This is a genomic window from Sedimenticola sp., from assembly GCF_050289425.1.
GTDB lineage: Bacteria > Pseudomonadota > Gammaproteobacteria > Chromatiales > Chromatiaceae > Sedimenticola.
On the sequence record NZ_JBNKFS010000013.1, the window covers coordinates 1 to 115343 of the forward strand.

Sequence of the window (115343 nt, forward strand, 5' to 3'; positions counted from 1 at the left end):
CAACTGTTTCCCCACATGGTTATTCAAATGGTCGCCATAGGAGAAGAATCTGGATCTCTTGATCATATGCTCTCTAAGGTGGCCGATTTTTTTGAAGAGGAAGTTGATAACGCCGTTGATGCGCTTAGTAGCCTGATGGAACCTTTTATCATGGTCGTAATTGGAACATTAGTTGGTAGCTTGGTAGTTGCCATGTATCTGCCCATCTTCAAAATGGCGTCTGTTGTCTAGCCGTTTGACCAGAAGAACTTACAGATAATTAATGAACTATCTAACGGTTTTCCAGCAAAACCTTGTGCTATTTCTGGCCATTTGTTTGCTCCTCGGCCTTTTCGTCGGTAGTTTTCTGAATGTAGTTGCCTATAGGCTTCCCAAGATAATGGAAGCCGACTGGCGGCAACAGTGCCATGATTTTCTCGATATAAAGAACGCATCCGAGGCGTCTTCTCCATATTTAACACTCAGCCGACCCAGTTCCAGCTGTCCACACTGCGGCCACAAGATTCGTGCCTGGGAGAATATCCCCCTACTCAGTTGGCTGTTATTACGGGGAAAATGTTCCGAGTGCAAACAACCGATCTCGATGCGCTATCCGGTTGTAGAGCTGACTACCGGCCTACTCTCTTTAGCCGTAGCACTACACTTCGGTTTCAGTTGGCAGGCGGCGGCAGCATTACCACTGACTTGGTCTCTCATCGCCCTCACCCTGATCGATTTTGACGAGCAATTACTTCCCGATTCAATTGTTTTACCCGTGCTCTGGTTGGGTCTCATATTGAGTCTTTTCGGTATCTTCACTGACAGCCACTCGGCAATTATTGGTGCGGTAGCCGGCTACCTCTCTTTATGGAGTGTGTTTCAGTTATTCAAGCTATTAACCGGCAAAGAGGGCATGGGCTATGGCGACTTTAAATTATTCGCGCTATTCGGTGCATGGTTCGGCTGGCAATCCCTGATCCAGATTATTCTGCTCTCTTCCGTTGTGGGAGCGGTAGTGGGAATTCTGCTGATCCTGATTCGGGGACGCGACCGCAACATCCCCATCCCTTTCGGACCCTATCTTGCCGCGGCCGGGTGGATTAGCCTCATCTGGGGCGAGCAGATCAATACCGCCTATCTCCATTGGGCGGGACTGGCCTGAACAGTGTTTGTAGTCGGACTCACGGGTGGGATCGGCTGTGGCAAGAGCGCCGTAACCGGCTGTTTTGCAGCGTTAGGCGTCCCTATTATCGATGCAGACGTGGTGGCAAGAGAAGTGGTCGAACCGGGCCAACCCGCTTTACAGGAGATTGCCGGTCAGTTTGGTACTGAGGCACTGGATGCCAGCGGTGCCCTCAACCGTAGCTGGTTGCGAGAGCACATCTTCACCCACCCCGACGCCAAAACCAGGCTGGAAGCCATTCTGCATCCGCGGATTCGTCACGCTATGCGGCAAAAACTGACCAAGGTGGCGGCACCTTATGCCATCTTCTCCATTCCACTATTATTCGAGACCGGACAAGACAGCGGCGTCGATCGCGTCTTGGTAGTGGACTGTCCTGTCGAATTGCAGATCAGCCGGGTTACACAACGAGACCAGGCGACCCTAGCCCAGACCCAATCCATCATCGACTCCCAGATTGATCGAGCCAGCCGCTTGGCCATGGCGGATGACATCATCGATAATTCAGGCAGTCTCCATGACTTACCGCCGATAATAGAGAAACTCCACGAGAAATACCTTAAACTTGCCACCTGACAAGCTTATGAGTGTCAGAATCGGTATAATGTAACAAGTCGCCAAATTCAGACACCGCTTCAGGTGTAGTCATTTACAGACAACCAGCCCATGCAACCAGCTGTTTCAGACAAAATCATTTATGAGCATCCGCTCAATGAGAAGACCAGAACCTTTCTGCGTCTGGAACACCTGTTTCGCCAAGTCGATTTCCACATCCCCCAATCCAGCACCTGGGATAGCCGAGCCGCCATCACCAGCTTGATGGATATGGTAGCCATTTTTTCCCGTGCCGATATCAAGACTGATCTGATTAAAGAGTTAAAGCGCCATCAGGAAAAACTGGCCAGTATCCGCACTATGGCGGATGTCAACGAAGAGCGTCTTGACCAGATATTGAGAGAGTTGAACAGCGTTTCCAGTCGACTCCAACAACTGGGTGGACAACTGGGACAAGAGCTACGAGAGAATGAATTCCTAAAGAGTATTACCCAGCGTAGCAGTATTCCCGGAGGTAGTTGTGCCTTTGATTTGCCACTCTACCATTTTTGGCTTCAACAACCTTTTGAGCAACGTCATCAGGAAATCGTCGCATGGCGGCAGACCCTGGAGCCGGTGTTTACGGCCGTCAGCCTGTTGCTATCGCTGATTCGTGGCAGTACAACCCCGACCCGAGAGATCGCTGAAAGCGGTTTTTTCCAGCAAAGCCTGGATGCCCAATCACCCGCCCAATTGATCCGTGTCGGTTTGCCACGCGAAAGCGACCTGTTCGCAGAGATCAGTGGTGGTAAACACCGCTTCACCATTCGCTTTATGGAACAGTCGAAGGAGGAGCGTGCTACCCAGACCAAGCGCGATACTACCTTCTTCCTGAACTGCTGTATTTTATAGATATGATAGAGAATCAGCCGATAAACGTGTGCTGCCCAATCTGCAGAAAAGAGTTTGACTGGCATAGCCGCCCAGAATCACGCCCCTTCTGTAGCGAACGTTGTCGGCTAATCGATCTGGGTGATTGGCTGGAAGAGAAGCACCGCATTCCGGACAACACTCCTGCAAGCCCTTTCCTCCCCCCCGAAGAGGATTACTGAGACGGTTTAGCCCATAGCGCACTGATCGCCGCAATACCCTGCCCACCTTTTTTCACGGCTATGTCGATATAACTCTGGTCCAGCCCGCCCAAAGCGTAAACCGGTAGATTGGCAGCCGCCACGGCTTGCGCAAACCGATCCCAGCCCATCGGTTTGGCATTTGGGTGAGACTGAGTCGGCAAAACCGGGGAGAGCACACAGAAATCCGCATTTATTGCCATAGCTTGCTGCAACTCGGCCAAAGTATGGCACGAAGCCGACACCCACTTCTCGCTAGTTAGTGGGCGCTCACTCATAACTGTTAGCTGTTGGCTGCTCAAGTGTATGCCCGCCGCATCGAGTTCTTGTGCCAGTTCAGCACTGTTGCTCAAGAGCATCTCCGCACCAAACTGTCTACATATAGACAATGCATCAGACGCCAACGCACGATAATCACTAAGCCCTATCCCCGGTGCCCGTAAGCGGACCAATCGAACACCCCGGCTCAATGAAGTCTCCAGACGCCGCAGAAACGGCTTGGGATCAGCTGGATCAGGACCGGTTATCAGATATTGTTGAGGCAGTCGTAACGCGGTACAAATGGGGCGATCCGCTGCTGGCATGGCATATTGATACAGATGTTCAGGAAAGACCCATTCTAGAGGCTGCCCTTCCAGACCAAGGGGTTTGCCAAAGTATTTGTCGACCCGATGCACGTCCAGTCGCACGGTTTTATCCGGGTAACTATAGGTGACGTCAATCAGAGGTTGGTAAGTACTGACTTCTACACCCAGTTCCTCTCGAATCTCCCGCCGTAACGCGCTATCCAGATCTTCGCCCCGCTCCACCTTGCCACCGGGAAATTCCCACAGGCCCCCTTGATGTGCGCCGGCAGGCCGGCGCGTTAACAACACGCGACCTTGGTTATCCTGAATTACAGCGACAGCAACATGAACCGGAAGCATAGATTGAGAACTTATCAGGCAGATTGGCTACGAGCGATACTCTGCATTGATCTTCACATAATCATAGGAGAGGTCACAGGTGAGCACCCGTGTGGTAGCCTCTCCGCGGCCCAAGGCAACCCGTATGATCAGTTCGCACTGATCCATAATCCGTTGACCGGCCGCCTCGGTGTAGTCCGCAGCACGTCCACCGTCCCGTACGATGCAGACATCGTCCAGCCAAATCCTGATCTGATCGATATCGAGACCTTCAATACCGGCGCGACCCACAGCAGCAAGAATACGCCCCCAGTTTGGATCGGAAGCAAACAGGGCCGTTTTGACCAGGGGTGAGTGCGCAACGGTATAAGCAACCTCTTTCGCCTCTTGTTCGGTTGCAGCACCTTCTACCCGCACCTCAACCAACTTGGTGGCACCCTCTCCGTCCAATACGATGGCTCTGGCCAGATGCATACAAACCTCACTGACCACGGCGCACAATCGATCGAATTCGTGTGAAGTTTCATCCGTGATAGGTGAGCACCCACTTACTCCTGACGCCATTAATACACAGGCATCGTTGGTGGAGGTATCGCCATCCACAGTAATGGAGTTGAATGAAGGTTTCACTGCCAGCTCAAGGCAATGCTGCAGCAACTGCCGGTCAACCAAGGCATCGGTGGCGATATAGGCCAGCATGGTTGCCATATCCGGCCGGATCATGCCAGACCCCTTGGCCATGCCGGTTACCGTAATGGTCTTGCCTGAGAGTTCCAGTTGCCGCGAAACCAACTTGGGCTCCGTGTCGGTGGTCATGATGGCCCGTGCCGCCCTCTCCCAACCCGACTCGGACAAAGCAGTCAGTGCATCGGGTACCGCCACAGCAATCCGGTCCACCGGTAGCGGCTCGCCGATTACCCCGGTTGAAAATGGCAAGACCTGGTTGATGGCGCAGGCCCTTGCTGCGGCAACCGACTTACAGGATTCGCGGGATGCCCGCAGGCCGGAGTCACCGGTACCGGCATTGGCATTTCCAGAGTTGATCAATAGGTAGCGCGGCATGGTAGCGGCAAGGTGTTCTCGGGCAACCACTACGGGTGCCGCGCAAAACGCATTGCGGGTAAAAACCGCCGCACACGTGCTGCCCTCAGCAAGTTCAATAATCACCAGATCATCACGATCGCGATATTTGATCCCGGCCCCGGTCGAACCCAGCCGAATGCCAGGAACCGGCTGAAACTCCAACGCTTCGCTCATTGACTCGACTCCGCCAATTTCCGATTAATAGCTGCCTGCAATTGCGCCCTATTGAATACGCCCATGGCACTGTTTGTATTTTTTCCCGGAACCGCAGGGGCAGGGCTCATTACGCCCCACTTTACGATCCGCGCGAACGAATGGCTGCTGCGCTTCTTCGTCCAAACTATTCGACGCACCCTCCTCCGCTTCGCCGAAGCCGCCAAACTCTTCATGCTGGAACTGAAAATCCGCTTCATTTTGCTCATGGGCCGGGATTTCCATGCTCTCCTGCGGCTGAATCCGGACCTTGGTCAGTACCTCAATGATCTCTTGCTTGATGCTATCCAACATATTGGAGAACAGTTCATAGGCTTCCCGCTTATACTCCTGCTTGGGGTTTTTCTGCGCATAGCCGCGCAAGTGGATTCCCTGACGCAGATAATCCATAGCCGCCAGATGCTCTTTCCAACTGGCATCCAGGATTTGCAGCATGATCGCCTTCTCATACATACGCAGGTTTTCGCTACCTGCCAGGGCCTCTTTCTCGGCATACTCCTGTTCTATCTGGCCAATAATCTTCTGACGCAAGGTCTCCTCATGCAGGCTGTCATCCGCATCGAGCCAATCCTGGATTGGATAGTCCAGTTCATATTCTGTTTTCAGGGCCTCGGTGAGCCCTGGGATATCCCACTGTTCATCGAGACTTTCCGGCGGAATATAGCGATCGATTAACGCATTGACCACATCATGGCGGATTGAGGTAATTGAGTCGGAAACATCGCCGGCATCCATCAATTCATCACGCTGCTGATAGATAACCTTGCGTTGGTCGTTGGCAACATCATCGTACTCAAGTAGCTGTTTACGGATATCGAAGTTGCGCCCTTCCACCTTCTTCTGCGCATTGGCAATCGCCTTGGTCACCCAGGGATGTTCAATCGCCTCACCCTCTTCCATGCCCAGTTTCTGCATAATCGCCGAGACCCGATCCGATGCAAAGATACGCATCAGATTATCCTCAAGCGACAGATAGAAGCGGGTTGATCCGGGATCGCCTTGACGTCCAGAGCGACCACGCAACTGATTGTCTACGCGCCTTGATTCGTGCCGCTCGGTACCGACCACGTGCAGACCACCCGCCTCCAGCACCTGCTGGTGACGCGCCTTCCAGTCGGCCCGAATCTTTTCGACTGCGTCCGGTGTGGCCGAATCGCCAAGCTCGGCTATCTCCATTTCCGGATTGCCACCCAGCACAATATCGGTACCACGACCGGCCATATTGGTAGCGATGGTTACCGCACCGGGACGACCGGCTTCAGCCACAATATTGGCCTCCCGCTCATGGTGCTTGGCGTTTAGCACCTGATGCGGCACTTTGGCCTCATTCAGTAATCCAGAAATCAATTCGGATGTTTCAATCGAAGCCGTGCCCACCAATACTGGCTGACCACGTTTTATACAATCCTGAATATCCTCGGTAATCGCACGATACTTTTCAGCGCTGGTCAGGTAGACCAGATCCCCCATATCCTTACGTATCATTTCACGATTGGTGGGCATAACCACCACTTCCAATCCGTAGATCTGCAAGAACTCCGGCGCCTCCGTATCCGCTGTGCCGGTCATGCCAGAAAGCTTGTTGTAGAGACGGAAATAGTTCTGGAAGGTGATCGATGCTAGGGTTTGATTCTCCTTCTGTATCTCCACACCCTCTTTGGCTTCAACGGCTTGATGCAGCCCCTCCGACCAACGGCGTCCCGGCATGGTGCGGCCGGTGAATTCATCCACGATGACAATCTCACCATTGCGCACAATGTAGTCGACATTTTTCTGAAACAGCGCATGGGCGCGTAGCGCACTGGTGACATGATGCATCAAACTGATGTTTGCCGTGTCATAGAGGCTTGTCGCGGGATCCAGCAGCCCCATCTCCGTCAGCATATCCTCCACATGCTGATGTCCCTCTTCACTGAGGTATACCTGCCGAGCCTTTTCATCCACCGAATAGTCGCCGGGGCCAAAGGATGGTTTACCCTCTTCATCCGCCTCGATCGGCTCCTGCCGTGTTAGATGGGGTATTATCTGGTCAATACGGGTGTAGAGATCCGAGCTCCCTTCAGCCGGGCCGGAAATAATCAGCGGGGTACGCGCCTCATCGATCAGGATGGAGTCCACCTCATCCACCACGGCGAAAAACTTTTCACGCTGTACGCGCTGCTCAGCACTGAACGCCATGTTATCGCGCAGATAATCAAAGCCGTATTCATTATTGGTGCCGTATGTAATGTCGCAGGCATAAGCCTCTCGGCGACTGGCCGGGTGCAGATGGAGGTAGCCGCCACTTTTACCATCGTAGGTATAGTCACAGACAAAGGATGAATCATCTACGCCAGCCCCTGAAGACTGGATAACGCCAACGCTCAGGCCCAGGAAGTTATAGATGCGTCCCATCCACTCGGCGTCGCGGCGTGCCAGGTAATCGTTTACCGTCACCACATGCACCCCTTTTCCAGGCAGTGCATTCAGATAAACCGCCAGGGTCGCTACCAGGGTTTTGCCCTCACCGGTACGCATCTCGGCGATTTTTCCGTCATTGAGTACCATGCCACCGATCAATTGCACGTCGAAATGGCGCATATTGAGCACGCGGTTGCCCGCCTCGCGCACCACAGCGAAGGCTTCCGGCATCAAACTGTTCAGTTCGACACCCTGCTCCAACCGCCCTCTAAACTCTCCGGTCTTGGCCTTCAACTCCTCATCGGTAAGCACCTGTAGTGTCGGCTCCAATCCGTTGATTTGAGCAACCACCTTTGACATCCGCTTGATGAGGCGATCATTACGACTGCCGAAGACCTTCCTGAGAATCTTACTGACCATGGAAAAACTCTTGCTGGTTTGAATTTAGGCCCGCACCGGACATAGCGAAGGTGGGCCGGAAAAATGAAACGGTGATGATACCGCAAAAAGGCCGCGATAGCAGGCAAAACATATTACACGAACGCCCCCAGCCAGCGCAGCTTACCGGTCCGGCAGAGAGGCCAAAATGCTGTATTCAGCGCTTAGCGCGCAGGTACTTGGCGGGGTTGAGGGTTTTGCCGTTACGAGCAATTTCAAAATGGACGTGAGGTCCGGTAGAGCGACCGCTGGATCCCATCAGAGCTATCGGCTTCCCTTGAGTAACCAGATCACCTACTTTGACCAATATATTGCTGTTGTGGCCATAGCGCGTTACGTAACCATCCGAATGGGTAATCTCCACCAATTTACCAAAGCCACTCTTCTCACCCGCCCAGGTAACAATACCGGAGGCTACGGCAACCACGTGAGAATTCTTCTTACCCGCAACATCTACGCCATGATGGAAAGCTTTCTTACCGGTAAAGGGGTCATTGCGGTAACCGTAGCGTGACGAGATCCAACCTTTTTCCACCGGGCGTCCGGCCGGCAGCAACTCTGCATTTAGCAAATTGTCGCGCAACAACCCTTCCATTAGGTCCAATTTATGCTCACGATCGGAAATAACCAACTGGAGCTGCTCCATGTCCGACACCAACTCCGACAAGCTGACCGACTGTGCCAGCTCCCCTTCTTCGATACCGCCGCGAGCGGGCTCTTCTTCGAAATTGAATTCGGCAGCGTCTAATTTGCCTATTTTAGCCAATCTTTCGCCCAAAGCATCAATCCGCAGGATATGGGATTGCAACTGACCTAACCTGAGGGCCAGCGCATCCAAATGCTCTTGGGTGCGCCCTTTCGTCTCCTGCAGTTCGTTGCGCTGGCTCTGTAACAGATCACGCACCACTTCCGCCGTATTGTCACTGGAGGCCTGAGCCGGCTGAGTACTGATTCCCATCTGATATCCAGCCCAGAGAGAGCCCCCCATCAACGCGGCCAATGCTGGAACCAAGGTAAAAATCAGCTTGTAAGGCGAGATCGGACGACTGCCTTTTTTATGACAAAATCTGGAGAGGAGTATAATCTTCATGGATTGGGTACTAGACTCACAAGTGCCTGATTGAAAGATAAATCACCAAAACAGCAACTTCCGTGACACAATTCATCCATGAACAAACGACCGCGTCTCATCAAGGACTTTATCCGGCACACCCACACGCTACATGGGTTACTTGAACAGTCCAAGGCGCAGTCGTTGTTGTTACAACAGATTCGAGCCCTAATTCCGTCGCCCCTGGATACCCACTGCACAGCCGTGGTACAAAAGGGCGCCCAGCTTGTACTCTATGTCGACGCTTCCACCTGGGCCAGTCGTTTGCGTTTTACCGCCCGCGAGCTAGTCCGAAAACTAAACGCCAGCGGTATTGCGGTCGAGCGTATTACAGTTCGGGTGATGGTGACCAACAAACCACCCAAGCGGGAGCGAGTCACCACCAGACGGCTTAGTGTGGAAAATGCATCCCTGATAAATCAAACCGCCGCCGGCATTCAGGATAAGCAACTGAGCGAAGCCTTGATCCGCCTTGGTAGGCACGCCACCAAACCGGTTAATTAGGGTTCAGGTAGCCTGCACCGGTTTCATATAAGAGATGGGCACACTATCCCCCTCTTCAAAGGTTACCTCTTCCCACGCGGACTCATCGGCGATTAGCGCCTTCAGAAGCTTGTTATTCAGGGCGTGCCCTGATTTATAACCACTGAATGCACCGATCAAACTGTGACCAAGCAGATACAGATCACCGATAGCGTCAAGAATCTTGTGTTTGACGAACTCGTCCTCGTAACGCAGTCCGTCCTCATTAAGTACCCGATAATCATCCACCACGATGGCGTTGTTCATACTGCCGCCGAGTGCCAGCTCACGCTCCCGCAACATCTCGATATCACGCAGGAATCCGAAAGTCCGCGCGCGACTCACCTCCTTGACGAAGGAGGTGGATGAAAAATCGATCGTGGCGGATTTGGTACGTTCGGCAAAAGCCGGGTGATTGAAATCGATACCGAAAGAGACCTTAAAGCCATCAAACGGCTCGAAGGCGGCATACTTGTCATCCTCTTTGACCGTCACCTTGCGCTTGATACGGATAAAACGCTTCGGCGCATTCTGCTCTTCCACGCCAGCGGACTGGATCAGGAACACAAAAGGGCCGGCGCTGCCGTCCATGATCGGCACTTCGGGGGCGCTCACATCCACATAGGCGTTATCGATGCCAAGACCGGCAAAGGCGGAAAGCAGATGCTCGACGGTCGAGATCTTTACGCCATCTTGCTCCAGGGTGGTGGATAAACGGGTATCACCGACATTATCCGGCCGGGCCGCGATCTCCATCGGCTCTTCCAGGTCAACACGACGAAAAACCACTCCGGTATCTATCGCTGCGGGACGCAAGGTCAGGTAGACCTTCTCACCCGTGTGCAGACCCACTCCTGTAGCACGAATAACGTTCTTAAGCGTACGCTGCCGTATCATGTTGCCTGTAGTCCCCATTTCCCGGCCCATTAAACGGCCGGATGGTATCACACAATCCACGCTTTGAGCTAAATATCGACCATCCGCATGGATATGCTTTTATTGATCACGCCAGGCTCTAACATCTGCCAGATGATTACCTGCCCCCCAACACCCATTAGGGTATTCCCTTATTAAGTACCAGTTTCACCCCTTTATTGCAAGTTTATTTCTCCTCGCGGAACGGGTAATAACCGCTCCCGGAACCGGTTCACGCTTCTTGGTCAGAAACCCTTTCAATGGTTGGCAACTAAGCCAATACCGTTTCAATCAGCCTGACGCCGCAGGAAGGCCGGAATATCCAGGTAATCCATGTTGTGCTCCTGGGCGGCGGCAACATAGGATTTAGCCGCCTTTCTAACCACCGTCGGGCTATCCATCTCACGGTAATCTGCCGGCCCCGGCGCTACCACATCAGAGTTGACCAGGCGTACAGGAGGTGCCTCCTCTACCACCGTCGGCTTAATCTCCGCCGCGCCGATAGCACCCAGTCCGGTGGCGACCACCGTCACCCGCAATTCATCACTCATATCCGGATCGATCACCGTCCCCACCACCACGGTGGCATCATCACAGGCGAACTCCTTGACCGTGCTACCTACTTCATCAAACTCACCGATAGATAGATCCAGACCGGCGGTGATATTCACCAAAATACCTTTGGCACCCGCCAGATTGACATCCTCCAACAGGGGACTATTGATCGCCTGTTCGGCTGCGTCACGCGCCCGGTTGTCGCCCTTGGCACAACCGGAACCCATCATGGCGGTACCCATTTCAGACATGACGGTTCGCACATCGGCAAAGTCGACATTGATCAAACCTGGGCGGGTGATCAGTTCAGCGATGCCCTGTACCGCACCTTGCAGTACATCGTTGGCCGACTTGAAAGCATTCAGCAAACTCATGTCACGACCCAGCACCGCCAACAGCTTTTCATTGGGGATAGTAATCAGTGAATCCACATACTGGCTCAGCGCTTCGATCCCCTTGTCGGCGATCTGCATACGCTTTCCCCCTTCAAACGGGAAGGGCTTTGTGACCACAGCAACAGTCAATATACCCATCTCGCGAGCCACCTCGGCTACCACAGGCGCTGCACCGGTACCGGTACCACCACCCATACCGGCGGTGATGAAAACCATGTCGCTCCCCTGCAGTGCTTCATGGATGCGCTCACGATCCTCCATCGCGGCATCGCGCCCCACGTCGGGATTGGCCCCGGCACCCAAACCTTTGGTGATATTGGAGCCCAGTTGAAGCAGCGTACGCACCTGACTGTTCTTCAATGCCTGCGCATCGGTATTGGCACAGATGAAATCCACCCCTTCGATACTCGCATTCAGCATGTGGTTGACTGCATTACCGCCACCGCCACCGACACCAATCACCTTTATTACTGCGTTTTGGCTATATGCATCCATCAATTCAAACATGTCACTCTCTCCTCATCATCCAGGCCCTGCAACACGGCCACCTGAAAAAACGTAAATTTGTCAAAAAGTCAGAAATTGCCCTGAAACCAGCTCTTCATGCGATTCCATATCGCCTTGAAATTGTTACCCCCAGGAAGATCCTGCAAACGCCCCGTCCGATTCTGTTGCCCAAACAGCAGCAGACCGACGCCTGTCGCATAAATCGGATTACGCACCACATCCACCAACCCCGTTACATACTGCGGAACACCCAGTCTTACCGGCATATGGAACACCTCCTCCGCCAGTTCAATCAGCCCCTCCATCTTGGAACTACCACCCGTCAACACCACCCCCCCTGCAATCAGATCCTCAAACCCGCTGCGTCGCAGCTCGGCCTGAACCAAACCCAGCAACTCCTCATATCTGGGTTCCACCACCTCGGCCAGAGTTTGCCGGGACAGCCTTCTTGGAGGACGGTCACCGATACTCGGCACTTCGATCGTTTCATCACTGGCCGCCAACTGGGTTAATGCACAGGCGTAGCGGATCTTGATCTCTTCCGCATGCTGGGTCGGCGTACGCAACGCCACCGCGATGTCATTAGTTACCTGGTCGCCGGCGATAGGAATCACCGCGGTATGACGTATCGAGCCTTCGGTAAAGACCGCGATATCGGTAGTGCCACCACCGATATCCACCAGACAGACACCGAGCTCCTTCTCATCGTCACTGAGTACGGAGTAGCTGGAACTCAACTGCTCCAGGATCAGGTCATCCACCTCCAGGCCGCAGCGGCGTACACATTTGACGATGTTCTGCGCCGCACTGACCGCCCCGGTGACCATATGCACACGGGCCTCCAGGCGCACCCCGGACATGCCCACCGGCTCCCGTATCCCCTCCTGCTCGTCGATGATGAATTCCTGAGGCAGGATGTGCAGGATCTTCTGATCCGCCGGGATCGCCACCGCGCGAGCCGCATCGATTACCCGCTCCACGTCGCCATGGGTCACCTCACGATCCTTGATTGCCACAATGCCGTGGGAGTTGAGGCTGCGTATATGGTTACCGGCAATGCCGGCATGCACCGAGTGGATCTCACATCCGGCCATCAATTCGGCCTCTTCCAGGGCACGCTGGATCGACTGCACGGTGGATTCGATATTCACCACCACACCTTTCTTCAGACCGCGTGACGGATGGGAACCGATCCCAATAATTTCGATCTCCTTATCCGGTTTGATCTCACCGACAATGGCCACCACTTTCGAGGTACCGATATCCAGTCCGACGATCAGATTTTTTTCTGTCTTTTTGGTCATTAAAACCGTTCCTCTGCAGATCGTTTGACGGTCACGATGTTTGCTCCCCATCCGATGGCCCACCCGTCAGCCGGCCTGACCTTGCTTCGCATTCTGTTCAACTCGCCTCTCCCCAGAGAACAGCCACCCCATTGGCGTAGCGCATATCCACCCGCTTCACTTTGTGGTTCTCCGTCTGTTCGAGCCGCGGATAAAGGCGGACAAAACGTTCCACTCTCGCCTCGGTATCGGCGTGCCCCAGTTTGAGCTCTATCCCTTGCCTGAACCCGACCGTCCAGGCACCCCGCCCATCCATCGACAGCTTGGCAATCTCCAACTGCAGGATGGCAAAAAGGTTGTCCATGCGCTGATAGCGCGCCACGATTTCCGGCGCATGCCCTGTCGGGCCAGCCAGTGCAGGCAGATTCCCTTTGAGCGCCGTCGGCTCAGGGGTAAACACCCCCCCCCTGTCATTCACCAGTTGGGTATCGCCCCAGCGTGCCAATGGTCGCTGCTCTTCCACCCACATATTCAGGGTATCCGGCCAAATGCGTCTGACCGTCACCTGATCGACCCAGGGCAACCGCAGCGCCGCCGCCCGGACAACATCCAGGTCTACCGTGAAAAAATTGCCCTCCATGACACCTCCCACGGCTTGCTCCAATGCACGGCGGTCGAGATTTTTAAACTCTCCGTCGATGCGTACGATCTTGAGCGGCAGCACCGCGGGATCACGTAAGGTGATCACACCCCAAACGCCCCCCCCGGCAAACAGCAGCAGTAACGCCAGTGCACCCAACCAATGCAGCCACCGGCGCAACTTGTTACGCACCCCGTCTCCGGCGGCCGTATCGACCGAGCGGCGGGTTTTGCGGGGATCCGCCACCGTTACCCCTCCACCCGACTGGCCGCCAAGATGCGCCAGACCAGTTCATCAAAATCGATTCCCGCCGCTTTGGCCGCCATCGGCACCAAACTGTGACTCGTCATGCCTGGCACGGTATTCACCTCCAGCAGATAGGGGTTGCCATCCGCATCAAGCATGATGTCGACACGCCCCCAGCCTTTGGCGCCAACCGCGCGGAATGCCTGTTCGGACAATCGCTTCAACTCACTTTCCCGCTCGCTGTCGAGACCGCAGGGACAGTGGTAGGCGGTACTGTCGGCCTGATACTTCGCCTCATAGTCATAAAACGTGTTGGGCGTTTCGATACGGATCAACGGCAATGCCTGATCATCCAAAACTGACGCCGTGTACTCGGCCCCGCTAATCCAGCGCTCTGCCATCACCTCCACGTCATAGCCAGCGGCCTGCCGCCACGCCGCCTCAAGCTGCTGCCGGTCCTCCACCTTCGCCATCCCGATACTGGACCCTTCATGGGAAGGCTTGATCATCAGAGGAAAACCAAGCGCCTCCGCCCGCAACAAGTCCGAGGCTTGTTCCAGCATCACGAACTCCGCGGTGGGCAGACCCAACCCGTTCCAGAGCAATTTGCAGCGATACTTATCCATACCCAGCGCGGAGCCGGCGACACCGCTGCCGGTGTAGGGCATACCGATACTTTCCAGGGCGCCCTGTATCACGCCATCCTCACCGCCGCGTCCGTGCAGCATGATGAATACCCGGTCGTAATGCTCTTGCTGCAACAGGTTCAGCACATCCCGCCCGGCATCCACGCCATGCGCATCCACGCCCCGCCGTACCAGTGCCTCCAAAACAGCCTGTCCACCCTGCAACGACACTTCCCGCTCGGCCGACAGTCCGCCCATCAGCACGGCCACTTTGCCGAAATCTTCCGCCAACGCTGTCATGAATTACCCCCCGCCGCGTCACCGACGATATGCACTTCAGTGATCAATTCCACGCCGCTGGTCGCCTTCACCCGTTCCTTAACCTGCCGAATCATCGCCTCGATATCGGCGGCCGTGGCGTCACCTCGATTGATAATAAAATTGGCGTGCTTTTCCGACACCTGGGCGCCACCCATTACAGCGCCTTTCAAACCCGCCGCTTCGATCAGGCGGGCGGCAAAATCGCCGGGTGGATTCCGGAATACCGATCCACAACTCGGCAGGCCAATCGGCTGACTACGGTTACGCCGTTCCAACAGTTCGCGGATTTGCCGTTGACTCTCGGACACGTCTCCCGGCTCGAGTCGCAAGGTAGCGGCCAGGAACCACTCTTCCCCGGGACGTTCTACATGCCGATAGCTGACCTTAAAGTCACTGGGAGAGCGCCGATGCAGCCTCCCCGTTCTATCCACCGTCTCAACCGCCGTTACCTGGGTCCAGGTTTCACCACCAAAAGCACCGGCATTCATCGCCAGCGCACCGCCGAAGGTACCGGGAATACCGGTCAGAAATTCGACGCCGCAGAGTCCCTGGCGCGCAGCAAACCGCGCCACTTGTGCACAACTGACGCCGGCCTCAACGCGCAGCTCGTTTGCCGTGACTAAATCCATCCCATCCAGACGCCCTTGGGTAGCAATCACCGTACCGGCGAAGCCGCCATCACGAATTAACAGATTACTGCCCAAGCCAAGCCACAACAGCGGTTCGTCCTCTGGCAGGGAAGCCAGAAACTGCAACAGATCGGCACTGTCTGCCGGCCGATAGAATTGGCGCGCCGGCCCGCCCACTCGCCAGGTGGTAAACCGGGCCAACGGTTCATTGAACCGCCGCTCGCCACGCAGTGCAGAGTGATTGTCCTGAGCTGTCATCACGCGCGTTTTCTCCTCGGTTGTGGCATCCGACCCGGCTGCTTCAGGATCGTGCCGGCCGTATGCGGCGTCACGGTCTGTGACTTGTCACGCAACGGGAAATGTCCACATAACGATTCCCCACACCCCATGTGCAACCGCCGAGTCACTCCGTCCGTCATGACGTCTCTCCCCGCTGTTGAAACCAACTTGGTAAGGTGGCCGCAATCTGCCCGATGTCGCCGGCACCCAGGGTCAACACGATATCGTCGTCCTGAATCAGGCCGTACAACAGTTCGGGCAGCTCTCCAATCGGATCGACAAACACCGGATCTACTTGGCCCCGAGCACGGATAGCACGACTCAGAGAACGACCATCGGCCCCGGCAATCGGCATCTCGCCGGCGGCATAGACCTCCGCCAACACCAGCAGATCCGGACGCGACAAAACCTGGGTAAAGTCATCAAACTGTTCCTGGGTGCGGGTATAGCGGTGCGGCTGAAACGCCAACACCAACCGTCGGTCCGGCCAGCCGGCACGTACCGCATCCAGCGTCGCCGCCACCTCCCGGGGGTGGTGTCCGTAATCATCCACCAGCATAAAGCGGCGGCCATCGGCCAGGCTGCACTCGGTCGCATTGAAACGCCGACCGATGCCTTCGAACCGTTCCAATCCGCGCTGGATTGCGGCTACGTCCACACCCACTTCATGCGCAACGACAATCGCCGCCAGGGCGTTGAGTACGTTATGACGTCCCGGCATGTTAAGGGTGACATCAAAGGGTGCCTCACCGGCCATGGTCACCTGAAAATGGGTGCGCAACCCTTCCTGGCGAATCGCGCTGACCCGGCAATCCGCATCAGCCGACTCCCCGTAGGTGATCACCTGCCGGGTCACCTTGGGCAACAGTCCGCGCACCTCATCGTCGTCGATGCAGAGTATGGCCAAACCGTAGAACGGCAGGTGATGCAGGAACTCGATAAAGGTTTGCCGCAGGCGATTGAAATCGCCGCCGTAGGTGGTCATATGATCCGCATCCACATTGGTCACAATGGCCATCATCGGCTGCAGGTAGAGGAACGAGGCATCACTTTCGTCCGCCTCCGCCACCAGAAAGTCTCCGCCACCCAGGCGCGCGTGGGTACCCGCAGAATTTAGCCGTCCACCGATCACAAAGGTCGGATCCAGACCGCCCTCCGCCAGCAAACTGGCGACCAGACTGGTGGTGGTGGTTTTGCCGTGGGTACCGGCCACGGCGATACCGAAATGGAACCGCATCAACTCTGCCAGCATCTCCGCACGGGGCACCACCGGAATACGTTTTTCCCGGGCCATGCGCACTTCAGGGTTGTCATCCTTCACCGCAGTGGAGATAACCACCGCATCGGCCCCCTGAATATTGCTCTCAGCATGTCCGATATGGATCGTTGCACCTTGCTTGGTGAGGCGACCGATAGCCGGGTTGCTCTTCAGGTCCGAGCCGGAGATTTTATAACCGAGATTGAGCATCACTTGGGCAATACCGTTCATCCCGGCACCGCCGATACCGACAAAATGCAGATGCCGAATACGGCCCATGGTGGTTGCCGCCAACCGACGCTGTGTCGTTTCACCTTTCTTCATCGGTTCGCCATCTCCTCACAATAATCCGCCACCGTTTGGGTGGCGCCTGGCATAGCCAGCGACTGTGCCTTCACAGCCATCGCCTGCAGCGACTCGCGCTCCACCAGCAGCGCTTTCAACGCGGCGGAAAAACCGTGCTGCTCCAACTCAACCTGGGGCAATAATCGGGCGGCACCGGCGTTCACCAGATACTCGGCATTACGGGTCTGGTGATCATCGACGGCGTGCGGAAAGGGGACCAGGATCGAGGCAACCCCGGCCGTCGCCAACTCACTCACGGTCAAGGCACCAGCGCGGCACACCACCAGATCGGCCCAACCATAGGCCTCCGCCATATCCTGAATGAAATCACTGACCTGTGCCTCCACACCCAACTCCCGATAGGCGGCTTGGGTCACTTCACTCTTATCCCGCCCGCTTTGATGGCGCACCTGCGGCCGATCAGTCGGCTCCAGTGTCGCCAATACTCTCGGTATCGCCTGGTTCAACGCCTGTGCCCCGAGCGACCCACCCACGACCAACAAGCGGATCGGACCGTTACGCCCCTGCATACGCACAGCCGGTCCAGGCAGGGCCGCTATCTCCCGACGCACCGGATTGCCACACACCCGCGCGCCGACCCGTTCAGCAAAACTACCGGGAAAAGCCTCAAATACGCGTGTCGCCACCCGTGACAGCCAGCTATTGGTCATACCCGGCACGGCATTCTGTTCGTGGATCACCAACGGTATGCCGAACAGACGTGCCATCAGACCACCGGGGCCGGTGACGAATCCGCCCATCCCCAGCACCACGCCGGGGCGAACCCGCCGCAGGATCCGACCGGCTTGAAACATCGCCCGGACAAGCTTGAACGGAGCCGATAACCACCGCATCATGCCATTGCCGCGCAATCCCTTGATATTCACCAGTTGGATTTCAAAGCCGTGCTGCGGCACCAGGCGCGACTCGAAACTGTCAGGCGTACCGATCCAGGAGACAGCAACACCCCGATCACGCAACTCTTGCGCCACCGCCAGGGCGGGAAACACATGTCCGCCAGTGCCGCCAGCCATCAGCATTACGCCTCCTGCCATGCCGCCCCCCCCTGCTCGACCGGTTCCGGCCGCAACAGTTCGTAATCGATACGCAACAGCATGGCCACGACCAGGATCGCGACGATGATGCTGTTACCGCCGTAACTCATAAACGGCAGGGTCAACCCCTTGGTCGGCAACAGCCCGACATTGACGCCGATATTGATAAACGCCTGCATACCGATCCAGAGTCCGATACCGTAGGCGACATAGGCAGAAAAACGCCGATGGTGGGCCTCCGCCCGGGCGCCAATGCGGAAGGCGCGCCATACGATGACCGCAAACAAGCTGATCACCACCAGGGTACCCAGTAACCCAAACTCTTCACCAATCACCGCCATGAGAAAATCGGTATGGGCCTCCGGCAGGTAGAACTGTTTCTGAATCCCATTCCCCAACCCCACGCCAAACCATTCGCCCCGGCCAAAGGCGATTAGCGCCTGGGCCAGTTGGTAACCGCTGTTTTCCACATCGGCCCAGGGATCGAGGAAGGCCGTCACCCGTTGCAACCGGTAGGGCGACACCAACACCAGCCCCACCATGGCTGACCCCGCCAACCCGATCAGGATGGCGAACTGCCAGACCGGTACGCCGCCGAGGAACAGCATGCCCATGGCCGTCGCCAACAATACGGTGGTGGTTCCAAAATCGGGCTGCACCATAATCAGGGAACAGGCAATGACCAGTAACAGCATGGGCTTGATAAAGCCCCAGATACTGTGCACCACCTCCAACTGACGACGCACCAGATAGCCAGCGATATAAACCACCATGAACAGCTTCATGAATTCGGAGCTTTGCAGATTGAACGGTCCCAGCGGAATCCAGCGGGTGGCTCCGTTTGCCTCACGACCGATACCGGGGACCAGCACCAATACCAGCATCAGCAATCCGGTGAAATAGAGTAGGGTCCCGGAACGCTCCCACTGCGCCACCGGCACCTGAGAGATGATCACCGCTCCCAGCAGACCCAGCCCGATGGCCAACAGGTGGCGATTCATATAGTAGAAAGGTGCTGCGCCAATACGATGCAGGGAGGCCGAGGCAACCATCACCAAACCAAGTCCCAGCAGCGCCAACGTAGCAAACAGCAACGTATAATCCAGCGATGGCAATAGCCGATGGCTTGCTCCGATGGTTGCCTGACGATGCGTAGACAGGTTCATGGGATCAACCTCGCTACCGCTTCGACAAACCGCTCACCGCGCTGCTGGTAGTTTTTATACATATCAAAGCTGGCACAGGCCGGTGACAGCAACACTCGATCGCCGGGCTCGGCACAACCGGCCGCCAACAGTACCGCGTCATCCATATCCTTGGCATTCAACAGCGCTACCGAGTCGCCCAGGGCGGCGGCAATCAGGGGGGCATCCTGTCCCAGCAGGATCACGGCACGGGCATGTTTGACTACCGCTGGCGTGAGCAGATTGAAGTCGGCCTCTTTCCCCACACCTCCGGCGATAAGGACAGTGCGCGACGCATCACCGGCAGCCAATCCCTCCAGGGCCGCCGCACAAGCCCCCACATTGGTCCCCTTGGAATCGTTATACCAGCGTACCCCATTGGACTCTTTGACAAACTGGGTGCGGTGCGGCAGACCGCTAAAGTGTTCCAGCGTCTTTAGCATGGCATCACGCGGCAACTGCAGCAGTGAGCCGATAGCCAACGCCGCCAGGGCATTGGCCAGGTTATGGGTGCCGGGGATTTTCAATGCCGAGGCCGGCATCAAACGTTCCTGACCGTGACAGAGCCAGCGCCCCCCCTCATGATCGTCGATACCGAATTCACCGGCAGCGGGTTGACCCAGGGTAAACAGACGATCACCCGCATCGCCCCGACGCATGGCCATCACCCGCGGATCGTCCTTATTGAACACGGCCGTCTCGGCATGCCGGTAGATGGTCGCTTTGGTATCCGTGTACGCCTGCAAGTCTTGATAGCGGTCCAGATGATCCGGAGAGATATTCAACACCACTGCCACCTTCGGGTGTAGGCTGAAGGTAGTCTCCAGTTGGAAACTGGAGAGTTCGAGCACATAGAGTTCCACCTCATCGTGCAGCAGCGAGAGGGCCGGATCCCCCAGATTGCCGCCGACCGCGGCCTTTACACCCGCATCCCGCAACATGGCACCCAGCAGGGTGGTAACGGTGCTCTTGCCATTGGAACCGGTAATGGCCACCACTGGCGCCTGGGCCGCTTGGGCAAACAGTTCGATATCACCGATCACCGGGACACCCCGGGCCAGCGCCTGCTGGATCAACGGCTCGCTCATCGGCACGCCCGGACTGACGATCAGCTGCTCCGCCGCGGCAAAAGCGTCCGCATCAAAGCCACCCAGGAACAGGGCTATATCGGGCAACTCCTGGCGCAACTCATGCAGGCCAGGCGGATCGTTGCGGCTGTCGGTGATAGCCACTGGCACGCCGCAGGCGGACAGATAACGCGCGCAGGAGAGCCCGGTCTTACCCAGACCGACAATCAAGCTCTTTTTGTCACGTACCGATGGTTGTTGCATATCTATTTACAATTTGCCTTGCTGTCCGATTAACGTATCTTCAAACTTGCCAATCCGATCAAAACCAGGATCACCGTGATGATCCAGAAACGTACGATCACCCGCGGCTCCGGCCACCCCTTCAATTCGAAGTGATGATGCAGGGGCGCCATACGAAAGATGCGGCGGCCGGTCAATTTGAATGACGCCACCTGCAGCATCACCGACACCGTCTCCATCACGAACACCCCGCCCATGATCAACAGCACCAGTTCCTGACGCACAATCACCGCCACCACACCGAGTGCCGCCCCCAACGCCAGCGCACCCACATCACCCATGAACACCTGGGCCGGGTAAGCGTTGAACCAGAGGAAGCCGAGCCCGGCCCCGACCAGGGCACTACAGAAGATCACCATCTCGCCCACACCCGGCAGGTGGGGAATCAGCAGATAGCTGGCAATCTGGGCATGACCCGACGCGTAGGCAAAGATCCCCAGGGCACCGGACACCAGCACGGTCGGCATAATGGCCAGTCCATCCAGCCCGTCCGTCAAATTCACCGCATTGCTGGTACCGACAATCACGAAATAGCTAAGCAGGACAAACCAGGGACCCATATCGATCACCACACTTTTGACAAAGGGGATGATCAGCTGGGTTTCCGCCGGTAATGAAGCGGTGCTGTAGAGCGCATAGGCCGCACCGACACCCACTACCGATTGCCAGAGATATTTGTAGCGGGCGGAGAGCCCCCGGGAATCCTTCAACACCAGCTTTTTGTAGTCGTCATAAAACCCGATCAGGCCAAAAAATAGCGTTACCAGGATCACCACCCATACATAGCGGTTTTCCAGATTGGCCCACAGCAGGGTACTCACCGCCACGGCCACCAAAAGCAGGGTGCCGCCCATGGTCGGTGTTCCTGCCTTGGAGAGATGACTCTGGGGGCCGTCGCTGCGCACAGTCTGGCCGATCTGGTGATGGGTCAGCCGGCGAATCATCACCGGCCCCACGATGAACGAGATCGCCAGGGCGGTGAGGACACCCAAAATAGCGCGCAGGGTGAGATACTGGAATACGCTGAAACCACTGTTGAATTGGGTCAGGTAATCGGCCAAATATACGAGCATCTCAGACTGTCTCCCGGTCGACGAGTGCGTTGATAACATGTTCCATTCCGGCGCGACGGGAGCCTTTCACCAGCACCTTGTCGCCTGAGCGCAGCTCCTGCTGCAGCTCCTCTATCAAAGACTCTCGACTGTCGAAGGCGATACCGCCTTCGGCAAACTGGCCGGCGGCTTCACCCGCCCCGCCGACGGCATACAGATGCTCGATGCCGGCCGCTCTCGCCTGCTGGCCCAGCTCCCGGTAAAACCCCTGCGTGCCTTCACCCAACTCGCCCAATTCACCCAACACCAGGTAACGGCGACCGGATGCCTGGGAAAGCACGCTGATGGCGGCACCGACTGAATCCGGGTTGGCGTTATAGCTGTCATCGATAAGCCAGACACCGTGCCGTCCGCATAGCGGTTGCATCCGTCCCTTTACCGGACGGATAGCCGCCAATCCGGAGACCAGGCTCTGTTCACTCGCCCCCACCTGCAGCGCGGCGGCGATGGCAGCCAGGGCATTCATGCGGTTATGTTCGCCGGCCAACGCCAGTTCGATCGATACTTGACCGCGGGGAAAAGTCACGTCAAAACGACTGCTGAAAGCTTGCACTTGCCACTGCAGCGTCAACTGGCCGGAACTGCTGATATCGGCCGCCGCCTGTATGCCGAAGGTACAGACACGCCGTCCTGCGGCGACACCGCTCCAGAACGGAGCAAAATTGTCGTCGGCGTTAAAGACGAAACAACCCGCCTCGGAGAGCCCGGAGACAATCTCACTCTTCGCCTTCGCCACCCCTTCCAAAGTGCCGAAACCTTCCAGATGGGAGCGACAGGCATTGTTCAACAACGCCACGTCGGGTCGGGTTATCTTGCTCAGGTAACCGATCTCGCCGGGATGGTTGGCACCCATCTCGATCACGGCAAAATCTTCGTCCTGCAGCCGCATCAGTGTCAGCGGCACGCCGATATCGTTGTTCAGATTGCCTTGTGTGGCCAGCACCGATCCATTGCAAGCCAGGATGGCGGCGAGCATCTCCTTGACCGTGGTTTTTCCGTTGCTGCCGGTAACTGCAATCACTTTGGCCCGGCTTTTCTGCCGCCACTCCGCCGCCATCTGACCCAGCGCGATACGGGTGTCCGCCACCACCAACTGCGGCAACGCCAGGGGCAGCTCATGATCTACTACGGCCGCCACGGCACCACGATCAATCGCCTGATGCAGATAACCGTGGCCATCAAAATGGGGACCCTTCAGGGCCACAAACAGATCCCCGTCAGCCAGTGTCCGGCTATCCGTACTGACGGAAGAGAAGCTCACATCAGCGCCCAGCTGTTTGGCACCGATGGCCTGAGCCATTTCGGAGAGGGTAAAGGCGATCATCCCCGCACCTCCGTCAAGGCTTGTTCCACTTGTTCCCTGTCGCTGAAATGGAGCACCTGGTCACCCACCAACTGATAGGTTTCATGCCCCTTCCCGGCAATCAGGATCAGATCACCGGGCACCGCCTCACGGATACTCAAGGCAATCGCCTCGGCCCGGTCCCTTATAACCCGTGCCCGTTCCGGGTGATCCATGCCGGCTACGATTTCAGCCACGATACGGTCACCCGACTCCCCGCGCGGGTTGTCATCGGTGACGATCACGCGGTCGGCCAGACGCTCCGCAATGGCCCCCATCAACGGGCGTTTCCCCCGGTCGCGGTCCCCGCCGCAGCCGAAGAGACAGATCAGGCGCCCCCCGACATGCTCTCGGAGCGCCACCAACGCATGTTCCAGCGCATCCGGCGTGTGGGCATAATCCACCACCACCAGCGGCTGTTCATCACCGCCAAAACGCTCCATGCGTCCGGCGACCGTCTCCACCTGCGCCAACTTCTCCAACGCCGCAGCAAACGAAATACCCCGATAGAGCATGACCGCCAGCACCGCCAGCAGGTTACTGACGTTAAAGCGACCCAATAGCCGGCTACTGAGGTGACCCTCGCCCCAGCTACTGCCGATGACCAGCGACATACCTTCACAATCCGGCACGATACAGCTGGCTCTGACCCAGTGATCCATCTCCAGCGAAACATCCGGTAGCGCGCTGTAACCGACCACCTGTATCCGATCAGACAAGGCGACCAAAACTTGGCCACTGAAAGGATCATCCATATTCAGTACAGCGCAGTTCACCTCACACTGGGTGAACAGGCGTAATTTGGCGTCACCATAGGCCGCCATATTGTTGTGATAGTCGAGGTGGTCCTGGGTCAGGTTGGTCAACAGGGCGACATCAAAGCGCACCGCCGCGGCACGCCCCTGATCCAGGGCATGCGACGATACCTCCATGGCGACCATATCCGCCCCCCTATTCCGCAGATCCTGCAGTTGAGCTTGCAAGGTCACGGCATCCGGGGTGGTGTGGCTCGTGGTTTCCAGGGCACCGAGCAGACCGCTTCCGACTGTCCCGATCACGCCACAGAGATGCTCCGGGCTAAAAACCTGGGCCAGAAAATGGCTGCAACTGGTTTTGCCGTTGGTACCGGTAATACCGAACACCGCCAGATGATGACTGGGATCGCCATAAAATCGTCCGGCGATGGCACTCACCCGTTCGCTTAACCGCGCAACGGGATAAAGCGGTACCGGAATCGATTCCGCCAGTGTCCGGATATCCTCCGAGCTCCAGTTCTCATCCGGTTCACCCAGCACCGCCGCGGCACCCCGGTCCACCGCCTGCTGCAGAAACTCCAGGCCGTGGTGGGCAATCCCGGCACAGGCCAGGAACAGAGAACCCGGACGTATCTGCCGACTGTCCAGGGTGATGGCGAGTATCTCCCGGTCCTGCACTTCGGGAGCCTCGAGCCAACCGGCTAACAGTGCCGGCAACCGGCAAGTGGACGTCGTCACACCGGCGGCCGTCATCGGACACCTCCGCCGCCGGCCAGCTTGACCACCGAATCATCCAACGCGTCCGGGGCGACATTGAGCAAACGCAGGGCGCCGGCCATCACGCTGGAAAACACCGGCGCCGCCACAGATCCGCCGTAGTACTCGCCGGCCGACGGCTCATCGATCATCACCACCATCACCAGACGAGGGTGGCTGGCCGGTGCAATACCGGCAAACACGGAGATATAGCGGTCATCGGCATAGCCACCGCTGATACTCTTCCTGGCGGTCCCAGTCTTTCCGGCAACGCGGTAGCCGGGCACGGCCGCCGCCGGCGCGGTTCCGTCCTCCGAAACCACCGCCTCCATCATCTTGCGCACAGCCCTGGCGGTTGACGCACGCATGACCCGCTCGCCTTTGACCGGCGTATCTTGCTTGAGTAGGGAGACGGGGTAGCGCAAACCATCACTGGCCAACACCTCGTAGGCACGGGCCAGTTGCAGAGCCGTCACTGAAAGACCGTATCCGAACGCCAGAGTCGCCTGGTCGATCTCCGCCCAGTGACGATAAGGCGCCAACTGACCGGAGACTTCACCGGGGAAACCGGTACTGGTGGGATCACCGAAGCCGACGCGGGAAAAAAAGCCCCAGAACTTCTCTTTGGGCAGATCCAGGGCGATCTTGCTCGCCCCCACATTACTGGATTTCAAAATCACCCGGCCCAGGTCAATGCGGCCATAATTGCGATGATCCCTCACCTGGTGCCGCCCAACTTTAAACACACCGGGAGTCGTATCGATGATGGTGCCGGGCGTGTAACGCCCCGACTCCAGGGCGGCGGCAATGGTAAAGGGCTTAACCGTCGAGCCCGGCTCAAACACATCGGTTACCGCCCGGTTACGGAAACGTCCGACCTTGCCTGACTTGCTGCCGTTCGGGTTATAGGCCGGCTGATTGACCATCGCCAAAATTTCGCCGTTCCGGGCATCCAGGATGACCGCAGAGCCGGACTTGGCTTTGTTACGCTGCACCGCTCCCTTCAATTCCCGATAAGCCAGGAACTGCAGACGCCGATCGATAGAGATCACCAGATCCTTGCCCGCCTCCGGCTCCAGAATATTTTCCACATCTTTTACCGCCCGGGCACGTCCATCCTGAATCACCCGCTTGCGACCGGCCGTTCCCTGTAGCCACTCATCGTAGGCCAGTTCCAGTCCCTCTTGTCCCTGGTCGTCGATATTGGTGAAGCCCACTACATGGGCGAACACTTCACCGTCCGGGTAATAGCGACGGTATTCACGCTGCAGGCCGATACCCGAGATATCGTTCTTTGACACATAATCCATCAGCCTGGCTGCACGGTCCGGATTCACACGTCGCTTCAGATAGACAAAGGAGCGGTCGCTGCGCCGAGCCAAGAGCTGACGCAAATCGTTCAGATCCATCTCCAGGATTTTCGCTACCGGCACCAAAATCCGTCGATCCGGCGACAGACTCCGCGGATTGGCCCAGATCGAATCCACCGGTGTGCTGATCGCCACCGGTTCGCCGAAACGGTCTTTGATCATGCCGCGATGGGCCGGCATCTCCACCACACGCAGATAGCGGCGTTGCCCTTCGTTCTGCAGAAAATCCGTTTCAAAGATCTGCTGATCAACCGCGCGCCAAACCAGCAACGTGGCCGACAGTGACAACAGCGTCAGCAACGTCCAACGCCGGGCACGATAGCTCGGCAGGGCCTGCTCAATCCGGCGGGCCTGTTTCTGGCGTTTGTTTCGCGTGTTCCCACTCATATCTAAGGTTTCACTACCACAACCTCATCGGCTGCCGGGATGTGCATTTTCAATCGTTTACGGGCAATCTTTTCGACCCGTGCATGGGTCGCCCAGGTACTTTGCTCAAGTTGCAACCGCCCCCACTCCACTTCTATCGCATCGCGCTCGGCGCGCAGCATCTGCAGCGTCACAAACTGTTTTCGTGACGCGTATTTTGAATACACCACGCCGGTCGCCGTCAGCAGCAGACCAAAGGTCAATATCAGCAGCAACATCAACTGGCCCCGTGTCATGGCTTACGCTCCGCCACGCGCAACACAGCACTCCGCGCACGCGGATTAACTTCCACCTCCCGCCGGGAGGCTTTAACCGCCTTACCGATCAACGCGACGCGAGAATTGCGCTGCTGCTCGGTAACCGGAATGCCGGCAGGAAACCGATCCCCTCGCTCGGCGTCGCGCATGAACCGTTTGACAATCCGATCCTCCAACGAGTGGAAACTGATCACCGCCAGGCGCCCGCCAGGAACCAACACCCGCAGCGATTGATCCAGGCAATCCTTCAGATCATCCAACTCCCGGTTGATATGGATGCGAATCGCCTGAAAACAGCGGGTCGCCGGGTGCTTACCTTTCTCCCAGGCCGGGTTGGCGGCGGCAACGATTTCGGCCAATTGACGCGTCGTTTCAATGAGGTGCTCCGCCCGCGCCTCGACCAGGGCACGAGCGATACGTTTGGCAAACCGCTCTTCCCCGTACGTCTTGAACACGTGCGCCAACTCATCCACCTCGACCGTTCTCAACCAATCGGCGGCACTGACGCCGGAACTGTTATCCATGCGCATGTCCAATGGACCATCATTGAGAAAGCTGAACCCCCTCTCCGCCCGGTCGAGCTGTGGCGAGGAGACGCCCAGATCCAACAACACGCCACCGACCCGCCCGGCGTAACCGGCCTCTTCGACAAACTGCTCCAAGCGTGCAAACGAGCCCTGCTTGATGCTGAAGCGGTCATCCCCGGCAAACAGGCTTCGCGCACAGGCAATGGCATCGGGGTCTTTATCGATCGCCAACAGACGCCCGGCCTCACCCAACGCCTGCAATATCGCCTGACTGTGACCGCCGCGCCCGAAGGTGCCGTCCACATAGATCCCGTCCGGTGTAATATTCAGCGCCTCCAGCGCCTCGTTGAAGAGCACCGGCAGATGTGTGTCCGTGGCGGCCATAGCTATATCGAGAGCGTTTCGAAATCAGCCGGCAGATCGAGGTCATCCAGGTTCACCTCATCCAGCCAACCATCACGTTGACGATTCCAGCGCTCTTCATCCCACAGCTCGAACTTATTCCCCTGACCGATCAGTACCGTGTGTTTTTCCAGCTCGGCAAACTCCCGTAAGGCCGGCGGAAGCAACACACGGCCCTGGCCATCCATTTCAACCTCGGTGGCATGTCCTACCAGCAGACGCTGCAGATTGCGCGCCGCCTTATTAAAGGAAGGAAGTTTCATCAACTTGCGTTCAATCTCCTGCCATTCCGGCAGTGGATAGATCAATAGACAGTGATCCCGGTCTATCGTTACCACCAATTCCGAGGCACAACACTCCTGCAGCCGCTCACGATAGCGTGTCGGCACGGCCAAACGGCCTTTCGCATCCAGGTTGAGTCTGTTTACACCCCGAAACAATGAACGATCCCCCTTTTGGAATTCCTTTTTCCAGAAAAATCCACTTTTACCCACTTCCTCCCATAATAGGTACTCAAATTACTCCTTGTCAAGGAAATCACCCCACCAAAACAGGCGAAAGTTCCTTTAAAGACAGAGAGTTAGGAGCGCTACCCAGAGAGAAAAGTGAAGTACAAGGCAATAGAAAACAGGGCGATAAAATGTGGAGTTAAAGTAGAACATTAAGAGATATCGACTTTAAGTCCTATTTTCTTGTTCGTGACCCGGTCCATACCTAAGCACCACCTGTCGAACAAGCGCTCTTTCATGTCGTAACAGGGCCAAAGACGGCCGGACGATCCATCAAAGCGGGGAGCATATCTGCATCGAATGGGACAGGGGGGCTTTTGCGTTGTTTACAAGGCGCGCCGGCAGGAGGCGCTTCCTCACTCCTGCCGCCGCATCGTACTATGGGTGGGAGTCGGCCTGTAAGCCGGGTTCTGTCTTGAATGGTCATTCATCTGGGATGCACGTCGCCGTGCACCTCAAGCGACCTACCCGGGGACCGTGCGGACCACACGTGGCAACCGAAGCTGCCTGCCCCCCTATTTGGTCTTGCTCCGGGTGGGGTTTGCCCTGCCACTGCTGTTACCAACAGCGCGGTGCGCTCTTACCGCACCATTTCACCCTTACCATCCAACCCGAAGATCGGAGGCGGTATATTTTCTGTGGCACTTTCCGTAGGCTCACGCCTCCCAGGCGTTACCTGGCACCCTGTCCATCGGAGCCCGGACTTTCCTCCGCTTTTCGCAAAGCAGCGACCATCCGGCCGACTCCCGGCGTGGAGAGTAGTCCCATCACCCACCCTATGCAAGCCTAATCTGGCCAGTCATCCCTTGCCATCCGTAGGCAATACTCATAGTATTGACGGTTTTCTTGGCCATTTGCGTTTGAAGCAAAATAGGCCAGCGCCCGGTTTGGAGATCTAAGGATAACGACCATGTCGAATGCTTTAATGGCCACATATAAAAGGCTCCCCGTCAGTTTTGATCGGGGTGATGGGGTTTGGCTCTGGGATACCCAGGGCAAGCGCTATCTGGATGCCCTCTCCGGCATCGCCGTATGTGGTCTGGGTCACGCCCATCCTGCCATCCAAAAAGCGATCTGCGATCAGGCCGGCACGCTGCTGCATACCTCCAATCTCTACCAGATTCCGCTGCAGGAACAGCTGGGGGAGAAGCTGGTGGCGCTAGCCGGCATGCAACAGGCGTTCTTTGCCAACTCCGGCGCCGAGGCCAACGAAGCGGCGATCAAGATCGCGCGCTTTTACGGTAACCAGAAAGGTATCCAGAACCCCGCCATCGTGGTGATGGAGAAAAGTTTTCACGGCCGTACCCTGGCCACCCTGACCGCCACCGGCAACCGCAAGGTACAGGCCGGTTTTGAGCCGTTGGTACAGGGCTTTGTGCGCATTCCCTTCGGCGATATCGAGAGCCTGAAGCATGTGGCGGAAAACAGCCCGAATGTGGTCGCCGTATTGGTTGAACCGGTGCAGGGGGAAGGCGGCATCAATATTCCGGCCGATGACTACCTCACACAGGTGCGCCAAATCTGTCATGAACATGACTGGTTGATGATGCTGGATGAGATTCAGACCGGCATCGGCCGCAGCGGCAAGTTTTTCTCCCACCAGCATCAGGAGATCGTGCCCGATGTGATGACCCTGGCCAAGGCGCTGGGTAACGGCATGCCGATCGGCGCTTGCCTAGTCAGTGGCCGGGCCGTCGACCTGTTGGGTCCCGGCAATCACGGCACCACCTTCGGTGGCAATCCGCTGGCCTGCCGGGTCGGACTGACGGTACTGGAGACCGTGGAAAAATTCAACCTGGTGGCCCGGGCCGAGGTGTTGGGCGCCAAGCTGCTGGCCGATTTTGCCGACGCGCTGGCCGATGTAGCCGGCGTGGAAGAGATCCGCGGACAGGGACTGTTGATCGGTATCGAGTTGGATCGCCCCTGTGGCGAACTGGTCGGCACGGCCCTGGAGCAGGGTCTGCTGATCAACGTCACGGCCGACAGCGTCATCCGGCTGCTGCCACCGCTGATCATGAGCGATAAAGAAGCGAATCAACTGGTGGAGATTCTGTCGGGATTGATCCGGGATTTCTTAAGCGAGCAAGACGACTGAAGCGTTACAGGCAAGCAAGGTAGACGACTATGACAGCCCAAGCGACCCCACCCGTCAGGCACTTTCTCTCACTGTTGGACCTCACTCCGGATGAGTTACGTGCACTGGTCCAGCGGGCCAGCGAACTGAAGCGGATCCTGCGCGCCGGTGAGCTCTATGAGCCGCTGAAAAACCAGACCCTGGGCATGATCTTTGAGAAATCCTCTACCCGGACACGCATCTCATTTGAAGCCGGTATTACTCAGCTCGGCGGTCACGCCCTGTTCTTGTCATCCCGGGATACCCAGCTCGGCCGTGGCGAACCGATCGAAGACAGCGCCCGGGTCATCTCCCGGATGGTGGACTGCGTCATGATCCGCACCTTCGAGCATGACAAGGTGGAGCTGTTCGCCGCCCACTCCCAGGTACCGGTGATCAACGCCCTGACCGATCTGCTGCACCCCTGCCAACTGCTGGCCGATATGCAGACCTATTTCGAACACCGCGGTGATATCGCCGGCAAAACCGTCACCTGGGTGGGTGACGGCAACAATATGTGCCACTCCTACATCAACGCCGCCCGTCAGTTTGACTTCAAACTGAACATCGCCTGCCCGGAGGGGCATGAGCCGAATGCAGAAATTCTGCAGACGGCAGCCGGTCGCTGTCAGATCGTGCGTAACCCGATGGACGCCGCCAGCGGCGCCGACCTGGTCGTCACCGACGTCTGGGCCAGCATGGGCCAGGAAGAGGAGCAGCGGCAGCGTGAAGTGACCTTCGCCAACTACCAGGTCAATGATCAATTGATGGCCCAGGCCCAACCCGACGCCCTGTTTATGCACTGCCTGCCGGCCCATCGCGGCGAAGAGGTGACGGCCTCGGTTATCGATCGTGCAGACAGCGTAGTCTGGGATGAGGCGGAAAACCGCATGCACTCCCAAAAGGCGCTGCTGGAGATGCTGCTCTGCCGTTAACAGGTTGACGCCGCACTTTGCGACCCCGCAGGCGGCTAATCCTCCAGGCGGAATCCCACCTTGATCACCACCTGCCAGTGGGCCACTTTGTTGTCCACGACATGACCGCGCGTTTCCACCACTTCAAACCAATCCATATTGCGGATACTTTTCGCCGCCTGCTCCAGGGCGTTCTCCACCGCCTTGTCGGAACTCTCACTGGATGAACCCACCAATTCTATTTTCTTGTAGATATGCGAACTCATGCCGGAACTCCTTCCACTGATATTGAATAACGCTTAAACACAAAAAATACCGGGACAACTGTACCTTGCCCGCCTGCACCATCCGTGGCAAAGTCCCCGGCCTGAGACAAGGCAACCCGCGAGCTGACACCGTGAAACTCTCCTATCAAGACCTGGGACAGGGCATCTTCTGCATCGACACCTTCTATTATCGACCAAATCTGGATGGCTGTTATCTTATCCAGCAAGGCGATGAAGCGGCCCTGATCGATACCGGTACCTCACACGTCGCACCAGCGGTGATGGAGCTGCTGGCCATACGTGGCCTCGAGCCCGAGCAGGTTAAATATGTCATCCCCACCCATGTCCATCTCGACCACGCCGGCGGCACCGGACAGCTGATGGCCCTGCTACCGCGGGCACAGATGGTGATCCACCCGGTGGGCGCGCGACACATGAATCATCCGGAAAAGATCATCGCCGGCACCATCGCCGTCTATGGCGAAGAGGTATTCAAGGAGCGCTACGGCACCATCCTGCCGGTTCCGGAGGAGCGGACTATTGAGGCCGATGACGGCTTCGAGGTAGCACTCGAAGGACGCACACTGCGCTGCATCCACACCCTCGGACATGCGCGTCATCACTTCTGTATCTGGGACAAGCAGAGCCGCGGCCTGTTCACCGGCGACACCTTCGGCATGTCCTACCGGGAACTGGATACCGAGCAGGGACCGTTTATGATCCTGCCCTCCACCCCCATCGATTTCGATCCGGAGGCGTGGCACGAATCCCTTGACCGGTTGCTCACCCTCAATCCAACCCAGCTGTTTCTGACCCACTTCTGCCAGGTCGACCAGCCGGCCCTGCGCGCCAAGGCGCTGCATCAGGAGATCGATGACTATGTGGCCATCGCACAAAACGCCGGTGGCGATCAGCGCGAACAGCAGATTCGCGACAATCTGACCCGCTATTACCAGAAAAAACTCCGGGAGCACGGCTCTACGTTGAACGATCAGGAGATCGAAACGGTGCTCGGCATGGATATCGATCTCTGTGCCCAGGGATTGGACATCTGGCTCAAGCGCCGGGAAAAGCGAGGGTAACAGCGAATGGAGTTCTATCGACAACTGGCGTGCCACAGCGATGAAGCGCAATTACGGGAACTGCTCACCCTGGAACAGCTTCCACAGCTCTGCGGCTCGATCGACAGCCTGCTGGAACAGCAGGGCGACGGAGGGCGCATCTACTGTCTGTGGGGAAGCTTCCGGGTCAATCGGGAACCGATCAGAAACGGCGTTCGCTTTACCCTGCCCGGTTGTCCCAACGCCCTGGCCTGGACCATCACGGTGGAAGCGCAAAACGTCACCATCCACTGCACCATCAACCGCACCGATCACGATGCGGATTTTTTGGCGTCGATCGAACAGTTTGTCGATGATTGGCAGATCGGCCTGGCCGCGGCACTGCAGGCGACCCACTGATCCTCAGGAGGGGCGGGTGCTGTTCAGCTCCCAGCAGAAGGTGCAATCCAACTCCGCCAACACCTGTTCTAAGCCACCCTCACCTTGCTCCAGGATCAGCGCCAACGGCGCCTGACCGAGACGCCGGTGGGTCTGCCGCAACCAGCGACCGCCCATGGTGGGGTTGGTGGGATAACTGGTGTGTAGTGCCTGAGCAATGCGCCGCACATAATCGGCACGGCGCTGAATCTCCGGATCATCCGGCAACGCCTCGCTTTGGCCCAGACGGTTCAATTTTCTCAGCCGGGTCTCCGGCAGACCGAGGACAAAACAGACCTGCTCCATACCCAGTCGCCAAACCCGCAGGACCTCCATGGTCTCTTGAGTTTTGTGTATCGCGTGATTCATGGATACCGCATTCATGAAACAACCTCCCGCTACTTTAATTTCTTAGTGATTTACTAGGTTTTTAGTCTAGCACTTTTAGAATGGATTTACCTTAGGGCTCGCGCAAGAATAATTTCGTAGTACCGAGGGCACTCCTGGGCCCCTCCGGCAAGGCATGCTTTGCAGGCAATGGTCTGCTCCCTTGCCAAAAAGCGTAACGCTGCCGGAGGGGCCCAGGGGAGACCGAATACAGAAACTTATTTTTGTGCGAACCCTTACCCAAACAGCTGCCGCCACCAGCGACGCCGATTATTGGGTAGCACCCGAGTTGAGGGGAGATCGCAGGGCGGCAACTTGCTCAGCACCCAACCCGGCAACGGCGGATTGTTACTGTAGCCGCAGGAGACACCCAGATTGTGGGGATCGTAGATCTTGATAAAGGTCGGTTGTTGCAGATTGTCGGCATAAACGATGCCACAGTAATCCTCTTCGTGCTCACGGCGCAGGAATCGATCCATCTCATCGATAAAGCGGACCAACTCCTCCGCGCTCGCCGGCGTCTCCGGTGGCCCCTCCCCAACGGCGTAGATAAACCAGTCGGCACCCGGGTCGGCACGCAATAGCCCCCACAACGCGTCCAGTTGAGGCCAGCGTAGCGTGGAGGTAAAGCCTCCCCGAAAAGCCGACATGAATGCATTTTCTTCCACTACCCTGGGCCCCCAAACCTGACTTCCTGGAATATTGCTACAGTCTCCCATAGCCGTCGGATTATTTGTAATCAAAATGTATTAAGGGATTATAAAGAGCGGTCAGATCGGGGTATAATCGCTCCCCCTTTTCAGTCACCAAGTTTCACTACTATGAGCCAAGCTGACGCACTGTTTGAGACCAACCTGCCCCACCTGAAGCTGCTGAACCGCGGCAAGGTGCGGGATATCTTTGATATCGACGAGGGGCACATGCTGATCGTCGCCAGCGACCGCCTGTCGGCGTTCGACGTGGTGTTGCCACAGCCGATCCCCGGCAAGGGCGAAGTGCTGACCCGGGTCGCCAATTTCTGGTTCGGGCGCACTGCTTCGATCCTGCCCAATCACCTCTCCGATCTGCCGCTGGAGCAGGTGGTACCGGACGCGGACCAGCGCGCCATGCTGGGCGATCGCGCCATTGTGGTGCGCAAGCTGAAGCCGCTGCCGGTAGAGGCGATCGTGCGCGGTTATATCATCGGTTCCGGCTGGAAGGATTACCAGAAGACCGGCGAGGTGTGCGGCATCCAGTTGCCCGAAGGGCTACGCCAGGCGGATAAACTGCCGGAGCCGATCTTCACCCCCTCCTCCAAGGCCGAGGTGGGTGATCATGACGAGAACATCAGCTTCGATCAGATGATCGATCTGATCGGCGAGGATCTGGCCAACCAGGTACGGGAGGCGAGCCTGCGTATCTACAGCGAGTGCGCCGATTACGCCCTGGAAAAGGGAATCATCATCGCCGACACCAAGTTTGAGTTCGGCCTGGATGAGCAGGGCCGGCTCTATCTCATCGACGAGGTGCTGACCCCGGATTCATCCCGCTTCTGGCCGGCTGATCAGTACCAGCCTGGCATGAGCCCACCGAGCTTTGACAAGCAGTTCGTGCGCGACTACCTGGAGACCCTGGACTGGGACAAAACCCCGCCGGGGCCGGTTCTGCCGGAGGAAGTGATCACCAAGACCGCCGAGAAGTACCGCGAGGCGGAGACTATCCTGACCGGTCGCTGATTTCATCGGGGCAGAAGAGTCAAATTGGGTGGGCACTCGCTTTATCTGCCCACCCTATGAAGCTGTTATGATCACCCCAGCCCTCTCCTGGTAGGAGAGGGCGTTGGCGGCAGGCAGAGTGAGGAACGATGAAAAAGCGAACCACCCGCATCACCCTCTACAGCAGCCGCAACTGTGCGCATTGCCGACGCGCCAAGGCGTATCTGCAGGAGCACCATATCCCCTTCACCGAGCAAGATGTGGAGCGTAACCGACGCGCCCAACTCGATTTCATGCGCGCTGGTGGACGTGGCGTACCGCTGATCACGGTGGGCGAACAGCAGATCCAGGGGTTCGAACCACGCCAGTTGCAGCGGGCGTTGCGTCAGGCAGGATTTGATGTCTGAGACCCAGACGCCTGATAGCGGGACCCCCTACGCCGACCTGACCCCCGAAACCATTCTCTGTGCGTTGGAATCAGTTGGCTATCAACCGAGTGGCGGTATGCTGGCACTCAACAGCTACGAAAACCGCGTCTACCAGATCGGCATGGAAGAGGGACCACCGCTGGTGGCCAAATTCTATCGGCCGCAGCGCTGGAGCGATGCCAGTATTCAGGAAGAGCATAATTTCACCCTGGCGCTGGTAGCGGATGAGATACCGGTGGTCCCACCGCTGCAGAACGCTTCCGGTCAGACACTGTTTCACTATCAAGGCTACCGTTTTGCCCTGTTCCCACGCCGCGGCGGCCGCTGGCCGGAACTGGAAAACCCCGACAATCTGGAGTGGATCGGCCGCTTCATCGCCCGTATCCATCTGTTGGGTGCGGCCCAACCATTCAAACACCGCCCCACGATCGACCCGGATCAGATGGGCCGGGCATCGGCGGAGTACCTGCTATCCGAAGGGTGCATTCCCTTGGAACTGGAGTCGAGCTATCGCCGGGTCACCGATGCACTGCAACAGCGTATCGACGAGGCATTTTCCGCCACCCGGGAGTGCCGGGTGATCCGCCTGCATGGCGACTGCCATCCCGGCAATATCCTCTGGACCGAACTGGGGCCGCACTTTGTGGATATGGATGACTGCCGCAACGGACCGGCGATTCAGGATCTGTGGATGTTGCTGTCCGGCGATCGGCAGGAGATGGCGCTGCAACTGAGTTATATCCGCGAGGGCTATGAGACCTTCCGCGAACTGGATGGCCGCGAGGTGGCGTTGATCGAACCGCTACGCACCCTGCGTATGATCCATTACGCCGCCTGGCTGGCGCGGCGCTGGCAGGACCCCGCCTTTCCCCTGGCCTTCCCCTGGTTCCACACCCATCAATATTGGCAAGCGCATGTGGGAGAGTTGGAGCAACAGCTGCAGCTACTGGACGAACCGCCACTGCCGGTATATTAGAACCACAAAGAAAAAACCCCGGTCTATTAACCGGGGTTTCCTATTTTAAAACAAGAGCTTGGCTATCCGGCAACCCGCTTGGCGTCTTCTTCCACCTTATCCAGCATGGCAAATACCTTCTGGCTGCTCTCCTCCATCACATGAAACGCCTGCATCAGTGCCGGGTAATTCCGCTGTTCGCCACCCAGCAGTTCAAACACCCCTTTGGTTCCCTGATGAACCACCGAATGAGGTTGTTCGATCTGGCCATAGTGGTTGGAGTGGGAGAAGTACTCCTTCCCTTCGCCTTCGTAATACCATTTACCCAGACGGCAATTGTGATGATCGACAAAGTTAAATGCCGGCTCATTCATATTAACTGACAGGTAGGTGTTAACTTTCCACAGGACATGATCCAGCTTGGCCAAGCTGAGGAACACGCTATCGGTCATCAGGGTAACGTCATTGAAGTAGGATTGGACGCCGCCCCCCATCTTGCCCAGATCCTGCTGGAATCCGTTGACAGCGGTAGAGACCTTTTCCACCTTTTCGATCACCTGCACCGATGCCGCCGAGACCGACTTGACGTTGTCCTGCATCGCTTGGATCACATCGTTGATCTCGGTAATCGCCGACTGGGTCTTGTCGGCAAGCCCGCGTACCTCGTCGGCCACCACGGCAAACCCGCGTCCCTGCTCACCTGCACGAGCCGCCTCGATTGCAGCATTCAAGGCCAGCAGGTTGGTCTGTTCGGCAATGCCTTTAATCAGCGCCAGGATGGAGCTGATTTCTCCTGCCCGCGACGACATACCGGCCACCGATTCGCCGGATTCAGCCGACACCTTGGAGAGACTGTCCAGATCCGAAGTGATGGATTGAATATGGCTGGATAGCGTACTGAACTCACTGTTGATTTCACCGAATCCAGACAGCGAATGCTTGGCAGCACCGACCGATTCCGCCAGATTCCCCTGGATATCCACCAGCCCCAGTTTGATATTTTCATTCTCATAGCGCATCAGGCTGTCGAGCTGCGCTTCACCACCCGCCGTGGAGCGTAAACGCTCCATCTCGTCACTCTGGGCGGCCAGTTCAGTTTTATAGTGTTCAATCTCCCGGGAGAGTCTGGTGTTCTCCTCCTCCAGTGCGATCAAGCGTTTTTTTTGTTCACCATTTCCAAACAACGTCATAGATACCTCCTACCCACTTTCCCTGCGGCTATTGTTTTATATCATCCTTATTACTCTCTATAGCGTCGCAAACCGGATAATCTGTAACGAAATGCAGTAAATCGTTCAGAGCGAGCCCGACGCCTTGATCATCAGATAACTGTTCACCAGCGCGACCGGCAGTTGCGGAGCCTGCAGATCCAGCGTCAGCACCCCCTGGTGACGCAGTCTATCCAGGCTTTTCCGTCTCCCATCGAGGTACTCGTTGACAGTATGAAATTGCAGCGCCTCATCCAGGCCGTGCACCGGTCGCTCCAGCACTTCGTCCAGAATGGTCTCCCGCAGATTGGCCACCACGACCAAATGCCGCCGTTTCAGCAACTGCACCGCTTTAATCAAGTCATCATGATCCTCATCCCGGGTATTGGTCATCAACACCACCAACGCACGTCGCGGCTGCAGAGACATCACCTGCTTGGCCGCCAACAGGAAATCCGCAGCTTCCTGGCCGGCACTCAGATCATAGGTGCGGGAGAGCAACTCCTTGACCACACCGCTCCCCTTATGGGGCGGCAGCCAGCGCTCCACGCCGCCGAACGAAAGCAGCCCCACCGCGTCACCCTGTTGTGCGGCCACATGGGCCAGCAACAGCAGCGCATTCAAAGCTTGATCAAAATGCACCCGGCCCGACTCTTCATGACGCATACGGCGGCCGCAATCCAGTAAAAACAGCACTTGCTGATCACGCTCATCCTGGTACTCCTTGGATATCAGCTTGCGGTAACGTGAAGAGGCCTTCCAGTCGATCTGACGTAATGCATCCCCGGCGCGATAATCACGCAGCTGGTGGAAATCGTTACCCTGCCCCCGGCGCTGCCGCCGACGGACCCCCATCTGACTGAGTCGGTGATCGGTCGCCAACAGAGCATAACGCCCAATCTCCTGGAAATTGGGAAACACCTTGACCGATTCGGCCAACGGATAGAAGTGCCGCTTACGCCAGAAGCCCAGTGGCGACATCAGCACCAGATCGCAACCACTGAACGTCGCATCGCCACGCCGCTGCGGCTTCACCCGGTACGCCACCTGGGCCGAGGATTGCGCCGGCAAGACCAAAGGATAGGGCATGGCTTCGCTATCAAACCAGGAGGGGTGGTGATCATGCAGCGAGATATTGAGCGGGCGTGCTCCCGGGTTGCCCAGCGTCAGCCCCACTTTCGACCACACGCCTACGGGTATGCTGTGATGAAGGGTCCGTTCCAGCGTGAGCACCGGCGCGCGCTTGACTAACAACCCATCTAACAACGCCATCCCGCACAACACCCAGAACAGCACCAGCCAGATCTCATGCAGCGCCGGATACGCGAGCGCGACCGCGGCCGGCAGACCGACACCGGCCGTGGCCCAGAGCAGCGACCGGCTCGGCGTCATAGGCGCGGCGCTTCCACGTTGACCAGGATATCGGCCAGTACATCATCCGGGCGGTAGCCCTCGATCTCCAGATCGGTGGTCAATTTCATGCGGTGTCTCAGCACAGCCGCCGCCACCCCTTTCACGTCATCCGGGGTAACATAGGCATTTCCCGCCAACAGCGCGTGGGCCCGGGCGGCACGCAAAAGCGCAATACTGCCACGAGGGCCTGGACCCACTTCTACCCCGCTCCAGTCCCGCGCCGTCCGCACGATACGCACCGCATAGGCGACAATCTGTTCATCCACATCCAGACTAGCTGCCGTCTGCTGCAGGGCCAATACCTGGGCCGGGGTCAGCAAACCCTGCACCGCCGACACATCCAGTTGGTCACCCACCGCACCATGGGTGACATGATGCACCAATGCCTGCTCTTCCTCCTGGGCAGGGTAGTCGATGAACACTTTGAGCAGGAAGCGATCCAACTGGGCCTGCGGCAACGGATAGGTACCCTCCTGCTCAATCGGGTTTTGCGTCGCCAACACCAAAAACGGCAAATCCAGGGGATAGGAGGTGCCTTCGATGGTGACCTGCTGCTCCTGCATCACTTCAAGCAGCGCCGACTGGGTTTTAGCCGGCGCCCGGTTGATCTCATCGGCCAGCAGGAAATTGCAAAACACCGGCCCTTTGCGCACCCGGAAGGCATCGCGCTTCATATCAAACATCACATGACCACTGATATCGCTCGGCATCAGATCCGGGGTGAACTGCACACGACTGAAATGACCACCCACGGCAGCGGCCAGGGCACGCACCAGCAGCGTCTTGCCCAGCCCGGGAACCCCCTCTACCAGGACATGTCCGGCTGCCAGCAGGCCGATAATCACCTCTTTGATCACCCGGGTCTGGCCGATTACGGCGCGCTGCACCTCACGCTCCAGTCCCTGTACCTGTGCCACGGTCTCCTGGGACAGACCACCCGTTGCCGGCATTGCCACGCTTATCTCATCATCCACTACCGTTCTCCTAAATCCTGTCCTTTCTGTATACGCAGTTGGGCCGCCAATTTCTGTTGTGCCGCCGTCACCTGAATAAATGCCTGTTCACCCTGATAATCACCAAACAGCGCCCGCTCCACCGCCTGCGGCGTCAAGCCGGCATGTTGCGCGATCCACTGGCAGCAGGCCGCCTGCTCCAGCGTGTTCAGTATCGGGTGGCGCTTGCGCCACGCCAGCAACAGTGCGGCCTGGGATTGCCGGAACGTCCCGCTGGCCTGATCGGTACGCCAGACAAAGCGTCCAACCGCCGCCAAGTGCTCCAGCAGGTTACGCCGTAACGGCTGGCCGGAGGTGAGAAGCGGGCCGCTACGACGCGTCAGCGACCAAACCCACAACAACCCCAATGCCAGCAGCGACAAGACCAGGCCCGGGGCCAGGCGCCAAAGTAGCACCGGCAAGGCCGGCATCGCACTGCTATAGAGCAGCCAGGCTTTGCGCTGATCGCCGACCAGTAGCGCCAACAGCAAGGCATGGTCCCGCTCACCGATAGCGCCGTTGGCGAAGATCTCCAAATCACTGGTCACCGTAATCCGCCCTTGTCCCAATTGGAACTGCAGCAGGTGTGCCCCCGCTTCCGTCTCGACTGCCCAGTCGGCCCGGCCCTGGCTGTCAAACAGAACACGCCGGTCACTGAACGCGACGCCGATTCGCTGGCCGCTGTTAGGTGTATCGAATTGCACCGCGCTTTGTGGCGCCTGATCGGGCTGATCCGTATCGGCGGTTTCGTCCGCCCCCTCGTCCTCGGCGTCACGCAACACCAGATGGACACCCAGTGCATCCAGCAGATTGTTGCCGCTGGATTGGGCCTCGTCATCCCACACCTCCTGCGGTGTAATCAGCAGATGTCCACCCTGCCTGACCCAGTCCATCAAAGCCTGTTCCCGTTCCGGCGGCAGACTGACACCGAGTCGGTAAACCAGCAGCAGGCCCGACTCGGACGGCGGTGTCATCAGTCGATCCCGACCACTGAGACTTTCGGTCGTCACATGGATTCGATTAAGAAACCGTTCGGCGGCCAGTAACGGATTTCTTTTTGCCTCGGGCGACATCCCGGTCACGATCTCCCGGCTACGTTGTTCATAATTGGTCAGAAACCACTGAACGCCCCAACCGGCCAGGAGTAACAGCAACACGCTGATCAGCGCCCAGAACCACTTATTCGACATGACCCGACACCCCGCCGAATAACTGCTCCCACTCGCCACACAGCCCCACTACCAATTGAGCATCGGGCAACCGGTGGCCGTAAGCCGCCGCTACCCAGAGCCGAGTCAGACGGACAAAAAACGCTCCCTGATCCGCCGGGCATACCGCCAATACCCGCTCGACACACTCCCCTTCGGTGGCACTATCCGGTATCGCCAGACGCTCATGCTGCAACAACGCCACCAGTACGCCCCGATAGAGGAGACCGAGCGCCTGACGGATCTCCCCTTGCTGTAAAAGTTGCCGGCAGGCTCCGGCAATATCGTCCGGCAGCGAATGGCTCTCCAGCTTCAGACCAAACAGTGTGGCCGGCTTGGGCTTGCGGTTTTGCCTGGCCGACGATAACGAACCGATCACCAGAAACGCCCTGTTGGCCCAGGCCTTGTACAGCAACCAAGCCAAGAGCACCCCTGCCACCATCAACAGCACCCCTTTGCCGAAGGCGGCAAAACCCTGGGCAAACCCTTCCATCAACTGCACGATCCATTTCACCAGCCAGTGCTCGTCTTCGGGATGGGCATCGGGCTGATCATCGGCGCCGATAAACTTCCAGTAGGTCACCTGCTTGTGCTTGCCGAAGGCCGGATCATCAAGCACCTGCTGTATTGTCGTCTTCGCCTCCCGGACGTCCAGTTCAGCGGCCGTCGCATCGGCAGTGTAACCACCACTCAGCAGGCCGCCGCAAAACAGCAACAGCAGCGCCGCGGCCGATAATCCGCTCCAGCGAGCCTGTTTTCGGTTGATCAGACGGCGGAAGGCGATCTCAATATCCCACGCCTCCAGTTCGGTACGCCGGGTCAGATAGAGGGCGAAGCCGGCCGCCACATAGAACGGGGCGATCAACGACATGGCGAGCAAGTCACCCAAATGCTGCAGCCACTGCTCCAGGCGACCGGGATTGAACAGGAAATTATCCAGATCCAACCAGCGCAACTCTTCCGGTAGCATGATGACGATCAGAAAGACAAAGGAGACCTCCAGGATAATCTCAAAATGCATCCCGGCTATGGTCAACCAAGTGCCGGCCTGTTGTCCCCGCCCCAGTACCGCGAGCCGCTTCTTGCGTGCTTTGCCTTTCAGTTTTTCCAGTACCGTAACCGGCATGTTGAACGAACGGTTGGGATTGAAACGTCGCCAGGTGAGATTGGCCAACAGCTGCCCGGGAATAACCTTTTTTGCCTGCTTAAGCGTACCCGCCAGACCGAGCTTATCGGCAAACAGCGCCCGACTGAGCCAGAACAGCAACAGCGGTTCATAGGCCGGCTTGCACCACCAGACGATCACGATCACCCAGATCGGCTGTTCGGAAAGAAACAGCGCCGACAACAGATAGATCGGCAAGGCCAGGGTCAGCCAGAGCAACCAGAGCGGCACGAACCAGGCGCGCGCCATGGTGAAGCCGAGATCGATCGCCTCCCAGGGGGTACGAGGCCGCACGGTTACCGCTATTTTATCCAGCTCCATGCGCCCCCCTGCCAGCCAGACCTAGGTAGAGCAGTACCAGCAGCCAGAGCAGGCCGGCCACACCGTACTTGATCTGGATAGCGACCGTACTGGAGGACCAGAAGGCTTCGATAAAGGCCGCAATTAACAGCATGAAAGCGGCGCCCATCACCAGCGGCAACGCCTCCCGCGCGCGCTGCTTCAGCGCTACTAACCGGCTCAGGGGGGCCGGGGCAACCAGGGCATGCCCCAGGATCAAACCCGATGCACCGCAAATCACGATGGCGGTCAACTCAAACGACCCGTGCCCGCAGACAAAAGACCAAAAGGTATCCTGATAACCGATCCGGGTCAGGTGACCGGCCACGGCACCGATGGCGACACCGTTAAACAGTAGCAACAGCACCGTACCGAAGCCAAATAACATACCACCGGCAAAGGTGCGAAAACCGATGCCGATATTATTGGAGATATAGTGACCAAACATCATCATGTCTGTCTCGGCACTGCGCTCCAGGGCGCGTCCGGGCTTGCGGTTGGCCGGATCGTACATCGACTCCATCTGCGCCACCTGATCTTCATCCATCACGCTGTAGATCAACTCCGGTTGCAGATAGCAGAAACCCCCTACCAGTAGACCGGGTAGAGCCAGCAAGGCCACTGCCAACCAGAAATAGGCGATCTGTCTGCGCAGGGCGCGAGGGAAACCGAAAGCGATGAACTGCACCAGACGCCACAGCTCGGCACTGCGTCCCGAGTACAGGTGACGATGGCCACGTTGTACCAGTTCATGCAGTTGCTGCTCCAGGGCGGGGCTGTAGTGACGGCTGCGGGCAATCGCATAGTGATTGCAGACCTGTCGGTAAAGCAGCGGTAGTGATTCCACCTCGGATGGGGATTGCCGACGCTTGCGTCGGGAGCGGTCCAGATCGTCCAACAGCAGGCGCAACCGCTCCCACTGGTCCCGATACTGCTTTTCAAAATCCAGTTGCCGCATCCTGTTAATCGACCCTAGCGCCCCTGCGCCAACCAGCTGGCGTAGGCGTGCAACGCCGTCACGGCCGCCTCCCCACGCTGGCCGGTCAGGTCGCTGAGGATCTCCGCCAGTTCAATACGCCGCTCCCCAGTTAATAGCGGGGTCCGTTCGGCAAAGGTCAGCAGCGTTCGCTGCTCCTCCCGGGTGAGTGGATGGGGGGGATGTACCGGCGCTACATCCGGCAGTTCATGACGGACGCTCGACTTGTCCCGGTACACCACCAGGGTACCGGCAGCCAGGTCGCCAAGTCGTTGGAAATTTCGGCTCAATAACATGGATACCAATCCCGTCGCATAGAGAAAGGGCAGAAAGTCGGCCGCCCGCAGCAGGTTCCTGATCAAAGAGGCGGACCAGGAGACCGGCGTGCCGTTATCTTGGATCACCTCCAGACCCATAGCCTTTTTACCCGGCGTTGCACCTTGCCGCAGCTCGAAGAACACCGGATAAAACCACTCGATCAGAAAGAACACCACCAAGCTGAGCCCGAAACCCAGACCACCCAGAAACGAAAACGGGATGGCGATCGCCAGATAGAGACCGATACGAATCAGCATATCGATAGCCCAGGCACAGGCGCGCACCACCGGCCCGGCGATGCGGATGCCCAGGGCAATCCCCTCCGGGGTCTCATAACTGCGCGTGGTATCCAGCATTAAGCGGCAATCATGCGTAGTAGATATCGCGATAGGAGGTATACATGGAAGCGGTCATCACCGGCATCACCACCAACAGCCCCAAACCCACCGGAATAGCGCCGACAAAAAACAGTACTATCCCTACAATACCGTAAAGCAGGAATGGCAGGATATTCTTCAGACAACCGGAGAAGCTCAACTTCATGGCGCTCAATGCCGACATCCCCTCCATTGAGATCAGCGCCGGGGCAAACCAGTACGCCATCATCAGCGGAATGGAGAGTCCCAAGGCCATCAGTGAGATCAACAGTATCGACCCCACCCCCATGGCAGATTGCATGGTGCTCGGGTCGGGATTCTGCATGGCGTCCATCCCGCCCATCATGCCGACCAGGACGCCGCCACTCACCATACCCACCACAACCATAATCAGAAAAAAGCCGATCAGGTAGAGCAAGCCGACCAAAACCAGCTGTCCGACGCTGGAAGAGAATCCGGAAAACAGGTGACTGATTTCAAAATCGTCCCCATGCTCCTGCGCCGCCGATCCCAGCATGAGGCCGGCAAGTATGACCGGTGACAACAGGGTAATCACCAGTGAACCGACAAAAGGCACCAGGCTGAGCCCCACTGAAAGCACCACCCAAACCACCACGGCGATAATCCAGGCCAGCGGATTCTGCTTGAAATGCCAGAAGCCACGGGTAATCCATTTCCAGCCATTCCCGATTGGGCGTGTTATCGGGTCCGCCAGCTCACCGCGCTCCACCTCGCCCACCAGCTCGGCCTGTGGCGCCGCATAGGGGTCTTTCGTCTCTGAGCTGCCCGCTCCAGCCTGTTCCACCTCGGCCGCCTGCCGCGCCAGGTATTTCGGGATCACAATGCCACAGCTCTGGCAGGTCTCGTTCTCGATGGTTTCTGAACCGCATTTGGGGCAGGTAGGAGTAGCCGCCAATTCCGGCGCTTTGTCCAACGAAGCGACGGTGGGGCTGTCTGCTGAATAGGGCGCCGCCTCTTCCGTTTCATCCTCTGCTTCGGCTTTCGGAAGTAACGAGAGATCATCCAGGCCCAGCTTTTTTTCCATCGGCTCAAGTCGCACAATCATGCCGATCGATTCCAGCGCCTGTCGATATTTCTCCGCCCGTTCTTTATCCAGCTCCTTCTTCAGCGTGATCTCACGCGAAGCGGCCAGCACCTTTCTGGCCTTCTCCTCGGACACCTTGAAACGTTGGCGAAAATTCTCTATGGCTTCGCTCTTTTCCGTGCCAAGCCGAAGTTGTCCGGTATAGATTACTCGATAGCGATCACCCACAGTCCCCTCTCCTTATCATTCTCTTTTTTATGCGGCGAGGCATCCCCAAACGCCTCGGTCCATGCTCCATGCTACAACCCGTGCAACCCACTCCCCTTGCCACTGACGGAGCACTGCCATCGGATTCTATGATATCGAGGTAAAAATCTAAATCCTGAAGGGGATAATAATCGCGTCACAGCAGCTATTTTGCTAGCTGTATCCGCTTTCTGCAGTATTTATAGGGTTTGGTAGGCGTTCCCACGCAGAGCGTGGGAACGAGAAGTCGTTCGCGGCATAAGTCCATCCCCTCCCAAAGCCGCTCCCGCACATCCTTGTGCTCCGCGGCATAAGTCCATCCCTGGACAAAAAAAAAGGGTGCCTTGCGGCACCCTATCAAGGCTCACTGCTGAATGGGTCTTAGCTGATCTTGGGATCCAGCGCTCCGCTTTCGTATTGACCGAACATGGTTTCCAACGATTCAGCACGGATCTTGGAAGCGTGACCGCAGCAACCAAAGGCTTCATAGCGCGCCTTGCAGATCGCCTTCATACCCTTGGTGGCCTCTTTGAGGAACTTGCGCGGATCGAAGTTGGACGGTGCATCATGCAGGTGACGGCGGATGGAACCGGTTGAGGCCATACGCAGGTCGGTGTCGATATTGACCTTCCGTACACCGTGTTTGATACCTTCGACGATCTCTTCCACCGGCACGCCATAAGTCTGACCCATGTCACCGCCGTAGTTATTGATGATCGCCAGCCACTCCTGGGGCACGGAGGAAGAGCCGTGCATCACCAGATGGGTATTGGGGATGCGCTGATGGATCTCTTTGATGCGATCGATACGCAACACTTCTCCGGTCGGTTTCTTGGTGAATTTGTAGGCACCGTGAGAGGTACCGATGGCGATAGCCAACGCATCCACCTGGGTCAGTTTGACGAAATCGGCCGCTTGTTCGGGATCGGTCAACAACTGATCCATCTCCAGTTTACCTTCGGCGCCGATACCGTCCTCTTCACCCGCCTCACCGGTCTCCAGCGAGCCAAGACAACCCAGCTCACCCTCAACCGAGACACCGCCGGCATGCGCCATCTCCACCACCCGGCGAGTGACATCTACGTTGTACTCATAGGAGGAGGGGGTTTTGCCGTCGGTCATCAGCGATCCATCCATCATCACCGAAGAGAAACCGGACTGGATAGAGCGCAGGCAGACTGCCGGCGAGGTGCCGTGATCCTGGTGCATGACGATGGGAATATGCGGATAGGCTTCCAGCGCGGCCAAAATCAGGTGCCGCAGAAAGGTTTCACCGGCATAGGCGCGCGCACCGGCCGAACCCTGCATAATCACCGGGCTGTCGGTCTCATCCGCCGCCTGCATAATGGCGTGCACCTGCTCCATATTGTTGACATTGAAAGCCGGCATACCGAACTGGTTATCGGCGGCGTAGTCCAGCAGCTGTCGCATGGAAATAAGAGGCATGATGTTCTCCTTCTCTAAATAATTTTTTGTTTAATCTGCCGGACGAAGTTCCGTCCGTTATGTAAATCAAGTCGAGTCAGCAGTGCTCCCCGACACGTAAAATCTTCATCACATTGGTACCGCCCATGACGCCGTTGGTATCACCCTTGGTGATAACCAACAGATCCCCGTTGCGTACTGCGCCCCGCTGCAGCATCTCATCCACGATCGCCTTGTTGATATCCTGGGCGTTGTCGTTGGAGACATCGAAACTCACCGGGTAGACACCACGAAACAGTGTCACTTTGCGGCGGGTCGCCACATGGGAAGTCAACGCATAGATGGGAATACCGGAACTGATACGGGACATCCACATCGGCGTATAACCGGTCTCCGTCCAGGCTGCGATCGCCACCACGTTGAGATGGTTGGCGGTATACATGGCGGCCATGGCGATGGCTTCATCAATTCGGCCGAACACGCTGTTCAAACGATGGTGCGATTTGCGCACCTTGCGCTGCTTCTCCGCCTCGCGGCAGATCTTGCTCATCGCCTCCACCGTCTGCACCGGGTAGTGGCCGGCCGCCGTCTCGGCCGAGAGCATGACGGCATCGGTACCGTCCAGTACCGCATTGGCCACATCAAACACTTCGGCTCGGGTCGGGATCGGATGTTCGATCATCGATTCCATCATCTGCGTAGCGGTAATCGCCACTTTGTTGCGCGACCGTGCCAGACGGATCAACCGTTTTTGTACGGCCGGGAGTTCCGCGTCACCGATCTCCACACCCAGGTCGCCGCGGGCAATCATGATCGCTTCGGAAGCTTCGATAATCCCCTCGATCACCTCCAGCGCTTCGGCCCGCTCCACCTTGGAAACGATGCCACCGGTGCCGCCCGCTTCACGTAGCAGCAGTCGGGCCTGGTCCACATCTTCGGCACTGCGCACAAACGAGACCGCCAGATAGTCCGCCTCAATGCTGGCGGCAAAAACGATGTCGTCCTTGTCCTTGTCGGTCAGCGCCGGCGCAGAGAGCCCGCCTCCCTGCTTATTGATACCCTTGCTGTTGGAGAGCTCGCCACCGGTTTCCACGCGGCAGTGGATCTCGGTCTCGCTGACCTCGTTGACCCACAGCACAATGGCGCCGTCTGCCAGCACCAGGGTATCGCCCCGCTTCACATCCTGAATCAATTCGGGAAAGGTCAAGCCCACCCTGGACTGATCACCATCCTTGGGCCCACACCGGGTATCCAGGATGAAGGGATCACCCTTTTCAAGAAATATCTTACCCTCGCGAAATCCAGTGATCCTGATTTTCGGTCCCTGAAGATCCACCAGCAATCCCACCTGGCGACCGCTGGCGCGTGCCCGGTCCCGCACGATTTCGGCGCGCCGCCGGTGCTCTTCATGCGTGCCGTGGGAAAGATTCAAACGCACCACATCCACGCCTGCACCGATCAGTTGATCGAGAATCTTGGGGTCGTCGGTTGCCGGCCCCAGTGTCGCTAAAATCTTAGTTCTTCTTAACATAGTGTCTCCGGGGTAGAGCCCGATTCGCCCGGGCGCCCACCCCATTTGCGGTTAGTCAGCCGCCCGCGACTCTAACATTTCGACGGCCGGCAATTTCTTGCCCTCGAGGAATTCCAGGAAGGCCCCCCCCCCGGTTGAAATATAGGAGATGCGGTCGGCAATGGCATATTTATCCACGGCGGCAAGGGTGTCGCCGCCACCGGCAATCGAAAAGGCTGAAGACTCAGCGATCGCCATACCCAGCGTCTGGGTGCCGGCCCCGAACTGGTCAAATTCAAATACCCCGACCGGTCCATTCCAGACAATGGTTCCGGCGGACTTCATCATCTCGGCAAAACGTGCCGCGGTTTCGGGACCGATATCGAAAATCATATCGTCATCGGCCACCTCTTCCACCCGTTTCACCGTGGCTTCGGCAGACTCGGAAAACTCCTTGCCACACACCACATCGGTGGGCACCGGGATCTCTCCCCCTTTGGACTTGGCCACCTCCATCAGGCGTTTGGCCTCCGGAATCAGGTCGGCTTCATAGAGCGACTTGCCGACGTTAAAGCCGGCCGCGGCGATGAAGGTATTGGCGATACCGCCACCGGGAATCAGTTGATCCACAATCTTCGACAACGCGTCCAGCACGGTCAGCTTGGTGGATACCTTGGAGCCACCGACAATGGCTGCCATGGGCCGGGCCGGGTTATCCAACGCCTTACCCAGCGCTTCCAATTCACCGGCCAGCAGGGGGCCCGCACAAGCGGTGGGGGCGTACGTACCGGCACCATGGGTAGAGGCCTGGGCACGATGTGCTGTGCCAAAGGCATCCATCACATAGATGTCGCACAGACCGGCATATTGGCGCGACAGGGCTTCGTCATTCTTCTTTTCGCCCGGGTTGAAACGGACATTCTCCAACAACACCACATCGCCATTTGCCATCTGCGGCGACTGGTCCAGGTAATCGCTCACCAGCCTCACCGCTTTCCCCAACGCTTCAGTCAGGTAGTTGGCGACCGGCAACAGGGAGAACTCCTCGGCATATTCCCCTTCGGTCGGCCGTCCCAAATGCGACATCAACATCACTTGGGCACCGGCTTTGACGCAATGCTCGATCGTCGGCAGGGAAGCGCGAATACGTTTATCCGAAGCCACCTTGCCTGCCTTGATCGGCACATTCAGATCCTGGCGGATCAGCACCCGTTTACCGGCAAGGTCAAGATCGGTCATTTTGATAACGGACATGGAAAGGATCTCCTGAAAACGCGTGTTTATTATTTAAAAGGGATTAGATGAAAGGATGATTTCAGCTAATGCCTCTTGGTAGCGAACCGATTGCCCCGGTGCGAATGACTCGCACCGGGGCAATGTGGATTGAGTAGACAGCAGAAACTTACCTCCCATCTACGTTTTATCCGATTCGTTATTTCTGCATAACGCGGACCATCTCCAACACCTTGCTGGAGTAACCCCACTCATTGTCATACCAGGAAACTACCTTGACAAAAGTGCTGTCCAGGGCGATACCGGCACCCTCATCGAAGGTGGAGGTGCAGGATTCACCGCGGAAATCGGTGGAAACCACTTTTTCGTTGGTGTAGCCCAGGATGCCCTTCATGTTGCCCTCAGAAGCATCCTTCATGGCACTACAGATATCCTCGTACGAGGCTTCGCTCTTCAGTTCGACGGTGAGATCCACCACGGAGACATCAGAGGTGGGCACACGGATCGACATACCGGTCAGCAGGCCGTTCAGTTCGGGGATGACTTTACCGACCGCCTTGGCGGCACCGGTGGAAGACGGGATCATGTTCTCCAGGATACCGCGGCCACCGCGCCAATCCTTCATGGAGGGACCGTCAACCGTCTTCTGGGTAGCGGTTGCCGCATGCACGGTGGTCATCAGGCCACGCTTGATGCCGAAGCTGTCGTTCAGCACCTTGGCGATCGGAGCCAGACAGTTGGTGGTGCAGGAGGCATTGGAGATGATGGTCTCGCCGGCGTACTTGTCATGGTTCACGCCGTAGACGAACATCGGGGTGTCATCCTTGCTCGGGGCGCTTTGGATGACCTTCTTGGCGCCCGCGGCGATGTGTTTCTCGCAGGTCTCTTTGGTCAGGAACAGACCGGTGGATTCCACCACCACGTCGGCACCCACTTCGTTCCACTTCAGATTGGCCGGATCACGCTCGGCGGTCAGACGAATACGGTTGCCGTTGACAATCAAGGTATTGCCATCAACGGCCACATCGCCTTTGAAGCGGCCGTGTACCGAATCGTACTTGAGCATATAGGCTAGGTAATCGGGATCCAGCAGATCGTTGATGCCGACGATTTCGATATCAGAAAAATCCTGCACAGCTGCGCGGAATACCATACGTCCGATTCGGCCAAAACCGTTAATGCCTACTTTGATAGTCATTAGAAAAACCTCCAAAAGTTGTAAATTACTGCAATCAGATTTCCAGATCGGGGGCACCATCGGCACCCCCTGGCACCATTCAGTTAAAGCGTCTCTTCTACTGCCTTGACGACATTTTCAACGGTAAAGCCGAACAGCTTAAACAATTCTCCAGCCGGTGCAGACTCGCCGAAGCGATTAATCCCCACCACCTTGCGTGCATACTTGTACCAGCCATCGGTCACGCCCGCTTCCACAGCGACCCGTGCCGTCACGGCCGTCGGCAGCACCGACTCCCTATACGCCTCGTCCTGCGCCTCAAAGGCATCCACCGACGGCATGGAGACGACCCGAATCTGCTTGCCCTTCGCAGACAACTCAGTCGCCGCATCCACCGCCAGCCCAACTTCGGAGCCGGTGGCGATGATGATGGCATCCGGTGACCCGTCACAATCCCGCAACACATAGCCACCCTTACTGATATCCGCAATCTGCTGCTCCGTGCGCGACATAAACGGCAGCCCCTGACGTGAGAAGATGAGACAGGAGGGCCCGCCGCTTCTTTCGATTGCCGTCTTCCAGGCCACCGCGGTTTCGACGGTGTCACAGGGGCGCCAGACTGACATGTTGGGGATCATGCGCAGCGTGGCGATCTGCTCGATCGGCTGATGGGTCGGGCCATCCTCGCCCAGCCCGATGGAGTCATGAGTATAAACAAACAGCGAACGCTGTTTCATCAGCGCCGCCATGCGCAGGGCATTGCGGGCATACTCCGAGAACATCAGGAAGGTGGCGCCAAACGGGATGAGACCGCCATGCAGGGCCACACCATTCATGATGGCCGACATACCGAATTCACGCACGCCGTAGTTGATGTAGTTGGAATCGGGGGATTCGGCACGCATCGGCTTGTAACCGGACCATTCTGTCAGGTTGGAGCAGCCGAGATCGGCAGAGCCGCCGAACAGCTCCGGCAGCAGCGCGGCGTAACCTTCGATAGAAGCCAGCGAAGCCTGACGGGTGGCCGGGCTCTTCGCCTCGCTATTCATCTGCGCCACAAACTCGGCAGACTTGGTCGCCCAATCTTCCGGTAGATCGCCGGCCATGCGGCGTTTAAATTCCGCGGCGAGTTCCGGATGAGCTTCCTGGTAGGCGGCAAACTTGGCGTTCCACGCCGTCTCGGCGGCCGCGCCCTTCTCTTTGGCATCCCAACCGGCGTAGATATCTGCCGGCACCTCGAAGGAACCATGATCCCAGCCCAGTGCCGCCTTGGTCAGATTGATCTCTTCCTGGCCTAGCGGCGCCCCATGGCAAGCATGGCTGCCCGCTTTGTTGGGGGAACCGAAACCGATTGTGGTCTTGCAGCAGATCAGTGTCGGTTTATCGCTCATCGCCCTGGCGAATTCCAGTGCCTTGTTGATCGCTTCCGGATCATGCCCGTCCACATCGGGGATCACATGCCAGCCATAGGCCTCAAAACGTTTCGGGGTGTTGTCCGAAAACCAGCCTTCTACATGGCCGTCGATGGAGATGCCGTTGTCGTCCCAGAAGGCGACCAATTTGCCGAGACCGAGGGTACCGGCCAGCGAGCAGGCTTCATGGGAGATACCCTCCATCAAGCAGCCATCGCCCAGGAAGACATAGGTGTGGTGATCCACCACGGTATGGCCGTCACGGTTGAACTCAGCGGCCAGCGAGCGCTCGGCGATCGCCATGCCCACCGCATTGGTGATGCCCTGGCCGAGCGGCCCGGTGGTGGTCTCGACTCCCGGTGCATAACCGTACTCCGGATGCCCCGGGGTTTTTGAATGCAGTTGACGGAACTGTTTCAGATCCTCAATGCTCAAGTCATAACCGGTCAGATGCAGCAGGGAGTAGATCAGCATGGAGCCGTGACCATTTGAGAGCACAAAACGGTCCCTGTCAGCCCACTTGGGATTCGCCGGATTGTGCTTCATGTAGTCATTCCAGAGGACCTCGGCGATATCCGCCATCCCCATGGGGGCACCGGGATGGCCCGAATTGGCCTTCTGGACGGCATCCATACTGAGTGCGCGGACGGCGTTAGCAAGATTTCTGCGTGAGGACATTTGTCTCTCCTATCTAAGGATGGTTAAGTAATTCTGTATCCGTCCGGCGCGGAAATCCCGCCGCCGTCGGTAGAGGGCCGCCCGCAACGGGCAACGCCTTGTCTATTCCTGGGCCTGTATTGACCGATTCACCTCTGCCGACTCTAACGGCTACGGGATATCCATCCCACCTGGTCAGGCCGCTATCAAAATGTAGTTCAGGGGATGCCATTCTTGCGCCATCATCTGCGCGGGGCAAGCCAGATCCGTTTATAGGGGTAAAAACAGTGTCGAACACACAACCTAACACACTGATTTCTATAACTTAAATACATTCAGCGTGCAGGCATTTTCTGTTTCAGCGTCACGCGCTATCACGCCATTTTATTGAACACCCTATGCTGGGTATCTGATCCTCCGGTCCCTTTCCAGTCAGCGCGACCTGCCGCATCGCCTCAAACAGGTCGCGGCGCGCATCCTCCATTGCAGGCGCCATTCCACTGGCATCCAATCTTCCCCGGTATTGCAACTGCAGTTCGGCGTTATAGCCGAAAAAATCCGGGGTACAGACTGCGCCATACTGCTTTGCCACCTCCTGGCTCTCATCCATTAAATAAGGGAAGGGAAACTGGTAGCGCTCGGCAACCCGCACCATGTTTTCGAACGAATCCGCTTCATAGAGTGTCGGGTCATTCGACATAATCGCTACCGAATTAATACCCAACTCCCTTAACTCTGAGGTATCGCGCACCATGCGCTCACGCACCGCCTTCACATAGGGGCAGTGGTTACAGATAAACATCACCAGCAGTCCCTTTTCCCCTCGGCAATCGGCCAAGGTCCAGCTTTTTCCATCTACCCCTGGAAGCTCAAAATCAATGGCCGGTAGGCCAAACTCACACACCGGCGTTTGTAATGCGACCATGTGACATCCCCCCGGATCCTTTGGCGCAAAATCAACGGAACATAATGCTACCTTAAAAGAATGGCAAGAATCATATAAAATTCTTATGGAAGCTATTACCGTGGATTAATTGACATTGATGGGGGCTGAAGCTAACTTAGGGCAGCGCTAATTTGACTCAGATTGCGGGCGCTCAATAAATGCAGCTAAAGCGAGCAAACAGTGACTGATTACTGTGAACCCGTCTTTAGCCACCGCTAGACGGGTTTTCTATTTTCTGGAAGAAATAAATTATGAGTGACTACATCTTTACCTCTGAATCGGTCTCCGAAGGGCATCCCGACAAGGTTGCGGACCAGATCTCCGATGCGGTGCTGGACGCCATCCTTACCCAAGACCCCAACCCGGAGCATGCCCGCGTGGCTTGCGAGACCATGGTAAAGACCGGTGCGGTCATCGTCGCCGGCGAGATCAGCACCGATGCCTGGGTCGACCTGGATGATCTGGTGCGCAAGGTGATCTGCGATATCGGCTATACCAGTTCGGATGTGGGATTTGACGGTAGCACCTGTGCCGTCATGTCACTGATCGGCAAGCAATCCAGCGATATCGCCATGGGCGTGGACCGCAAGGCGCCGGAAGAGCAAGGTGCCGGCGACCAGGGCCTGATGTTTGGTTACGCCACCAACGAGACCGATGTGCTGATGCCGGCACCGATCACCTACGCCCACCGGCTGGTGGAGCGCCAATCGGAGATGCGCAAGAAACGGGTACTGCCCTGGCTGCGCCCCGATGCCAAGAGTCAGGTGACCCTGCGCTACGAAAACGGCGTGGTGACCGGTATTGATGCGGTCGTGCTCTCCACCCAGCATGATCCCGATATCAACCAGAGCGACCTGTACGAAGCGGTAATGGAGAATATCCTGCAGCCGGTACTGCCCAAGGCGTGGCTGGATAAGTGCCCGCAAAACAAGATTCATATCAATCCCACAGGCTCTTTCGTGATCGGCGGTCCGGTAGGCGACTGCGGCCTGACCGGGCGCAAGATCATCGTCGATACGTATGGCGGCATGGCGCGTCACGGTGGCGGCGCCTTCTCCGGCAAGGATCCGTCCAAGGTGGACCGTTCGGCCGCCTACGCCGGTCGCTATGTAGCCAAGAACATCGTTGCCGCCGGTCTGGCGGACCGTTGTGAAATCCAGGTCTCTTACGCCATTGGTGTGGCAGAACCGACCTCTATCTCTATAGAGACCTTCGGCACCGCCAAGATCGATGAAGTTAAAATCGCCCAGTTGGTGCGTGAGCACTTCGACCTGCGCCCCTATGGTATCCTGCAGATGCTGGACCTGGTGAAGCCGATCTATCAAAAGACCGCCGCTTACGGGCACTTCGGTCGAGAAGAACCGGAGTTCACCTGGGAGCGGACCGACATGGCCGAGGCCCTGCGGGCAGAGGCTGGTCTGTAACAGACCCATAAAACACTCCTCCTCCTGAGAAGCGCTGCAACAGGTTTACCTGCCAGGCTCAGGAGGAGGCTTCAAAAACCCATGAACGGCGCTTAGTTTTTTCGGAGACTAATCATGAACGCCGTAGCAGAAAACCGCTTTACCGATTACAAGATTGCCGACCTCTCCCTGGCCGAATGGGGCCACAAAGAGATCGCCATCGCCAATACCGAAATGCCGGGCCTGATGGCGTTGCAAGAGAAGTATGGCGATAGCAAGCCACTAAAAGGCGCGCGCATCGCCGGCAGCCTGCACATGACCATCCAGACCGCCGTACTGATCGAGACCCTGGTGAAACTGGGGGCCGAGGTACGATGGGCCTCCTGCAACATCTTCTCCACCCAGGACCACGCCGCGGCCGCCATCGCCGATCAGGGCATTCCGGTGTTCGCCTTCAAGGGCGAGAGCCTGGCCGATTACTGGAACTATACCCACAAGATCATGGAGTGGCACGACGGCGGCACCCCCAACATGATCCTGGATGATGGCGGCGACGCCACCGGCCTGCTGATCCTGGGCAGCAAAGCCGAAAAGGATATCAGCGTGCTGGATAACCCCGGCAGCGAAGAAGAGAAGATCATGTACGCCGCCATCCGCGCCCGTCTGGCGGAACAGCCGAGCTGGTACTCCGACAACCTGAAAAACATCAAAGGCGTCACGGAAGAGACCACTACCGGGGTGCACCGCCTCTACCAGATGCAGGAGCGCGGCGACCTGCCGTTCCCGGCTATCAACGTCAACGATTCGGTGACCAAATCCAAGTTCGACAATCTGTATGGCTGTCGCGAATCTCTGGTGGACGGTATCAAGCGTGCCACCGACGTGATGATCGCCGGCAAGATCGCCCTGGTACTCGGTTACGGTGATGTCGGCAAGGGCTGCGCCCAATCCCTGAAAGGGCTTGGCGCCACCGTCTGGGTCAGCGAAATCGATCCGATCTGCGCCCTGCAGGCGGCAATGGAAGGCTACCGGGTAGTGAATATGGATGAAGCCTGTGCCGAGGCCAATATCTTTGTCACCACCACCGGCAACTACCACGTTATCCAGCATGACCACATGGCCAAGATGAAGGACCAATCCATCGTCTGTAACATCGGCCATTTCGACAATGAGATCGATGTAGCCAGCCTGGAACAGTACGAATGGGAAAACATCAAACCCCAGGTGGACCACATCATCTTCCCCGATGGCAAGCGTATCATCCTGCTGGCCGAAGGGCGGTTGGTTAACCTGGGTTGCGCCACCGGCCATCCCAGCTTTGTCATGTCCAACAGCTTCACCAACCAGACCCTGGCACAGATGGAGATCTGGAACAGCAACGGCGAATATAAAAACCGGGTCTACACCCTGCCAAAGAAACTGGATGAAGAGGTCGCCCGCCTCCATCTGGAGAAGATCGGGGTCAAGCTGACCACCCTGACCCAGGAGCAGGCTGACTACATCGGCGTGCCGGTGGAAGGGCCTTACAAGCCTGAGCACTACCGTTACTGATCGGAACCGGTCCCGCCGTAACGGCGGGACCGCTCAAGCTAACCCACGGTAAAGCCCGCGCTCGTTCGCCACGAAGCGAAAGTAGGCTAACCGGTTTTGTATTGAATCTAAGTGCCGATGACAACTCAACAGATAGACCAAAAACTATTCAGCTTTGAACTCTTCCCGCCCAAGACCGAAGAGGGCATGGAGAAACTGCAGATCCAGGTTAAAAAATTGGCCCGGGTCAATCCGCTCTATGTCTCCGTCACCTTCGGGGCCGGCGGCTCAACACAACACCGTACCTTCCAGAGCGTCGAGTGGCTGGTGTCAGAGGGTATCGAGGCGGCGCCACACATCTCCTGCATCAGTAGCAGCAAAGCAGAGATCGTGGAGATGCTGGACCGTTACAAGAACCAGGGTATTCGCAGGCTGGTAGCACTTCGCGGCGACCTTCCGTCCGGAACCGGACTCGGTGGCCGTGGCGAACTCAACTACGCCAATGAGCTGGTGGCGCTGATTCGTCAGGAGTTTGGCGATCACTTCCATATCGAAGTGGCCGCCTACCCGGAGTTCCACCCACAGGCCGCCAACGCACAAGCGGACCTGAAGAATTTCCAGCGCAAGGTCGAGGCCGGAGCCAATGGCGCCATCACCCAGTACTTTTACAATGCCGACGCCTATTTCCGTTTTGTCGACAGTTGCGAACAGATGGGCATCCACATTCCCATCGTGCCGGGAATCATGCCAATCACCAACTACAGCAGTCTTAGCCGCTTTTCCGACGCCTGCGGTGCCGAGATCCCGCGCTGGATTCGCAAACGGCTGGAGGCCTATGCCGATGACGTGGAGAGTATCCGTGCCTTTGGGGTAGATGTAGTGAGCGCACTGTGCCAACGCTTGTTGGAACACGGCGCCCCCGGCCTGCACTTCTACACCATGAATCAGTCGGCGGCTACGCTGAAAATATGGGATAACCTGAACCTATCCCGCTGAACCGCCAGGACCGGAACCCGTGCCCATCACACCACGGCATAGGGTCCCGGGCATCCTGATCAAATAGCAGCTGCGGATAAGGCTCTCCGGTGACGGAGAGCCTCGTCGCCGCTAACACCTCCGCCACTCCGTCTATCCAACCACACACCATATGTCGATGATCGCCGATGGAAGTTGTTGTTATACTCCCTGTCCATTTCGCCAAGCATGACTCACGACCCACCAGAAACCGCACCGACAATGGCGTCGCCCCTTCAGAGACCGCTGCGATGGAACAAGAAAACGTGATCAGACTCCCCCCACTGCTCATTTTGCTGCTGTTAACCACCCTGGCCGGTTTCGTCTTCGGACTATTGCTACCGCACTGGCTGGCGCTACGTCCAGCCGCTCCGCTGCACCTGATATTCGCCCTGGGCATCATGCCGCTGATTCTGGGAGCCATGACCTACTTTGTGCCGGTACTGACCCGCACCCGGGCACCGGAACCCCTCTCGCTGATCCCGGCACTGCTCGCACTCGCCGCCGGCATCCTGCTCAGTATCAGCCTGTTTTTTTCATTCGCCCTCTATCCATTTGCCGCCGTCATCGGCCTGACTGCCGCTCTCTGGCTGAGCATTTGGATCCAGCGACGTAAAAAGCAGACCCTGGGACGACCCCACCCTGGCTTGATCTGGTATCAACTGGCCCTGGCCTCACTACTGCTCGGCCTGATTGCGATTCTGGCCGGCACGCTGTTTCCGGACTACTGGACCCAACTCAGGCGATTACATCTGCATCTCAATCTGTTGGGGTTCGTTGGCTTAACCGCCCTGGGCACACTTCGCGTCTTGCTTCCCACTGGCGGTGGTTATGGCGATCCGGAAGCGGGACCGTGGCTAATGCGCCAATGGCGATGGATGACATCGGGAGCCCTGTTCATGGCGCTCGGTGCTGCCGTGTCGCCCATCCTCTCACTGCTGGGCATGGTGTTGTGGTTACCCCCGCTGGCGCAATTGTTGAAGTCGCTGTTCATCACCCACCGGCAACACATCTGGCAACAGCACGGGGCCACGACCCCGCTGGCCTGCGCGGTACTTGGCCTGACTATTTTACTGCTGAGTGGAGCCGTCCACGCCTTTGGCTGGCACGCCGCCACCTATACCACGCAAGCCTTCATTCCGCTGTTTCTTCTGCCACTGGTTAGCGGTGCCGCCACCCATTTGCTGCCTCTCTGGGTAACCGCCGCCAGGCACAGCAATCACGAACAAGCCCTACGACAGCGTCTTGGCCGACACGGTGGTGGACGAGCGGCACTGTTTCTACTGGGGGGACTGCTCATACTGGCCGGTCAAGACTGGGGAGTTGTGCCTATATTGCTCGCTCTGCTTCACTTCATCATCGCCGCACTGCGCTGCCTGTTCTTAAAATCCTGAGCACAACTGGTATCATTCCCTTTGCGACAGCAATCAGGTGCCAACCGTTATGAGTAACAACCAGCAAATCGCCCAGCGCGACCTTTCGGTACTTTGGCACCCCTGTACCCAGATGAAAGACCATGAGTGGTTGCCGATGATTCCCATCAAGCGGGGCGAAGGGGTGTGGCTGGAGGATTTCGACGGCAACCGCTATATCGATGCGGTCAGCTCCTGGTGGGTCAACCTGTTCGGCCATGCCAACCCGCGTATCAACGCCGCCCTCAAGGAACAGGTCGATCAGCTGGAGCACGTGATGCTGGCCGGTTTCTCCCATGAGCCGGCGATCCAACTGGCGGAACGGCTGGTACAGGTCACGCCCGCGGGGCTCGATCGCTGCTTCTATGTGGATAACGGCTCCTCGGCCATCGAAGCAGCCCTGAAAATGAGCTACCACAGCTGGCGTAACCAGGGATTCAAGAACAAGCATCGCTTCGTCACCCTCTCCAACAGTTATCACGGCGAAACCCTGGGTGCCCTGGCGGTAGGCGATGTATCACTCTACAAAGAGACCTATGAACCGCTGCTGATGCCGGTCTTTACCGCCCCCTCGCCAGACTGCTTCAACCGGGAGCCGGGGGAATCGTGGGAAGCGTTCTCGATCCGCCGCTTCGCCGAGATGGAGACACTGCTGGCCGAACACCGCAACGAAATTAGCGCCGTTATCGTTGAACCGCTGGTGCAGTGCGCCGGCGGCATGCGCATGTATCACCCGGTCTATCTGAAACGGCTGCGTGAAGCGTGCGATCGCTATCAGGTGCACCTGATCGCCGATGAGATCGCCGTCGGCTTTGGCCGCACCGGCACCCTGTTCGCCTGCGAGCAAGCAGCCATCACCCCGGACTTCCTCTGCCTCTCCAAGGGATTGACCGCCGGCTACCTGCCCCTCTCCGTGGTGCTCACCAGCGAGCAGACCTACCGGACCTTTTACGATAACTATGAAAACCTGACCGCTTTCCTGCACTCCCACAGTTACACCGGCAACCCCCTCGGTTGTGCCGTGGCGCTGGCCAGTCTGGAGATCTTTCAACAGGACAATGTGATCGAGAACAACCGCAAACTGGCGCAGGTGATGGCGGAGGCAACCGCCCATCTGAACGATCACCCCCAAGTAGCCGAGGTACGTCAGCATGGCATGATCCTGGCCATCGAGATGGTCAAGGATAAAGCCAGAAAAACCCCCTACCCCTGGCAGGAACGTCGCGGATTGCGGGTTTACCAACATGCCCTCAGCCGAGGCGCCCTGCTGCGACCGTTGGGCAATGTCACTTACTTTATGCCGCCCTACGTCATCACGCCGGAGCAGATCCGGACACTGGCAACCATCGCGACCGAAGGCATCGACCTGGCGACTCGGGACTGACATGCAACAACACCGCATCTACACCCACCAGACCCTGCAGCCGGGGACCGCTCTGACCCTGGAAGAGGGGCCGGCCCGCCACCTGACCCAAGTGCTACGCTTGAAGTCCGGGGCGGAGATCATCCTGTTCAACGGCGACGGCCATGACTACAGCGCCCACTTGGATGAAGTCTCCCGGCGCCGCACCAGCGCCATCGTAGAACAACGCCTGGAGCCTGCCGAACCACCCGCCGCCCTGCTAATCCACCTGGCCATCGGTATCTCCAAGGGAGAGCGGATGGATTTCGCCATCCAAAAGGCGGTCGAGTTAGGCGTCACCGACATCACGCCGTTGATCACCGAACGTTGCATGGTACGCCTCCCCAGCGATCGCCAGGAGAAACGGCTGCAACACTGGCAACAGGTAATCATCGCCGCCTGTGAACAGTCGGGACGGCGCTATATACCGACACTCAACCCGGTGATGAGCTTGACCGACTGGCTCCCGTCACGCGCCACGCAGGGTGGCATCCTCTTGGATCACCGCGCCGAACATGCGCTTCATGAACTGGCAACGCCAGCGGATCAAGTGACCCTGCTAATCGGTCCGGAGGGCGGGCTGTCAGCGGAAGAACGCAAACTGGCGGCTGCCAATGGATTTAACGGCGTGCGTATGGGCCCACGGGTGATGCGTACCGAAACCGCACCCTTGGCCGCCATCGCCGCTATCCAGACCCTGTGGGGGGATTTTCGCTGATATAAACACCCCGAAGGGGACGGGCTACCATAGGAGTTGCCCCCACATACAGTCAAGGTCCCGGCAAGTCCATCTACCGCAATCAATGCAGTTTGTTTTTATTCACCACACCCTACAGCCGAATAGCATGTAGCGAGGACACAAAAGGCGTTCCTTACCGGGGCAACCCTACCGCGTAACCTCAGATCAACCGATCTTATAGATACCCAGCGAAGGCCCGGCAATCTCGGGAGGATCAAACACCGTATCGCCTTCTCCGTCGGCCGTCCCAAGATTTTTGAAGTCATACAGGGCTGCATCGGCCAAGTGCGAGGGCACCACGCTGGACAGAGCACTGAAGATGTTGGCGGTACGGCCCGGATACTGCTGTTCCCACTCCGCCAACATCTGTTTGATCTGTTTACGCTGCAGGTTTTCCTGGGAACCACAAAGGTTGCAGGGAATGATGGGGAATTCGCGGGTGCGGCTGTAGCGGGCGATATCCTTTTCGGCACAATAGGCGAGCGGACGGATCACTACGTGGCGGCCGTCGTCGGTATGCAGTTTTGGCGGCATCGCCTTCAGTTTGGAGCCGAAAAACATGTTCAGGAACAAGGTCTCAACGATATCGTCCCGGTGATGACCCAGTGCGATCTTGGTGATACCCATCTCACTGGCGACCCGATAGATGATCCCGCGACGTAGCCGCGAACAGAGTGAGCAGGTGGTTTTTCCCGCCGGAATCTTCTCCTGCACCACGGAGTAAGTATCTTCTTCCACGATACGGTACTCGACACCGAGCCGATCCAGATAAGCCGGCAACACCTCGGCAGGAAAGCCGGGCTGTTTCTGGTCCAGGTTCATCGCGATCAGCGTGAAATCGATCGGCGCCCGGGACTGGAGCGTGAGCAGAATATCCAGCAGGGTGTAGGAGTCCTTACCACCGCTGAGGCAGACCATCACCCGGTCCCCCTCCTCGATCATATTAAAGTCGCCGATCGCTTTACCGACCTCACGCTCCAGACGTTTTTTCAACTTATTGAAATTGTTGGAGCTTCGGGTCTTTTCCGTGGATTCTGACATGGGGACTTTCACAGCGGCAGGGGTAAAAACGGTGGATATTACACGCGGCGACTGAAAAAAAACAGGGCGGCGCCCATGCCGCCCATGCGTTTCGCTTCAGAGATGGAGGTCCGACAGGGCCGATTCCAACGCATCCAGATCCGGGATCAAGGCATCGACCCCATTGATCAGGACCCGGTTGACGACCATGGGGGTCGGCTGCGCATCGCCAGAATAGGGGGCGATTGACGCCTCGGTCACGCGTACCAAGTGGGGAGCCGAACGCAACAGGATACCGATATAGGGTATCTGGTCGTTACCATTCAGGGTATTACAGATAGCGACCCGGGCACGATGTCCGATTTCACCCCCATCTTGACCCAGCAAGCGTTCATAGGAGACCAACGGCAGCGCATGACTGCGCCAATTGAACGCCCCCAGAACCCAGTCCGGTGCGCTGTTGGTGACAGGATCCGGCGATTGGTAGCTCACCACCTCACAAACCGCGGCATTGGGCAGCAGCAATTGGCTCTCCTGCAGCGGTAACAATACACCCCTTACTTCGGCAGAGGTCCGGTTGCTCATCGCACCTCCTCATCGAGTACGGAATAGATATTGTCCAGCAGCTCACTCTCTTGATACGGCTTACCGAGGTAGCGTTTCACACCCAATTCCATAGCCAGGTTCCGGTGCTTATCGCCGGTACGTGAAGTGATCATGATGATCGGAATCTCCTTCAGCTCATCCGAATTACGCATATGCCGGGCCAGCTCATAGCCGTCCATTCTCGGCATCTCGATATCCAGCAGCATGATATCCGGGCGTTGTTCCTGCAGCATCGCCACCGCATCCACGCCATCCTTCGCGGTCAGCACATTCATACCGTGACGTTCCAGCAGGCGACCGGTTACTTTGCGTACGGTGATGGAATCATCCACCACCATCACGGTACGACCGACACCCGGCTCCGGCGCCGCCATATCGACGCGTGCCACCTCATGTTGCGGTGCCGCCGTCTGAGCCACATCCGAACGCACCAGTGCAGTCACATCCAGGATCAGCGCCACACGGCCATCGCCCAGGATAGTGCCGCCGGAGATCCAGCGTACGGTGGATACCTGCACACCGACCGATTTCACCACGATCTGGCGGTTACCCAACAACCCGTCAACCTGCATGGCTACGTGATGGTCACCCGCCCGTACCAGCAGCAGCGGGTACCACTTACGCTGATCCGAGAGATTGACCTGCCCCACATTGAGCATGTTCCCCATATAGCGGACCTGGTAATCCTGACCGGCGTAGCTGTACACCGACTGCCGACCGCTGTAACAGGCGTCGAGCTCCTGTCGGGAAACCCTTACCACACCCTCGACACTGCTGTGAGGGATGGCGTAGATCTCGCCACAGAGTTCCACCAGCAAGGCATCGGTGATAGCCAATGTCAGTGGCAGACGGATAATAAAGTTGGCACCCTGCCCCTTCTGGGAAGTGATATCCAGCGAGCCACCCAACTGTTTGACCTCGCTCACCACCACATCCAAGCCGACGCCACGCCCGGAGATTTGTGTCACTTCCTGGGCCGTACTGAATCCATGCTCCAACACGAATGGCAATACGTCGGAGTCCGAGACATCGGCCTTGGGATCGAGCAGGCCACTCTTGATCGCCTGCTCTCTGATCTTATTCATATTCACCCCGGCACCATCGTCCGAGATGACGATCTGCACGTCCGATCCCTCTCTGGATAGCTGCAAACGGATCTGGCCGGTTTCAGACTTACCTTTGCCGGCACGTTCGCCAGGGGTTTCGATGCCGTGGGCAATAGCATTACGCAGAATGTGCTCGAGGGGACCGATCATGCGTTCCAGGATACCGCGATCGATCTCGCTACCCGCTCCCTGAATCACCAGTTCGGCACGTTTATCGAGCTGATTACAGGTTTGCCGCACCACCCGGTGTAGACGCGGAACGATCTGAGAGAACGGCACCATGCGGGTACGCATCAGACCATCCTGCAGATCGGTGGTGATACGAGACTGCTGCAACAGCAGGGTATCCGTCTCCGACTGTAGCTCTTCCAGGAAATTGTTGATGTTGGACAGGTCGTTCACCGTCTCCATCAAGCTTCGGGAAACCTGCTGCATGGCGGAGAAACGATCGAGTTCTAGGGGATCAAATGAAGCATCGTGAGACGGTTCGTCACCCCGATCCTGCTCATACCGGAATAGGATCTGCGCCTCGGTTTCGATCTCCAACTGGCGCAGCTGCTCACGCAGACGGCTAATGGTCTGCTCCAGCTCCGACAGGTTAAAGCCCAGTTGCCCGTTCTGTTGTTCGATGCGGGTTCGGTAAATACTCACCTCACCGGCGTAGTTTACCAGTCGATCCAGCAGGTCGGATCGCACACGTACCTGCTCACGCTGGGCCCGCCCCGGCATTGACCCGGTTTCTTCGGCCGTCACGCTCATGGAGGCGCCGGAAATATCAGGCGCGTCAATTTCCGGCGATGGCTCAGCGACCGGGCCATCGGCGATTTCGATTTCGTTCGTCTCTTCCTCAAGCAGCGTGACATCGGCTTGATCGAGTCCATCCTCGATGGCTACCGTTTCCGCCTCAACGACTGGCGTTTCGTCTGCCATCTCAGCCGGCTGATCATCCGCCCCGTGTTCATAATCCGGCTCAGCCTCGGCGGAGGCAGCAGTCATCTCATCCGGCGCAGGCGCCGTCTCGGTCACCACGCTGAGTTCAGGTTCCGATTCGTTCTCTGGCTCGATCACGACAGGTGGACCGCCCGCCTTCAGCCACGACTCCATCTTTTGAACCAGATCTTCCGCCCCGCGTAACCGGGGGCCACCTGAGAGATCATCAATCTGTTCGGCCAGTCGATCCACCACTTCATGGGTGAGCGTGACCAGATCATCACCCGTGGTGACCTTCTCTTGATCGACAGCGGTTAACAGGGACTCGAAACCGTGGCTGAGATCGCCAATCGGCATCGCCCCGGCCAGACGTGCGCCACCCTTCAAGGTATGCAACGTACGCTGCAGCTCTTCCGATGCCTGCTTATCGCCGAGATCGAAGGCGACCGCCTGAAGTGTCTCCTCGAGAGATTCGAGCAGTTCCCGTGCCTCTTCCAGGAAGATGTCCACCAGCTCGGGATCACCCTCCAACTCCACCATTGCCGGTAAAGCACGGCTGATGACCTGTTCATCACCAACAGCCAGGGATTCTTCCACACCTTCAGGCGCTACCAGCTGTGCATCAGACAGCGCTTGATCATCCGGCCTTTCAGTAGACGGCTGTTCCTCGGTGTCCTCAATGACTTCCGGTAACTCGGCCGTCGCTTCGTTTTGCTCAGCCGAGCCCGCCATATCGACGCCGGGCGCTTCATCCGGTATCGGTTCCTGCTCCACCAGTTCGATCTGCTCTATACCGGTATCTGTAACCGGCTCATCGTCCTCCACGGGCTTGATGTCCGGAACCGGGTCCAGTTCGGCTTCCGTTCCCTCCGTCGCCGTTGACACCGTCTCGACGTCGACGTCGGTCTCTACCGGCGGGGGAGTGGCTTCCGCTGCAGAAGGTGCCGTATTCTCCACATCCGGCGCCGCTTCCACCGTGCGCCCGTAGGCATGGATATCCCCCACCAACTCCTGCCAATCCGGCAGTTGCGCGCCGGGTGCATTGATGACACCGAGGACATCGATGAACAGATCAACACTACGGCCGATCAACTCCAGTGCCGCCGGATCGGCATGCTTGCCAAGACCGTTGAGATCCGCCACCAGGGATTCCAGCGCCGTACTGACCTGGGCGATGGAATCGACCCCGGCCATCTCGGCACTGCCGTGCAGGGTATGCAGGGCCCGCACCAGTTCTTTGCCAATCCGACAGGCAACCGGGTTATTGCTGCAGGCCTCACGGAACTGGCTCAGCGTCTCGATATGGGTCCGCGACTCCGCTTCGAATATCTCCAGCAGCGTCTCATCCATGCTGATCGGCGCGGATTCCTCTGACACCTCAACATCGTCACTATCGACAACATCGATTTCAATTTCGGCTTCGGCTTCGGCTTCGGCTTCGGCTTCGGCTTCGGCTTCGGCTTCGGCTTCGGCAACATCAAATGGCTCTACCGACAATTCGTCAACCGCCTCTATCTCCGCTGACGGTTCTGGTGTCGCCGCTATCTCTTCTTGCTCATCTTCAGAGCTAAACGCCAATGACGCATCACTGGCGATCTCGTCTTCAAGAATATCCAGTTTGTCTTCGGCACTCTGCGGCGCTTCCGCTTCTTCGGCTGGCACCGTTTCAGTGGGTTCTGCCGCGGCGCGTCCCGGTTGCGCCAGCGCCTCCGCCCTGTCAATCAAAGGTTGGGTATCGACCGTGGCTGCCACCCCACTCTTTTGACACTCGATCAATGTCGGCAGTATCGCTACCGCGTCATTCAACAGCTGGATTACCGATGGTGACACTTCAATCGTTTCATCGATGACCCGATTCAGCAGGTTTTCAACTGCCCAGGCAAACTCACCGATGGTTTTGGCACCCACTAGCCGGCCACTGCCTTTTAGGGTGTGGAAAGAGCGGCGGAAAGTCGTGAGCGCATCCCGGTCATCGCGATTCTGGCACCAGCGTGGCAGATATTCCTGGATGACGGCCAGCTCCTCTTCCGACTCTTCAATGAAGATTTCAAGAATCTCGGCATCAATATCCTCCAGCGCGGGCTTATCCGCTGAAGGGGTATGGACTGGAGTTGGCTCCGGCTCGACGGTTAGGGAATCTTCCTCAACAGCGGACGCATCCGCTGCTTCAAGACCAACCGCTGCCAACGCCGGCTCATCCGCCTCGGCCACGATCGGTTCAGCATCTGGCTCGGCCGCTTCCGACTGCGCTTGCTCCGAGGTATCCGGAACATTAAGGCGCGCGAGAGCGTCCCGGGTCACATCGAGAATCTCCGGATGGATGCCACGGCCTTCTGTAACCGCCTCCATAAAGTACTCAATGCCGGTAACGGCATCGGCAAATGCATCCAAATCAGACGTACTGGGCACCCCTTTGTCACCAAGCAGGGTTTGCTCCACATAGTGATTCAGCCGTCCCATCAATACCGCCGCATCATTCAGCGTTAACACGCTGAATGCGCCGGCAATACCGTTAAAGCGTCGCGGCACATCCGCCAGTAAGGCTTTATTTTCCGGTGTCTCGATAAAGTTGATAATGGCCTCTTTGTTGCGGGCCATATCGATACCTGCCTCATGCATCACCGAGTCAACCAGCCGCTCAAATTCGCCCTCGGGGAGGCTGGATTGCACTTGATCACTCTGAGGTTGGGTGTAGCGCCTGACCACGGACAGGTTATTCAAAGAGGTTTCGATAAATAGGATATCACTGGCCATGGCCATGAGATCCTGATCATCGGGATAGCTGCCGGCGGCAACGATTTCGCCAATCTTGTCCGCCTGGCGCATGAGGCGTGAGCGCAACTCGCCTTGGCCCACCATACCGAGAGTATCGGCCAGTTTTTTCAACGGTTCCTGCTGGGCCTGCAGGCGGCTGAGATCCCCGCGCTTGCTGCGGATAAACAGGTCGAGCTGATCTTTGATGGCTGTCAGATCCGCACTGATTGCGCTACGCAATGAATCCAGCAGCTCTTTTCCAGGCGCGTGCAAATCGACTTGATCACTGCCCAGACCAGCCTGGCTAATCGGTCCGTGTGTCAGGTCAAACGCCTGCTTGACCTGAGCCACCAATGGATCGGAGGAATCCGCACAGGCGGTATAGTAGAGCAGATTCTTGATCAGATCATTGGAGGGAGAAGTGGCAACCGCTTGCTCGCCATCATCAATGATTCGCTTGATTTCCCGGTCGACCTTACCAACCAGCAGTTTAGTGGCAATACCGGAATCGAGGCTCTCGTCACGCAAGGCATTAACCACGGCCTGCGCCACCTCAAATAACCGCTTTACCTGATCCGTTCCGGCACGATCAGCCAGGTCCTGGAAGACCCCCGCGATACGCTCTAACCCACCCGCCACATCGGCGCCCCGATACCAGTCGAGCAGTGCCTTGTGGTACTTAAACCGAAGTTTTTTTGCAGTGGCCGGCAGTTCGGGATTGGCTTCCTGGGTGCCGTCGGCAGGCAAGAGTTTGCTTTCCAGGTCCGGGGCAAACAGCGCTACCTCTGACAACAGAGCGGCGTCTCGGGCTGCCCGCAGTTCATTCATCAGCGGTAGCAGTAGAATAGGGTTATCCGGTGAACCGGACTCAATCTTTTCCAGGTACTCAGGCAGTTGTGCCAACCCGACCATAAGCGCTTCGGCCGACTCTTTCCGCCGCTGCTCTCCGAGTGCCCCTAGTGCCTTGGCCACTCCCTCCATCTCTTCCGCCAGCATGGCGGCACCGTACAACTGCATCAGTTGCAAAGTACCCCGAACCTGATGCAGGCTGGCAATACAGCTCTCCAGTTCCGATTCCGGACCGGCTTCATCCACGTACGCCTCCAGCGCATGCCGAGCCGTCTCAAGAGATGAATCAAGTTCAACCCTGATCCATTTCAGCGCACTATGATCTTGGACATCACTCATACCAGGCCTTCATCTATGCCAGTGGTGGTTTATCTTTCCCGGCGTACGGTCGACATGCGTGCAGCGCTTGACCCTGCCATATCCGCCGCAAACCTGCCGGGGATATATAATGGCTTGATCTCTGCGACAGCCGACTGCAACACGACCTGATCCGGGTATCCGTTCATCCACGGCAAGTGTCCGTCAGTTGTATTCTGGGAGACGGAAACCGGCGACCGAACGTTGCAGTTCATCCGCCATATCCGCCAGGGCACCAATCGACGCAGCGGTCTGATTGGTACCATCCGATGTCTGGGTGGTGATCTCCTGGATGACACTCATGGTGTCATTCACTCGGGCCGCCTCTTCAGACTGCGTCTGTGCGGTGTCAGCCACACGCTGAATACGTTCGGAGATGTGATTCGATACACTCTCAATCTCTTTCAGCGCCTCACCGGCATCCTCTGCCAGCTGAGCACCCGACACCACTTCGGTGGTGGTCGCTTCCATGGAAGAGACCGCCTCATTGGTATCCGCCTGAATGGTCTTAACCAGCGCCTCAATCTGTTTGGTAGCGTTACCGGAACGTTCCGCAAGTCGCTGCACCTCGTCGGCAACCACGGCGAAACCACGACCGGCTTCACCCGCCATCGCCGCCTGCATGGCAGCATTCAACGCCAAGATGTTGGTCTGATCGGCGATGTCATCAATCAGCTCCACGATATCACCAATCTCCTGGGAACTTTCACCCAGTCGCTTGATTCGCTTGGAGGTTTCTTGAATCTGTTCGCGAATGGTATCCATGCCCTTAATGGTGCGACGCACGGTCTCGTTGCCCTTCGCCGCGATTTCAACCGAGTGCTGTGCCACCGTTGCAGATTCCGTTGCTTCCTGGGACATCTGGTCAATGGCGGAAGCCATTTGGTTGATGGCTGACGTCGCCGAGGTGATCTGATCGGCTTGGTGCTCACTCGCTTCCGCCAGATGCATGGCTGTGGCACGACTCTCCTGTGCCGACGTCGATACCTGCTCGGAGATTTCGTTAATGGTAGTTACCAGGCTGCGCAGCGCTTCGATAGCGTAGTTGATCGAGTCGGCGATGGCGCCGGTAACATCCTCGGTTACCGTCGCGGTTACCGTCAGGTCACCATCCGCCAAGTCGCCCATTTCATCCAGCAGTCGCAAAATAGCCTGCTGGTTTCGTTCGTTCAGCTGGCTACTCTCCACCTCACGACGCCGGGCCGTCAGCAACAAGGCATATCCGAGAGAGACCAGCATGGCAATAGCGATACCACCCAGCAATGCAATCAATACGGGGCCAGCCTTGACACCCATAATACTGATCAAGCCCGGGCTGTCACCGTAGGCCTCAACCAGCTTTTGCGTGGCGTCGTTCACCCGGTCAGACACGGCGGTAACCTGGCCGGCCGCTTCCAGTGCCGGCAGCACCGCAGGAACCGTCTCAATGATTTCGTCCGCATGATCGTTGATGGAACTGAACAGCATGGCGGCTTCACGCAGCTTCTGCACAATTTCAGGATTGGTAATCTTGGCGATCTTGAGAGAATCACTTCCCTCCAACATGCCGTCCAAGACACGACCCAGATGATCGGAATCACGACTGAACTGGTCGATGGCCGCGGCCGTGGCCTGGCCGCCCGCCAACACCTTGTTCACGTTTTTATCGATACGTTCAGACAGCATTAACTGCCGGGAGGCGATGGCTATCTGTGCAGGGTCCGCCTTGGTGGCAACCAGGTCACTGATCACCTGCTCGGAGAGCTCTTGCAGTTGCGGCATGAACTCGGTAATCACACCGATGAATTCCTGTACCGAGAGAATGGCGTCCCGGTTTGCCAAAATATCATCGGCATTCTGACGCAGTTCCAGCCAGGCACTCTCCACTTCACGTAACTGTGACTGCACCGGTTGGGGAGAGGCGGGCAGATTCACCGTCGGGTCACCTTGCTTCAACTCCGCCAGGATGCGCTCAAACTTGTCCCGGGCTTCACGTAACTGGCCGAATGCCGCCTGGTTACCCGCAGCGGCCGAGAGGGCGCTTTTGGCGATTTCCTGAGAGACCACTCGCTGCTCTTCAGATCGGATGATGTAGATTTCGTCATTCGCCGCCCACTTCGACACATTGGCGAATGCGAGCAGTGTTGCCAACAACGTGACCAGCAATCCGATGGATAAAATCAAAACCAGCTTATTTGAGGCAGCTCCACCGCCTGTTCTTTTGGTAGCCCTGGTATTCATTTAGTCTCTCTCCCGCAAGAGGCTTGTTCTTGTAAGGTTTCTGTTGCCACAAAAGACAAACGTTCACACACAGAAATCGCCTGAAAAAAAATCAGCCTGGAATCCGCGGATCTCAGGATCATAGTGAGGCCACCCTAAACTCAGTATTTTCTGCAAGCAGATGCATACTGAATACCGGCCTGATTGCGCCCTCTATCTGGTAGGCGCCCTGGACAAACTGCCTAATATACTCCGGTAGGATAGGGACGCTGGTGCGCTGTTCTTCAAGAAAATGTCGCATCCCTTGCACGTTTCCCACCAGCAAACCCGAATACAGCCCTTGATGATTGATCACCAGTACCCGGCTACGCCGTCCGATTACCACCGGGGCACCGCCAAGAAATTGCTGAAGATCGATAATCGGCAGCAAGTTGCCCCGAATATTCGCCATGCCGAGCAACCAGTCCTGGGTCCCTGGCACCTGGGTCAGCTCTTCCGGATAGTTGAGGATTTCCTTAACCTCCTGAAGCGGGGCAATTACACCCAATCCTGCAATACTGAACAGTACCCCTTCCCAATACTGCTGGACCTTATGCTTTGGCAGGCCCACCGCATTTTGGTGACTTCTGCTCTCGATGTTCTGCAGCAAGTGCAGCAGATCGGCCGATGTTGTTTCCGTCATGATAGCCAAATCAACCGGCAAGCACGGCCCTGATCTTGCCGAGCAGCTCCTCTGCCGCTACAGGCTTGACCACGTACTCCTTGGCTCCCTGTCTCAATCCCCATGCACGATCCGTTTCCTGGTCTTTGGTGGTTACCACGATAACCGGGATATCCTGAGTTTCCGGTAGCTTGCTGAGCTGGCGTGTCGCCTGGAAGCCGTTCAGCCCCGGCATGACCACGTCCATCAACACCAGATCGGGCTTGGATGTCTTTGCCGCCTCGACACCCGACTCACCGTCCGCGGCCGTAATCACTTTATAGCCACCACTTTCAACAATACCCTTAAGAATGTGCGTCTCCGTGGGGGAATCATCAACGATCAGAATAGTTGCATCCGTTGCAGCATCTTCTCCGGACTGTCCTGCACTGTTTTTCTTAAAAAAGCTTCTCATAATCTCATCTCTGCGGCTTTAATAGGATGTTGAATGTAACAACAACTGATCAGGCTGCCTTGCCAATGTGCTTGCGAATGGCACCTAGCAGCTCATCTTTGGTAAACGGTTTGGTCAGATACTCTTCAGAACCCACGATGCGGCCCCGGGCTCGGTCAAACAGGCCGTCCTTTGAAGAGAGCATGATCACCGGGGTTTTCTTGAATTCACTGTTGTGTTTGATCAGGGCACAGGTCTGATAGCCATCCAAACGCGGCATCATAATGTCCACAAATATGATGTCCGGATTTGTATCGGCGATGACTGACAGGGCTTCAAACCCATCGTTGGCCGTAAACACCTCGCAGCCCGCTTTTTTCAGCAAACTCTCGGCCGTTCTCCGAATTGTCTTGCTATCATCGATAACCATCACCTTTCGACCGGAGATATCGACATCGTCATTCATTAGCCAGCTTCCTCTGATTCGCACAACCCTTAACACGGGGGATACGTTGCGGTCCCTGCCGTAAAGTGTTCCTGCCACCTAACAATCCTCGCACCCACATTCTGATGCCTGGTTCAGTTCACCGTAGTCAGGCCAAACAGTTGCCACATCTGCATCCCGCCTCGGTAATATTTTATTTTTTCCGGGGGATAACCGACCGCCAGCAAGCCTTGAATGGCCCTTGGTGACTGACCGCATGCGGGGCCATTACACCAAAGAACCAGCTCCTTGCAGTTGCTAAAGTCCCATTTATCGGTCATCTGTTTCGCGTCCAAAACGCCCCACTGTTCCAATTTTTGCGTAAACTCGCCCACCGGTTCTCTTGGCTTGGCGCCGAACGAAATCAGCACCTTCGCCATTTCTGGGTCTTCGGCATCTTTACTCAAAACTGTAAAGGGAATGTTCACCGAACCAGGAATGGTGCCCTTGGCGTGCCATTCCGGGGTTCTCGCATCGATTATCATGCCTAAACCATCCCGCAATTGATCCTCCATAAAATGAAAAATCTCTATCTCGCCTATCGTCTCTACAGCCGGATCCACATCCATCGGCCTAATACAGAAGGGCGGACATTGCCGAATGGTTTTGGCAAAATAACCCCGAAGCTCAAAGTCCGGATCCTGCACCCGCTGCACCTTTACCGAACGTCCCTCATGCATGACATGGAGATAGGGTTTCCCCAGGTAGAGCGGTATCACCCCGCCCTCGGCTCCCACCTTCACTTCATCATTCGCACCGAACGCTTGCTGTCCTTGCGCCGCCACCAAGGCAACACAAACAGCCACAAAGGCCATTATTTTCCTCATTATTACCCCCAAGAGATCCGCTATCTGACGTAGCTTGTTTTTATTACTTCACTGTTGCATTCAGCTTAGCGTCCGGTAGACCCCTAACCTGAACCTTTTCTTCCGTTTTTTTGCTCTCAGCGATGCAGGAAACGATCCATTATCTTTTTTCTCAACTCAGAGATGGTCGCACCGGACTTGTACTCCTGATAAATCTCTTCCTGACTTCCAGGCGCCAGTTTGCCGTAAAACACTGCACTACCGGCATATTTTTCCTTCAGCTCACGCTCAAAATAGGCCCGAGAAAGCCTGCCGCCCGACGCCTCCGTCTCACCCACTGCCCCCCCGTCGACCTTGCCGGCCTCCTGATGCAACGCGCTCAAATAATCATCTTCCCCAGCAGCCATCACTGAGAACGAGATCACAAAACCGAAAATCACCAGGCAGAACCCGCACAGGACCGGGACAGCGCGGCCTGCTCCATATCGAATTAGCCACACTCTCATAACGCACCATACCTCCCAAACTGCACAAATCTTTAGATTCGCCAGCACGGCAAGGAGCCAAAAACAGCCCTGTAGTGCCCGGCCCGCTTCGTGTAATTAATATTATTGAGCCGTTATCGAATCTGATTTTTTCTAGTTACGACACTTTATTAGGATCACAACCTAAGAGAAAATAGCAACAGACTACCGCCACTGCAACCTCATAAAAGAAAAGTTGCAAGGCGGTCACCGACAAACCGGTATTCCTCAGGTATCATTGAAAAATGACTATTACACTCGGCGTTGTGATGGATCCCATCGACTCCATCAACATCAAGAAGGACAGCACATTCGCCATGCTCCTGGAAGCCCAGCGTCGGGGCTGGAACCTGCGTTACATGGAACAGCCGGACCTCTTCCTGGAAAACGACCGCGCTGGCGCCCGGGTACGTAACCTGCTCGTCGAGGAAAACCCTCAGGGCTGGTTTCGTTTCAGCGGTGAGGAAACCATTCCACTGGATGAACTCGATGTTATCCTGATGCGCAAAGACCCACCGTTCGACATGGACTATATCTATACCACCTATCTACTTGAAAAGGCCGAAGAGCGAGGGGTACTCATCGTCAATCACCCCGCCAGCCTGCGTGACTGCAACGAAAAGTTGTTCACCGCCTGGTTTCCCCAGTGCTGCACCCCCACCCTGGTCACCAGCAATCGGGAACGGATTCTCAGCTTTATGGAACAGCAGAAAGATATCATCCTCAAACCGCTGGATGGGATGGGGGGCAGCTCGATCTTCCGGATTCGCCAGGGCGATCCCAATGCCAACGTCATCATCGAGACGCTCACCCAGCATGGCAAGCGACTGAGCATGGCACAGCGTTTTGTGCCGGAGATCAGTCAGGGTGACAAGCGCATTTTAATGGTGGATGGAGAACCTGTACCCTACGCCTTGGCGCGCATCCCGAAACCCGGTGAGACCCGGGGCAATCTGGCAGCCGGCGGTACCGGCCAGGGTATTCCACTGTCAGAGCAGGATCGCTGGATCGCACTACAGGTTGGCCCCAGCCTGCGGCAACGCGGCATTCTGTTTGCCGGGCTGGATGTAATCGGTGACTACCTGACGGAAATCAACGTCACCAGTCCGACCTGCATCCGGGAACTGGATAGTCAATTCGGCCTCAATATCAGCGCCCAACTGATGGATAGTATTGAAGAGAAACTGGCATCATGAAGTATCTCAAGACCGCAGTTTGTCTGGCGTTGACGCTGTTCCTGACCGCCTGTGACACCACGCCGCCCCTGTTCAAGGGCAAATTTCTCGCCTTCGGCACACTGGTGGACATTACCATCGTCGGTGTATCACAGCAGGACGCGCAGGCGGCAACGGACATCATTGAAGATGACTTCAAGCGCATGCACCACTCCTGGCACGCTTGGGACCCGGGCCCGTTGGGCCGGGTAAATCGACTGATCGAAACGGGCGAAACCTTCTCTATCCCTCCTTCCGTGCTGCCGCTGCTTAAGCGCGGCATCGATCTGTCGGAAAAGAGTGACAGTCTGTTCAATCCAGCCATCGGTCAGCTGATTGATGCCTGGGGCTTCCACAACAACGATCCAAGCGGACATCGGCCACCACCCCAGGAGACGATTGACCGCTTATTGACCGCAGCGCCAAAGATGAGCGATCTGCATATCGACGGCATCCAGATGCGCAGCACCAATCCCACCGTCAAACTCGATTTCGGCGCCTTCGGCAAGGGCTATGGGATTGATCTGGCGGTAGACCACCTGAAAGAGCTGGGCATTCACAACGCCATTTTGAATGCCGGGGGCGATTTGCGGGCGATCGGCAGTCGCAATGGCGAACCCTGGCGTATTGCTATCCGCCATCCCAGCGGCGAGGGGGTGCTGGGACTTATCCTGACCGAGGGTAACGAAAGCATCTTCACCTCGGGTGACTACGAACGGAATTTCACCTGGGAAGGCAAACGTTATCATCATATTATTGATCCGCGTACCGGCTATCCAGCGGTCGGTACAACCTCGGTAACGGTCATAGACGATGACGCCACCACGGCGGATGCGGCGGCAACAGCGCTATTTATTGCCGGACCGTCACGCTGGTATGAAATTGCCAAGCGCATGGGAGTGGGTTATGTGTTGCTGGTGGATACGGAGGGAACTATCCATATGAATCCTGCCATGCAATCCAAGGTGGAACTGACTGACAAAAGCTTTCAGATCAAACTCAGTCCACCGCTGAACCCAAATTTAAAGCGTTAATCGACCCTGGCATGATGAAACGCGCCGGCATGACGACATCGATTGATCGACTGGGTTTGACACTATTTGTGGCCGTCACCCTGCATGCCATGGCTATCCTGGGCATCAGCTTTACCCTTGAGTCACCGGCCAAGCCCCCCACACCGGATCGCACACTGGAAATCATGGTGGTGCAGCATCCGAAAAAGGCCGACCTGAAAAAGCCCCCAGAGAAAGCCGATTTTCTTGCCCAAACCAGCCAGCTAGGGGGTGGCGAACAAAAAGAAAAGGTTCGCACCAAAACCGAGGTAACGCCGCCGACGCCTCCGCAACGGCCGGAGCCGATCCAGGCAACCCTACCCATGCCGCCGACTACCGCGAAGACGGCAGCCCAAAAGCCGAAGAAGGTGATTACCACGCAGCAGCCGGCAAAACAGAAGATCGAGACGGCCCCGGAGAGACAGCCGCAGAAACCGGAACAGCGAAAGGTAACCGCCGCTCAGCTGCTGGCAAGCACCACCCGGGAGATCAACCGGCTCACCGCCGAACTGGACAAAAAAACCAAGGCGTATGCCAAGCGCCCCCGGCGCAAGACCCTCTCGGCCAGCACCCAGGAGTACAAATACGCCAGCTATCTGGACGCCTGGCGGCGTAAGGTTGAGCGGGTAGGCAATCTAAATTATCCGGACGAGGCAAAGCGGCGCAAGCTGTATGGCAACCTGGTGCTGCATGTCGCGATCCGCCCGGACGGCAGTGTCAAATCGATTAATGTACGTACCTCTTCGGGCCATAAACTGCTGGATGACGCCGCGATCAGGATTGTCAAACTCTCTGCACCTTTTGCTCCCTTCCCGGCCGAGATCAGAAAGGAGACCGACATCCTCGATATCATACGCACCTGGCAGTTTCGCAATAACGATCAGCTTTTCTCAAAATAGATCGGCCTGACGGTTGCGGAGCTATCCCCCTCATCCGATACTATATAACTATGAGCAACCCCGTATCCCTGACCAACCAGTTCCTTATCGCCATGCCAGGACTGGCCGATGCCAACTTTCATCACACCGTGACCTATCTCTGCCAGCATGGTGCAGAAGGTGCCATGGGCATCGTCATCAACCGCCCCTCCGGATTAAGGCTTAACGACATTCTTGATCAACTGGATATCAGCGATAGCAGCCTGCCCTGCGCTGAACAGCCGATCTATATCGGCGGCCCGGTACAGACCGACCGGGGCTTCGTATTGCACACCACGGGGGGCGAGTGGGACTCCACCCTACAGATCACCCCGACCATCAGCATCACCACTTCTCGGGATATTCTTGACGCCATTGCCCGGGGCAAGGGACCGCAAAAGACCCTCATTGCCCTGGGTTATGCGGGCTGGGGCGTGGGTCAGTTGGAAGATGAAATGAGCGCCAATGCCTGGTTGAATGGCCCGGCGCCGGAGCAGGTGCTGTTTGATTTGCCGGCCGAAGCACGCTGGGAAGCGGCGGCCAAGGCCCTCGGCATAGACCTGAACCTGCTATCGGGTGAAGCCGGACATGCCTAGAGACGGGTTACCGTTAACGCCACACTGCCCTGACCGGGTTAGCCAAACACCGCCCGCTTGCCACCCCGCCGGGTGGTACGGGTTCGGCGGCAGCCTGCTCCCTGTCGACCGTATTCGACGCTGATCTGCCAGCGAAAAATGGGTACACTACTGGGCTTTGACTACGGCACCGCCAAGATCGGCATCGCCGTCGGGCAGACAGAGACCGGCACCGCCAATCCGCTGGTCACCTTACGGGCCATTCAGCAGAAGCCGGACTGGAAGCGGATCAGCCGATTGATCGAAGAGTGGCTGCCGGAGGCGTTGGTAGTGGGCCTTCCCTACGATATGGATGACAGCGAGACTGAAATCGCGCCGCTCGCGCGCCGCTTCGCCCGGCAACTGGAAGGTCGCTATCGACTCCCCGTATACCTGGCTGACGAGCGACTGACTTCGCAAATAGCCCGTCAGGAGCGGGGCCGTGGAATGAAAAAATACGATGAACTTGATGCTATTGCAGCAAAACTGATCCTGGAAACCTGGTTAAGTGAAAGACGATAAAATCTATATGCAGGCCGAAGCGATTGATGGGCTGATCGGCGAAATGGTACAAGCCATCAAAACCCGCCTGGAAGTTCAACAGGCCAAGGATCCGGTGATGATCGGCATCCACACCGGTGGTGTCTGGCTGGCGGAACGACTACACAAGCTGCTGGAAATCAAGCAACCGCTCGGCACCCTGGACATCTCGTTCTACCGTGACGACTTCACGCGTATCGGCATGAACCCCAAGGTTAAACCGTCCCAAATCCCGTTCGAGGTCGAAGACCGCCACATTATCCTGGTGGATGACGTACTGCAGACCGGCCGCACCATCCGCGCGGCCATGAATGAAATCTTCGACTACGGGCGCCCGGCCTCCATCCTCCTCGCCACCCTGGTGGAGCGCAGTGGCCGTGAGCTGCCGATTCAACCCAGCGTGGTAGGCGTACGCCCGCCGCTGACCCACGAACAACAGATAACGTTGACCGGACCGAAACCGCTCAACCTGATTATCGGCACCTCTAAACAGGAGACCAGGGGAACATCGTGAGCAAGCCCAATATCCAACTCGACAATCAAGGCCGACTCAAGCATTTCCTCACCATCGACGGACTCAAACGGGAGATGTTGACCGAGATACTCGATACCGCCGAGTCCTTTACCGGGGTATCGGAACGGGTGGTCAAAAAGGTACCGTTACTGCGCGGCAAAACCATCTGCAATCTGTTCTTCGAAAACAGCACTCGCACCCGCACTACCTTCGAGGTCGCCGCCAAGCGCCTCTCGGCGGACGTGCTCAACCTGAATGTCAGCACCTCCTCGACCACCAAGGGTGAAACCTTGCTGGACACCCTGCGCAATCTCGAAGCAATGCACGTGGATATGTTCGTGATCCGCCACTCGGACAGCGGTGCGGCACACTTTTTCGCCACCCATGCTGCCCCCCATATCAGCGTCATCAACGCCGGCGACGGCCAACACGCCCACCCCACCCAGGCGATGCTCGATATGTTCACCATTCGGCGACACAAGGGGGAATTTACCGGCCTGCGGGTTGCCATTGTCGGAGATATTCTCCATTCACGTGTAGCCCGTTCACAGATTCTGGCCCTGAATACCCTAGGAACGTCCGAAGTCCGCGTGATCGCCCCGCGCACCCTGCTACCGCCCGACCCCCGCACCCTGGGGGTACACATCTTCCACGACCTGGAAGAAGGTATCCGGGACGTGGATGTGGTGATCATGCTGCGCCTACAGAAAGAGCGCATGACCGGGGCGCTGTTGCCCAGTGAACACGAATATTTCCAGCTCTACGGGCTGACCGAAAAACGACTCAAAGCGGCCAAACCGGACGCCATCGTGATGCACCCCGGCCCGATCAACCGTGGGGTCGAAATGGATTCCCAGGTGGCCGACGGACCACGCTCGGTCATCCTGCAACAAGTGAGTTTCGGCATCGCCGTCCGCATGGCGGTGATGTCCATGACCATGGGCACCCAGGCCCAGGGAGCGGCCGCACGATGAATGCCTCGAACAGCACCCGAATTACCGGCGGCCGGCTTATCGACCCGGCCAACCAGATCGACCAAGTCACCGATCTGTATATCCACAACGGGAAGATCGTAGCCATCGGCGACTGTCCAGAGGGTTTTAGCGCACAACAGACGATCGACGCCAGCGGCCGGATCGTCTGCCCAGGACTGGTAGACCTGAGTGCACGCCTGCGGGAACCGGGGCAAGAACATATCGCCACCATTGCCAGCGAAACCGCCGTTGCCGTCAAGTCCGGCATCACCACCCTCTGCTGCCCGCCGGACACCGACCCGGTCATCGACACCCCCGCTGTGGTCACCCTGCTGTTGCGGCGAGCCAAACGGGCGGCCCGTGCCAGAGTACTGCCGATCGGCGCCATGACCCAACAGCTGGCCGGTGAATACCTGAGTGAGATGGTGGCCCTGAAGCGGGCGGGCTGCATCGCCATGAGCAACGGCTATGCGCCGTTGGCCAATACCCTGGTGGAACGACGCGCGCTGGAGTATGCCGCCACCTTCGGCATTACCGCTATCCTGCGCCCGGAAGACCGCCATCTGCGTAATAACGGCTATGCTCACGAAGGCCCCGTCAGCGCCCGCCTGGGGCTACCGGGCATTCCCGAGGCCGCCGAATCGGTTGCGGTCGCCCGGGATCTCGCCCTGGCCGAACATACCGGCTGCCGCATCCACTTCCACCTGCTCTCCAGCGGCACCGCAGCGCGCATGATCGAGCAGGCGCAGCAGCAGCGCCTACAGGTATCGGCCAATGTAGCCGCCCACCAGTTACACCTGACCGAAATGGATATCGAGGATTTCGACAGCAATTGCCACCTGAATCCACCCCTGCGCAGCCTCGCCGACCGGGATGCCCTGCGGGCGGCACTGGCCAAAGGGGTCATCGGTGCTATCTGCTCGGACCATCAACCGTTGAAAGCCGACGCCAAAGAGGCCCCCTTCCCCTCCACCACAACCGGCATGGCCGGCTTGCAGACGCTGCTGCCGTTGACCCTGAAACTGGTGGATGAGGGTGTGCTCAGCCTTTCCGAGGCGATCGCCCGCGTCACCTGTGGACCGGCGGATATGCTGGATCTCCCCTACGGCCGCCTCAACCCGGGCAGCAGCGCAGATATCTGCATCTATGACCCAAACAGACATTGGGTGCTCAAGCGGGAAGAGATGCCCAGTTCGGGGCGCAACACCCCCTTTATCGGCTGGGAGTTCCAGGGTCAGGTAACCCATACCCTATTTGAGGGTCGCCTCGTATTTCAATCAGAAAGTTCAACCCAGGCCTGAGCCAACACATGACCAACAACAAACCCCATCGTGACACTCTCTTCCTGGAAGAGGCCGAAATACTCTCCCACCAGGCATTTGAAGGCGACCAGTATATTCTCCGGCTCCAGGCTCCCCGCTGTGCCGAGAAGGCGCTGCCAGGCAGCTTTGTGCACATTCAATGTGATAGTTCCAGACCCCTGCGTCGACCGATATCTATCATGCGTACATCGGCCCAACAGGGTTGGGTGGAGCTACTCTACAAAGCGGTGGGGGAAGGCACCCGCCTGCTGGCACAGCGCAAGACGGGGGAATCGCTCAGCCTGCTCGGCCCCATCGGCGTGCCGTTCAAGCTTAACCCGGAGCGTCCCCGTCCGCTGCTCATCGGCGGCGGTGTCGGTATGCCCCCGATGGTTTTTATTGCGCAGTCGCTGGCCGGGAAGCGCGAATTCCGGCCCCTGGTTATCCTCGGTTCCGAAGTGCCCTTCCCGTTCAAACCGCAACCCTCCACTCTGTTGATGCCGGAGATGCCGGACGGCGTAATAGCCAGCATGCCGCTGCTGGATGACTGGCTGATCCCAAGCCGACTGGCCAGCTTGCAAGGTTTCCCGGGCTGCTATGAAGGCTATGTGACGGAGCTGGCCCGCCACTGGCTCCAGTCGCTACCTGCCGAGGAGCTGTCCCAGGTGGAGATCTTCTCTTGCGGTCCCCATCCGATGTTGGAAGGGGTGGCCCGACTGGCGGACGAATTTAATCTGCCTTGCCAGGTGTCACTGGAAGAGTTCATGGCCTGTGGTGTAGGCGGCTGTGCCGGTTGTGTGGTTGAGGTACAAACCGATCAAGGCCCCGCCATGAAGCGGGTCTGCGTGGATGGGCCGGTATTTGACTCACGGAAGGTATTCCCCGCCTGACACACCGCGGCTTAAAAACTCATCGTAACCGCAGAAAACGCCAAGATAAGTCATATGCGTTCCCACGCTGAGCGTGGGAACGAGGGGTCGGTTGGGGTGAGCACGCTTTTGTGCCCACTCGGAAGCCTAGATATCTTCCTCATCAATCAGTGAGACCGTATTCATTCTGGCCGCGTAACGTTCAGCGTCCCCCCCACCCAGTTTGATCATCAGCCGCACCTCATTGGCCGAATCGGCATACAAAATAGCGTCTTCGTAGGTGATCTCGCCCTCGGTGTAGAGCTGGTAGAGTGCCTGATCGAAGGTGATCATACCTTGCTCCGTGGAACGTTTCATCAGCTCCTTCAGCTTATGTATCTCACCCTTGCGAATCAGATCGGAAGCCAGCGGAGTATTGATCAGGATCTCCACCACCGGTCGTCGACTCTTGCCATCCGGACGCCGAATCAGCTGCTGCGCAATGACGGCACGCAGATTCAGTGATAGGTCCATGAACACCTGGTCACGGCGATCTTCCGGGAAAAAGTTGATGATCCGATCCAGCGCCTGATTGGCATTGTTGGCGTGCAGGGTGGAGAGTACCAGATGACCGGTTTCGGCAAAGGCGATGGCATGCTCCATGGTTTCCCGGGTACGGATTTCGCCGATCAGGATGACATCCGGCGCCTGGCGCAGGGTATTCTTCAGCGCCACTTCATAGGATTCAGTATCGATGCCCACTTCGCGCTGGGTGATGATACAGCCATCGTGATTATGAATAAACTCGATCGGATCCTCGATGGTGATGATATGACCGGAGCTGTTGCGATTCCGATAACCCACCAGGGAAGCCAGCGAGGTGGATTTGCCGGTCCCCGTGGCCCCGACAAAAAACACGATACCGCGCTTGGCCAGCGCCAACTCTTTTAATACCGGGGGTAACAACAGATCCTGAATCTCCGGGATTCGCGTTTCGATACGCCTCAGCACCATTCCCACGGCATCCCGTTGCACGAAGGCGCTGACCCGAAAACGGCCGGCACCCTTGGAACTGACCGCAAAGTTGCACTCGTTGGTCTGGGAAAACTCTTCACGCTGAGCCGGCGACATAATGCTCATCACCAGTTCCCGGGACTGGTCATCGCTAAATTTGCTTTTGGCGACAGGCATAATGCGGCCGTTAACCTTGATGCAGGGCGGCATCCCCGCTGTGACAAAGAGGTCGGAGGCCTTCTTTTGGGCCATCAGGTTCAAAATCGCATTAAAATCCACTTTATCCTCGCTGCCGATTGATATCGGCTCCATCATTCACGAATGCATCAATTAACCGCTGAATATCTCTTTATTCATCGCCTTGGAGCGGGCATCCAAGCGACTGATCATGCCTTTTTTCACCAGTTCCTGCAGATGCTGATCCAGCGTCTGCATGCCGTGGGCCTGGCCGGTCTGGATCGCCGAGTACATCTGCGCCACTTTGTCTTCGCGGATCAGGTTACGAATGGCCGGAGTACCGACCATAATCTCCCACGCCGCGGTACGCCCACCCCCGACTTTCTTTAACAGGGTCTGGGCGATAACCGAACGTAGCGATTCGGACAACATGGAACGGACCATGGATTTTTCGCCGGCCGGAAACACGTCGATGATGCGGTCGATCGTCTTGGCGGCGGAACTGGTATGCAGGGTGCCGAAGACCAGATGTCCGGTCTCGGCCGCCGTCAATGCCAGGCGGATGGTTTCCAGGTCACGCAACTCACCCACCAGGATGATATCCGGATCTTCACGCAACGCCGAACGCAACGCCTCGGAAAAGCCCAGGGTATCCCGATGTACCTCGCGCTGGTTGATCAAACACTTTTTACTGGTATGCACAAACTCAATCGGGTCCTCGATGGTGAGAATGTGGGCATACTCCGTATCATTCTTGTAATCCATCATCGCGGCCAGCGTAGTGGATTTGCCCGACCCGGTCGGACCGGTCACCAGTACCAGCCCCCGGGGAACATTAACAATGTCCTTGAAGGTTTCAGGACACCCCAGATCTTCCAGGGTCAGCACTTTGGAGGGAATGGTACGAAAAACCGCCGATGCACCGCGATCCTGATTGAAGGCGTTGACACGAAAACGGGCCAGACCGGGAATCTCGAACGAGAAATCGGTCTCCAAAAACTCCTCGTAGTCCTTACGCTGCTTGTCGTTCATGATGTCGTAGACCAGACCATGAACGATTTTATGATCCAGTGCCGGCACATTGATGCGGCGAATATCCCCATCTACCCGAATCATCGGCGGCAATCCCGCCGAAATGTGCAAGTCCGAAGCCTCATGCTTGACGCTGAAGGCAAGCAGCTCAGCAATATCCATACACCCCGTCTCCCGTCATTCTGTTATCTGTATGGCACCCGTTTTCCGCTATCCCAGGCGCCTCCGCTTAGGGATTAGCGACCGCTATTGGGGAAACTGGCGTTTTTTTGTTTTAATACCCGGACTGCAACCGCACTCCGCGCTCACTCTACTTATTATAGACACACAGGCTGATCAAGATCATGTCCCCAATCCAGACCCGCCTCGAAGCGGTCCAACAGCAGATCCAGCAGGCAGAAGAGAAGTACCGTCGCGTCAGCGGATCGGTGCAACTGCTGGCCGTCAGCAAGACCCGTCCGGCCCAGGATATACTTCAAGCCGTTGCAGCGGGACAACGCCGCTTTGGCGAAAGTTACATACAGGAAGCGCTCGATAAAATCGAACAGCTCAGGGACAGCAATCTTGAGTGGCACTTCATTGGCAGGATACAGGGAAACAAGACCCGCGCCATAGCGGAAAACTTCGACTGGGTTCACAGTATCGACAGTCTGCGCCATATCAAACGTCTCAACGACCAACGCCCGACACAGCTGCCGCCCCTGAAAATCTGCCTGCAGATTAAAATCGATGATGAAGAGAGCAAGGCGGGCATGTCGATCGACGACGCCAGGCAACTGATCAAGCAGATGCCAAGCTTCCCAAGGCTGTCGCTGCAGGGGCTGATGACACTTCCGGCACCCTCTGAAACAGTGGAAGCGCAGCGGCGACCGTTCAGGTTACTGCGACAACTGCGTGACGAACTGGCGACTGAGACACTGCCGCTGGAGACACTCTCCATGGGCATGACGGATGACCTGGAAGCCGCTATCGCGGAGGGCTCAACGCTGGTACGTATAGGTACAGCTATATTTGGTCCGAGAAACTATGCTTAGGGAAGCCCTGATTAAAGCCATCCCTGGCTTTATCAGCGCACGAAAACAAAAAATGCGATTTTTCGTTTTCTTCATTTTCAATGGCTTACAGCCACCAAAACTGGCAGCACATCCCTGTACTACCAGAACCTCTGAATTAATCAGGGGTTCCTTAGACTTTGATTAGGAGCGATACCGAATCGGGATATATCAGCCGATCCGAATGCGCTAGGATATAGCCCCAGCCCATGGGGCTCACTCAAACAAGACATACAACCACTATGAGCGATACGAGCAGCAAGACCCTCACATTTATCGGTGCCGGTAACATGGCAACCAGTCTCATTGGCGGCCTGGTCGCCGATGGTTACGATCCCAAAAAAATCATCGCTAGCGATCCTGACAGCGGCAAACTGGCCGACCTTTCGGCGCGTTTCGGCATTCAGTCCGGCACCGACAATATCGACGCCATACGCCAGGCGGATGTGGTTGTGTTGGCGGTAAAACCACAAGCGCTCGAACAGCTTTGCCGCGACATACAAGCAGCCGTACAGCAACGCCACCCCCTGGTGGTTTCGATCGCCGCCGGTATTCGCGAAGCAGATATGCAAGCCTGGCTGGGGGGCGACATCGCGCTGGTACGTACCATGCCCAACACCCCGGCCATGCTGCAGGCGGGTGCCACCGTGCTCCATGCCGGAAGCGGCGTAACCGCCGCGCAAAGGGATTTGGCGGAATCGATTTTACGGGCGGTAGGCTTGACCCGTTGGGTCGACAACGAAGCCTTGATGGACATTGCCACCGCCCTATCCGGTAGTGGCCCGGCTTATTTTTTCCTGGTCATGGAAGCGATGGAGACAGCCGCCATCAGCAACGGCCTGGCCGCTGACACGGCCCGCCTGCTGACCATACAGACAGCCCTTGGCGCCGCCCGCATGGCCATAGAGAGCAGTGACGGCCCGGCTACCCTGAGACAAAAGGTCACCTCACCTGGTGGCACCACCGAACGGGCCCTGTCGATATTGGAACAGGGCAAACTCCGGGAGCTGTTCGGGGAGGCCATCGGCGGCGCCTGTGAACGCTCCAAAGAGCTGTCTGAAATGCTGGGGAATCACTGATGGGGAGCAATTACCTGACGGATCCCCTGGCGTTCCTGATCCAGGTAATCTTTGACCTGATGATCCTGGTGGTGATGCTTCGCTTCATTCTGCAACTGGTGCGGGCGGATTTCTACAACCCGATCTCCCAGTTTACCGTCAAGATGACCACCCCGCTGCTGCGCCCGCTACGGCGGGTTATCCCCGGTATCGGCGGTATCGACGTCGCCTCTATCATACTGATGTTCTTGCTTAAAACCCTCGAACTGACGCTGATCATGCTGGTTTCCGGCAAAGGCATGCAACCCCTGGCCGCCATGGCCTTCGCCATCCCCGAGCTGATCAGCTTGACCATCAATTTTTTCCTGTTCGCCATCCTCATCCAGGTGATACTCAGCTGGGTCAATCCGGGCCACTACAATCCCGCTAGCGCCTTGATCTACAGCATCACTGCCCCCTTGCTGCGGCCGGCCCAACGCTTGATTCCCCCGATCGGCGGCATTGATCTTTCACCCATGGCGGTGCTGGTGGGATTGCAACTGTTGAAGATGCTGTTGATCCCCCCGCTTCAGATGCTCACGACTAGCCTGTTGCTCTGACGATGGACCGGTATGACCTCGAGTACTGATTGGTACCGCTGGGAGGGGGAAGACCTGTTGCTGCAACTTCGGGTCCAACCGAGGGCCAGTAAGGACCAGTTCGTGGGGCCCTACGGTGACCAATACAAGGTGCGCATTACCGCCCCGCCGGTCGAAGGCAAGGCCAATGCACATCTGCAGCGATTTCTTGCCAAAGCCTTTGGCGTGGGCCGGGATCAGGTCAGCCTGATTAGCGGCGACAGCTGTAAAAACAAGGGATTTCGTATCCACCGACCGCAGAAATTCCCAATCTCCCTCACAAAACCGTCATAAAGATTAGCGGTTTATCTGTATTTTCAATGCAGTAGCCGTGAAACTGCCTATAATTTCTCGAAACTTCAGGCGACCCTGTAGTAAGATCGGCCAATGCAACAGAAGGAGCATCCTGTGGAGCGATCGCAACTGGAAACACAGTTGAAGGCTTACGAGCAGTGGAAGGCGGACATTATTCGTACGGTCAAGCTCTACTACAGTTGGCTGAGCAAGCACCGCTTGGCGACGGATGAGAGTGAGAAACGCATCCGTGACTGCCTGTCGTCACTCTATAGCGATCGACTCACCATCGCCTTCGTGGCGGAGTTTTCCCGCGGCAAGACTGAGCTGATCAACGCCATTTTCTTCTCCGACTTCGGGCGTCGTCTGCTCCCCTCCACGGCCGGTCGCACCACCATGTGTCCGACCGAGCTGTTCTACGACCAGCAGGCCGACCAAGCCTACGTGCGGTTGTTGCCGATTGAGACCCGACTGCAGGATACCAGCATCCGTGACCTGAAACGCAAACCGGCGCTCTGGGTGACTTACCCGCTGGATCTGGAATCGGCGGACCAGGTCGAGGATTGCCTGCAAGAGGTGATCAAAACCCGTAAAGTAACCCTGGCCGAAGCGGTGCGTCTGGGCATGTATGATCCGCAGCAGCACCCCAACCAGAGCCGACCACCCGACTTTGTCGAAATCCCCAAATGGCGTCATGCCCTGATCAGTTTCCCCCATCCGCTGTTGAAGCAGGGTCTGACCATCCTCGATACGCCGGGACTGAACGCCCTGGGCAGCGAACCGGAGCTAACGTTAAAAATGCTCCCCTCCGCCCAGGCGGTACTATTCGTGTTAGCCGCCGATGCCGGCGTCACCCGCAGCGACCTGGAGATGTGGCAAAACCATATCAAGGGCTTTCAGCGTAGCCGTCAGCGCGGCCTGATCGTGGTCCTGAACAAGATCGATACCCTTTGGGATGAGCTGCAGGATGCGACCAGCATCGATAACGCTATCAATCGCCAGTGCAATCACACCGCCCAAATACTGGGAGTGAATCGCAAGGCGATTTTTCCAGTATCGGCCCATAAAGGCCTGTTGGGCAAGATCAAGGGTGATGACAATCTGATGGAGCAGAGTCATCTGCTGAAACTGGAGCACTATCTCTCCAACGACATCCTCGATTCACGCCAAGAGATCATAAAGGATACGGTAACGGCGGAAATCAGCCAGATGGTTGAAAATACCCGCGGAATCGTCGCGACCAAGTTGAACGGCATCCAGTCACAGCTTGATGAGCTGCGCCAACTGAGCGGCAAAAGCCAGGACATGATCGAGCACATGATGACCAAGACCCGCACCGAGCAGGCGGACTACATGCGCAACGTCAACAGCTTTCAGGCCAGCCGCAAAATCCTGAAGGATCAAGCCAACACCCTACGGGATGCACTGGATCTGAAGAAACTGGAGCGTTCTATTACCGCCACCCATAACGCCATGGCGGATAACTGGACCACCCTCGGCCTCAAATCGAGCATGCGCTCTCTGTTCGATGACATGCGCGGCAATATGCAGATAGTGGTAGATCAGAGCGAACAGGCACGCAAGCTGATCCGCAGCATCTATCGGCGCTTCCAGAATGAGCACGGGTTTTCCGTAGTCCAGCCAAAGATGTTCTCCATCATGCGCTACCGGGTTGAACTGGAGATGCTCTATCAAGAGGCGGAAATCTTCCGTAAAAGTCCGGTTACCGCCATGACCGAGAAACACTTCGTGGTGAAGCGCTTCTTTGTCGCCATGGTCAGTCGGGCCAGGGACATCTTCTTCCAAGCCAGGCAAGAGGTGGACTCCTGGCTCAGCACCGCCCTGGAGCCCCTTACCTTCCAGATCCGTGAACACAAGGAACAGATGGAACGTCGCCTGTTGGATCTGCAGAAAATCAGCCGCTCCCGGGACACGCTGGAGTCGCGGGTAACAGAACTGGAGAATCAGCACAACGCGGTAGCCAAGCAGTTGACGATCTTGCGCAACATTCACAACACGCTCAACACCAGTTACCCGGTTGCCAAAACAACACGCCCCAAACCGAAACTGGTCTCGGCCAGAAAGAGCGCCGGTTAGCGGATCACCCTCACACCCTTAAGCGGAAACAAAGGCGACACGGGCATTTTCACAATAGGGGCTTTGGGTCTATTCTTAAAGACAGTACCCGTTCCATTCGACCCGTACCGTTTTACCCAAGAAGAGAGGCAGCACTATGCAACTCCGGATCTCTACCATTGCTTTCAGCCTGCTACTGCTATGCATCAGCACGTGGGCGATTGCTGAGAACAGCACCCGGACCAACGGCTACACCATCCACCACAACGCCATACCGACCGCTCTGCTAAGCCCGGATGTCGCCAGCAGTTACCGGATTGTGCGCAGCAAGTACCGTGGATTGTTGAACATCAGCGTCATCAAGGACGTGCCCAATACAACCGGCCAGCCGGTGACAGCCAAGGTGAGTGCCTATGCGTTGAATCTGATCGGCCGCCGACATGTGATTGACCTGCAGGAGATTCACGAAGGCGATGCCATTTATTACATCGGCGATTTTCCCATTGTCGACGGAGAGACCCTGACATTCTTCCTTGAGGTAACACCGGCCGGGAGCACAAACCCAATCTCTGCCACCTTGTCCCAGGACTTCTACATCGACTGAAATGGGCGACGTACTCCCCTTCAAAAAGATCCGCGCCAGCGAACGCCATAAAGGCAATACCCTCTGCCGCAACGGCCATCATAAATGGAAGCTGGATCAATCTCAGGTATTCGATGTCAAACAGGGTCGCCTGGTCAGCCGCTACCACTGTCGTCGCTGCGGTGCCACCCGCAATCAAGCGGAGTGACCACCTAAACAGTCACTTTCCCGGCAAACCCATACATCCCTCCAACCCGGCAAGAAACTTGGACAATCCCGGCGAGGTCTGAAACAATGCCTGCGCCATAAAAAGCTGTTGGAACTTAACTCTCTTATCCCCCACGATTCTCTTTATGCTGTTAGATATCGCTGCCATTATTACTGGTTTCACCCTGCTGGTCTGGGGGGCCGATCGTTTTGTCATCGGCGCTTCCGGCATTGCCAGCAATCTGGGATTGCCGCCGATGATCATCGGCCTGACCATCGTCGGCTTCGGCACGTCAGCCCCGGAGATCCTGGTTTCGGGCATGGCGGCCATGCAGGGTAACTCCGGACTGGCTATCGGTAACGCCCTCGGTTCCAACATTGCCAATATCGGATTGATATTGGGTGTTACCGCCTTAATCGCGCCTCTGAATGTGCAATCGCAGACGTTACGCCGGGAGTATCCCATCTTGTTGGCGGTCTGTATCGGCACGCTGTTGCTGATGCTGGATGGAACCCTCGGACGCATCGACGGCCTGATTCTGATCGCAGGACTGGTAGCCATGCTGATCGCCATGGTTAAGATCGGAAAGCGCAGCCTCGCCAGCGACCCGATAACGGCTGAAATTCTCGACGAATTGCCTGAGGCGATGAGTACTGGCAAAGCCATCTTCAATTTCTCCCTGGGCCTGGCCTTGCTGCTGTTCAGCTCCCGCATCCTGGTTTGGGGAGCCGTCAATATCGCCACCGCCTATGGCGTGAGCGACTTGGTGATAGGTCTGACTATCGTGGCACTCGGCACCAGCCTGCCGGAACTGGCAGCCAGCATCGCCAGTGCCTTGAAAAAAGAACACGACATCGCGATCGGCAATGTCATCGGCTCCAACATGTACAACCTGCTGGCGGTGTTGGCGGTGCCGGGATTGATCGCACCGGGCCCGTTCGACCCGCTGGTGCTGACCCGGGATATGCCGATGATGCTCGGCCTGACACTGGCGCTGTTTATTATCAGCTATGGTTTTGGCGGTGCCGGACGGATCAATCGATTTGAAGGAACCCTGTTGGTACTGGCTTTCGTCGCCTATCAAGGGGTACTCTTCATGCACTCTGAACCTGTCACGGCCGCTGAGCCAACGACAAATCCACAAACAATAGAGCGGCAACCCTCATGAAAAAGGACTGCAAACCCTCTGTCGAAGAGGCAGAAAAACTCCAAGCCCTGGGGCTAGCGGTAATTCGTAACGAAGCCGCCGCCATCCAGGCCCTGGCCGATCGAATCAATGGTGATTTTTCCCATGCTTGCGGCTTTATGTTGAATTGCGAGGGGCGCATTGTCGTGACCGGCATGGGTAAATCCGGCCATATCGGCAGTAAAATCGCTGCCACACTGGCCAGTACCGGTAGCCCGGCCTTTTTCGTGCATCCGGGAGAAGCCAGCCACGGCGACCTGGGGATGATCACCGGCAAGGACGTAGTACTCGCACTCTCCAACTCGGGAGAGACAGCCGAGCTGCTCACCATCCTGCCACTGATCAAACGACTGGGTGTTCCCTTGATCGCCATGACCGGCAACCCCCATTCCAACCTCGCCCAACAGTCCGATGTCCATCTAGACGTCAGCGTCAAACAGGAGGCGTGTCCGCTCAATCTGGCCCCCACCTCCAGCACCACCGCCACCCTGGCCATGGGGGATGCACTGGCCATCGCACTGCTGGAGGCTCGCGGCTTCACCGAGCAGGACTTTGCCCGCTCCCATCCCGGCGGTAGCCTGGGACGCCGACTCCTATTGCTGGTAAGCGACGTTATGGTCACGGGCGAACAGATACCCCAAGTATCGGACAAGGCCAACCTCAGGGACGCCCTACTGGAAATGACCAAAAAAGGACTGGGCATGACGGCGGTAACCGATGACCAGGGCCGTCTCAAGGGGATTTACACCGATGGCGATCTGCGACGCACCCTCGACCACCCGATCGACATACGCAACTGCCTGGTGGCCGACGTGATGACCCACGGCAGTACCACGGCCACCGCCGACATGTTGGCGGCAGAGGTGCTGAAGATCATGCAGGAGAAAAAAATCAATTCTCTGTTTATCGTCGATGACCAGCAGATACCGATTGGCGCCCTGAACATGCACTCCCTGCTGATGGCCGGTATTGTCTGACCCGGAGAGTCACGACAGCAACCCAATGAACGCCGTATGAAGGACAAGTAAGATGCAGGAGACATTAAACCGGGCGAAGCAGATTCGTTTAGTCATTTTTGATGTGGATGGGGTACTGACCGACAGCAGCCTCTATCTGGGAGATGATGGCCAAGAGTACAAGGCATTCAACTCCAAAGACGGCCTCGGCATGAAGCTACTGCAAAAAAGCGGCATCGAGATAGGTATTATTACTGGTCGCACTTCCAATGTAGTCGCCCTGCGCATGGAGAGTCTGGGCATCGAACACGTTTTCCAGGGCCAACGCCACAAAGTGCCCGCTTTTGAAGCGTTGCGGGACAAGCTGGGCCTGCGTAATGAACAGATCGCCTATGTGGGTGACGACGTGGTAGACCTGCCCGTCATGCGCCAGGTCGGGTTGGCCATCACGGTACAGGACGCCCATCAGCTGGCGAAAGCGCATGCCCACTGGCAGACCCAGGCGGCAGGCGGACACGGGGCTGCACGGGAAATTTGCGAAATGCTGATGGCAGCACAGGGCACCCTGGAGCAGGCGTATGAGAAGTATCTGCGCTGATACTATCCACGCACTGGCATCATTGAAGAGGCATCACGCTTGATGATCGAACAGCGAAATCTGGTGATTGGCGGCCTACTGCTGGCACTGGTGGGCGGCACGCTCTGGCTCGCCCGGCAAAGTTCACTGGACGAATCATCACACGCCGCCCAGGAACACCGTGCCGACTATTACCTGGAAGGTGTCGACTCCACTATGATGGATCTCTCCGGTCGCCCCGGGAAGCGCCTGGTTGCGGAACGGTTGACCCACTTCATGGATGATGACAGTACCGAGCTCCTCCAACCCAGACTGACACTTTACGATCTGGACCGCCCCCCCTGGCGCGTCGTATCGGAGACCGGCTGGCTATCCGGAGACGGAGAGGTGCTTCTTTTGCAGGGTGCGGTTAAAATTGACCGTTCTGCGGCTCCGGGAGTAAGGCCGTTGCATATCAGGACCCGTGATCTGCGCGTGCAACCGCGGGACAACTATGTGGAGACGGATGCCCAGGTCAATGCGCGCAGCAATGCAGACCGCATCGACGCCAAAGGCATGCAGATTTGGCTGCAGCAGCCGATCCGAATCAAACTACTAGCCAATGTACGAGGACGCTATGAAGTCAATCCCTAAGCCCCATCACACTGGCCGCCGGTGGTTCGCCCTTGCCCTGATGCTGATCCTGCCAGGACTGACCAGCGCCCTGCAGTCGGACAAGGATCAGCCTATCTATATCGAAGCGGATGGCGTAGACATCGACGACCGCAGCGGTATCAGCACCTATAAAGGTAATGTGGTACTGACACAGGGAAGTATTATCCTTAAGGCGGACAAAGTCACCGTTACCCAGCGTAAGGAGCAGAATGATCAGATTGAGGCCGTCGGAAACCCGGTCACCTTTCAACAAGACACCGAGGGCGACAAGGGAACGATCAAGGGTCGAGCAAAAAAGGCCGAATACTTCGCCAACAGTGAAATCATCAATATGACCGGCGATGCCGTGCTCACTCAGGGCAAGGACACCTTTAAAAGCGACCGGATCATTTACGACCGCGCACGGGCCGTGGTCAAGGCCGGCACCAGCGCCAAGGGTAAAGAGCGTGTCAAGGTAACCATCGGCGGTAAAAAGTAACTCACCGATGACTGTCTTAACTGCCGAAAATCTGGCGAAACATTATCGCCGCCGCGCCGTCGTGAACGGTGTTTCACTCAATCTCTCCAGCGGAGAGGTGGTCGGATTACTGGGCCCCAACGGCGCCGGTAAAACCACCTGCTTCTATATGATAGCCGGGCTGGTGCCGTCGGAAGGGGGAACCATCAAGATAGATGGACACGACATCACGGCCCTGCCTATGCATGCCCGGGCCCGCCTCGGGCTGGGTTATCTGGCCCAGGAACCGTCTATATTCCGAAAGCTAACCGTCTTCAACAACATCTTCGCCATACTCGAGACCCGCAAAGATCTGGATCGACCGGAAAAGATCGAGGCTTGTGAAGCCTTGCTGGTGGATTTTAATCTCACCCATCTGCGCAACAACCAGGCGATGAGCCTCTCCGGAGGTGAGCGGCGGCGCCTCGAGATCGCCCGCTCGCTCGCCATGGAGCCGCGCTTTATCCTGCTGGATGAACCCTTTGCCGGCATCGACCCCATCTCGGTCAAGGATATCCAGAACATCATCCGGGAGCTCTCTGCCCGCGGCATCGGTATACTGATAACCGACCACAACGTGCGGGAAACGCTGGGAATCTGCCAGCGCGCCTATATCATCAGCGAGGGGAAGGTGCTGGCCGAGGGCGAACCGGAGCAGATTTTGGCCAACGAGGAAGTCCGTTCGGTCTATTTGGGAAAAGAGTTCAGTTTATAACCAATCGACTTAGGTTTGATTCACAGCAACAAAGCATTTTCTCCTTGTGCGCCTGTTCGCTTTTTACGCTAGAATGAAGCTGTGAAAAACATACAAATTACGTACCAGATCTAGATAACCGCATGAAGCAAACGCTCCAGCTTCGACTTGGCCAGCATCTCACCATGACGCCGCAATTGCAGCAGGCCATACGGTTGCTGCAGCTTTCGACCCTGGATCTCAAGCAGGAGATCCAGGAAGCGCTGGATTCCAACCTGATGTTGGAGACCGAAGAGGACAACAGCGCGCGGGAAGACGCCCGCCGCAACGAACAGCAAAGCGTTATTGAGCGGCTCAATGGCGATGGCTTGAAAGGGGATAAAGCCACCAGCAACGACCTCAATAACGAAAAAGAGATCAACGGCGAGGCAAACTCCATGCCGGAAGATCTGCCGGTGGACAGCGGCTGGGATGATGTATACGACAGCGCGCTCCCTCCCTCTTCCGGGCTCGCCTCGCGGGGAGACTCGGGTGACAATGACTACCTCTCCCAGCGCCGCAGTGCACGCACCCTCTACGACTATCTCACCTGGCAGTTAAACCTGACGCCGTTCAGCGATCTGGATCGCGAGATTGCCGTCTCCATCATCGACGGCATCGATGAGGATGGCTACCTGCGAATGGAACTGGAGGAGATACTCGACAGCATGGCCGCTCAAGAGGTCGAGTTGGATGAGATTGAAGCGGTACTGCACCGAATTCAACAATTCGATCCACCAGGGGTGGGCGCACGCAATCTGCAGGAGTGCTTGCTGATCCAACTGCGTCAACTTCCGGAGCCCCATCCGGCCATGGCGCTCACCACCCGCCTGATCAGCGATCACTTTGAGCTTTTGGCCCAGCAGGATCATAACCAGATCAAGCGCAAGCTGAAGATCGATGATGACACGCTGAAATCGATCAACCAGTTGATCCGTTCGCTAATACCGCGCCCAGGCAGCCTGGTGGCCGAAACTGAACCCCAATACGTCATTCCAGATGTCTTCGTGACGCGCCGGGATGGCACATGGCACGTGGACCTGAATGCCGAAGCGGCGCCCAAACTCAGGGTCAATCCGGAATATGCGCGACTGATCCGCCGTGCCGACAACAGCGATGACAACAACTATCTGAAGAATCATCTTCAGGAAGCGCGCTGGTTTATCAAAAGCCTGATGAGCCGCAACGAAACACTGTTAAGGGTGGCGACCAAGATTGTCGAACTGCAGCGGGGGTTCTTCGAACACGGCGAAGAGGCGATGAAACCGTTGGTGCTAAGGGATATCGCCGAAGCCCTGGAACTGCACGAATCCACCATTTCACGGGTCACCACACAAAAATATATGCATACCCCCCGGGGTACGCTCGAGTTCAAATATTTTTTCTCCAGTCATGTCAGCACGGCTGGAGGCGGAGAGTGTTCCGCCACCGCGATACGCGCACTGATCAAAAAACTGGTCGCTGCCGAGAAGCCGAACAAGCCTCTCAGCGACAACAAATTGGCGAGCATACTCGCCGATCAGGGCATTCAGGTCGCACGGCGGACGGTAGCAAAATACCGCGAGTCTATGGCGATACCGCCATCAAACGAGCGCAAGCGCCTCGTCTAGAGGCCAGTAACCAAGGAGCAAATCATGCAAATCAGCATCACCGGTCACCATGTGGACATCACCGAAGCCATGCGCAATTATGTCGAGACAAAGTTCGAACGTTTGGAGCGACACTTTGACCATGTCACCAAAATCCATGTCATTCTGAGTGTCGAGAAGCTGCGCCAAAAGGCCGAAGCCACACTCCACGTGAATGGCGCCGATGTCTTTGCAGACTGTGTAGAAGAAGATATGTATGCCGCCATCGATGGTCTGGTGGACAAAGTCGACCGACAGGTCAAAAAACTCAAGGAGAAGAGTACCAATCACCGCAATGGTGTAGGCATGAAAGGAATCGATCCTGCCAACGCTGAAATCTAATCAACAGGCAAAACCATGTTTCCCGCAAATTTCATAAATGCCGAACGCATCAGCGTGGCGAATCCGGCTGCTAGTAAAAAGCGCATACTCGAAGAGATAGCAGGCCTGCTGGCAACGGCCTCGGAGGAGCTAAATCAGGGCACGGTGTTCGACAAACTGCTCGAGCGGGAACGATTAGGCAGCACCGGGCTGGGGCATGGCATCGCCCTGCCTCACGCCCGCGTAGCCGGCGTCACCGAAGCACGTGGCGCTTTCATTCAACTCCAGTCAGGCGCCGATTTTGACGCCATCGATCAAAAACCGGTGGATCTGGTTTTCGGCCTCCTGGTCCCCGAAGAGGCAACCGAAGAACATCTGCAGCTTTTGGCAAAACTGGCTACCCTGTTCAGTGACGAAACATTCTGTCAGCGCCTGCGTAAAAGCCAAGACAGGGAGGCACTGCTGCAGGCATTCATACAACAGGAGCCCATACCGAAAAGCGCCAACGGCTGATCTGTCACCCACCTTAGAAGGATCTCTGTTATCGCTGCAGGAAGACACGCCCTAACTACCCAAAGGTGTAAACAGAGGTAACGGAGACCCTATGAAGTTGGCCATCATCACCGGACTTTCAGGTTCTGGAAAAAGCGTCGCACTGCACACCCTGGAAGATGAGGGCTACTATTGCATCGACAACCTGCCCGTTTTCCTGCTCCCCGCATTGGCGGGCGAGCTGGTCAACAGACAGGACAAACGCTTTGAATTGGTCGCCATCAGTATTGACGCGCGCAATGCGCCGGCCGAGTTCGAGAGTATCGCCAACCTGCTGCAACCGCTGAAGACACAGAAAATCCGCTACGAGGTGATATTCCTGGAGGCGCAGGACGAAACGCTGATTAAACGCTTCAGCGAAACCCGCCGCCGACATCCGCTGACCGGTGGTGCCAGGCCGTTGGCGGAGGCGATCAGCTACGAGCGGAAGTTGATGGCACCGTTTCTCAATGTCGCCGATATCCGCATCGACACCAGCCAAACCAACCTGCATGAGCTGCGGCACATCATTCGCTCCCGTATCACTGAACGGCTGGATACAAAAATATCCCTCCTGTTTCAATCCTTCGGCTACAAACAGGGAGTCCCGCGAGACGCCGACTTTGTCTACGACGCCCGCTGTCTGCCTAATCCCCACTGGCAACCCGAACTGCGCCAACTAACGGGTAAGGATGATGCCGTGCAACGTTTCCTGGGAGAAAGCGGCGACGTGCAGCGATACAAAGAGGACCTGATTCGTTTTCTGGAGCAGTGGATCCCCTGCTTTGAAGCCGAAGGACGCAGTTACTTGACCATTGCTATCGGCTGCACCGGCGGACAGCACCGTTCCGTCTACCTGGTGGAACAACTGGCAACCCATTTCCGCACCTGTGGCAGACAGATTCAGACCCGTCATCGTGACCTGCCCCGGGAATCAGCCCCGGAGCGATAATCGGCCAGGAATATAAGGCGGCCGTAGACCCCACCGCATGGCTGAAAGCCGGCCCCTATTTCCATTCAAAATAATAAAAATATATTTCCCACCATGGGAGCGGACAAACTATCTGAACGACTACCCGGCCTGCTATTTTGTCACGGAAGCCGATTGTGAGATATTGTTTCCCCATGGTAGGGGCGAATTGAGCTTTTTATGGTCACGAAACAGATAACCATTATCAACCGGTTGGGACTGCATGCCCGGGCGGCAGCCAAGCTGATCACCGAAGCGGGGCAGTACAGCAGCACCATTCAACTGATCCGCGACGCCAGGCCGGCCAACGGAAAAAGTATCATGGAGGTGATGATGTTAGCCGCCAGTCAGGGAACCGAACTAACCCTCACCACAGAGGGAGAGGATGAAATCGAGGCCGCCGCCGCATTGGAGGCATTGATTAACGACCGGTTTGGAGAACCTGAATGACCTTTGCCGGAAACGGCATCGGCATCACCCGGGGCGTTGCCATCGGCGAAGCCCATATTCTGCAGCGTGGACTGTTGGATATCAGTCCGCGAACTATCGACAGTAAAAATATCCCCGGTGAAATCAAGCGCTTCCGATTGGCGATAAAGGGCGCCCGGGAACGGCTTCAGGGAATACGCGAAAAAATCCCCAGCACCACCCGCTCCGACATCATCGCTTTCATCGACACCCACCTGCTGATGATGAATGATGCCGCCTTGGTAGAAGTACCGATACAGCTGATACAGCAACACGCCTATGCGGCAGAATGGGCACTGCAGTTACAGCGCGATTCGCTGGTTCAAGTATTCGACACCATGGATGACCCCTACCTACGGACCCGCAAGGACGACGTGGAGCACGTGGTCAACCAGATCCAGATGAGTCTGCTGGATATCGACGGCGATACCGAAGCCGATCTCAACGGCAAAGTGATCCTGGCCCAGGACCTGACCCCCGCCGATACCATCGTGATGCGCCACCAGGGGATCGCCGCCTTCATTACGGAATTTGGCGGACCGATGTCCCATACCGCCATCCTGGCCCGTAGCCTGGGCATCCCAGCAGTTGTCGGGGTACACAACATCACCCGGTTGCTGCGCCAGGGTGAATGTGTGGTGGTGGATGGCGAACAGGGCGTGGTATTGGCAGACGCCGATCAGTCCACCCTTGCTCACTACCAGAGCCGCATCAACGTAGCCCAAGGCCGCGCCACCCAGTTACGCAGCCTGATCGGCAAGGCCGCCACCACCCGTGAAGGGGTTCGGGTGCACCTGATGGCCAATATTGAGCTGCCCGAGGATATCGAAGCCACCCGGGAACTGCAGGCCGATGCCGTCGGCCTCTACCGAACCGAATTTCTCTACATGAACCGACAGGGCATGCCAGATGAAGAGGAGCATTACCAAACCTATCGCCGGGTAGTGGAGGGACTTGACGGCATCCCGATTACCATCCGTACGCTGGACTTGGGGGCCGACAAACAGGTCGACGGCTGTACCGCCACCAGTTGCAATCCGGCACTCGGCCTACGTGCCATTCGCCTCTGCCTGAAAGAACCCAAGATGTTCCAGCCTCAGTTGCGGGCAATCCTGCGCGCCGCTGTCCACGGGCCGGTACGCATCATGATCCCGATGTTGTCCAACCTTCAGGAGGTACGGAAACTGAAGGCCCTGATCAGCGAAACCGAAGCGGATCTGCGCCATGAAGGCATTCCCTTCGCCAGCGAAATCCCGGTGGGGGGCATGATCGAGGTACCCGCCGCCGCGCTGTCCGCCGATGCCTTCACCCGCGAACTGGACTTCCTCTCCATCGGCACCAACGATCTGATCCAGTACACCCTGGCGATAGACCGTGTCGATGACGAGGTCAACTACCTCTACGATCCGCTGCACCCCGCCATCCTGCGTCTGATCCAGATGGTGATTACGGCTGGGGAGCGCGCCGGCATCCCGGTCAGCATGTGTGGTGAAATGGCCGGTGACCCGCGTTACATCCCACTTCTTATCGGGATGGGACTGCGTGAGTTCAGTATGCAGCCGGGCTCGCTGCTGATCGCCAAGGAGCGCCTGTTCGAGCTGGATGCGGCAAAGCTGACGCGACAAACCCGCAAACTGATGAAACGGCTGGGCGAGAGCGACTTTGAGCAACTACTGGACAAGATCTGTACCCGGCACTGAAGATCGCCATGGTGAACCGCACCCGATGGCATTCTCACCGTCCACGACCCGGCATTCTGCTATCACAGCATAAAAAAGCGCTGAATCACACTAATTCACACTTGATGTCTCCCGCTTGTCATCTGCAACTGCTAGAATCGGCCCGGTCCGAAGCACCCAGCCTTCACCCGGCGAGGAATCCCGTCAACCATGTCCGATCAGGCACCCGCACAAATTGGCAGCACCCGTCTGGACCGCCTGCATGCGGCCCTGGACAGTGGCACCCTGCAGCAAGCCAGGCGGATGCTCAATGCCCTCCATCCCGGTGAAATAGCACATCTGCTGGAATCGCTACCGCTGACCCAGCGCGATATCGTCTGGGGGCTGGTGAGCGAAGAGAATGACGGTGAAGTGCTGATCCTGGTGGCGGACGAAGTCCGGGCCGACCTGATCAGCAAGATGGACCGGGAAGAGCTGCTGGCCGCCACCGAAGGTCTCGACACCGACGACCTGGCCGACCTGATCCAAGAGCTTCCCCAAACCATTACCCTGGAGATCCTCGACTCCCTGGACCATCAGCGCCGCGAGCGCCTGGAGGCCGTCCTCCCTTACCCGGAGGATACCGCCGGCGGTCTGATGAATCCGGACACCATCACCGTGCGACCGGAAGTCACGCTGGACGTGGTGATGCGCTATCTGCGCCACTTGAGAGAGAAGATACCACCCCAAACCGATATCCTGATGGTGGTCAATCGGGATGGCAAATACCTGGGGGTACTGCCCCTGACTGTACTGGTCACCCACGACCTGGACGACACGGTAGCGGAAGTGATGTCGCTGGATGTACGCGCTATCCCCGCCAACTGGGACGACGGCAAAGTGGCCAACCGTTTCGAACAGCACGACCTGATCTCCGCCCCGGTGGTGGATGATGACGGAAGGCTGATCGGCCGCATCACCATCGACGACGTGGTAGACGTGATCCGTGAAGAGGGCGAACACCAGTTCATGGGTCAGGCCGGTCTATCGGAAGACGAGGATATGTTCGCCCCGGTATTGATCTCCACCCGGCGGCGGGCACTTTGGCTCGGCATCAACCTGATCACCGCCCTGCTCGCCTCTTGGGTGATTGGTCAATTCGAAGCCACTATCGAGAAGATAGTGGCCTTGGCGGTGTTGATGCCGATCGTCGCCAGCATGGGGGGCATTGCCGGCAGTCAGACACTGACCCTCACCATACGCGGTATCGCCCTGGGCCAGCTTTCGGGCAAAAATACCCGCTGGCTGGTCCTCAAGGAGCTGGCTGTCGGATCCCTGAACAGCATTATCTGGGCCGGCGTGATGGCGGTGATCGCCGGCTTCTGGTTCCACGATTTGAATATCGGCCTGTTGATCGCCACCGCCATGTGCATCAATCTGATCCTGGCTGCTCTCACCGGCACCGTACTGCCGATGGCGTTGGCCAAGGCGGGCATCGATCCGGCGCTGGCCGGCTCGGTACTGCTGACCACCGTGACCGATATCGTCGGTTTTCTCTCCTTCCTTGGACTGGCAACCCTGTTCCTGATCTGAACGGATTAACCTTCGATTGGGGCGATGCCCGACAGATCGACCGGCAGGATCGCGTCCGGCCCGCAAGTCCTCAAACAGATATCACAACCAGTGCAAGCTGCCGATTCGATGCGCACCCACGCCTTCATCACTTCGCGGCCACCCTTACGCACCTCGGTCTCGCGGCGGGTCACCAGAATTGCCGGGCCACCGCCTCGTTACCGGACATAAAGCGGCGACTAGCCAGGATGGGGTTGATCTCTTCGGCTAACGCATTCGCAAATTCAGTCCTCTATCGCGTTGGTTTTTCCGCCAACCGGGATAGGCAGGCTGGCGGCATATTCAACGGAAAAAACAGTTGCAAGATTACCACCAAAACCCTTCAATCATTTTGTAAATCACTTATACATTACCGAGTAATTTGCAATACAGCCCCCTTGATGTGGCAGACCTGAGAATACTGGCTCACCTGCAGAACCACGCCAAGGCCTCCAATCAGGAGTTGGCGGAAGTGGCGTTCCTCTCGCCGTCACAATGTCACCGGCGGGTGAAGCGCCTGGAAGCGTTGAATATCATCCGCGGCTATACCGCCCAGATTGATCCTCAGGCACTGGGGCTGGAGATCACCATCTTTGTCAACGTCTTCAACGTCTCCCTTGACACCCATGGATCCAACCCGGCACTGCGCTTCAGTGACGCGATCAAAACCGTCCCGGAAGTGATCGAGTGTTACTCCTTGACCGGCGAAACCGACTATCTGATCAAGGCAAGGCTACCCAACCTGAAAGCGATATCGGAGTTTCTGATGCATCGACTGATGTCGGTTCCCGGGGTGGGCAGTATCAAGACATCAGTGGTGGTGGAAGAGATCGAGTGTGCCGCAACGCTACCGACACAGGAATTTGACAAGGGTAGCGGATAACGTTGAATACCGACATGTGTCAACATCAGGGCTTCGCTAAGGCAGTCGCCCCTGGTTACCCGGATGGTAGTGGCACCGTCGGAAAAGGGCAGACACAGGGGCCTGCCCCTACACACCGAACCCTTACCGGACAATTTTCCCCTCAGACTTGCATCGACCCTGATGCATACCGAAGGCGGGATGGCGTGGGAGGTCCCGCTGGTGGATGCAATCTGTAGAGGCCCCCCGTGGTGTTCTCGATCCCACGCTCCGCGTGGGAATGCCTATCGCGCCATAACCGCGTGGACACAAAAGACATGCCCACCAGTCTAAGGGCTCGTTCGAAGAACCAGAGGGTGCGGAGAAAAGACACTTTTTCTCGCCAAGTACGCCAAGAGCGCAAAGGCTGCTTTTCTTGGCGTACTTGGCGAGAACAACACAACCGCGCTGGAAAAAATCGACTGTAGGGGCAACCCCCCGTGGTTGCCCGGAAGCGCCCCCCCGGAAAAGGACAGGCATAGCCCCTGTTCCCGTTGCCAATGCCGTCCAGGATCCCAGAGTAAACCAACCACCGTTAAATAAACGGTTGACGCCCATTTCAAATCGCGTCACCTTTAGCGCCTTTTTCAGTGACGGAATTCGCCCATGTTTAAGATCAACCAGTATTTCGACGGTAATGTCGCTTCCATCGCCTTTCAGACTGCTACCCTGCCGGCCACGGTTGGTGTCATGGCTGTCGGTGAGTACGAATTCGGCACCAGCCAGAAAGAGACCATCACGGTGGTTAGCGGTTCGCTGACGGTCAAGCTACCGGGGGCTTCCGACTGGCAGAATTTCCAGCAAGGAGGGCAGTTTATCGTCGCGGCAGGGGAGAAATTCCAACTCAAGGTAAGCGAAGAGACCGCCTACCTCTGTACCTACGAGTAGCCAGAAAGTGGGAATCCTGCGCGACAGGAAGACTAGCCGGTAAAGGCTTCGTCCGAAGCGAGGTACTCCAGCTCTTCCGGTCGGCTGGTGCGGCCCAGGATAGCGTTGCGATGGGGGAAACGGCCGAACCGACGCACAATCTCCCGATGATGGCGGGCGAAAGAGAGGTTATCCTTCAGGCCCGCCTTTTCGTAGAGCTCGACGGAGAGATCCTGGTCCGCTAGCGCCTCGCTATGCATGTAGGGCATGTAGAGAAAAGCACGCTGAACGTCGTTCAGCTGCCGGTCGAATTCACGTTTTAGCGCAAAACCGGCTACGGCCCGGGCCTGGGCTTCGGTCTGGAAGCTCTTGGACTCTCCGCGAAACATATTGAGTGGAAACTGGTCCAGCAGGATCACCAGCGCCAGACAACCCTCCGCACTGGTCATCCAATGATCCAACTGACCTTCTGCAGCCAACCCCCAGATGTGTGCAAACCGGTCTCCGATATCCTGATCCAACTCCGGGGTGGAGGCAAACCAATGGCTGTTAACCGGTTCGCTGAACCAGTAATCAAGGATCTCCTGCGGTTCGATAGCCATCGCTCCCCTCCCCTTGTCGATTTACTGGCGATGCCGGTAGAGATGCCAAGTCCCACCGCGAAAAGGCCGCGCTTCCTCGAACACGGCCCCCAGGCGTTTTGCCAAGGCAATGGAGGCGCTGTTCTCAGCCTGGATAAAACTGATCAATTTAATCGCCGGCAACACTTCACCAGCCATCTCCCGCACAGCCCGAGCCGCTTCCAGAGCAAAACCCTGACCCCAATACTGCCGAGCCAGGGCCCACTTGATCTCCGGTTCGGGCCAATCGACGGGATACCACAATCCAACCGGCCCCACTACCCGACCGGAGGCCCGCTCTACCACCGCATAAGGCCCATAACCGCGGATTTGCCAGTGACCGATCATACTCGCCAGGATACGCCAGGTACCCCCTTCGGTGAGCGGTTGGCCGACGGTGAACTGGGTGCATACCGGATCGGAGTAATAGGCGTGCAGATCCCGCCAATCCTCTTCCTCGAAAGTGCGTAGCACCAACCGCTCGGTTTCCAGCCGCTCAGGAATCTGCCAGCGCATAAGGTGACGAAGTGGTGACCTTAGTGGGTCTGGCAGTGATCGCCGTCATGGTGCACGTGACCATGTTCGATCTCATCGGCGCTGGCTTCGCGTACCTCGATAATCTCCAGGTCGAAATTGAGATCCTTACCGGCCATCGGATGATTGCCATCCACCGTCACTGTCGCCTCGTCCACCTCGACTACGGTCACCAGGAAAGGAACCCCTTCATCCATCTCGGTCTGGAACTGCATCCCCACTTCAATCTGCTCTACACCGGGGAAATTTTCCCTCGGCACACCTTCGATCAGGCTCTCATCCCGTTCGCCGTAAGCCTCCTCACAGGGAATGCTGACGGAGAGTTTGTCACCTTGCTGGTGACCGGTGAGTGCCTGTTCCAGGGCCGGAATCAGACTCTCGGTGCCGTGAATATAGGTCAGGTAACCATCGTTGGCTGAGCTGTCGATGATCTCGCCGCTCTGGTCACGGGTAACGTAGTCAAGGATAACGGCTTTAAAATCGCTGATCTGCATGAAATATCTCGATAAAAGTGAAGATGAGGGAACAAACCCATAACAACCATAAGGTTACTGTAGGTTGCATAAAATCTTTTTAAAGAATCACTAGTTGGCGCCGACAAAGAGTTTGTGAGCATAGTGACCGATCCAGCCTTTCGGCCCATGCCCATCAGTCAGACTGAATACAGCATAGCCCCATTATTCCACGCCGGAGATGTCGTCGCAAAACTACTAAAGGTGAAGTCTTGCCAGGGATCCAGAATCTGATCTGCCACATCAAGATACGCCGTCTTCTGTTGATGGTGCTGGGCCTGTTGTGCGGCGTTGCCATCTCGGCCATTGCCTGGAACAGTGTCGACGTAATCAAGCAACACAAGGCCGCTGGCCGGTTGGGATTGATCAATCAACTGGCGGACCGGTCCCTGAAACTGACCACCGAACTGGCGGTGGAACGCGGACTCACTTCGACACTACTGGTGATTCCAAACAAACTGGAGGCCGACCAACTTATCCGCCTGAACGACCAACGTAAGCGTACCGATCAACGTTACCGGGAATTTACGCGTATCCTGCTGCCACACTATAAAGCCGAGGGAACATCCGCCCTCGAACAAGCCTATCCCACGCTGCAGCAGATATATGAACAGATTGTGCAGCTGCGCAGCGAAGTGGACAGTGCCCTACTTGGTGACCAGAACCCGCAAATTTCACAGCGCTGGTTTGGGCTGCTGACCGGTAAAATCGATACCATCGCCAAACTGCAACGCGCCATCATGGCCCCCAATGCCGAGACGGACCATGTTCTCAATTACGGGCAGATGCTGCGTGACGCCTTCTTCACCATGGCCGAATATGCTGGGCGTGAAAGGGCTACCATCGGCCGGGCTGTTGCACTCGGGCGCCCGCTGTCCGTAGACGAGCAGCATCTGCTGGTACGCTATCGGGAGGCGGTGGATTTCGCTGAGAAAAAGAGTTTAGAAGTGCTCGAATTCTACCCGGAGACCCCGGCGATCAAAGCGGCCATGGCCCGCTACCAATCGATCTTCAGGGGCGATTATGAAAAGTTACGCGGGCAGGTGTTGGCGGCGAGCACCGGCGACCAACCCTACCCGATCACGGAACTGATGTGGTTTTCAGAAGCCTCCCGCTCCATCGATACCATCACGGCCCTTTCCGAAGCCGCCAGCCTGCATAACCATGCCAATATCGATGCCATACAGCAACGGGCGAACGAGACTGTGGTTTACATGATGGCCACGATCCTGCTGGTGTTTGTGCTGTTTGTCGCCACTTATATCATCACTTACCGACGCATCCTGTTCCCCCTGCAACTGCTGGAGAACGCCGCCAACACCATTGAGTCCGGTGATCTCGAACAGAAACTGGCGTTGAATGCGCAAGACGAATTCGGCCACTTGGGACAAAGCTTCGAATCCATGCGCCTGAGTCTGTTGGCGGACCGGGAAAAGCGTGAACTGGTGGAACAGGAACTGCGCAAGTTGCACCAAGCGGTAGAGCAGAGTGTTAGCTCGCTGGTGATTACTGACGCGGAAGGCATCACCGAGTATGTCAATCGCCGATTCGAACTCACCACCGGTTTCCACCAGGAAGAGGTGATCGGCCGGAAATATAACAAAACCAGCTCCGGCCAGACGCCGCCGGCAGTCTATGAAGAGATGTGGCGCACCATCAAATCCGGCGACATTTGGGAAGGTGAACTGCTCAACCGCAAGAAGAGCGGTGAACTGTTCTGGGAATTGGTCAGCATCTCTCCAGTACGGGATAAACAGGGGGTCATCAGCCATTATATCGGTATGCATCATGACATCACCCAGCGCAAAGAGATGGAAGAACGGCTTAACTATCTGGCCTATCACGATGAACTCACCGGCCTGCCCAACCGCAGCCTGTTGGCCGACCGTTTCCGCCAATTGGTCAACCAGTCGCAACGCCATAAGACCAAGATCGCCCTGTTAATGCTGGATCTGAACCGCTTCAAACTGATCAATGACAGCCTGGGTCACGAAACCGGCGATCAAATCCTGGTGGAAGTGGGGAACCGACTGACCAAACTGGCACGCACCAGCGATACCGTCTCCCGCTATGGCGGTGATGAGTTCGTAATCCTGTTAACAGAAGTGGAATCAGCCAGCGCGGTAACTGAATTTGCCCGCCGTATCACCCATAAAATCACCAAGCCGATCGAGGTGGGTGAACGCCTGCTGCACGTCAGTTGCTCCATCGGCGTCGCCCTCTGGCCACAGGATGGCAAACGACTCGACAATCTGTTGAGTAATGCCGATGCGGCCATGTACCAGGCAAAAAATCGCAACGGTGAAAAACTACAGTTCTTTACCGAAGAACTGAACCATCAGGTGCAACAGCGAATGGAGATGGAGAACGACCTCCGCCATGCGCTGCAGCAAAATGAGCTGGAACTCTACTATCAACCCCAATTTAACCAGGAGACCAGTCAAATCACCGGTATGGAGGCTCTGTTACGCTGGCACCATCCACGCCGCGGGCTGATCAGCCCCGACCGCTTCATCCCGTTGGCCGAAGAGACCGGACTCATCCTGCCTATTGGGGAATGGGTACTGGAGACAGCCTGCCGGCAACTGAAGCAATTCCAACGCGCCGGCTATCCGGGGTTGATTGTCGCGGTCAACGTCTCGGTGAGGCAGTTGGAGGGCCAAGACATGGCCGAAGTACTGCAACAGGTTATCGATAAAACCGCCATCAACCCCGCTTCGCTGGAAATTGAAATCACCGAAAGCACGATGATGGAAGATCCCGAGCGGATGATCGAGGCGCTCGGCACGCTCAAGAAGCTGGGAATACGCCTGGCCCTGGACGACTTCGGCACCGGACACTCATCGCTGGCCTACCTGCAACGCTTCCCGTTCGACAAGATCAAGATCGACCGCGCCTTTGTCCGTAACATCACCCAGTCGGAAGATGATGCCGCTATCGCCATGACCATCGGAGCCATGGCCAAGAGCCTGAAGCTGGAAGTGATCGCGGAAGGGGTGGAAACCGAAGCACAGATGGCATTTCTCAAACATTGCGGCTGCAAAAACATCCAGGGTTATCTGATCAGTAAACCGGTGCCCGCTATGGAGTTTGGCCATCTCCTGGGCCAGTACAAAATCTCACCCTATGCGCCCACCCTCCTCCCCGATCCGCTAAAAAAATAACCACCATCTGCAGTGCAGATCTGTTTTGATCACACGGATTAACCGACGTCATCAACCGGCAATGAAAAAAAGGCATACTGATTCGGGCTGGCAAACAAGCCCCGAATATCACTGCAAACTCTGGGCTTGATAATAACCAAGTAAAATAGTATGGTATTAACCCAACAGAACGCAGATAGAGGAGGCCTTGAAATGGAACACAGAACAATCACGTGCCAGGAGCGAGAGCGCATCGCCGAATTTATTGCCCTCTCCGCCGACTATATCGGTGTGGAGCCGCCTTCTGAGCACACCTTCGCCCGCTGGACTGCCGGCTGCGTCTGCCAGCACGAAAGCCTGCAAGACTCGACCTCCCGTTAAACGGTGGGACGGCGAACAGCTAAAACAATAGGGGGCACCATGAATGTAGACTGCTTGATCAGGGCCTTTCGTGAAGCCGGTCGGCCCATTGTTTTTCTCACCCTGCTCTGCTTGGGCTTGGGACTACTGTTTACCTTGATTGGATCGGAAGTGGGTATCGCACTGATCGTCGCCGGCCTCGGCGCACTGGGTCTGTTCATCCTGCTGGGTTCCAGCATGGGGTGCCGACACAATACCGGTTAACCCCGACCGGGGCCGCGCAGGAGATGGGACGGAGGCACCTTGATCTCACGCCCTAATCTCCTGTACCTTGCTGCCCCAATGGCTGCATTAATCCACATCGAAAATCTTTCCCGTCACTATGGCGACTACTGCGCCGTGGCGGGGGTCAGTTTCGATTTGCAGCCGGGGGAAATATTGGGCTTTCTCGGCCCCAACGGGGCCGGTAAATCCACCACCATGCAGATTATCAGTGGCGTGCTGGCCGCCAGCAGCGGTCGCGTACAACTCGACGGCTACGACCTGCATGCGGAGCCGATCAAGGCGAAACGTCGTCTCGGTTATCTGCCGGAAGTCCCCCCCCTCTACCCGGATATGCAGGTGGACGAATACCTGAGCTACTGCGCCCGGCTGCACCGGATCACGCGGAGTGAGGTAGCACAGGCGGTGGCGCGCGCCAAAGAGCGCTGTGGGCTCAGCGCAATGGGGGCTCGCGTGATCGGTAATCTCTCCAAGGGTTACCAGCAGCGGGTAGGCATCGCCCAGGCAATCATCCACAACCCGCGCATCATCATCCTGGATGAACCGACCAGCGGTCTGGACCCAAACCAGGTGCAGGAAATTCGCCGCCTGATCCAGGGCCTGGCTGAAGAGAGCGGTATCCTGCTCTCCACCCACATCCTGCCGGAGGTGCAATCCCTCTGCGACCGGGTACTGATCCTGCACCAGGGCAGGCTGGTCTATGCCGGCCCGGTCAGCCAACAACAGCAGGACCGGGTACTGGTAAGCCTGGCGACGGACAACAGCGACACCCGCCTCCTGGAAACACTACCGGGGGTACGGCAAGTTGAGCCACTCGGCCCACAGCAATACCGCCTGACCCTGGATGGTCACCACTCCCCGGCTGACATTGCCGAGGCCATCGTGAAACAAGGGGGAAGGCTGGCCGAACTGCGCAGCGACCAGGATGACCTGGAGCGGATATTCAGCCAGGTGACCCTTGGGGAGCAGATCCAGTGATCCGCGCCATAGCCGGTCGGGAATTGCGGGGCCTGTTCCTCTCCCCCCTCGCCTGGAGCCTGTTGGCGGTGGCATTGATCATTCATGCCTGGCTGTTTCTGGTGCAGATCGAAAACTTCATGCAAATTCAACCCAAGCTGTTGGCCGGCTCCTCCGAACTGGGGGTGACAGACCTGATCGTTGCCCCGCTGTTCGACTCCAGCGCCATGATCCTGCTGTTGCTGACACCGTTGCTGACCATGCGCCTGTTGAGCGAAGAGTACCGCAGCGGCACGATCCGGCTGCTACTCTCCTCACCGGTCACCACCTCACAGGTGGTGCTGGGCAAGTATCTGGCGGCGCTGGCCGTGTATGCGTTGTTGCTTCTGTTGATTGCGCTGATGCCGTTATCGCTGCTAATGGGCGGCTCACTGGATTTGGGACGACTGGCGGCGGCCTGCCTGGGACTGGCACTGCTCCTAGCCGGCTACTGCGCCATCGGGCTGTTCCTCTCCAGCCTGACGGAACAGCCGGCGGTGGCGGCGGTCGGCAGCTATGGGCTGCTACTGTTGCTCTGGGTGGTCAGCCTGTCCGGTTCCGTCGATCGCAGCGGTCTGTTTCAGTGGCTCTCGCTGACCGGGCACTATCGGCCTTTTCTCAACGGCGTGGTGCGCAGTGGCGACCTGATCTACTTCCTGCTTTTGATCCTCGCCGCCCTGCTGATGACCATCCACCGCCTGGAGGGACGCCGCGGTGGGGGCTGATGTGACACCAAAGCCGACCCGCAAGCCATTCAGACAGCGTCTGGAAGGACTGCTCTTTTACCTGCTGCTGCTTATAGCCGTCGGCCTGTGTGGCTGGCTCAGCCAGCGTTACCAAACCGTATTCGACTGGAGCGACCGCGCACGCAACAGCCTCAGCGAAGCCAGCCAACAACTGTTGACCCGGCTGGAGGCCCCCCTGCAGATCCGCTCGTTTGCACCGAACAACCCGTCGCTACGCCAACGTATCGCGGCAGTGATCGAACCCTATCAGCGGCTGCGCCCGGACATCACCCTCGAATTCATCGATCCGTCTCAGCAACCCGAACTGACCCGCGAGGCGGGCATCCGGCGTGCTGGCGAACTGCAGATCCGTTATCAGGGACGTGACGAAAACCTCTCCATCCTGAATGAGCAGCAGATCAGCAACAGTATCCAGCGGCTCATCCAGCAGGGACAGCGCTGGATCGCTGCCCTCGACGGACATGGCGAACGCCGTCTGGACGGCAAGGCCAATCACGATCTGGGGGATTTTGGCGCCCAGCTGCAACGCAAGGGTTATCGGATTCAATCCCTGCCACTGAGCGAACAGCAGGCCATCCCGAGAAATACCTCGCTTCTGCTACTAGCCGGACCGCGAGTCGATTATCTTCCGGGTGAACTCACCGCCATTCGCCACTACCTGGAACAGGGCGGCAACCTGTTGTGGCTCACCGACCCCGGCCCGCAATACGCCATACCGACACTGCTGCAGGATCTCGGACTGACCATCCTGCCGGGCACGGTGGTGGACGCCAACGCCGCTGGGCTGGGCCTGGACAACCCCGCCATCGCCCTGGTGACCCGCTTCCCGGATCACCCGGCCACCCAACAGTTCAAGCTGGTCACCCTCTACCCCTTCGCCGCCGCCCTGAAAGCCGACCCAACCGCCGACTGGCAAGCCACACCGCTGTTGCAGACACAAGCCGGCAGCTGGAATGAGACCAGCCCCTTAACCGGCGAATTGCAACGTGACGCCGCGCAGGGTGAAGAGTCCGGCCCCCTCACTCTGGGCTACGCCTTCAGCCGCCATCTGGATAGCAAGACGCAGCGCGTGATCGTGGTGGGTGACGGTGATTTCCTCTCCAACAGCTACCTGGGTAACGGCGGTAACCTCGACCTGGGCCTGAACCTGGTCCGTTGGCTCAGCAGCGACGATAATCTGTTGAACATACCGGCCCGCACCGCAACCGACACCCGGCTCGACCTGAGTCGCACCGCCGGAGCCGTGATCGGTTTCGGTTTTCTGTTGATACTTCCGCTGCTGCTGATTGCCACCGGCCTGCTCATCCGCTGGCGCCGTCACAGGGCTTAGGAAATCCGCCCATGCGCAAACAAAGCTGGATCAATCTTTTTCTGTTGCTGTTGGTGCTGCTATTGGGTCTGTGGGTCTGGCTGACACCGGAAGAAGCATCAAACACCGTACGCACACCCCTTACCCAACTCGATCCGGCAGCGGTAAACAGCATCGAGATCAGCAACCATAACGGTCCGCGCTTTGTCATGCAGCGACAAGGCGCGGACTGGCGCATGACCGAGCCCTACCCGGTGCGCGCCAACGGACCACGCATCGATATCCTGCTGGATCTGCTCTCCACCCCGCAGATCGAAGCCTTCCCGCTGCCGGCCGACCGGCTGGCCGAGTTCGGCCTGGACCGCCCGCTGGCCGAACTCACCTTCAACCAGACCCGGATCATCTTCGGCGGTACCCACCCCTACAACTATCGCCGCTATCTGCGTATCGGCGACCAGCTCTATCTGACCAACGATATCTTCCCGCATCACGCCCTGGCCCGGGCCGAGGAGTTCGTCAGCCACGCCCTGTTTGCCGAAGTCGAAACCATCGAAGCAATCCAGACCCCGACCTGGCGCCTTACCCGACAGCCGGATGGCTGGGCCATGCAACCGGAAGCTCCCGGCGTCGACGTCGCGCAACTGGCGGAAAAAGTGGCCGACTGGCAACACACCTGGGTTGCCAAGGTGATGCAGGCGCCCGCCACGCCGAGCGACCAAAACGTGACGATCCACCTGGCGAACCGGGCTGAACCGCTGGTACTGGAGGTGGTCAACAACAAGAAGCAGATCCTGCTGGTCAACCGGCCATTGGGGCTGGCCTACCAGCTCAACAACGACAGCCTGTTGCAACCACCGGCAAACCGCGACTGAGATGCCAGAACTACCCGAGGTCGAAACCACCCGCCGCGGCATCGCCCCGCATATCGAGGGACAGCGTATCAGCGGTGTGCAGATACGCCAGCCCCAGTTGCGCTGGCCCATCGCCCCCAACCTGGCCGAGCTGGTCACCGGTCGAACCATCCGTGCGGTGGAGCGGCGCGCCAAGTATCTGCTGCTCCGTCTCAGCAACGGCACCCTGATACTCCATCTCGGCATGTCGGGCAGTCTGCGCATCCTGCCGCGCGATACCGCCCCGGGAAAGCATGACCATTTCGACCTGTTGTTCAAATCGTGCTGCCTGCGCCTGCGCGACCCGCGTCGTTTCGGCGCCGTACTCTGGACCGACCAGCCGCTGGCGGAACATCCGTTGCTGGCCCATCTCGGCCCGGAACCCCTGTCGGACAAATTCGACGGTGACTATCTGCACCGGCAGGCCGGGACACGCCGGGTCGCGGTCAAGAACCTGATCATGGACGGGCGGGTAGTGGTAGGCGTGGGAAATATCTACGCCAACGAAGCGCTGTTTCGGGCCGGCATCCTGCCGACCCGGGCTGCCAACCGGATCTCCGCCGATCGTTACGCAAGACTCAGCGAAGAGATCAAAGCGGTACTGGCCGCCGCCATCCGCCAAGGCGGCACCACCCTGCGGGATTTCCAGCAGGAAGACGGCAAGCCGGGCTATTTCGCCCAGGAGCTGCTGGTCTACGGTCGAACAGGCGAACCCTGTTCGCAATGCGGAGCCCCCCTCAAACAGCAGCGCATCGGGCAACGCTCCAGCTTCTTCTGCGGCCACTGCCAGCGGTAATCCACGCTATTGAATTTAATTTGTTTGGGCTCCCTCGTGGTTGTTCTCGTTCCCACGCTCCGCGTGGGAATGCCTACCGCGCGATAACCCCGTGGCTACCCGGCAGGTAGTGACACACTCTAAAAAGGGCAGACACAGGGGTCTGCCCCTACGCATCGAACTGGAAAGGCTGTCCTCGTTCCCACGCTCCGCGTGGGAACGCCTACCGCGCGATAACCCCGTGGTTGCCCGGTGGGTGGTGGCACATTCGATAAAGGGCAGACACGGGGGTCTGCCCCTACACATCGTGCAGGAAGGGTCTATGTTCTCGTTCCCATGCTCCGCGTGGGAATGCCTACCGCGCGATAACCCCGTGGTTGCCCGGTGGGTGGTAGCACATTCGATAAAGGGCAGCCACAGGGGCCTGCCCCTACGCATCGAACTGGAAAGGATGTTCTCGTTCCCACGCTCCGCGTGGGAACGCCTACCGCGCGGTAACCCCGTGGTTGCCCGGCAGGTGGTGGCACATTCGATAAAGGGCAGCCACAGGGGTCTGCCCCTACGCATCGAACTGGAAAGGATGTTCTCGTTCCCACGCTCCGCGTGGGACTGCCTACCGCGCGATAACCCCGTGGTTGCCCGGCAGGTGGTGGCACATTCGATAAAGGGCAGACACAGAGGTCTGCCCCTACATATCGCGTCGGAAAGGTCTATTTGCCGATGGGTATACCGATGCCGCCCATCTGGCCCATCTGTTGCTGTTTACGTACATTCCTGGCCGCCTTGTCACCGACAAAGGCGGTAAACTCCTCGACGTTCTCGTAACCCATCTCCATGGCGAATTTGGTCACCGCGAAGATC

At 57.4% G+C, this 115343-nt stretch carries 111 protein-coding genes, 1 other RNA gene, 1 pseudogene and 1 riboswitch (1 of these 114 running past the window's edge); of the genes and pseudogenes, 58 read left to right on the forward strand and 55 right to left on the reverse strand.

The window, feature by feature from the left end; translation table 11 throughout:
* The 5 genes from ACQY5R_RS10440 to ACQY5R_RS10460 all read left to right on the forward strand — a co-directional run.
* A partial coding sequence (locus ACQY5R_RS10440; RefSeq protein ID WP_428607911.1) for a type II secretion system F family protein occupies positions 1–231 on the forward strand: 231 nt, incomplete at its 5' end.
* 31 nt (positions 232–262) lie between these two features.
* A complete protein-coding gene (locus ACQY5R_RS10445; RefSeq protein ID WP_428607914.1) occupies positions 263–1141 on the forward strand; it encodes a prepilin peptidase in 879 nt (292 codons plus the stop codon).
* A gap of 3 nt (positions 1142–1144) precedes the next feature.
* On the forward strand, positions 1145–1738 hold the full coding sequence (gene coaE, locus ACQY5R_RS10450) for a dephospho-CoA kinase (protein WP_428607917.1): 594 nt from the start codon (positions 1145–1147) through the stop codon (positions 1736–1738).
* A 90-nt stretch (positions 1739–1828) separates the two neighbouring features.
* Positions 1829–2608 carry a cell division protein ZapD gene (gene zapD, locus ACQY5R_RS10455; RefSeq protein WP_428607919.1) on the forward strand — a complete coding sequence of 260 codons (780 nt, stop codon included), beginning with the start codon at positions 1829–1831 and terminating at the stop codon, positions 2606–2608.
* A gap of 2 nt (positions 2609–2610) precedes the next feature.
* On the forward strand, positions 2611–2808 hold the full coding sequence (locus ACQY5R_RS10460) for a DNA gyrase inhibitor YacG (protein WP_428607922.1): 198 nt from the start codon (positions 2611–2613) through the stop codon (positions 2806–2808).
* Here the strand turns inward: ACQY5R_RS10460 and ACQY5R_RS10465 are convergent.
* The 4 genes from ACQY5R_RS10465 to ACQY5R_RS10480 form a co-directional block, all read right to left on the reverse strand.
* On the reverse strand, positions 2802–3752 hold the full coding sequence (locus ACQY5R_RS10465) for a Nudix family hydrolase (protein ID WP_428607924.1): 951 nt from the start codon (positions 3750–3752) through the stop codon (positions 2802–2804). The genes ACQY5R_RS10460 and ACQY5R_RS10465 overlap by 7 nt on opposite strands.
* Before the next feature lie 27 nt (positions 3753–3779).
* Entirely contained in the window at positions 3780–4988 is a 1209-nt protein-coding gene (gene argJ / locus ACQY5R_RS10470; RefSeq protein WP_428607926.1) for a bifunctional glutamate N-acetyltransferase/amino-acid acetyltransferase ArgJ, read from the reverse strand.
* Positions 4989–5036: 48 nt separating this feature from the next.
* Positions 5037–7847 (reverse strand): preprotein translocase subunit SecA, encoded by a 2811-nt coding sequence (secA, locus tag ACQY5R_RS10475; protein WP_428607929.1) that lies wholly within the window; start codon positions 7845–7847, stop codon positions 5037–5039.
* Between the two features lie 175 nt (positions 7848–8022).
* Positions 8023–8823 carry a M23 family metallopeptidase gene (locus ACQY5R_RS10480; RefSeq protein WP_428607931.1) on the reverse strand — a complete coding sequence of 267 codons (801 nt, stop codon included), beginning with the start codon at positions 8821–8823 and terminating at the stop codon, positions 8023–8025.
* A gap of 210 nt (positions 8824–9033) precedes the next feature.
* On the opposite strand from ACQY5R_RS10480, the gene ACQY5R_RS10485 reads away from it, so the two are divergent.
* The gene (locus ACQY5R_RS10485) at positions 9034–9480 is read left to right on the forward strand and encodes a DciA family protein (protein WP_428607934.1); all 447 of its coding nucleotides are present in this window, start codon (positions 9034–9036) and stop codon (positions 9478–9480) included.
* Positions 9481–9483: 3 nt separating this feature from the next.
* On the opposite strand, the gene lpxC is transcribed toward ACQY5R_RS10485, so the two are convergent.
* From lpxC to rnpB, 18 genes are all read right to left on the reverse strand, one after another.
* On the reverse strand, positions 9484–10395 hold the full coding sequence (lpxC, locus tag ACQY5R_RS10490; RefSeq protein WP_428607936.1) for a UDP-3-O-acyl-N-acetylglucosamine deacetylase: 912 nt from the start codon (positions 10393–10395) through the stop codon (positions 9484–9486).
* Between the two features lie 305 nt (positions 10396–10700).
* The gene (gene ftsZ / locus ACQY5R_RS10495) at positions 10701–11870 is read right to left on the reverse strand and encodes a cell division protein FtsZ (protein WP_428607939.1); all 1170 of its coding nucleotides are present in this window, start codon (positions 11868–11870) and stop codon (positions 10701–10703) included.
* Positions 11871–11938: 68 nt separating this feature from the next.
* A complete protein-coding gene (ftsA, locus tag ACQY5R_RS10500) occupies positions 11939–13174 on the reverse strand; it encodes a cell division protein FtsA (RefSeq protein WP_428607941.1) in 1236 nt (411 codons plus the stop codon).
* 97 nt (positions 13175–13271) lie between these two features.
* On the reverse strand, positions 13272–14039 hold the full coding sequence (locus ACQY5R_RS10505; RefSeq protein ID WP_428607943.1) for a cell division protein FtsQ/DivIB: 768 nt from the start codon (positions 14037–14039) through the stop codon (positions 13272–13274).
* A gap of 2 nt (positions 14040–14041) precedes the next feature.
* Positions 14042–14965, reverse strand: a complete 924-nt coding sequence (locus ACQY5R_RS10510) for a D-alanine--D-alanine ligase (RefSeq protein ID WP_428607944.1) — start codon at positions 14963–14965, stop codon at positions 14042–14044.
* On the reverse strand, positions 14962–15873 hold the full coding sequence (gene murB / locus ACQY5R_RS10515; RefSeq protein WP_428608185.1) for a UDP-N-acetylmuramate dehydrogenase: 912 nt from the start codon (positions 15871–15873) through the stop codon (positions 14962–14964). Before murB ends, ACQY5R_RS10510 begins: the two co-directional genes overlap by 4 nt.
* 157 nt (positions 15874–16030) lie before the next feature.
* Complete coding sequence (murC, locus tag ACQY5R_RS10520; RefSeq protein WP_428607947.1) at positions 16031–17476, reverse strand: UDP-N-acetylmuramate--L-alanine ligase; 1446 nt, start codon at positions 17474–17476, stop codon at positions 16031–16033.
* Positions 17473–18552, reverse strand: a complete 1080-nt coding sequence (gene murG, locus ACQY5R_RS10525) for an undecaprenyldiphospho-muramoylpentapeptide beta-N-acetylglucosaminyltransferase (protein ID WP_428607949.1) — start codon at positions 18550–18552, stop codon at positions 17473–17475. The genes murC and murG overlap by 4 nt, the downstream gene beginning before the upstream one ends.
* Positions 18537–19718, reverse strand: a complete 1182-nt coding sequence (gene ftsW / locus ACQY5R_RS10530; RefSeq protein ID WP_428607952.1) for a putative lipid II flippase FtsW — start codon at positions 19716–19718, stop codon at positions 18537–18539. Before ftsW ends, murG begins: the two co-directional genes overlap by 16 nt.
* Positions 19715–21067, reverse strand: a complete 1353-nt coding sequence (gene murD / locus ACQY5R_RS10535; protein ID WP_428607954.1) for a UDP-N-acetylmuramoyl-L-alanine--D-glutamate ligase — start codon at positions 21065–21067, stop codon at positions 19715–19717. Before murD ends, ftsW begins: the two co-directional genes overlap by 4 nt.
* Before the next feature lie 29 nt (positions 21068–21096).
* Positions 21097–22179, reverse strand: coding sequence for a phospho-N-acetylmuramoyl-pentapeptide-transferase (gene mraY / locus ACQY5R_RS10540; protein ID WP_428607956.1), 1083 nt, complete (start codon positions 22177–22179; stop codon positions 21097–21099).
* A 1-nt stretch (position 22180) separates the two neighbouring features.
* A complete protein-coding gene (locus ACQY5R_RS10545) occupies positions 22181–23542 on the reverse strand; it encodes a UDP-N-acetylmuramoyl-tripeptide--D-alanyl-D-alanine ligase (protein WP_428607959.1) in 1362 nt (453 codons plus the stop codon).
* Positions 23539–25068 carry a UDP-N-acetylmuramoyl-L-alanyl-D-glutamate--2,6-diaminopimelate ligase gene (locus tag ACQY5R_RS10550; protein WP_428607961.1) on the reverse strand — a complete coding sequence of 510 codons (1530 nt, stop codon included), beginning with the start codon at positions 25066–25068 and terminating at the stop codon, positions 23539–23541. The genes ACQY5R_RS10545 and ACQY5R_RS10550 overlap by 4 nt, the downstream gene beginning before the upstream one ends.
* A complete protein-coding gene (locus ACQY5R_RS10555) occupies positions 25065–26828 on the reverse strand; it encodes a peptidoglycan D,D-transpeptidase FtsI family protein (protein WP_428607963.1) in 1764 nt (587 codons plus the stop codon). Before ACQY5R_RS10555 ends, ACQY5R_RS10550 begins: the two co-directional genes overlap by 4 nt.
* Before the next feature lie 2 nt (positions 26829–26830).
* Positions 26831–27103, reverse strand: a complete 273-nt coding sequence (gene ftsL, locus ACQY5R_RS10560; RefSeq protein WP_428607966.1) for a cell division protein FtsL — start codon at positions 27101–27103, stop codon at positions 26831–26833.
* Positions 27100–28035 carry a 16S rRNA (cytosine(1402)-N(4))-methyltransferase RsmH gene (gene rsmH, locus ACQY5R_RS10565; protein WP_428607969.1) on the reverse strand — a complete coding sequence of 312 codons (936 nt, stop codon included), beginning with the start codon at positions 28033–28035 and terminating at the stop codon, positions 27100–27102. The genes ftsL and rsmH overlap by 4 nt, the downstream gene beginning before the upstream one ends.
* A 2-nt stretch (positions 28036–28037) precedes the next feature.
* Positions 28038–28493, reverse strand: a complete 456-nt coding sequence (gene mraZ / locus ACQY5R_RS10570) for a division/cell wall cluster transcriptional repressor MraZ (protein WP_428607972.1) — start codon at positions 28491–28493, stop codon at positions 28038–28040.
* 452 nt (positions 28494–28945) lie between these two features.
* Positions 28946–29309, reverse strand: an RNA gene (gene rnpB / locus ACQY5R_RS10575) — RNase P RNA component class A.
* Positions 29310–29472: 163 nt separating this feature from the next.
* On the opposite strand from rnpB, the gene ACQY5R_RS10580 reads away from it, so the two are divergent.
* Both ACQY5R_RS10580 and argF read left to right on the forward strand, forming a co-directional pair.
* Positions 29473–30657, forward strand: coding sequence for an aspartate aminotransferase family protein (locus tag ACQY5R_RS10580; protein WP_428607975.1), 1185 nt, complete (start codon positions 29473–29475; stop codon positions 30655–30657).
* 29 nt (positions 30658–30686) lie between these two features.
* A complete protein-coding gene (argF, locus tag ACQY5R_RS10585) occupies positions 30687–31610 on the forward strand; it encodes an ornithine carbamoyltransferase (protein ID WP_428607977.1) in 924 nt (307 codons plus the stop codon).
* A 35-nt stretch (positions 31611–31645) separates the two neighbouring features.
* Here argF and ACQY5R_RS10590 read toward each other — a convergent pair whose 3' ends face one another.
* A complete protein-coding gene (locus ACQY5R_RS10590) occupies positions 31646–31855 on the reverse strand; it encodes a dodecin (RefSeq protein ID WP_428607980.1) in 210 nt (69 codons plus the stop codon).
* A gap of 131 nt (positions 31856–31986) precedes the next feature.
* Between ACQY5R_RS10590 and ACQY5R_RS10595 the strand changes: the two genes are divergently transcribed.
* Together ACQY5R_RS10595 and ACQY5R_RS10600 are read left to right on the forward strand one after the other, a co-directional pair.
* Positions 31987–32937, forward strand: coding sequence for an MBL fold metallo-hydrolase (locus ACQY5R_RS10595; protein ID WP_428607983.1), 951 nt, complete (start codon positions 31987–31989; stop codon positions 32935–32937).
* A gap of 6 nt (positions 32938–32943) precedes the next feature.
* Complete coding sequence (locus ACQY5R_RS10600) at positions 32944–33315, forward strand: hypothetical protein (protein ID WP_428607986.1); 372 nt, start codon at positions 32944–32946, stop codon at positions 33313–33315.
* A gap of 3 nt (positions 33316–33318) precedes the next feature.
* On the opposite strand, the gene ACQY5R_RS10605 is transcribed toward ACQY5R_RS10600, so the two are convergent.
* Together ACQY5R_RS10605 and ACQY5R_RS10610 are read right to left on the reverse strand one after the other, a co-directional pair.
* Positions 33319–33717 (reverse strand): antitoxin Xre/MbcA/ParS toxin-binding domain-containing protein, encoded by a 399-nt coding sequence (locus tag ACQY5R_RS10605; RefSeq protein WP_428607989.1) that lies wholly within the window; start codon positions 33715–33717, stop codon positions 33319–33321.
* 239 nt (positions 33718–33956) lie between these two features.
* Positions 33957–34370, reverse strand: coding sequence for a hypothetical protein (locus tag ACQY5R_RS10610; RefSeq protein ID WP_428607992.1), 414 nt, complete (start codon positions 34368–34370; stop codon positions 33957–33959).
* Between the two features lie 171 nt (positions 34371–34541).
* Between ACQY5R_RS10610 and ACQY5R_RS10615 the strand changes: the two genes are divergently transcribed.
* From ACQY5R_RS10615 to ACQY5R_RS10625, 3 genes are all read left to right on the forward strand, one after another.
* Positions 34542–35435, forward strand: a complete 894-nt coding sequence (locus ACQY5R_RS10615; RefSeq protein ID WP_428607995.1) for a phosphoribosylaminoimidazolesuccinocarboxamide synthase — start codon at positions 34542–34544, stop codon at positions 35433–35435.
* A 128-nt stretch (positions 35436–35563) separates the two neighbouring features.
* Positions 35564–35821, forward strand: coding sequence for a glutaredoxin family protein (locus ACQY5R_RS10620; protein ID WP_428607997.1), 258 nt, complete (start codon positions 35564–35566; stop codon positions 35819–35821).
* A complete protein-coding gene (locus tag ACQY5R_RS10625) occupies positions 35814–36818 on the forward strand; it encodes a serine/threonine protein kinase (protein ID WP_428607999.1) in 1005 nt (334 codons plus the stop codon). Before ACQY5R_RS10620 ends, ACQY5R_RS10625 begins: the two co-directional genes overlap by 8 nt.
* Before the next feature lie 62 nt (positions 36819–36880).
* On the opposite strand, the gene ACQY5R_RS10630 is transcribed toward ACQY5R_RS10625, so the two are convergent.
* The 15 genes and pseudogenes from ACQY5R_RS10630 to ACQY5R_RS10700 all read right to left on the reverse strand — a co-directional run bounded on the left by ACQY5R_RS10630 (position 36881) and on the right by ACQY5R_RS10700 (position 54423).
* Positions 36881–37291: a CZB domain-containing protein gene (locus tag ACQY5R_RS10630; protein WP_428608188.1), complete on the reverse strand. Its 411-nt coding sequence runs from the start codon at positions 37289–37291 to the stop codon at positions 36881–36883.
* A 39-nt stretch (positions 37292–37330) separates the two neighbouring features.
* Positions 37331–37555, reverse strand: a pseudogene (locus tag ACQY5R_RS10635) (methyl-accepting chemotaxis protein); the annotation flags it as partial.
* A gap of 537 nt (positions 37556–38092) precedes the next feature.
* The gene (locus ACQY5R_RS10640) at positions 38093–39397 is read right to left on the reverse strand and encodes a DUF58 domain-containing protein (RefSeq protein WP_428608002.1); all 1305 of its coding nucleotides are present in this window, start codon (positions 39395–39397) and stop codon (positions 38093–38095) included.
* Entirely contained in the window at positions 39394–40392 is a 999-nt protein-coding gene (locus ACQY5R_RS10645) for an AAA family ATPase (protein ID WP_428608006.1), read from the reverse strand. Before ACQY5R_RS10645 ends, ACQY5R_RS10640 begins: the two co-directional genes overlap by 4 nt.
* Positions 40392–41600, reverse strand: coding sequence for a DUF4350 domain-containing protein (locus tag ACQY5R_RS10650; protein WP_428608008.1), 1209 nt, complete (start codon positions 41598–41600; stop codon positions 40392–40394). Before ACQY5R_RS10650 ends, ACQY5R_RS10645 begins: the two co-directional genes overlap by 1 nt.
* Positions 41590–43104: a DUF4129 domain-containing protein gene (locus ACQY5R_RS10655; protein WP_428608011.1), complete on the reverse strand. Its 1515-nt coding sequence runs from the start codon at positions 43102–43104 to the stop codon at positions 41590–41592. Before ACQY5R_RS10655 ends, ACQY5R_RS10650 begins: the two co-directional genes overlap by 11 nt.
* Positions 43091–44080 carry a stage II sporulation protein M gene (locus ACQY5R_RS10660; RefSeq protein WP_428608014.1) on the reverse strand — a complete coding sequence of 330 codons (990 nt, stop codon included), beginning with the start codon at positions 44078–44080 and terminating at the stop codon, positions 43091–43093. The genes ACQY5R_RS10655 and ACQY5R_RS10660 overlap by 14 nt, the downstream gene beginning before the upstream one ends.
* Before the next feature lie 14 nt (positions 44081–44094).
* Positions 44095–44772 (reverse strand): RDD family protein, encoded by a 678-nt coding sequence (locus ACQY5R_RS10665; RefSeq protein WP_428608016.1) that lies wholly within the window; start codon positions 44770–44772, stop codon positions 44095–44097.
* Between the two features lie 10 nt (positions 44773–44782).
* Positions 44783–46066 (reverse strand): BPSS1780 family membrane protein, encoded by a 1284-nt coding sequence (locus tag ACQY5R_RS10670; RefSeq protein WP_428608019.1) that lies wholly within the window; start codon positions 46064–46066, stop codon positions 44783–44785.
* Positions 46067–46465: 399 nt separating this feature from the next.
* Positions 46466–47530 carry a class II fructose-bisphosphate aldolase gene (gene fba / locus ACQY5R_RS10675; RefSeq protein WP_428608021.1) on the reverse strand — a complete coding sequence of 355 codons (1065 nt, stop codon included), beginning with the start codon at positions 47528–47530 and terminating at the stop codon, positions 46466–46468.
* Between the two features lie 76 nt (positions 47531–47606).
* Positions 47607–49040, reverse strand: coding sequence for a pyruvate kinase (gene pyk, locus ACQY5R_RS10680; RefSeq protein WP_428608024.1), 1434 nt, complete (start codon positions 49038–49040; stop codon positions 47607–47609).
* A 51-nt stretch (positions 49041–49091) separates the two neighbouring features.
* Positions 49092–50273, reverse strand: a complete 1182-nt coding sequence (locus ACQY5R_RS10685) for a phosphoglycerate kinase (RefSeq protein WP_428608027.1) — start codon at positions 50271–50273, stop codon at positions 49092–49094.
* A gap of 178 nt (positions 50274–50451) precedes the next feature.
* Positions 50452–51450: a type I glyceraldehyde-3-phosphate dehydrogenase gene (gene gap, locus ACQY5R_RS10690; RefSeq protein WP_428608029.1), complete on the reverse strand. Its 999-nt coding sequence runs from the start codon at positions 51448–51450 to the stop codon at positions 50452–50454.
* 83 nt (positions 51451–51533) lie between these two features.
* Positions 51534–53519: a transketolase gene (gene tkt / locus ACQY5R_RS10695; protein WP_428608032.1), complete on the reverse strand. Its 1986-nt coding sequence runs from the start codon at positions 53517–53519 to the stop codon at positions 51534–51536.
* A 343-nt stretch (positions 53520–53862) separates the two neighbouring features.
* Positions 53863–54423, reverse strand: coding sequence for a thioredoxin family protein (locus ACQY5R_RS10700; RefSeq protein WP_428608034.1), 561 nt, complete (start codon positions 54421–54423; stop codon positions 53863–53865).
* A 272-nt stretch (positions 54424–54695) separates the two neighbouring features.
* Here ACQY5R_RS10700 and metK point away from each other — a divergent pair, with 272 nt between their 5' ends.
* The 6 genes from metK (at position 54696) to ACQY5R_RS10730 (ending at position 61923) form a co-directional block, all read left to right on the forward strand.
* On the forward strand, positions 54696–55868 hold the full coding sequence (gene metK, locus ACQY5R_RS10705; RefSeq protein ID WP_428608035.1) for a methionine adenosyltransferase: 1173 nt from the start codon (positions 54696–54698) through the stop codon (positions 55866–55868).
* Between the two features lie 20 nt (positions 55869–55888).
* Positions 55889–55969: riboswitch (S-adenosyl-L-homocysteine riboswitch) on the forward strand.
* A gap of 13 nt (positions 55970–55982) precedes the next feature.
* Positions 55983–57398, forward strand: a complete 1416-nt coding sequence (ahcY, locus tag ACQY5R_RS10710; RefSeq protein WP_428608037.1) for an adenosylhomocysteinase — start codon at positions 55983–55985, stop codon at positions 57396–57398.
* A 117-nt stretch (positions 57399–57515) separates the two neighbouring features.
* Positions 57516–58373 carry a methylenetetrahydrofolate reductase [NAD(P)H] gene (metF, locus tag ACQY5R_RS10715; protein ID WP_428608191.1) on the forward strand — a complete coding sequence of 286 codons (858 nt, stop codon included), beginning with the start codon at positions 57516–57518 and terminating at the stop codon, positions 58371–58373.
* Positions 58374–58642: 269 nt separating this feature from the next.
* Positions 58643–59785 (forward strand): hypothetical protein, encoded by a 1143-nt coding sequence (locus ACQY5R_RS10720; protein ID WP_428608040.1) that lies wholly within the window; start codon positions 58643–58645, stop codon positions 59783–59785.
* A 49-nt stretch (positions 59786–59834) separates the two neighbouring features.
* Positions 59835–61187, forward strand: coding sequence for an adenosylmethionine--8-amino-7-oxononanoate transaminase (locus tag ACQY5R_RS10725; RefSeq protein ID WP_428608042.1), 1353 nt, complete (start codon positions 59835–59837; stop codon positions 61185–61187).
* 1 nt (position 61188) lies between these two features.
* Positions 61189–61923, forward strand: a complete 735-nt coding sequence (locus ACQY5R_RS10730; RefSeq protein WP_428608044.1) for a 16S rRNA (uracil(1498)-N(3))-methyltransferase — start codon at positions 61189–61191, stop codon at positions 61921–61923.
* A gap of 186 nt (positions 61924–62109) precedes the next feature.
* On the opposite strand, the gene ttcA is transcribed toward ACQY5R_RS10730, so the two are convergent.
* The 9 genes from ttcA to ACQY5R_RS10775 all read right to left on the reverse strand — a co-directional run bounded on the left by ttcA (position 62110) and on the right by ACQY5R_RS10775 (position 74655).
* Positions 62110–62985, reverse strand: coding sequence for a tRNA 2-thiocytidine(32) synthetase TtcA (gene ttcA / locus ACQY5R_RS10735; protein WP_428608045.1), 876 nt, complete (start codon positions 62983–62985; stop codon positions 62110–62112).
* Positions 62986–63081: 96 nt separating this feature from the next.
* Positions 63082–63549: a chemotaxis protein CheW gene (locus tag ACQY5R_RS10740; RefSeq protein WP_428608047.1), complete on the reverse strand. Its 468-nt coding sequence runs from the start codon at positions 63547–63549 to the stop codon at positions 63082–63084.
* Positions 63546–69548: an Hpt domain-containing protein gene (locus tag ACQY5R_RS10745; RefSeq protein WP_428608049.1), complete on the reverse strand. Its 6003-nt coding sequence runs from the start codon at positions 69546–69548 to the stop codon at positions 63546–63548. The genes ACQY5R_RS10740 and ACQY5R_RS10745 overlap by 4 nt, the downstream gene beginning before the upstream one ends.
* Before the next feature lie 183 nt (positions 69549–69731).
* Positions 69732–71786, reverse strand: coding sequence for a methyl-accepting chemotaxis protein (locus ACQY5R_RS10750; RefSeq protein ID WP_428608052.1), 2055 nt, complete (start codon positions 71784–71786; stop codon positions 69732–69734).
* A 118-nt stretch (positions 71787–71904) separates the two neighbouring features.
* Positions 71905–72447, reverse strand: a complete 543-nt coding sequence (locus ACQY5R_RS10755; RefSeq protein WP_428608055.1) for a chemotaxis protein CheW — start codon at positions 72445–72447, stop codon at positions 71905–71907.
* A gap of 10 nt (positions 72448–72457) precedes the next feature.
* A complete protein-coding gene (locus ACQY5R_RS10760) occupies positions 72458–72880 on the reverse strand; it encodes a response regulator (protein WP_428608057.1) in 423 nt (140 codons plus the stop codon).
* Between the two features lie 49 nt (positions 72881–72929).
* Positions 72930–73325, reverse strand: coding sequence for a twitching motility response regulator PilG (pilG, locus tag ACQY5R_RS10765; protein ID WP_428608060.1), 396 nt, complete (start codon positions 73323–73325; stop codon positions 72930–72932).
* A 113-nt stretch (positions 73326–73438) separates the two neighbouring features.
* Positions 73439–74158 (reverse strand): rhodanese-like domain-containing protein, encoded by a 720-nt coding sequence (locus ACQY5R_RS10770; protein ID WP_428608062.1) that lies wholly within the window; start codon positions 74156–74158, stop codon positions 73439–73441.
* Between the two features lie 128 nt (positions 74159–74286).
* The gene (locus ACQY5R_RS10775) at positions 74287–74655 is read right to left on the reverse strand and encodes a hypothetical protein (protein WP_428608064.1); all 369 of its coding nucleotides are present in this window, start codon (positions 74653–74655) and stop codon (positions 74287–74289) included.
* A 263-nt stretch (positions 74656–74918) separates the two neighbouring features.
* Here ACQY5R_RS10775 and gshB point away from each other — a divergent pair, with 263 nt between their 5' ends.
* The 9 genes from gshB (at position 74919) to ACQY5R_RS10820 (ending at position 82689) form a co-directional block, all read left to right on the forward strand.
* The gene (gshB, locus tag ACQY5R_RS10780; protein ID WP_428608066.1) at positions 74919–75869 is read left to right on the forward strand and encodes a glutathione synthase; all 951 of its coding nucleotides are present in this window, start codon (positions 74919–74921) and stop codon (positions 75867–75869) included.
* Positions 75866–76921, forward strand: coding sequence for an FAD:protein FMN transferase (locus ACQY5R_RS10785; RefSeq protein WP_428608068.1), 1056 nt, complete (start codon positions 75866–75868; stop codon positions 76919–76921). The genes gshB and ACQY5R_RS10785 overlap by 4 nt, the downstream gene beginning before the upstream one ends.
* Positions 76922–76950: 29 nt before the next feature.
* The gene (locus ACQY5R_RS10790) at positions 76951–77838 is read left to right on the forward strand and encodes an energy transducer TonB (RefSeq protein ID WP_428608071.1); all 888 of its coding nucleotides are present in this window, start codon (positions 76951–76953) and stop codon (positions 77836–77838) included.
* A gap of 50 nt (positions 77839–77888) precedes the next feature.
* Positions 77889–78452: a YqgE/AlgH family protein gene (locus tag ACQY5R_RS10795; protein ID WP_428608072.1), complete on the forward strand. Its 564-nt coding sequence runs from the start codon at positions 77889–77891 to the stop codon at positions 78450–78452.
* A gap of 138 nt (positions 78453–78590) precedes the next feature.
* Complete coding sequence (gene ruvX / locus ACQY5R_RS10800) at positions 78591–78992, forward strand: Holliday junction resolvase RuvX (RefSeq protein WP_428608074.1); 402 nt, start codon at positions 78591–78593, stop codon at positions 78990–78992.
* Positions 78993–78999: 7 nt separating this feature from the next.
* Positions 79000–79524, forward strand: coding sequence for a bifunctional pyr operon transcriptional regulator/uracil phosphoribosyltransferase PyrR (gene pyrR / locus ACQY5R_RS10805; RefSeq protein WP_428608194.1), 525 nt, complete (start codon positions 79000–79002; stop codon positions 79522–79524).
* Positions 79521–80498, forward strand: coding sequence for an aspartate carbamoyltransferase catalytic subunit (locus ACQY5R_RS10810; protein ID WP_428608076.1), 978 nt, complete (start codon positions 79521–79523; stop codon positions 80496–80498). Before pyrR ends, ACQY5R_RS10810 begins: the two co-directional genes overlap by 4 nt.
* Positions 80495–81799 (forward strand): dihydroorotase, encoded by a 1305-nt coding sequence (locus ACQY5R_RS10815; RefSeq protein ID WP_428608079.1) that lies wholly within the window; start codon positions 80495–80497, stop codon positions 81797–81799. The genes ACQY5R_RS10810 and ACQY5R_RS10815 overlap by 4 nt, the downstream gene beginning before the upstream one ends.
* An 8-nt stretch (positions 81800–81807) precedes the next feature.
* Complete coding sequence (locus tag ACQY5R_RS10820) at positions 81808–82689, forward strand: dihydroorotate dehydrogenase electron transfer subunit (RefSeq protein ID WP_428608082.1); 882 nt, start codon at positions 81808–81810, stop codon at positions 82687–82689.
* 126 nt (positions 82690–82815) lie between these two features.
* On the opposite strand, the gene ACQY5R_RS10825 is transcribed toward ACQY5R_RS10820, so the two are convergent.
* Both ACQY5R_RS10825 and ACQY5R_RS10830 read right to left on the reverse strand, forming a co-directional pair.
* The gene (locus tag ACQY5R_RS10825) at positions 82816–83976 is read right to left on the reverse strand and encodes a PilT/PilU family type 4a pilus ATPase (protein WP_428608085.1); all 1161 of its coding nucleotides are present in this window, start codon (positions 83974–83976) and stop codon (positions 82816–82818) included.
* 15 nt (positions 83977–83991) lie between these two features.
* A complete protein-coding gene (locus tag ACQY5R_RS10830) occupies positions 83992–85032 on the reverse strand; it encodes a type IV pilus twitching motility protein PilT (RefSeq protein WP_428608087.1) in 1041 nt (346 codons plus the stop codon).
* A 182-nt stretch (positions 85033–85214) separates the two neighbouring features.
* Here ACQY5R_RS10830 and ACQY5R_RS10835 point away from each other — a divergent pair, with 182 nt between their 5' ends.
* From ACQY5R_RS10835 to ACQY5R_RS10940, 22 genes are all read left to right on the forward strand, one after another.
* Positions 85215–85904, forward strand: a complete 690-nt coding sequence (locus tag ACQY5R_RS10835) for a YggS family pyridoxal phosphate-dependent enzyme (protein ID WP_428608089.1) — start codon at positions 85215–85217, stop codon at positions 85902–85904.
* Positions 85905–86164: 260 nt separating this feature from the next.
* Positions 86165–87001 carry a pyrroline-5-carboxylate reductase gene (proC, locus tag ACQY5R_RS10840; protein WP_428608091.1) on the forward strand — a complete coding sequence of 279 codons (837 nt, stop codon included), beginning with the start codon at positions 86165–86167 and terminating at the stop codon, positions 86999–87001.
* A complete protein-coding gene (locus tag ACQY5R_RS10845) occupies positions 87001–87579 on the forward strand; it encodes a YggT family protein (RefSeq protein ID WP_428608094.1) in 579 nt (192 codons plus the stop codon). The genes proC and ACQY5R_RS10845 overlap by 1 nt, the downstream gene beginning before the upstream one ends.
* A 12-nt stretch (positions 87580–87591) precedes the next feature.
* Positions 87592–87891: a DUF167 family protein gene (locus ACQY5R_RS10850; protein ID WP_428608097.1), complete on the forward strand. Its 300-nt coding sequence runs from the start codon at positions 87592–87594 to the stop codon at positions 87889–87891.
* 93 nt (positions 87892–87984) lie between these two features.
* Positions 87985–89988 (forward strand): dynamin family protein, encoded by a 2004-nt coding sequence (locus ACQY5R_RS10855; protein ID WP_428608099.1) that lies wholly within the window; start codon positions 87985–87987, stop codon positions 89986–89988.
* 136 nt (positions 89989–90124) lie between these two features.
* On the forward strand, positions 90125–90571 hold the full coding sequence (locus tag ACQY5R_RS10860; protein ID WP_428608102.1) for a DUF4426 domain-containing protein: 447 nt from the start codon (positions 90125–90127) through the stop codon (positions 90569–90571).
* A gap of 1 nt (position 90572) precedes the next feature.
* Positions 90573–90758, forward strand: a complete 186-nt coding sequence (locus ACQY5R_RS10865; protein ID WP_428608105.1) for a hypothetical protein — start codon at positions 90573–90575, stop codon at positions 90756–90758.
* A 145-nt stretch (positions 90759–90903) separates the two neighbouring features.
* Positions 90904–91926, forward strand: a complete 1023-nt coding sequence (locus ACQY5R_RS10870) for a calcium/sodium antiporter (RefSeq protein WP_428608107.1) — start codon at positions 90904–90906, stop codon at positions 91924–91926.
* Positions 91923–92921, forward strand: a complete 999-nt coding sequence (locus tag ACQY5R_RS10875; RefSeq protein WP_428608110.1) for a KpsF/GutQ family sugar-phosphate isomerase — start codon at positions 91923–91925, stop codon at positions 92919–92921. The genes ACQY5R_RS10870 and ACQY5R_RS10875 overlap by 4 nt, the downstream gene beginning before the upstream one ends.
* Before the next feature lie 52 nt (positions 92922–92973).
* Positions 92974–93498, forward strand: coding sequence for a 3-deoxy-manno-octulosonate-8-phosphatase KdsC (kdsC, locus tag ACQY5R_RS10880; protein WP_428608113.1), 525 nt, complete (start codon positions 92974–92976; stop codon positions 93496–93498).
* A 42-nt stretch (positions 93499–93540) separates the two neighbouring features.
* Positions 93541–94110, forward strand: coding sequence for an LPS export ABC transporter periplasmic protein LptC (gene lptC / locus ACQY5R_RS10885; RefSeq protein ID WP_428608115.1), 570 nt, complete (start codon positions 93541–93543; stop codon positions 94108–94110).
* Positions 94094–94609, forward strand: coding sequence for a lipopolysaccharide transport periplasmic protein LptA (gene lptA, locus ACQY5R_RS10890; protein WP_428608117.1), 516 nt, complete (start codon positions 94094–94096; stop codon positions 94607–94609). The genes lptC and lptA overlap by 17 nt, the downstream gene beginning before the upstream one ends.
* Positions 94610–94616: 7 nt before the next feature.
* Entirely contained in the window at positions 94617–95342 is a 726-nt protein-coding gene (gene lptB / locus ACQY5R_RS10895) for an LPS export ABC transporter ATP-binding protein (RefSeq protein WP_428608120.1), read from the forward strand.
* 122 nt (positions 95343–95464) lie between these two features.
* A complete protein-coding gene (locus tag ACQY5R_RS10900; protein WP_428608122.1) occupies positions 95465–96970 on the forward strand; it encodes an RNA polymerase factor sigma-54 in 1506 nt (501 codons plus the stop codon).
* A gap of 24 nt (positions 96971–96994) precedes the next feature.
* Positions 96995–97330 carry a ribosome hibernation-promoting factor, HPF/YfiA family gene (hpf, locus tag ACQY5R_RS10905; RefSeq protein ID WP_428608125.1) on the forward strand — a complete coding sequence of 112 codons (336 nt, stop codon included), beginning with the start codon at positions 96995–96997 and terminating at the stop codon, positions 97328–97330.
* A 15-nt stretch (positions 97331–97345) separates the two neighbouring features.
* Entirely contained in the window at positions 97346–97822 is a 477-nt protein-coding gene (gene ptsN, locus ACQY5R_RS10910; protein ID WP_428608127.1) for a PTS IIA-like nitrogen regulatory protein PtsN, read from the forward strand.
* 91 nt (positions 97823–97913) lie between these two features.
* The gene (gene rapZ, locus ACQY5R_RS10915) at positions 97914–98792 is read left to right on the forward strand and encodes an RNase adapter RapZ (RefSeq protein WP_428608130.1); all 879 of its coding nucleotides are present in this window, start codon (positions 97914–97916) and stop codon (positions 98790–98792) included.
* A gap of 198 nt (positions 98793–98990) precedes the next feature.
* Positions 98991–99260, forward strand: a complete 270-nt coding sequence (locus ACQY5R_RS10920; RefSeq protein WP_428608132.1) for an HPr family phosphocarrier protein — start codon at positions 98991–98993, stop codon at positions 99258–99260.
* Positions 99257–100978 (forward strand): phosphoenolpyruvate--protein phosphotransferase, encoded by a 1722-nt coding sequence (gene ptsP / locus ACQY5R_RS10925; protein ID WP_428608134.1) that lies wholly within the window; start codon positions 99257–99259, stop codon positions 100976–100978. Before ACQY5R_RS10920 ends, ptsP begins: the two co-directional genes overlap by 4 nt.
* A 189-nt stretch (positions 100979–101167) precedes the next feature.
* Entirely contained in the window at positions 101168–102529 is a 1362-nt protein-coding gene (gene mgtE, locus ACQY5R_RS10930; RefSeq protein ID WP_428608136.1) for a magnesium transporter, read from the forward strand.
* A 400-nt stretch (positions 102530–102929) separates the two neighbouring features.
* Entirely contained in the window at positions 102930–103430 is a 501-nt protein-coding gene (locus ACQY5R_RS10935; RefSeq protein WP_428608138.1) for an Lrp/AsnC family transcriptional regulator, read from the forward strand.
* A 624-nt stretch (positions 103431–104054) separates the two neighbouring features.
* Complete coding sequence (locus ACQY5R_RS10940) at positions 104055–104336, forward strand: pyrimidine/purine nucleoside phosphorylase (RefSeq protein WP_428608141.1); 282 nt, start codon at positions 104055–104057, stop codon at positions 104334–104336.
* Between the two features lie 32 nt (positions 104337–104368).
* On the opposite strand, the gene ACQY5R_RS10945 is transcribed toward ACQY5R_RS10940, so the two are convergent.
* The 3 genes from ACQY5R_RS10945 to ACQY5R_RS10955 are packed head-to-tail and all read right to left on the reverse strand — an operon-like array spanning position 104369 to position 105963.
* Positions 104369–104917, reverse strand: a complete 549-nt coding sequence (locus ACQY5R_RS10945) for a DUF924 family protein (protein WP_428608143.1) — start codon at positions 104915–104917, stop codon at positions 104369–104371.
* A 21-nt stretch (positions 104918–104938) separates the two neighbouring features.
* Entirely contained in the window at positions 104939–105451 is a 513-nt protein-coding gene (locus tag ACQY5R_RS10950) for a GNAT family N-acetyltransferase (protein WP_428608146.1), read from the reverse strand.
* Positions 105452–105471: 20 nt separating this feature from the next.
* The gene (locus ACQY5R_RS10955) at positions 105472–105963 is read right to left on the reverse strand and encodes an FKBP-type peptidyl-prolyl cis-trans isomerase (RefSeq protein WP_428608148.1); all 492 of its coding nucleotides are present in this window, start codon (positions 105961–105963) and stop codon (positions 105472–105474) included.
* A gap of 230 nt (positions 105964–106193) precedes the next feature.
* Between ACQY5R_RS10955 and ACQY5R_RS10960 the strand changes: the two genes are divergently transcribed.
* The 8 genes from ACQY5R_RS10960 to mutM all read left to right on the forward strand — a co-directional run bounded on the left by ACQY5R_RS10960 (position 106194) and on the right by mutM (position 114503).
* Complete coding sequence (locus ACQY5R_RS10960) at positions 106194–109145, forward strand: EAL domain-containing protein (protein WP_428608150.1); 2952 nt, start codon at positions 106194–106196, stop codon at positions 109143–109145.
* A gap of 192 nt (positions 109146–109337) precedes the next feature.
* On the forward strand, positions 109338–109505 hold the full coding sequence (locus ACQY5R_RS10965) for a hypothetical protein (protein ID WP_428608152.1): 168 nt from the start codon (positions 109338–109340) through the stop codon (positions 109503–109505).
* A gap of 39 nt (positions 109506–109544) precedes the next feature.
* Positions 109545–109748 carry a hypothetical protein gene (locus ACQY5R_RS10970; protein WP_428608154.1) on the forward strand — a complete coding sequence of 68 codons (204 nt, stop codon included), beginning with the start codon at positions 109545–109547 and terminating at the stop codon, positions 109746–109748.
* Positions 109749–109826: 78 nt separating this feature from the next.
* Positions 109827–110744 (forward strand): ABC transporter ATP-binding protein, encoded by a 918-nt coding sequence (locus ACQY5R_RS10975; protein ID WP_428608156.1) that lies wholly within the window; start codon positions 109827–109829, stop codon positions 110742–110744.
* Positions 110741–111487, forward strand: a complete 747-nt coding sequence (locus ACQY5R_RS10980) for an ABC transporter permease (RefSeq protein WP_428608158.1) — start codon at positions 110741–110743, stop codon at positions 111485–111487. The genes ACQY5R_RS10975 and ACQY5R_RS10980 overlap by 4 nt, the downstream gene beginning before the upstream one ends.
* Position 111488: 1 nt before the next feature.
* Positions 111489–112838 (forward strand): GldG family protein, encoded by a 1350-nt coding sequence (locus ACQY5R_RS10985; protein WP_428608160.1) that lies wholly within the window; start codon positions 111489–111491, stop codon positions 112836–112838.
* A gap of 11 nt (positions 112839–112849) precedes the next feature.
* A complete protein-coding gene (locus ACQY5R_RS10990; RefSeq protein WP_428608162.1) occupies positions 112850–113689 on the forward strand; it encodes a DUF4340 domain-containing protein in 840 nt (279 codons plus the stop codon).
* Between the two features lies 1 nt (position 113690).
* Positions 113691–114503, forward strand: a complete 813-nt coding sequence (gene mutM, locus ACQY5R_RS10995; protein WP_428608166.1) for a bifunctional DNA-formamidopyrimidine glycosylase/DNA-(apurinic or apyrimidinic site) lyase — start codon at positions 113691–113693, stop codon at positions 114501–114503.
* A 689-nt stretch (positions 114504–115192) separates the two neighbouring features.
* Here mutM and ACQY5R_RS11000 read toward each other — a convergent pair.
* Positions 115193–115343: the 3' portion of a DUF1289 domain-containing protein gene (locus tag ACQY5R_RS11000; protein WP_428608169.1), read on the reverse strand. 104 nt of this gene lie beyond the right edge of the window; 151 of the gene's 255 nt are visible here — the last part of the coding sequence; its start codon lies beyond the right edge, outside the window; the stop codon is at positions 115193–115195.

What these genes read in the sequence shown, in the direction of transcription:
- ACQY5R_RS10445 (WP_428607914.1), top strand. Translation starts at nt 263, where the DNA reads ATGAACTATCTAACGGTTTTCCAGCAAAACCTTGTGCTATTTCTGGCC.
- zapD (WP_428607919.1), top strand. Translation starts at nt 1,829, where the DNA reads ATGCAACCAGCTGTTTCAGACAAAATCATTTATGAGCATCCGCTCAAT.
- ACQY5R_RS10460 (WP_428607922.1), top strand. Translation starts at nt 2,611, where the DNA reads ATGATAGAGAATCAGCCGATAAACGTGTGCTGCCCAATCTGCAGAAAA.
- ACQY5R_RS10465 (WP_428607924.1), bottom strand. Translation starts at nt 3,752, where the DNA reads ATGCTTCCGGTTCATGTTGCTGTCGCTGTAATTCAGGATAACCAAGGT.
- argJ (WP_428607926.1), bottom strand. Translation starts at nt 4,988, where the DNA reads ATGAGCGAAGCGTTGGAGTTTCAGCCGGTTCCTGGCATTCGGCTGGGT.
- secA (WP_428607929.1), bottom strand. Translation starts at nt 7,847, where the DNA reads ATGGTCAGTAAGATTCTCAGGAAGGTCTTCGGCAGTCGTAATGATCGC.
- ACQY5R_RS10480 (WP_428607931.1), bottom strand. Translation starts at nt 8,823, where the DNA reads ATGGGAATCAGTACTCAGCCGGCTCAGGCCTCCAGTGACAATACGGCG.
- ACQY5R_RS10485 (WP_428607934.1), top strand. Translation starts at nt 9,034, where the DNA reads ATGAACAAACGACCGCGTCTCATCAAGGACTTTATCCGGCACACCCAC.
- lpxC (WP_428607936.1), bottom strand. Translation starts at nt 10,395, where the DNA reads ATGATACGGCAGCGTACGCTTAAGAACGTTATTCGTGCTACAGGAGTG.
- ftsZ (WP_428607939.1), bottom strand. Translation starts at nt 11,870, where the DNA reads ATGTTTGAATTGATGGATGCATATAGCCAAAACGCAGTAATAAAGGTG.
- ftsA (WP_428607941.1), bottom strand. Translation starts at nt 13,174, where the DNA reads ATGACCAAAAAGACAGAAAAAAATCTGATCGTCGGACTGGATATCGGT.
- ACQY5R_RS10510 (WP_428607944.1), bottom strand. Translation starts at nt 14,965, where the DNA reads ATGACAGCGTTGGCGGAAGATTTCGGCAAAGTGGCCGTGCTGATGGGC.
- murB (WP_428608185.1), bottom strand. Translation starts at nt 15,873, where the DNA reads ATGACAGCTCAGGACAATCACTCTGCACTGCGTGGCGAGCGGCGGTTC.
- murC (WP_428607947.1), bottom strand. Translation starts at nt 17,476, where the DNA reads ATGAAGAAAGGTGAAACGACACAGCGTCGGTTGGCGGCAACCACCATG.
- murG (WP_428607949.1), bottom strand. Translation starts at nt 18,552, where the DNA reads ATGGCAGGAGGCGTAATGCTGATGGCTGGCGGCACTGGCGGACATGTG.
- ftsW (WP_428607952.1), bottom strand. Translation starts at nt 19,718, where the DNA reads ATGAACCTGTCTACGCATCGTCAGGCAACCATCGGAGCAAGCCATCGG.
- murD (WP_428607954.1), bottom strand. Translation starts at nt 21,067, where the DNA reads ATGCAACAACCATCGGTACGTGACAAAAAGAGCTTGATTGTCGGTCTG.
- mraY (WP_428607956.1), bottom strand. Translation starts at nt 22,179, where the DNA reads ATGCTCGTATATTTGGCCGATTACCTGACCCAATTCAACAGTGGTTTC.
- ACQY5R_RS10545 (WP_428607959.1), bottom strand. Translation starts at nt 23,542, where the DNA reads ATGATCGCCTTTACCCTCTCCGAAATGGCTCAGGCCATCGGTGCCAAA.
- ACQY5R_RS10550 (WP_428607961.1), bottom strand. Translation starts at nt 25,068, where the DNA reads ATGACGGCCGCCGGTGTGACGACGTCCACTTGCCGGTTGCCGGCACTG.
- ACQY5R_RS10555 (WP_428607963.1), bottom strand. Translation starts at nt 26,828, where the DNA reads ATGAGTGGGAACACGCGAAACAAACGCCAGAAACAGGCCCGCCGGATT.
- ftsL (WP_428607966.1), bottom strand. Translation starts at nt 27,103, where the DNA reads ATGACACGGGGCCAGTTGATGTTGCTGCTGATATTGACCTTTGGTCTG.
- rsmH (WP_428607969.1), bottom strand. Translation starts at nt 28,035, where the DNA reads ATGGCCGCCACGGACACACATCTGCCGGTGCTCTTCAACGAGGCGCTG.
- ACQY5R_RS10580 (WP_428607975.1), top strand. Translation starts at nt 29,473, where the DNA reads ATGTCGAATGCTTTAATGGCCACATATAAAAGGCTCCCCGTCAGTTTT.
- argF (WP_428607977.1), top strand. Translation starts at nt 30,687, where the DNA reads ATGACAGCCCAAGCGACCCCACCCGTCAGGCACTTTCTCTCACTGTTG.
- ACQY5R_RS10590 (WP_428607980.1), bottom strand. Translation starts at nt 31,855, where the DNA reads ATGAGTTCGCATATCTACAAGAAAATAGAATTGGTGGGTTCATCCAGT.
- ACQY5R_RS10600 (WP_428607986.1), top strand. Translation starts at nt 32,944, where the DNA reads ATGGAGTTCTATCGACAACTGGCGTGCCACAGCGATGAAGCGCAATTA.
- ACQY5R_RS10605 (WP_428607989.1), bottom strand. Translation starts at nt 33,717, where the DNA reads ATGAATGCGGTATCCATGAATCACGCGATACACAAAACTCAAGAGACC.
- ACQY5R_RS10610 (WP_428607992.1), bottom strand. Translation starts at nt 34,370, where the DNA reads ATGTCGGCTTTTCGGGGAGGCTTTACCTCCACGCTACGCTGGCCTCAA.
- ACQY5R_RS10615 (WP_428607995.1), top strand. Translation starts at nt 34,542, where the DNA reads ATGAGCCAAGCTGACGCACTGTTTGAGACCAACCTGCCCCACCTGAAG.
- ACQY5R_RS10620 (WP_428607997.1), top strand. Translation starts at nt 35,564, where the DNA reads ATGAAAAAGCGAACCACCCGCATCACCCTCTACAGCAGCCGCAACTGT.
- ACQY5R_RS10625 (WP_428607999.1), top strand. Translation starts at nt 35,814, where the DNA reads ATGTCTGAGACCCAGACGCCTGATAGCGGGACCCCCTACGCCGACCTG.
- ACQY5R_RS10630 (WP_428608188.1), bottom strand. Translation starts at nt 37,291, where the DNA reads ATGGGGGGCGGCGTCCAATCCTACTTCAATGACGTTACCCTGATGACC.
- ACQY5R_RS10640 (WP_428608002.1), bottom strand. Translation starts at nt 39,397, where the DNA reads ATGACGCCGAGCCGGTCGCTGCTCTGGGCCACGGCCGGTGTCGGTCTG.
- ACQY5R_RS10650 (WP_428608008.1), bottom strand. Translation starts at nt 41,600, where the DNA reads ATGTCGAATAAGTGGTTCTGGGCGCTGATCAGCGTGTTGCTGTTACTC.
- ACQY5R_RS10655 (WP_428608011.1), bottom strand. Translation starts at nt 43,104, where the DNA reads ATGGAGCTGGATAAAATAGCGGTAACCGTGCGGCCTCGTACCCCCTGG.
- ACQY5R_RS10660 (WP_428608014.1), bottom strand. Translation starts at nt 44,080, where the DNA reads ATGCGGCAACTGGATTTTGAAAAGCAGTATCGGGACCAGTGGGAGCGG.
- ACQY5R_RS10665 (WP_428608016.1), bottom strand. Translation starts at nt 44,772, where the DNA reads ATGCTGGATACCACGCGCAGTTATGAGACCCCGGAGGGGATTGCCCTG.
- fba (WP_428608021.1), bottom strand. Translation starts at nt 47,530, where the DNA reads ATGCCTCTTATTTCCATGCGACAGCTGCTGGACTACGCCGCCGATAAC.
- pyk (WP_428608024.1), bottom strand. Translation starts at nt 49,040, where the DNA reads ATGTTAAGAAGAACTAAGATTTTAGCGACACTGGGGCCGGCAACCGAC.
- ACQY5R_RS10685 (WP_428608027.1), bottom strand. Translation starts at nt 50,273, where the DNA reads ATGTCCGTTATCAAAATGACCGATCTTGACCTTGCCGGTAAACGGGTG.
- gap (WP_428608029.1), bottom strand. Translation starts at nt 51,450, where the DNA reads ATGACTATCAAAGTAGGCATTAACGGTTTTGGCCGAATCGGACGTATG.
- tkt (WP_428608032.1), bottom strand. Translation starts at nt 53,519, where the DNA reads ATGTCCTCACGCAGAAATCTTGCTAACGCCGTCCGCGCACTCAGTATG.
- ACQY5R_RS10700 (WP_428608034.1), bottom strand. Translation starts at nt 54,423, where the DNA reads ATGGTCGCATTACAAACGCCGGTGTGTGAGTTTGGCCTACCGGCCATT.
- metK (WP_428608035.1), top strand. Translation starts at nt 54,696, where the DNA reads ATGAGTGACTACATCTTTACCTCTGAATCGGTCTCCGAAGGGCATCCC.
- ahcY (WP_428608037.1), top strand. Translation starts at nt 55,983, where the DNA reads ATGAACGCCGTAGCAGAAAACCGCTTTACCGATTACAAGATTGCCGAC.
- metF (WP_428608191.1), top strand. Translation starts at nt 57,516, where the DNA reads ATGACAACTCAACAGATAGACCAAAAACTATTCAGCTTTGAACTCTTC.
- ACQY5R_RS10720 (WP_428608040.1), top strand. Translation starts at nt 58,643, where the DNA reads ATGGAACAAGAAAACGTGATCAGACTCCCCCCACTGCTCATTTTGCTG.
- ACQY5R_RS10725 (WP_428608042.1), top strand. Translation starts at nt 59,835, where the DNA reads ATGAGTAACAACCAGCAAATCGCCCAGCGCGACCTTTCGGTACTTTGG.
- ACQY5R_RS10730 (WP_428608044.1), top strand. Translation starts at nt 61,189, where the DNA reads ATGCAACAACACCGCATCTACACCCACCAGACCCTGCAGCCGGGGACC.
- ttcA (WP_428608045.1), bottom strand. Translation starts at nt 62,985, where the DNA reads ATGTCAGAATCCACGGAAAAGACCCGAAGCTCCAACAATTTCAATAAG.
- ACQY5R_RS10740 (WP_428608047.1), bottom strand. Translation starts at nt 63,549, where the DNA reads ATGAGCAACCGGACCTCTGCCGAAGTAAGGGGTGTATTGTTACCGCTG.
- ACQY5R_RS10745 (WP_428608049.1), bottom strand. Translation starts at nt 69,548, where the DNA reads ATGAGTGATGTCCAAGATCATAGTGCGCTGAAATGGATCAGGGTTGAA.
- ACQY5R_RS10750 (WP_428608052.1), bottom strand. Translation starts at nt 71,786, where the DNA reads ATGAATACCAGGGCTACCAAAAGAACAGGCGGTGGAGCTGCCTCAAAT.
- ACQY5R_RS10755 (WP_428608055.1), bottom strand. Translation starts at nt 72,447, where the DNA reads ATGACGGAAACAACATCGGCCGATCTGCTGCACTTGCTGCAGAACATC.
- ACQY5R_RS10760 (WP_428608057.1), bottom strand. Translation starts at nt 72,880, where the DNA reads ATGAGAAGCTTTTTTAAGAAAAACAGTGCAGGACAGTCCGGAGAAGAT.
- pilG (WP_428608060.1), bottom strand. Translation starts at nt 73,325, where the DNA reads ATGAATGACGATGTCGATATCTCCGGTCGAAAGGTGATGGTTATCGAT.
- ACQY5R_RS10770 (WP_428608062.1), bottom strand. Translation starts at nt 74,158, where the DNA reads ATGGCCTTTGTGGCTGTTTGTGTTGCCTTGGTGGCGGCGCAAGGACAG.
- ACQY5R_RS10775 (WP_428608064.1), bottom strand. Translation starts at nt 74,655, where the DNA reads ATGAGAGTGTGGCTAATTCGATATGGAGCAGGCCGCGCTGTCCCGGTC.
- gshB (WP_428608066.1), top strand. Translation starts at nt 74,919, where the DNA reads ATGACTATTACACTCGGCGTTGTGATGGATCCCATCGACTCCATCAAC.
- ACQY5R_RS10785 (WP_428608068.1), top strand. Translation starts at nt 75,866, where the DNA reads ATGAAGTATCTCAAGACCGCAGTTTGTCTGGCGTTGACGCTGTTCCTG.
- ACQY5R_RS10790 (WP_428608071.1), top strand. Translation starts at nt 76,951, where the DNA reads ATGACGACATCGATTGATCGACTGGGTTTGACACTATTTGTGGCCGTC.
- ACQY5R_RS10795 (WP_428608072.1), top strand. Translation starts at nt 77,889, where the DNA reads ATGAGCAACCCCGTATCCCTGACCAACCAGTTCCTTATCGCCATGCCA.
- ruvX (WP_428608074.1), top strand. Translation starts at nt 78,591, where the DNA reads ATGGGTACACTACTGGGCTTTGACTACGGCACCGCCAAGATCGGCATC.
- pyrR (WP_428608194.1), top strand. Translation starts at nt 79,000, where the DNA reads ATGCAGGCCGAAGCGATTGATGGGCTGATCGGCGAAATGGTACAAGCC.
- ACQY5R_RS10815 (WP_428608079.1), top strand. Translation starts at nt 80,495, where the DNA reads ATGAATGCCTCGAACAGCACCCGAATTACCGGCGGCCGGCTTATCGAC.
- ACQY5R_RS10820 (WP_428608082.1), top strand. Translation starts at nt 81,808, where the DNA reads ATGACCAACAACAAACCCCATCGTGACACTCTCTTCCTGGAAGAGGCC.
- ACQY5R_RS10825 (WP_428608085.1), bottom strand. Translation starts at nt 83,976, where the DNA reads ATGATGGAGCCGATATCAATCGGCAGCGAGGATAAAGTGGATTTTAAT.
- ACQY5R_RS10830 (WP_428608087.1), bottom strand. Translation starts at nt 85,032, where the DNA reads ATGGATATTGCTGAGCTGCTTGCCTTCAGCGTCAAGCATGAGGCTTCG.
- ACQY5R_RS10835 (WP_428608089.1), top strand. Translation starts at nt 85,215, where the DNA reads ATGTCCCCAATCCAGACCCGCCTCGAAGCGGTCCAACAGCAGATCCAG.
- proC (WP_428608091.1), top strand. Translation starts at nt 86,165, where the DNA reads ATGAGCGATACGAGCAGCAAGACCCTCACATTTATCGGTGCCGGTAAC.
- ACQY5R_RS10845 (WP_428608094.1), top strand. Translation starts at nt 87,001, where the DNA reads ATGGGGAGCAATTACCTGACGGATCCCCTGGCGTTCCTGATCCAGGTA.
- ACQY5R_RS10850 (WP_428608097.1), top strand. Translation starts at nt 87,592, where the DNA reads ATGACCTCGAGTACTGATTGGTACCGCTGGGAGGGGGAAGACCTGTTG.
- ACQY5R_RS10855 (WP_428608099.1), top strand. Translation starts at nt 87,985, where the DNA reads ATGCAACAGAAGGAGCATCCTGTGGAGCGATCGCAACTGGAAACACAG.
- ACQY5R_RS10860 (WP_428608102.1), top strand. Translation starts at nt 90,125, where the DNA reads ATGCAACTCCGGATCTCTACCATTGCTTTCAGCCTGCTACTGCTATGC.
- ACQY5R_RS10865 (WP_428608105.1), top strand. Translation starts at nt 90,573, where the DNA reads ATGGGCGACGTACTCCCCTTCAAAAAGATCCGCGCCAGCGAACGCCAT.
- ACQY5R_RS10870 (WP_428608107.1), top strand. Translation starts at nt 90,904, where the DNA reads ATGCTGTTAGATATCGCTGCCATTATTACTGGTTTCACCCTGCTGGTC.
- ACQY5R_RS10875 (WP_428608110.1), top strand. Translation starts at nt 91,923, where the DNA reads ATGAAAAAGGACTGCAAACCCTCTGTCGAAGAGGCAGAAAAACTCCAA.
- kdsC (WP_428608113.1), top strand. Translation starts at nt 92,974, where the DNA reads ATGCAGGAGACATTAAACCGGGCGAAGCAGATTCGTTTAGTCATTTTT.
- lptC (WP_428608115.1), top strand. Translation starts at nt 93,541, where the DNA reads ATGATCGAACAGCGAAATCTGGTGATTGGCGGCCTACTGCTGGCACTG.
- lptA (WP_428608117.1), top strand. Translation starts at nt 94,094, where the DNA reads ATGAAGTCAATCCCTAAGCCCCATCACACTGGCCGCCGGTGGTTCGCC.
- lptB (WP_428608120.1), top strand. Translation starts at nt 94,617, where the DNA reads ATGACTGTCTTAACTGCCGAAAATCTGGCGAAACATTATCGCCGCCGC.
- ACQY5R_RS10900 (WP_428608122.1), top strand. Translation starts at nt 95,465, where the DNA reads ATGAAGCAAACGCTCCAGCTTCGACTTGGCCAGCATCTCACCATGACG.
- hpf (WP_428608125.1), top strand. Translation starts at nt 96,995, where the DNA reads ATGCAAATCAGCATCACCGGTCACCATGTGGACATCACCGAAGCCATG.
- ptsN (WP_428608127.1), top strand. Translation starts at nt 97,346, where the DNA reads ATGTTTCCCGCAAATTTCATAAATGCCGAACGCATCAGCGTGGCGAAT.
- rapZ (WP_428608130.1), top strand. Translation starts at nt 97,914, where the DNA reads ATGAAGTTGGCCATCATCACCGGACTTTCAGGTTCTGGAAAAAGCGTC.
- ACQY5R_RS10920 (WP_428608132.1), top strand. Translation starts at nt 98,991, where the DNA reads ATGGTCACGAAACAGATAACCATTATCAACCGGTTGGGACTGCATGCC.
- ptsP (WP_428608134.1), top strand. Translation starts at nt 99,257, where the DNA reads ATGACCTTTGCCGGAAACGGCATCGGCATCACCCGGGGCGTTGCCATC.
- mgtE (WP_428608136.1), top strand. Translation starts at nt 101,168, where the DNA reads ATGTCCGATCAGGCACCCGCACAAATTGGCAGCACCCGTCTGGACCGC.
- ACQY5R_RS10940 (WP_428608141.1), top strand. Translation starts at nt 104,055, where the DNA reads ATGTTTAAGATCAACCAGTATTTCGACGGTAATGTCGCTTCCATCGCC.
- ACQY5R_RS10945 (WP_428608143.1), bottom strand. Translation starts at nt 104,917, where the DNA reads ATGGCTATCGAACCGCAGGAGATCCTTGATTACTGGTTCAGCGAACCG.
- ACQY5R_RS10950 (WP_428608146.1), bottom strand. Translation starts at nt 105,451, where the DNA reads ATGCGCTGGCAGATTCCTGAGCGGCTGGAAACCGAGCGGTTGGTGCTA.
- ACQY5R_RS10955 (WP_428608148.1), bottom strand. Translation starts at nt 105,963, where the DNA reads ATGCAGATCAGCGATTTTAAAGCCGTTATCCTTGACTACGTTACCCGT.
- ACQY5R_RS10965 (WP_428608152.1), top strand. Translation starts at nt 109,338, where the DNA reads ATGGAACACAGAACAATCACGTGCCAGGAGCGAGAGCGCATCGCCGAA.
- ACQY5R_RS10970 (WP_428608154.1), top strand. Translation starts at nt 109,545, where the DNA reads ATGAATGTAGACTGCTTGATCAGGGCCTTTCGTGAAGCCGGTCGGCCC.
- ACQY5R_RS10975 (WP_428608156.1), top strand. Translation starts at nt 109,827, where the DNA reads ATGGCTGCATTAATCCACATCGAAAATCTTTCCCGTCACTATGGCGAC.
- ACQY5R_RS10990 (WP_428608162.1), top strand. Translation starts at nt 112,850, where the DNA reads ATGCGCAAACAAAGCTGGATCAATCTTTTTCTGTTGCTGTTGGTGCTG.
- mutM (WP_428608166.1), top strand. Translation starts at nt 113,691, where the DNA reads ATGCCAGAACTACCCGAGGTCGAAACCACCCGCCGCGGCATCGCCCCG.